Here is a 114,138-nt window from a genome sequence, read left to right as displayed (position 1 = left end):
GGCCGTCCGGGATGTGGCTTTTACGATAAATCCCGAGATTGCTGCCGTCGGCATCGATGATTGCGATGCTGTTGAAACGTGCGCGGCCGGCCAGTTCATAGAAGCTGATCGGCAGAACAACCTGCAGTTCTTTGGCGACTTTCTGGAAATGCTTGATGGCGACGTTGTCTTCGACCGTCGTGGCCAGTTGCAGGTAATCAGGGTTCGGTTTCTGGCAGAAGTACGGCGCCTCGAACAGCTCCTGGATCAAAATGATTTGCGCGCCTTTCGTCGCAGCCTCACGGACCAGCTTCTCAGCGGTCTCGATGTTGGCCTCAAGATCCCAGGAACAGGCCATCTGGGTAGCGGCGACGGTAACGATACGGCTCATGAATCATCTCCTGGGCAAGTGCTTGAGGGTCGAGGGTGGCATCGACCGATGACAGAAAGAGGCAGCACCGGGCGTGGTTCGTCCACACCGTGGGCAATGGCGACTTTATAGCCGATAAAAATCGGCTTTTAAAGTGATAAATATTCTTTCCGTCTAAAAACACTCATTTAAACCCGATAACAATCGATATTTATGTATGTCTTTATGACGCCTTCGCGGGCAAGCCTCGCTCCTATAAGTCCGTGTCGTGCGCATATTCCGCGAACGACATAAACCCGTAGGAGCGAGCGGTGCGGCGATCCGACTTGCCCGCGAAAGCGATATCGAGTCTTACAACCCTTCGTCCAACACCTTCGAGAGCATCTCGACAAAGAAATCCACGCTCTGACGCGACGTAACCATCGGCGGCTTGATCTTGAGAATGTTCAGGTAATCGCCAGTCGGCTGCATGAAGATCCCCAATTCACGAAGACGATCGCACAACGCCGTGGTTTCTTCAGTCGCAGGCTCCAGGGTCTCGCGATTGCGGATCAACTCCACGCCCAGATAAAAGCCAGAACCATGCACTGCGCCCACCAACGGATGCCGGTCGATCAACGCTTCAAGACGCTCCTTGAAATACCCGCCCACGACCTGGGCGTTTTCCCAGAGTTTTTCTTCTTCCATCACATCCAGCACTGCCATGCCGATCTGGCAACTGACCGGGCTGCCACCGGCCGACGAGAAGAAGTAACCCTCGGCCTCCAGCGCTTCGGCGATTTCCCGGCGGGTAATAACTGCGCCCAACGGCTGGCCGTTACCCATGCCTTTGGCCATGGTGATGATGTCTGGCACCACGCCCTGTTCTTCGAAGCCCCAGAAAAATTTGCCCATGCGGCCGTAACCGACCTGCACCTCGTCGGCGATGCACACCCCGCCCTGAGCGCGGACCAGCGCATAAACCTGCTTCAAGTAACCCGGCGGCAGCGAGATACCGCCGGCATTGCCATACACCGGCTCGCAGATGAAACCGGCTAACTGACGTTTCTGCTCGGCAATTTTCGCCAGATTGTGCTCGACGCTGCGCACGTAGTCGGGTGCACTGTCGACGCCACGAAATTCACCGCGATAGGTGTTCGGCGCGGTCACCGGATGCACCCAGTCCGGACGGCTGCTCAAGGCCTTGGGGTTGTCGGCAATCGAAGTCGAAACAGCGTCCGCTGCCACCGACCAGCCGTGATAAGCCTCCAGCACACTGAGGATGTCGCGGCCGCCGCTGTAGGCCCAAGCCAGGCGAATCGCCAGGTCATTGGCCTCGGTACCACTGTTGACCAGAAATACGCGATCCATGTTGTCCGGTGCCAACTTCAGCAAGCGCTCGGAAAACTCGGCAATTGCCGCGTAGTGAAAACGCGAGTTGGTGTTGAGCAACGACCACTGCCGGCTGGCAACAACCGCCATGCGCGGATGGCCATGACCCAGGACCGCGACGTTGTTGAGCATGTCGAGGTAAGAACGGCCCTGCATGTCGATCAGGTGATTGCGCCAGCCACGCTCGATGCGCGGCGGGTCGACGTAATAGTGCTTCTGGGAGCGAGCGAAACTCGCGTCACGGCGGGCCAGCAATGCCTGCGGGTCGAGTTCTTCTTCCGCATCACAGGCAAGACCCAGCAACGCGGCAGGTGACGGACACAGTGCCTGCCAGGCTGCTGCGCGCGAAGGCGTACAAAACAATGGCGCGTCTAGCTGAGCGCTTCGACACAACTGCACGATCAACGACCCGCTGACCGAACCCAGCACTTGGCCTTTGACCAGCGCCGCGCTACTGCATACCGATGGGGTCACACCCCACAACCGGACGCTCAGTTCTGGGCCGTCCAGTTGCAGCAGGTTTTCCCCTTCGATATGGATAACGCCAGCAAACGGCGCTTCGACCGTCGTGCCGTCGGGCACTCGCAATGCAACGTGCAACGGGAAAGTGTCCGGTTCGCTGGCGCTGTCCGGTCGGGTTTGGGACAGACGATACTGGCCATATCGACTGGCTGCCAGACCGTGAGCCGCGGCGGCTTCTGTCAACAAATGCAGATCAATCCCTTGCTGTTCCCAGTTACCCGCCTCGAAATGCGGACTGAGCACGCCCAGATCGATCAACGCAAATTCACGCCCCACCAGACTCGGCAACAATGGCGCGAAACCTTCGCTGTCGATGGCCGGCAGGTTTTGGCCGGCTGCAGTAAGAATCGCCGCCTCCATCAACGCCAACGGCACCGATGTGGCAACACGGAAAATTTCCCACTCGTGGGTCAGATTGTCGCGACTGTACTCATTGCCCGGATCGATGCTGACCTGCTGTTCGCCACTCAGCACCAGCACCGCCGAGCGCGCGACGATCAGCGGCCATAGCGCCAGCAACTCTTCATGCTGCAACGGATTGACCGCGTGATAAGCCCGAACCGCCGGCAAAATGCAGAACGGATCGCCATCAACATGGTGCAGCAGCGCGGCGCAAGTCACCGACAGATCGGTGATCCGCCAGGTTCGGAGCAAATCACCGAAATCGATCACGCCCTGCAACTGCCATTGGCGCCGGGAATCCCGCTGCCAGACCACGTTATCGTCGGTGATGTCCATGTGAATCGCCTGCACCTGCAGCTTATCCACCAATGGTTGCAAATGGCGCTCGGCTTGTTCGGCCGCCTCAGCAATCAATTCTCGTTGCCGCTCATCCTTGATCACCGGCAGCAAATGCGCGATCAACGCGTTGGCGTGGCGGGCATCCCATTGAAGGGTGCGCTCAAGCCCCGGATGATCGAAACCGGCCAGCGCCAGGTCCATTTCGCCGCAGAGCCGACCGAAACCGGCGACCACTGAATGATCTAGATGATCAAGGTGCGTCAGGGACTGGCCTTCGATGTAATCGAGCAGTCGTACATGCACTGCCTGGCCCCCAACCTCAAGGGAGAGCAGATCTGCGCCGTTTTTGGCAGGAATCACTCGGGGCACCGGCACGCCGGAATGTTCACCCAGATGCTTGAGTCCTGCGTGTTGAGCTTGCAGCTCCAGCGCCGAGTAATCGCCACGGCAGATTTTCAGGACAAAACGCCCCTGATCACTGTCGACCCGGAAATTGAGATCCTGTTGGCTCCCAAGCGCCTGCAACCGCCCGCTCAGCCCGTAATGTTCTTCCAGCAGCTCAAGCGCTTGCGCCGCAGACACCTGCGGGCTGGGCAGACTGGCGCGGTGAATCAACGTGGCGAGCGGCATACAACGACTCCTGAAATTTTATTAGGCGCTTATATCGCCACTGCTTGGGGCGATACGCAACCCTCTTATACCGGTCGGGGGGTCGGCATTGGGGATGGTTTTCAGTCAGCGACTACTCAGATGAACTTTCCTACGCAACGCATCGACCGGCAGGAATGTCCGGGAAGCAACCAAGCCCATACGCTGACTCCCTCAATAGGGAAATCCGCCATTCATGCCAGAACGCTCATACCCGCTGACTTACAAGGAGCAGTTGCGTCGCCGTATCTTGCGTCCGCCGCCATCCGTAAACGAATACCAACCCATTGCCGATTTTCCTGAGCCTAGGCCCACGACTCCTGAGCCAGTAATACCTATGGGCTGCGTGTTCGCCAAGTCCTGCAAATTGCCGGACGGAATCATCAACTACGCAAACCCATCGGGCTTCGTTCCGCTGGACGCGTTGCAGGATTATGGAAACTTTGCGCTTCTAGGCGGGCGTCAAGCCGATAGCTCTGGCGCCATTCCTCTGAAGAAAATCAGCGGCAATGCGTTGCCGATCGGACTGGGTGGTCTTGCCTTGGCTGGCCCGGCCATGAGCGGTGCGGCAGTGGCCGGCGGAGCTGTCGCCTCGGGTTTACTGGCCGGGTTAGTCGCGCTGCTCTGGCCTGGTGAGCTGGGGGACAGCGCGCTGTACACCGATGAACAACTGCGCATCCTCAAACAAGCCAACTCACGCGTGCGGCTGAACGTCGAACAGCTGGCCGACGGCTCCCTTAAGGGTTACGCCTTTTACACTGGTAAAAACGCCGATTGGCAGAGGGTTCCGGTCATCCAGTTCCAAGACCGAAATAGCCGACAGGTAGCCGTATTCGGTGAAGGCATGGAGTTGATATGGACCCCGACCGTGGACCCTGGCGAGACTCTCGGTATCCCCGCACTGGAGGCGGCACCTCAAGCACCAACGATCTGGGTCTACCCTCCTACGGAGGCAAGTCGCGATATTCTCGTTAACCCGATTTATCCTCCGGAGTATCAGGATTTCATTCTGGTTTTCCCGGTGGATTCGGGAGTTAGGCAACTTTATGTGGTGGTGAGTGAGAGAAAGCGACTTACAAGTCCTGACCACGATTACCTCTCCGCACCCACTACAGAGCAAATAACAGGTTTCTCCGGTTTAAGGCGTACAAAAAAATGACCCCAAAACAAGGGGGAGCAGGTTTACGCGAGCGCTGGACAGATGCCAAAAACAGAAGGTTTTTCGAATGGGATTCTGCAGAAGAAGAATTGGAAGTCTATAGAACCAGTGATGGCAGTCACCTAGGCGCCTTCGATCATGTGACGGGGGAACAAAGAAAACCGCCGAACAAAAAACGCAACATCAAAAAATTCATGTAAGGAACACAGTATGGCTTTAAGAATAAGACTTGAGTGGTATGACAAAAGCACTGACCTTGGGCTTGGAGAAGAGCTATCGAACATTATCGAAGATGATGATTTCGTATTTACAACACTGGGACTTACAGACGAGTACCAAATATTCGATGGCGGATACAACGTCCTTCCAGAATGGATTTCATTGCTTCAATCCTACTTTACGCATCCTATCGACACTGCCGGGTACGACTATCAGATTGCCTTCCGCCTACCTTGATACACGACGACGATAGAGCGGATACAAAAAATATTCAGGATAAAATCAAACACCATGCGCCGAATTGCATTTTCAAACAAAAAAATACGAAACATCCCACGCCGCCTACGAGCTTTAAAAGCGTGGGCAGCAAGTTATGAAGGTTACTTCCCTAAAGACCTGCCCATTGATCAGGGCTATGTAAACTGCAAAATTCCGGTATTGGAAACGTTGGTAGAAGGCAAACAAGCCACCTTAGCCATTCAAAAGGAATGCGCCCAACAACTGATCAATACCGCCCACCACCTGATTCAGGCCAGACCTGAAAACACCATCAACTGCAGGATAGTAGCCACCATCACCACCCCCGACATGTTCTCGAGTGAAATCTGCATTTACACCGACATGAGTCGCTACCGTGGTCACGTCCTGCCGTTCGACTACAGTTATTTCCGCCAAATCCGAATCACCGACAGAAGCCTCGCCACCGAGTGGGGCCTTGTACTGCCGAAAGGGATGAATGAGGCAGGGTTTCACTTCGTTCATGAGGATGAAGACGGTCAGAAGTTTGAATCCGAACACTGGTACTTCGGAGAAGTGGACAAAACCGACGATGGTTCCGAGGAGGGGCGCTGAAAATACAAAACCTCCAGAATATTCTGCGGCGAGAATCCGCAACTGTTCAGCTAGCCGGTGTCCCCTCGATGAATTTGCCCTTCCAGGTACTCCCCACTCGCACCCGCCGCCACTTTGCGTAAGAATGTCGGCCATCACGCCTATTGCTGGAGAAACACCATGAATGTAGTCACCACCGACCTGCCCGGTGTTCTGATCATCGAACCCAAGGTATTTGGTGACGAGCGCGGTTTCTTCTATGAGAGCTTCAACGCCAAGGCTTTCGAAGAGGCAACCGGCCTGAACACCCAGTTCGTTCAGGACAACCATTCCCGCTCGCAAAAAGGCGTTCTGCGCGGCCTGCATTACCAACTGGAAAACACCCAGGGCAAACTGGTCCGCGTCACCGTCGGTGAAGTGCTGGACGTGGCGGTGGATATTCGCCGCAGCTCGCCACATTTCGGCAAATGGGTGGCGGTGCGCCTGTCCGCCGAAAACCATCGCCAACTCTGGGTACCGGAAGGTTTTGCCCATGGTTTCGTGGTGCTGAGTGATTTCGCCGAGTTCCTCTATAAAACCACCGACTACTACACCCCGTCGGCCGAGCGCAGCATTCGCTGGGACGATCCCGACCTGGGCATTGACTGGCAGCTGGACGAAGCACCGAAACTGTCGGCCAAGGATCAGTCCGCCGCGTTCCTCAAGGACGCCGAAGTCTTTTCCTGAATTGCTGTGTGAATCTTCACCGCCAGCGCGCACTTGATCCCAGGTGCGCAGACTGCGCCCGCAAGCCTAGGCATAATGCGTCTGTACCCACAGGCGCCTGATGCTCATGACACCGACCCTCCCCCGCAGACCCCGCTGGCGCAGCCTGGCGCTGCTCGCGCTGTGCCTGGCGCCCTTGCTGTGGCCGCTGGAGCATTTGGCCGAGCGTTACTACCGCAGCGAACTGGCCGGGCAGAACCGTCAGACCCTCGACCTCTACGTCGCCAACCTCTTGGGCACCCTGCACCGGTATGAAGTATTGCCGCAGATTCTCGGCGAGTTGCCCGCACTGCGTGCGACATTGTCCGCACCCGACGAGGGCGTGGTTCAAGGCAATGCCAATCGCCTGCTGAAAAACATCAGCGCCCAGACCGGCGCCGAAGTCATGTACCTGATGGACACCACCGGCAAGACGCTGGCGGCTTCCAATTGGGACAAACACGACAGCTTCGTCGGCCGTAATTTCGCCTTCCGTCCTTATTTCAGTGAAGCCATGGCCGGGCGTCTGGGGCGCTTCTTCGGCCTGGGCACTACCTCGGCCAAACGCGGTTACTTCTTCGCCGCAGCGATACGTGATCGCGAAAAAATCATCGGCGTGCTGGTAATCAAGGTCGATCTCGACCACACCGAGAGCCTTTGGGGTAAAACCCCGGAACAACTGTTGGTCACCGACCACAATGGCGTGGTTATCCTCACATCGCGGCCCGAGTGGCGTTTCCGTTCAACCCGTCCATTGAGCGACGCAGAACGCGAGGCCATCACCGCGATTCAACCCTACCCGACCCGCGATCCCAAGCCGTTGAACCTCGACCCCAATGCCTGGCTGACCCAAACCCGGCAGATCGAAGAAACCGGCTGGAGCGTCAATATCCTTGCGCCGCGTACCTTGATCGACCGTCCAGTGCGTACGGTCGTGGCGATTGGTGGCGCAACGCTGCTGGTATTGATGCTGCTGCTCGGCCTGATGATGCAACGCCGGCGCCATTACCTGGACCGGATTGCCTTCGAAGGCAAGGCCCGCCAGGAACTGGAAGGCCGGGTTGCCGAACGGACCAGCGACCTCGAAGGCCTCAACCGTCGACTGAAGCAGGAAGTGCTGGAGCGCGAACACGCTCAGCAGGAACTGGTGCGCGCGCAGGATGACCTGGTGCAGGCCGGCAAGCTCTCGGCGTTGGGAACCATGTCGGCAAGCATCAGCCATGAACTCAATCAACCGCTGGCGGCGATCCGCAGCTACGCGGAAAACGCCGAAGTGCTGCTCGATCATCAGCGCACCGAGGATGCTCGCGGCAACCTCAAGCTGATCAGCGAATTGACCGGGCGCATGGCCTCGATCATCGCTCACCTGCGAGCCTTCGCCCGGCGTGATCGCCACGCCCCGGAAAGCGTGGCCCTGCAACCGGCGCTGGACGATGCCCTGGCATTACTGGCCAAGCGTCGGCGCAGCATGGAAGTCGAACTGATCCGTGACCTGCCGGCCGCCACCCTGTGGGTCGAGGCCGGTGAAACCCGTCTGCGCCAGGTACTTGGCAATTTGCTGGCTAATGCCCTCGATGCCCTGACGGAAAAAGGCCCGCCGCGTAAACTCTGGTTGAGTGCCGAGTCCACCGCCGCCGGCGTCAATCTGTACATTCGCGACAACGGCCCCGGGTTCTGCCTGGAAGCGCTGGGTCGTGCCGGCGAGCCCTTTTACACCACCAAGACCCGCACTCAGGGGCTTGGGCTGGGGCTGGCAATCTGCGACAGCCTGATGCGCGCCTTCGGGGGTGAACTGTCGTTCTCCAACCACAAGGAAGGCGGCGCCTTGATTACCCTGAAACTGCGCGCAGGCGCACCGGGCGTGAGCCTGCAACCGTCCGAGGACCGAAGTGCATGACCATCGACAACCGCATCCAGGTCGTGTTGATCGACGACGATCCCCACCTGCGCCAGGCCCTGAGCCAGACCCTGGACCTGGCCGGCCTGAAGATCCTGCCGCTCGCTGAAGCGAAAGGTCTGGCCGGGCAACTGGAGCGCGACTGGCCGGGCGTGGTGGTCAGCGACATCCGCATGCCGGGCATGGACGGTCTCGAACTGCTGACCGAGCTCCACGCCCAGGACCCGGAGTTGCCGGTGCTGCTGATCACCGGCCACGGCGATGTGCCGCTAGCCGTACAAGCCATGCGCGCCGGGGCCTATGACTTTCTGGAAAAACCTTTCGCCAGCGACTCCCTGCTCGACAGCGTACGTCGTGCCCTGGACCTGCGCCGGCTGGTGCTGGACAACCGCAGCCTGCGCCTGGCCCTGAGCGATCGCAACGAACTGAGTGCTCGACTGGTCGGGCAATCAGCGCCGATGCTGCGCCTGCGCGAACAGATCGGTGCCTTGGCGGCGACCAAGGCCGACGTGCTGATCCTCGGCGAAACCGGTGCGGGCAAGGAAGTGGTGGCTCGCGCGCTGCATGACTTGTCGAGCCGGCGTAACGGCCCGTTCGTGGCGATCAACGCCGGGGCCCTGGCTGAGTCGGTGGTGGAAAGCGAGCTGTTCGGTCACGAGCCCGGTGCGTTTACCGGCGCGCAGAAGCGCCGCATCGGCAAGTTCGAATTCGCCAACGGCGGCACGTTGTTCCTTGATGAAATCGAAAGCATGAGCCTGGATGTGCAGGTGAAATTGCTGCGCTTGCTGCAAGAGCGGGTCGTCGAGCGCTTGGGTGGCAACCAGCTGATCCCGCTGGACATCCGCATCATCGCCGCGACCAAGGAAGACCTGCGTCAATCCGCCGACCAGGGCCGCTTCCGTGCCGACTTGTATTACCGCCTGAACGTCGCGCCGCTGCGCATTCCACCGCTGCGCGAGCGGGGCGAAGATGCGCTGATGCTGTTCCAGCATTTCGCCGACGAAGCCAGCGCCCGCCACGGCTTGCCGCCCCACGAATTGCAACCGGGACACCGGGCGCTGCTGTTGCGCCATACTTGGCCAGGCAACGTGCGAGAACTGCAGAACGCCGCCGAACGCTTTGCCCTGGGCCTTGAACTGGCGCTGGACAACAGTGCGCCTGATGGCGGCGTCGGCAGCACGATTGAAGTGGTCAGCGGCGGTTTGAGCGAGCAAGTGGAGAACTTCGAGAAGAGCCTGATTGCCGCCGAACTGGCACGCTCGCACAGCTCCGTACGCAGCCTTGCCGAAGCGCTCGGCATTCCGCGCAAAACCTTGCACGACAAACTGCGCAAGCATGGCCTGAACTTCGCTGACGCCGGCACCAGCAGCCCCACCGACGACCTCGATTGAGCTACCGTAAAATCATCCCCTTCAAACAAAAGGCCCGTGCATGAACCGCGACAGTCGTCACTTGGAATCGATCCTTCATTCCGACATCCCCCTCACACGGGACATGGGCCTCAAAGTGCTCGACTGGCACGATCAGCAACTGCGCCTGCACTTGCCACTGGAGGCCAACGTCAATCACAAGAGCACCATGTTCGGTGGCAGCCTGTATTGCGGCGCGGTGCTGGCCGGCTGGGGCTGGTTGCATTTGCGTTTGCACGAAGAAGGCATTGAAGACGGGCACATCGTGATTCAGGAAGGGCAGATCAGCTATCCGCTACCGGTCACCATGGACGCGACGGCGATTTGCCAGGCACCGAGTGCAGCCGTGTGGAAGAAGTTTCTGGCGATGTATGAGCGGTATGGGCGGGCGCGGTTGACGCTGCATTCGCGGATCGTGAATACCGGGAGTGAAGAGGATGCGGTGAAGTTTACCGGGCAGTACGTTCTTCACCGGTAAGGACACAAAACCTGTGGCGAGGGAGCTTGCTCCCGCTCGGCTGCGCAGCAGTCGCAAATCAGGCAGCCTGGATTAACTGATGCTGCGCGGTGTCTGGGTTTTGGGGCCGCTTTGCAGCCCAGCGGGAGCAAGCTCCCTCGCCACAAGTTTGGGTAAAACTCAGGATCGGGCCAGTACCAGTAACTTCTCGCGCCACACAGCCTTAGCCGGCAACGCCAAAAAGAACTCATTCAACAACGATTCCCGCGCCGGGTAACAGAACGGCTCACCGCTCAAATCCAACACTTCACCACCCGCACCTTCCAACACACCTTGCGCAGCCGCCGTATCCCACTGAGAAGTCGGCGCCAACCGCGGATAACAATCCGCCGCCCCTTCCGCCAGCAGGCAAAACTTCAGCGAGCTGCCGATATTGGCCAGTTGCAACTCACCCAGGCTGGCGCTCAACCCCGCCAGCAAGCGCTCCTGCTCAGGGCTCGAATGCCGACGACTGGCAACCACCGTGAACGCTTCACCCGCCGCCGGAACCTCGCGAACTTGAATCGGCAACGGCTCGGCGCCTTTATCGCCACGCCAGGCACCCAACCCCGCGCCCCCTACATAAAAGCGCCCGTTGGTCGGCATCGACACCACACCGAACACCACACGCCCTTGCTCGATCAACGCAATGTTGACGGTGAACTCTTCGCTGCCGGAAATAAACTCCTTGGTCCCGTCCAATGGATCGACCAACCACCAGCGCTGCCAGCCAGCGCGCACGCTCTGGGGGATATTGGCGTCTTCTTCGGACAGCACCGGAATGCTCGGATCCAGCGCCGTCAGCCCGGCCAGAATCAGATGATGAGCGGCCATGTCGGCGGCGGTGACCGGGGAATCATCGGACTTTGCAGTCACGGCAACGTTGACGCGCCAGAACGGCAGAATCGCCTCGCCAGCCTTCAAAGCCAATTCAACGACTGGCGCCATCAACGGATGGGGGAAATTCAACTTCATGGCAGGAACACCCCACGCTGAGTCAGCACATCACGGGCCAGATACAGCGCCGCCAAGGCACGGCCCTCGGTGAATCGCGGGTTCTGCGCCAAGGCTGACAATTCGCGCAGGTTGATCTTTTCCACCCCCATCGGCTCGGGTTCATCACCTTCCAGGCGTTCTTCGTACAAATCGGTGGCCAGCACCACCTGGATTCTCTGGCTCATGTAGCCGGGTGACAAAGACAACTCGGTCAGATGTTCCAGCTGCCGCGCGCCATACCCGGCCTCTTCCATGAGCTCCCGCTCGGCCGCTGCCAACACATCTTCGCCCGGCTCGATCAAGCCTTTGGGCAGGGACAATTCGTAGGCATCGGTGCCGCCGCAGTATTCCTCCACCAATACGGCGTGATCCGCGTCGAGCATCGCCACGATCATCACCGCACCATGACCGGTGCCTTTGCTGACCAGACGCTCGTAAGTACGCTCCACGCCATTGGAAAAGCGCAACTTCAGCTCTTCGACACAGAACAAACGGCTGGTGGCGACGATCTCGCGGGCGAGTACGGTGGGTTTCTGGCGCATGGGAGGCTCCTTGGCGTGAACGCGTTACTATACAGGCTGTTTGAAAGCTGCTGCGCTCGAGATTGCTGCGTCAAAAACAGGCTCGGACGGGTCATTTACAACTCGTAAAGTCGAACGCGACCCCAGCCCGTCCTCGCCTGTTTTTTCCTTGCACTCCCTTCGTTCGCGACGCTTTCAAACCAGCCTGTACCCGGCCTATCCTGATTGTTTACCTTGGATATCTTTTTTACCGCTGGAGAAGTTTTTTATGTCCCTGCTGCCCTGGCACGACATCGATACCGTTTTGCTGGATATGGACGGCACGTTACTGGACCTGCACTACGACAACCATTTCTGGATGGAGCACCTGCCTCAGCGTTATGCCGAACTGCATGGGGTGAGCCGGGCCATGGCGGAGCTGGAATTACAGCCGCTGTTCGAACGCAATGCCGGTCAGTTGCAATGGTACTGCCTGGACTTCTGGAGCGCCGAGCTGAAGCTGTCGGTGCGCGAACTGAAACTGGAAACCGCGCACCTGATTGCCCTGCGCCCGGATGCGGACACGTTTCTGGCCGCGATCAAACAGGCCGGCAAACGCGTAGTACTAATCACCAACGCCCACCGCGATTCGCTGTCATTGAAACTGGAACGAATTGAACTGGCGCCGTATTTCGAGCGGTTGATCAGCTCTCACGATTACGGTTTCCCCAAGGAAAACCCGCAGTTCTGGGATGCCTTGCAGGCCGACATCGGCTTCGACCCGACACGCAGTCTGTTTATCGATGACACGCTGCCGATTCTGCGCAGTGCGCGTGATTTTGGCGTGGCGCATCTGCTGGCCGTGAGCGAGCCGGACAGCCGCAAAGGGCCGAAGGACACGGCCGAGTTTGCGGCGGTGGGGGATTATCGGGAGCTCATCACAGGGCTTTAGACCGAGTCGCCTGCATCGCGGGCAAGCCTCGCTCCCACAGGTTTTGCGTCGTATGCACACTACGCGAACGACACAAAACCTGTGGGAGCGTGGCTTGCCCGCGATGGCCATCACACGATCTTGAGGGTTACTCAGGAATCCTCAACACCTGCCCCGGATAGATCTTGTCCGGATGCGAAAGCATTGGTTTGTTAGCCTCGAAGATTTTGTTGTACTTGTTCGCGTCGCCGTATTCGGCCTTGGAAATCGCGCTGAGGGTGTCACCCTTTTTAACGGTGACGAAGCGCGCCGCCTGAGCAACCGGACCTGTTACGGTGATCTGGTCATCCACACTGCCGACACCGGCGATATTGCCCACGGCCAGCAGAATCTTTTCCTTCTCCTCCTGGCTCGCCACTTCCCCGGTGACGATGACTTTGTCGCCCTCGATTGTCGCCTGAACATTCGGATTACCCAGGCCGACCTTGCTGATGTGTTCCTTCAGTTGCTCGCTGGCATTCGCATTGCCAGGTGTCAGCAGATCGATAAGTTTTTCGCCTGCTTCTTTCACAAAGCTAAAAATACTCATGGTGCACTCTCCTTGGGGTTTAGGGTCCAGACGCCAAAGACTAGACCAGCCTGGCGCAGCCCGGTCTCCAGCCGACCAATGACCCAACCCCGCGCAGGCGGTAGAATCGCAAACCTTGCCCGCGCCCTGGAGCGAAGATGGACATCAAGCAGCTCAAATTCCTCATCGCTCTCGACGAAACCCGGCACTTCGGCCAGGCCGCCGCGCGTTGTCACATCACTCAGCCGACCCTGTCCATGCGCCTGCGCAGCCTCGAAGAAGAGCTCGACCTGCCATTGGTTAACCGTGGCCAACGTTTCGAAGGTTTTACCGCGCCGGGCGAGCGCGTCCTGGCGTGGGCGCGTACGGTGCTGGCGGCCTACGACGGTTTGCAGGCCGAAGCAGCAGCCTGTCGCGGCAACCTCGTGGGTACGTTGCGTCTGGGCGTGGTGCCGCTGTCGAGTTTCGACCCGGTACCGCTGATGCAACGCCTGCACGCTGAACACCCGAACCTGCGCTTCGAACTCTCGGCGCTGAGTTCCGAACAGATCCTCGAACAACTGGCGAACAATCGCCTCGACCTCGGCGTGTCGTACCTGGAACGCCTGGATGGCGAGCGTTTCGACTCCCTGGCTTTTAGCGAAACTTGCATGGGCTTGCTTTACGATCAGCGTTTCTTCAGTTTCGGCGACGCGCCCTTAAGCTGGAAATCGTTGATTGAACTGCCGCTGGGCATGCTCACCAGCGGCATGCATTTTCGCCAGTCCATTGACCATAACTTCCATAGTCGTGGCTTGGCTCCCCAACCGTTGCTGCAAACCGATTCAGTCCACCAATTGTTACAAGCAGTACACGGCGGTCTGTGTTGCGCCGTGATGCCATTGGAGGGTGGTCTGGAAAACCTCACTGATCACTTGCGCCTCCAACCCATCGAAAGCGCCCAGACCCTCGCCCGGCTGGGGCTGATCATGCGTCGCAGCGCTCCACGTTCGGCACTCGCCGAAGCCTGTTTTGCGATCTATCAGAAATCATCAACAGGCTCTTGATCGACGTCATCTATCGGTAGATCAGTAATAGCGATTAGACGCGACAAGTTGACACGCCTAGTCTTAAAGCTGACCAAACCGTTGGTGAGCCCATGAACGCCAAGCGCCCTGCCCGCGCGGCGCCCGCTGTTGAAACGCCCGCGACCGCCGCAAGCCAGACCTACAGTTACTGCAACCTTGAACACACCGAATCGGCCAGCACCGCGCTGGCCGAGGAAGTCGCGTTGGCGATTGCCTATAACGGCATCAACCAGGCGGTCATGTTGGTGACGCCAACGGATCTTGAAGATTTCATCGTCGGCTTCAGCCTCGGCAGCGGCATCATCGAAGACGCTTCAGACATCTACGACCTGCAACTCAGCGGCACAGGTTCGGCGCAATACGCGCAAGTGACCATCGCCAATCGTGCTTTCTGGAACCTCAAGCAGCAGCGTCGACAACTGGCTGGCACCAGCGGTTGCGGGCTCTGTGGCGTGGAAGCGGTGGAGCAAGCGCTGCCCGACCTCAAAGTATTGCCCGGCGCCCCACTGCCCCCGGCCGAATGGCTGGACGGCCTGCGCCAGCGCATCGGCGAATTTCAGCCGCTGGGCCAGCATTGCGGCGCGGTGCATGCGGCGGTGTTCATGAACGGCAACGGCGACTTGTTGCTGGGCCGTGAAGACATCGGTCGGCACAACGCCCTCGACAAGCTGATCGGCGGGATGATCCGCCAGAAGATCCCGACCACTGGCGGCTTGGCGATTGTCACCAGCCGTTGCAGCCTCGAATTGATCCAGAAAGTTTTACGCGCCGGCATCCAGACTCTGGTCAGCCTGTCGTCGCCCACGAGCCTTGCCGTGCAATGGGCCCGTCGTCACAACCTCAACCTCATCCACCTGCCGCAGAAAAATGCGCCGCGGGTCTACAGCCCTGCTATAGAGAATCAAGCGTGAGTCAACATCGTCAAGCCGACCAGAAACCCGTCCCCCGCTACAAGCCCTACAAAGGCCCAGCCGGTGGCTGGGGCGCGCTGATCAGCGTCGCCCAAGCCTGGTTGACCAGCGATAACGCGCTGAAAAACCTCCGCATAATGCTCAAGACCAACCAGAACGGCGGCTTCGACTGCCCAGGTTGCGCCTGGGGCGATTCTCCGGAAAAGGGCATGGTGATGTTCTGCGAGAACGGCGCCAAAGCGGTGAATTGGGAAGCGACCAAACGGCGTGTCGACGGCGCGTTCTTCGCCAAACACAGCGTCAGCTCGCTGCTGGAGCAGAGCGACTACTGGCTTGAGTATCAAGGCCGATTGACCGAGCCGATGAGCTATGACGCCGAGACCGATCGCTACAAACCCATCAGCTGGGAAGACGCCTTCGCGCTGATCGCCAAGCATCTGCGCGGCCTGTCGAGCCCGGATCAGGCCGAGTTCTACACCTCGGGCCGCGCCAGCAACGAAGCGGCGTACCTCTATCAGCTGTTCGTACGCGCCTACGGCACCAACAATTTCCCCGACTGCTCGAACATGTGCCACGAGGCCAGTGGTGTGGCCATGGCGCAAAGCATCGGCGTTGGCAAAGGCACCGTGACCTTCAATGATTTCGAACACGCCGATGCGATTTTCGTCTGGGGCCAGAACCCCGGCACCAACCACCCGCGGATGCTCGAACCCCTGCGCGAAGCGGTAAAACGTGGTGCTCAGGTGGTATGCGTCAACCCGCTGAAAGAACGCGGTCTGGAACGCTTCCAGCACCCGCAGCATCCGCTGGAAATGCTCACCAACGGCTTCAAGCCGACCAATACCGCGTACTTCCGTCCGGCACTGGGCGGCGACATGGCGGTGCTGCGCGGCATGGCGAAATTCCTGCTGCAATGGGAACGCGATGCGCAGAAGACTGGCGCCCCGGCAGTGTTCGATCACGATTTCCTGAATGAACATGCCGTCAACGTGCTGGAATACATGGGCGTCATCGACGACACCCCGTGGGAGCAGATCGTCGAGCAGTCCGGCCTGACTCTGGTGGAGATCGAGCAAGCGGCGCGCATGTACGTCAAAGGCAAGAACGTGATCATGTGCTGGGCCATGGGCATTACCCAGCATCGTCATTCGGTGCCGACCATCCAGGAAATCGCCAACCTGATGCTGTTGCGCGGCAACATCGGTCGGCCGGGTGCCGGTCTGTGCCCAGTGCGTGGTCACAGTAACGTGCAGGGCGACCGGACGATGGGCATCAACGAACGTCCGCCGGTGGCGTTCCTCGATGCTCTGGAGCGCCGCTTCCAGTTCAAGGTGCCGCGTGAGAACGGTCACAACGTGGTCGAGGCGATTCACGCCATGGCCGACGGCCGCTCAAAAGTCTTCATCGGGCTGGGTGGCAACTTCGCCCAAGCCACCCCGGACAGCCCGCGGACCTTCAAGGCCTTGAGCAACTGCGACCTGACCGTGCAAATCAGCACCAAGCTCAATCGCAGCCATCTGGCGCACGGTAAAGACGCGCTGATCCTGCCGTGCCTCGGCCGTACCGACATCGATATCCAGACCGAAGGCGCTCAAGCGGTGACCGTGGAAGACTCGTTCAGCATGGTCCACGCCTCCAACGGTCAGTTGCAGCCGCTGTCGAACCAGATGCGCTCGGAGCCTGCAATCATCGCCGCAATCGCCGCGGCGACCCTGGGGAACAAACCGGTGGACTGGAACTGGCTGGTGGCCGATTACAGCCGCATCCGCGACCTGATCGCCGAGACCATCCCGGGCTTCCGGGACTTCAACGAGCGAGTCCAGAACCCGGGTGGTTTCCACCTGGGTAACAGCGCCGGCGCACGTCGCTGGAATACCCCATCGGGTCGGGCCAACTTCCGTGCGAACATGCTGCCCAAAGATCTGGTGCACGAACGCACCCGCGCTACCGGCGTGCTGCCGGACCTGATCATGCAGTCAATGCGCTCCCACGATCAGTACAACACCACGATTTATGGTCTTGATGACCGTTATCGCGGGGTGAAAGGTCAGAGGGATGTATTGTTCGTCAATGAGGCCGACATCATTCGCCTGGGGTTCAAACCGGGGCAGAAGGCTGACATCGTTTCGATCTGGGATGATGGCCGTGAGCGCCGGGTGAAGGGCTTCACGCTGCTGGCGTTTGATATTCCTGCCGGGCAAGCGGCCGCTTACTATCCGGAAGTGAACCCGCTGGTGCCGCTGGAAAGCACCGGGGATGGTAGCCATACGCCGACGTCTAAGTTTGTGGCGATCCGGTTGGAAGCGGCGAGTGAGACTGGGTTGATTATGGCCAAGTCGGCTTGACGCGCACATACCACTGTGGCGAGGGAGCTTGCTCCCGTTCGGCTGCGCAGCAGCCGCAAACCTGGCAAACCCAATCTAGCTGAAAGATTGGGTTTGCTTTTTGGGGCCACTGCGCGGCCCAGCGGGAGCAAGCTCCCTCGCCACAGGACGATGTTCACTTCTGATTTCCAGCGGCAATTCACTTTCCAATCGCCCACAAAAAAGGCCGTTTTTGTATAAAAACGGCCTTATCGAAGTAGCTAAAGACCGGTGAAAAACACTTAAGTTCCGCCCAAAAAACAGTAACTTATAGAATTGTGCTCAAGTCGTGTTACTCGTCGGATTTCGGTTGTCACAACCATGACACAGCCTCAGGATCGCGCCGTCATCCCCTTGAGGTTCCTCTATGAAGTTCTCCTCGATTCTCTTGTTGTCCCTTGGCCTGGTCAGTGGCTTCGCTTCTGCAGGCGGCACCACCGAAGCAGGTGTGGGCGGCGCATTGGGCGGGGTTCTGGGCTCGGTCGTCGGTCAATCGTTAGGCGGCAGTACAGGTTCAACCATTGGCGCGGCCCTGGGCGGCGCGGGTGGTAGCGCAGTCGGCGCAGACAAACGCAGCCGTGGCGAAGCCGCCATTGGCGGTGCGCTGGGCGCAGCAGGCGGTAACGTGGTCGGCCGCAGCATGGGCGGCACCACCGGCAGCCTGATCGGCTCCGCAGCAGGCGGCGGCGCCGGTGGCGCGCTGGGTAACTATATGGGCAACAAGAGCGATGACGACGATGATCGTCGCTCCTATCGTGGCCGTGATGATCGTCGCTACTACCGTGACGGCCATCCAGGTCGTGGTCATGCCTATGGCCATCGCAAGCATAAACATCGCTATCGCGACTGAGGCTTGAATCGCCTCGTTTACCGGTAGATCAAAAAATCGCAGCCTTCGGGCTGCGATTTTTTTTGCCCCTCAAACCGCTAGCCGCTCCAACGCCCCGCGCAATCCAGCAGGAATCGTCACCGGTTGATTTGTAATCCGATCCACGAACACATGCACGAAGCGCCCCGCCGCGCAGGCCTCGTCTTCTCCTGACTTGAACACCGCCAGCTCGTATTGCACGGAACTGTTGCCCAACTTGCCGACCCGCAGGCCGATCTCGATCCGGTCCGGGAAAGCGATGGAGGCAAAGTAGTCGCAGGCCGAACTCACCACAAAACCCACCACTTCCCCGTCATGGATATCCAGGCCGCCGACTTCGATTAGGTAGGTGTTCACTGCCGTGTCAAAAAAACTGTAATAGGTGACGTTGTTGACGTGACCATAGGCGTCATTGTCATGCCAGCGGGTGGTGATGGGCTGGAAGTGGCGGTAGTCGGAGCGTTGGGGCATCGAAGCAGGTCCTTTCATGATCATTCCCACGCTCTGCGTGGGAATGCAGCCCGTGACGCTCTGCGTCACATTCAGGAGCGGACGCAGAGCGTCCATGGAGGCGTTCCCACGCAGAGCGTGGGAACGATCAGTATAAAATCACACGTCAGCAAAGCCTCTACCCTCTGCCGCCAGCTCACCAATCAACCGCGCCGGCGCCCAGTGATCGCCCTGCTTGGTCTCAAGCTGCAACAACCGCAGATGAATATCTTCCAATCCTTGCTGATCCGCCCAGGCCATCGGCCCGCCCTTCTCTGCCGGGAAGCCATAACCATTGAGATAGACCAGATCGATGTCATGCGCCGACGTCGCAATACCTTCCTGAAGAATCTTCGCCCCTTCGTTGACCAGGGCCAGCAAACAGCGCTCCAAAACCTCTTCAGGGCCGATCTCGCGACGCTGGAACCCCAACCCTTCGCTGACTTCCAGTACCAGCGCATCGACTTCCAGATCGTGCTCAGCCTGGCGACTGCCCGGTTCGTAGTGGTAATACCCATCACCACTCTTCTGACCGAAACGCCCCAGCTCGCACAAGCGGTTGTCCACTTGAACTTCCGACGCATCCTGACCTTTGCCAGCCAGTTCCCGAGCACGCCATTCCAGATCGATGCCGACCACGTCGTACATGCGGAACGGCCCCATGGCGAAACCAAAACCTTGCAGCGCCGCATCCACCTGATAAGGCAAAGCGCCCTCGAGCAGCATCTTGCGCGCTTCGAGCACGTACGGATGAAGCATGCGATTACCGATGAAACCGTGACAGTTGCCCGACACCACGCTGACCTTGCCCATGCGCTTGCCCAGCGCCAGCGCCGCATCAAGCACCTCCGGCGCCGTCTGAGCTCCGCGCACGATCTCCAGCAATTTCATGATGTGCGCCGGGCTGAAAAAGTGCAGGCCCAGGACCTGCTGCGGGCGGCGAGTGGCAGCAGCAATAGCGTCGATGTCCAGCGCCGAGGTATTGCTGGCCAGAATCGCTTCAGGCTTGAGCAAGCCGTCGAGTTCGCGGAAGATTTTTTGCTTCAGTTCGAGGTTTTCGTAAACCGCTTCGATAACCAGATCGACATCGCGGATCGCTGCGTAATCGGCAGCCGCTGTCACTCGTGCAATACGCGCATCCGCCTCGGCCTGATCAATCCGCCCCTGACGCACGTTGTGAGCGTAAGTCTCAGCCACGCTGGTTAGCGCTTGCTCAAGCATCTGCGGATTATTGTCGACCCATTGCACGGGCACCCCGGCGTTGGCCAGGCACATGACAATGCCACGGCCCATGGTGCCTGCGCCGATCACGGCGGCGCGCTGAATATCGAACGGTGTCTGGCTCATGGTTGTTCTCTTATTGGCGATCCAAAGACAGTCCTCACCATAGTCAGGCGCCGGGCTTTTTTGAAATTTATTCCTGTGATGAGCGACATTCAGGGGATGGATGTACTTTCAAAAACACCGATATCCCTGTGGGAGCGGGCTTGCTCGCGAAAGCGGAGTGTCAGGCAACATCAATGTTGAATCTGATGGCCTCTTCGCGAGCAAGCCCGCACCCACATTAACGGTGTTTCAGCTTGGCAGGTGCGCTTGAGCCCACTCCCGCACGTCGCCATACGGATAATCCTCCAACGCCGCAAATCCCGGAATCGCCCGAGCCTTGAGCTTGGTAAACAGCGGCACACTGATCCCACATAGAAATCTTGTTACGCGCTCGGCCGAAGGGATGTTGCCCGTGTGCTGCTCGTGCCTGTGGATAAAATCACCACACAGCGCCTCGAAATTTTTATCCACAAGCGCTGGTAATTCCGGCGGTGCCGGCAATCGCGCCACCTGACCGTGACACACGGAACAATGCCCGCACTGCTTTGGCGCGTTTTCGTCGCCGAAGTACTCGGCCAGGCGGTAACCCAGGCAGTGGTCGGTGGCGAACAGATCCAGCATGGCGTGTATCCGCGCGATCTCGGTGCGCTCGTGCTGGGTGAAGTAGGCGTGCAATTCAGCGCTCAGGGTTTGGGAGTCAAAGTCCGCTTGCTGCAGGCTGTAGACCTCGGTCATCTGCTTGCTTTCAAGCTCCACCCAGCCTTTCTCCTGGAAGTAATCCAGCGCCTTGACCACCCGACTGCGCTCGGCCTGATGCTGTTCATACAGCGCATCGAAATTCACTGTGGCCCACGTTCGCGCGCGGCTGGAAGTCTGGATGATCGCCGAAACGAAGTCCTTTCGCTCACCTTCAAAACGAGCCAGCAATGCTTCGGGTTCCTGCAAATACTTGAAGCGGTATTCAGCGTAATAGGCATAACGCGGAGCGATTATTCCACGCAGCTCCAGTTGCACCAGCAAGGTCTTGAGCGGCAACTGGCGAATGTTGCTCTGATCGGCCAAAGGCCCCAGCAGAAACTCCCACTGCCCCTCGGGCGCGGCGGCTTGCAACTCCTCAAGCACGCAACGAATGCCGTCCCGTTCCGGCGTGTCGCCGTAGACGAAGTTTTCCAGCACGTTGAGGCTGTCGCGGTTGGCCAGCACCAGGCAATCGGATGGCTGCCCGTCTCGGCCAGCGCGGCCGATTTCCTGACTGTAGTTTTCGATGGATTTAGGCAGGTCGAAATGCACCACGTTGCGGATATCGCTTTTGTCGATGCCCATGCCGAACGCGATGGTGGCGACGATGCAATTGGACTGCCCGCCCATAAATCGTTTCTGTATTCCTTCCCGCTGTTCATGGGGCAAACCGGCGTGATAGGCCTCGGCCTGGATGCCATTGCGCCCCAGATGTTCGGCGATGTGCTCGGCGGTTTTCTGCAAGGTAACGTAGACGATACTCGGCTGGCCGGGACGCCGGCTCATCCACTCGACAAGGCGTCGGCGCTTGTCCTGGCCGCGTACCGGCTCCACCAACAGATTGAGGTTGGGTCGGTAAAAACCGGTGGTCACCACATCCTCGGGAGCGATGGCGAATTTGGCCTCCATGTCGGCAATCACCTTGGGTGTCGCGGTGGCGGTCAGCAGCAAGGCCTGAGGGATGTTGAACTGGCGCTGGTAGTCCGGCAGCTTGAGGTAATCGGGGCGGAAGTTATGACCCCATTCAGAGATGCAGTGGGCCTCGTCCACCACCAGCAGGGAAATCGGCACCTGCTGCAAAAAATGGCGGAAGCGCTCGTTCTTAAGACGCTCCACGGAAATCATCAGAATCTTCAATTCACCGGACTTTGCCCGAGCCATCACATCGCTGGCGTCATCGCGGCTCTGGGCCGAATCGATACTGCCCGCCGCAATGCCGTGGCGTTGCAAGAACGCCAATTGATCCTGCATCAACGCCAACAGGGGCGACACCACCAATGTCAGGTGCGGCAGCAACAAGGCCGGCAATTGATAGCAAAGGGACTTGCCCGAACCGGTCGGGAAAATTGCCGCTGCCGAGCGCCCGGCCAACACAGCACTGACCGCCGCCTCCTGGCCGGGCCGAAACTGTGGATAACCGAAAACCTGTTCCAGGGTGTTGTGCATAAGCTGTCACTCCGTTGACCGCTGCGAAGCCCAAAGCCTAGCCGGCGAACGCAGCGAGTCGAGAAAAGGTCGGGGGTAAAAACGATACTGGATGATACAGCGTCACCCCATCAATTCCTTCGCCACGGATTGAAACAAACGAGGCACTTTGCCCCCTGACATCAGCCCCTGTCAGCCGGTAAGGTTCACCCCGAGAAAAACCATCATCCGCGAAGTTTTCATCAAGGCAGGACGCCTGCACGCGGATTCTTATGAAGGAACAACCATGCCCAACACTCTGTTTTTACCCATTGCCCTTGTCTTTGCATCCCTGCTGCTAAGCGGGTGCATGAAGCTCCCTGACGAACCTCCGCTCCTCGCTACGCCCACAACTCTGGGCGGTGCCTCACATACTTAGTCATCGATTGACTGACGTCGGGTGGCTACGGCACCAACACCGCCACCCGCAACTGTTGATTCAGCGCCTGCTCCTGAAACACCCGGCTCCTGCTCGCCCAAACCGCATAAGCCGGGCTGATTTCACCAGTGAACGCCGCCGCCAACTGACGCAAATCCGACACACTTCGCACACGGGGGCAAAAGAGTTCACCGTCACAGTTCTGGCTGGCGTTGCCGTAGGTAGTCAGCAACCGATCCCACAACCCGTCACGCACTTGCCTGACCGACTTGAGCTTCACAGCCTGCACACCCAGTCGCTGTTTCAGACCCTGTTCATCCAGCGCTTCGCTGGCCAACAACGCCTTGCCCACCATCAACACCTCGGCCCGGGAGGCGGTGTCTACTTCTGCCTGGGTGGTCAGCGCCTGTGGCCAACCGGTGCGGTCCATGTTGGCAAGGATCAGCGAATGATCCCCGTCGGCAGCGACGGTCAAACGGTAAACACCAACCCACAACAACAAAATCGAGACCATACGCAGCCATTGCATCGCTAATTCCCTTTAAGAGTCGACTCAGACGCTTCGAAACGCCCTACAAATTCTGGCGCGCACCCTACAGAGCTTTGATGCGTTAAGCCTGACAGGCCCGTAGGAATATCGACCTCCAAGGGAAAAGCTTAAAAAATAGTTGGCGTGTGCGTAGGTAAAGGCTGATAGCGCCGGTAAATCCCCTACAAAACCTGTCCATTTGCGCCACCTTGCGACGCCTCGCCGCGGCCCTCTATAGTTTTCGTCGCGGCTGAAAACATTGTGTCGGCCTGCCGGCGATGCTGCCCGACTTCCCACAGGACTGACCTCAATGAACACGTTCCATCCGTTAACAGACCGCTATCGCCCGCTCAAAACCAGCTACAGCGATACCCCCGTGTTGGTCATCGACACCGAAGCCAAGCCTCACGAGATTCTTGACGCCGCCCAGCAACGCATCCGCGCCGCCAGTGACCTGCTCGAAACGCTCTATTGCCTGTGCTTCAAACAGGCCGACGTGAAAGACATTCCCAATATCGTCAACGCACTTTACTTGCTAACCCAAGATGGCTGCGAACTTCTTGAAGTCGCCAGACAGCGAATTAAATAAAAACACAAATAACTAGCAAGCCTTACAAAACCAGCAACAACTAATAACTTCACTATTTAAACAACACAAACTAACGTGACAGCTCTTACATCAAACAAGAGCAACACAAATGACTGTACTAACTATTTTCTTCTGTGGCACTGGCTCAACTAAATTCGACGACACCAATGCAAACTACTGGGACGGCGAACTGGTGTCGACACTCGCATCCCATCATCTTGGCCGTGAGTTTGCCGAATGGATCGTGGTCGATGGCCCCGGCAGCGGCAACCTGCAAGCCGACGATCTCTTTACCAAGTCCGAGGAGTACGGCCTCAGCGGCACACTGTTCGGCAAAGGCTGGGAGCAAAACGTCCAGCACGCGATCAACATCATCAAAGGCGAGTGCGACTGGCAGCGCGAGCAACTGACCGAAAAGGAATACAACCGCCTCAAAGCGGCCGGCATCCCCATCGAAGACGTGAAAGTTGAAGGCTCGTGGTTCTGGCGCAAGTACAACTATGGTGATCGCAGTGTGACCCAGCAGGTGTTGCAAGAACAAATCATTAAAACCTTCCGCAAGGACGGTATTATTCCCACCCAAGTTAACCTGGTGGGCTGGAGCCGCGGCGGCATTAGTTGCCATATGCTGGCCAATGCCATGTTCAAGGACAGCAAACTTAAAAACATCCCGGTCAATATCTTTGCGATTGACCCGGTGCCTGGCATTGGCAACTTTCAGGATGACAAAGTCAAACTCGGCGCCAACGTCAAAGAATATGTAGGTTTCTATGCCCGGGACGAACGCTCGAAAGGTTTCAGCTGCGTTATTCCGCAAACCGCCACTGGCACCAAAACCCACATCTACCCCGTACCTGGCCGTCACGCCACCCTGGCTGGCAATGCCTCACCCGACGGTGTCAACGGCCCGAAAACCCTGGCCGAGCCAGGCCGGTTCGCCCGCCACTTTGCCGAAGTCTGCCTCAAGCGTTGGGGCGTGCAACTGGACAAGTCATTGAACCTGACCCTGGCCGATCTGGCGAGCCTCGCCAAAGCCATGGTCGGCGACGAAGCGAAGTATCGGCTGATGCACAAATACTCTTACACCTACTTCAGCGAACTGGATCAAGGCGAACGCTACGTTTCGCTGGGTAGCAAAGGGGTCAACTTCTCGGCGGTGAAAGGCACGATCTATACGCCGGCGACCGGGCTGACGACTAGCGTGCTGGATGTTGCGGCGTATCGGCATATTTGTTGAAAACGAAGGCGAATCGGTAGGAACGGCCTATCAAATCTTCGTCCCGTTCCTACAAGAGACGGCTCCTTGTCGACTATCGCCGCCCTGTAGCTCAAACCTATAGTTGTGACTGTCGCTGCCAAATCAGCGACTCGGGCTTGGTCACCCGATGGAATACGCATCAGCCTCCGTTGTATGCTGCCGGCACCTCAAGTGTCTGCACGCTTTATGGTGGCTGTGTTTGGGACGCCTTCGAGCGTGCCGGGTATGCGTATGAATCCTCACCGGTTGACCAACCCGAACACAGTCCGCCTCCCATCGCTTGGTCACGATGACGGCGGCATCATTTGATGCATTTGAGGGTAAATACAATGAATTCATGGAATCCGTTCACCGATCGCTACCGCCCACTCCAATCCAACCTCACCGACTCCCCGCCCCTGATTATCGACACAGAGGCCAACCCGCAAGACATCCTAGAAGCCGCCCTCCAGCGAATCCGAGCCTCCAGCGATCTCCTCAAAACCCTGCACTGCGTTTGCTTCAAACACGGCGACATCGAAGACATCCCCCACATCACCCACGCGCTCTACCTGCTAACCCAGGACGGCTGCGACCTGCTGAAAGTCGCCCAGCAACGCATGATGGACTGGAAAGCACCTGCCTGACGCCGAGTGAAGATCGTTCCCACGCTCCGCGTGGGAATGCCTCTACGGACGCTCCGCGTTCGGCTCTCGGGACGCAGCCGAAAGCCGTCATCGAACACTGGAGATAATCATGAGCAAGTTTTTTGATGAGCTAATGGCAAGCGTGCAACAGATGAACGAGATCGTACGGGGTGAGCGTGAACCTTCCCGCGAATTCCATGCTGATGCGTTGCGAGTCAAAAAAATTCGTAAGGCTACCGATCTGACTCTGACCAAGTTCACAGTGCCTATTGACGACCCCGACTCGCCGCAAAGTCGGGCTTAATCCTCATCGATATACACCCAACGGAAGATGCACCATGAACCTCGCCCCCAACTTCCCCGATGACCACGCCATGCACCTGCTCATGCAGCTGCTGCACGAAGAGCTCGGCCTGCCCGAACGCAAAATCATCAGCCTCACCACCTCGATCAACTTTGACCTGGGCTGTGATGGCGCTGATGCACGGCATTTGATGGAAGCGCTGGAAGAACAGTTTGGGATCGACTTCGTTGATTACGACGCGTATCGGTACTTTCAGCCGGAAGGGTTTGATGTGTTCCTCAAACGTCGAGCCAAAGGTCGTGGCGACAAAGCCCCACTGACCATCGGTATGCTTTACCAAGCGGTCAAGCTGCAACGGTGGGATACAAAAGCTCTGGAAAAGATCTAGCCGACCGCTTAAGTGGTAATATTATGGCTGTTTTTAACTATTTTAGCTGGAATAATGGCAGTTAACTAATCCGCCTCCCATTGCATACCTAGAGCGGTCGTACTGGCAGAGAGAGTCTTGCTACACGTTGGGGCAATCCAGCAAATCACCACATAAGTGCTATTATTCTGGCAGTTAAAGCCTAAAAACGAAGGAATAATGGCACATGGCAAAAAAAACAGCCCCCCTGCTGCCGGCTGCATCCAGGTTGCTCACCGAGTTTGGCGAACGACTCAAACTCGCTCGGCTACGTCGCAAGCTGACAGCCAAGCAAGTGGCTGAGAGAGCAGGTATGTCGCTGACAACGCTGCGCTCATTGGAGTCCGGCGGCTCGGGCGTGACGATGGGCGCCTATATGTCCGTGATGCAGGTTTTGGGCCTGGAGAAAGATTTGAGCAAGCTCGCAGCAACGGATGAGTTGGGACGCCAACTGCAAGACGCGCAATTAACCCCACGATCGAGCGCCGCAACCAGTAAACGCCAACGAGTGCGCAACGTGGCCCCAACGAAAGGATCGTCACCCATTCAAGACCGGACGACGCAAGCACCGGAAAGCCCCATCTCCGATTCGAATCTTGAGGTTGATTTCCCATTGAACACCCACTCTTTTTCCAACTTGTTTACCAAGAAAAAATCTAAACCTGAGACGGATTAAAAATGACACTGATCGCGGTGTATGCCGATTGGGAAACCCTGCAAAGTCCAAGGCGTCTTGGGTTTCTTCATGCCGGAAAGGCTCGCTCCACTAATGTGTTCGAGTTTGAGTACGACACTGCTGCTTTGGCCGATCCCGAGTTGAATTTCACGACGCTGGATCCCCGCATCAGGCTCTTCGAAGGGCGACAGTTCCCTGGACAGCATCAGACCCGCTTCGGCGTTTTTGCCGACTCAAGCCCGGATCGCTGGGGTCAATTGCTGATGAAACGGCGACTGGAACGGGACATCCGCGACGGCTTGGTCCCGAAGGGTACCAAGCTCTATGAGTCGGATTTCCTGTTAGGCGTTCATGACATCTATCGAGTCGGTGCTATTCGTTACAAGCTCAATGACGAAGGCAATTTTCTGGATGATCGAGATGGATTGGCGGCGCCTCCCTTTGTCGAATTGCGCGCGTTGGAGCAGGCAAGTCGAGCATTGGAAAACGATCCAGACAACACCTCACTCGATGGGCGCGAGTGGCTGAGAATGTTGATCGCACCCGGGGGTTCATTGGGCGGTGCCAGGCCCAAGGCCAGTGTTGCTGACAAGAATGGTCATTTGTGGATCGCCAAGTTTCCGAGCACTCGGGACGACTATGACGTCGGCGGATGGGAATTCGTGGTGAGTGTTCTGGCGAATCAATGCGGTCTGCGGGTGGCGAAGGGTATTGCGCAACGGTATGCGAGCGACCATCACTGCTTCATGGTCAAACGCTTCGACCGTACCGAAACGGGTGGGCGACTACATTTCGCCTCAGCCATGACCATGACTGACCGCGTGGATGGTGACGATGCATCGGTGGGCGCCAGCTATCTAGAGCTGGCAGAAGTACTCATGGAGCATGGCTCAGAACCCGACAAAGATCTGCGCGAGTTGTGGTCGCGTATTGTGTTCAACATCTTGGTTTCCAATACCGACGACCACATGCGCAACCATGGCTTTCTTCTTGATCCCGGTCGTGGGTGGCGCCTCTCTGATGCCTACGATATGAACCCGGTGGCACACGCCGATGGATTGAAGCTCAACATTACAGATGCCGACAATGCTTTGGATCTCGAACTTGTTCGTGAAGTGGCCGGGTACTTTCGGGTTAGCCGTGTTGATGCGGAACAAATAATTGAGAACGTCCAAGAGGTGGTGAGCCAGTGGCCAAGAGTTGCCAGCGCGGCGGGGCTGTCGAAGCGTGAACAAGACAATATGTCTACTGCATTTCGCCTGTCTACCAAGTGATCCCGTATTCTTTCGCCCACAAAAAAGCCGCCCCAAAGGGCGGCTTCTTCATTCGCTAAATCCAAGCCTTACAGCTTAGGACCAGCAGCCTTAATCGCATCGCTCACTTCAAACTTCTTGAAGTTCTCAACAAACAACCCAGCCAATGCCTTAGCAGCTTCATCATAAGCAGCCTTGTCAGCCCAGGTATTACGTGGGTTCAACAGGCCAGTCTCAACGCCCGGTACAGCCAATGGCACGTCCAGGTTGATGGTGTCCAGATGCTCAGTCTCAGCACCGATCAAAGCACCGCTCTGAATCGCTGCAATCACGCCACGAGTGGTCGGGATGTTGAAGCGTTTGCCAACGCCGTAGCCACCGCCGGTCCAGCCGGTGTTGACCAGGTAGACCTTGGAGCCGAAGCCGCGGATGCGTTTGATCAGCAGTTCTGCGTATTCGCCAGCCGGACGCGGGAAGAATGGTGCGCCGAAGCAGGTGGAGAAGGTCGATTTGATGCCGCTGCCGGAACCCATTTCGGTCGAGCCCACCAGAGCGGTGTAGCCGGACAGGAAGTGGTAGGCCGCTTGTTCTTCGCTGAGGATCGAGACTGGCGGCAGGACGCCGGTCAGGTCGCAGGTCAGGAAGATCACAGCGTTTGGCTCGCCACCGAGGTTCTTCTCGGAACGCTTGGCAACGTGCTCCAGCGGGTACGCGGCGCGGCTGTTCTGGGTCAGGCTGACATCGGCGTAGTCGGCGTGCTTGGCGTCATCGATAACGACGTTTTCCAGGACCGCGCCGTGCTTGATGGCTTTCCAGATGACTGGCTCGTTCTTCTCGGACAGGTCGATGCACTTGGCATAGCAACCGCCTTCGATGTTGAACACCACACCCTCGCCCCAGCCGTGCTCGTCGTCACCGATCAGGTAACGGCTTTCATCGGCGGACAGGGTGGTTTTGCCGGTGCCGGACAAACCGAAGAACAGGGTCACGTCGCCTGCTTCACCGATGTTGGCGGCGCAGTGCATTGGCAGCACATCGGCGGCCGGCAGCAGGAAGTTCTGCACCGAGAACATGGCTTTCTTCATCTCACCGGCGTAGCGCATGCCGGCGATCAGCACTTTCTTCTGTGCGAAGTTGAGGATCACGCAGCCATCGGAGTTGGTGCCGTCACGCTCTGGCACGCACTCGAAGTTGGCAACGTTGAGGACTTGCCACTCTTCACGGCCAGCCGGGTTGTACTGGGCCGGGTTGATGAACAGGCAACGACCGAACAGGTTCTGCCAGGCAGTCTGGGTGGTCATCTTCACGGCCAGGTAGTGCTCGGTGGCCGAACCTACGTGCACGTGGGAAACGAAATGCTCTTGCGCGTTGTTGAAGGCCTCGACGCGAGCCCACAGGGCATCGAACTTGTCGGCCGGGAACTTGCGGTTGATCGGGCCCCAGGCGATGGCGTCCTGGGTGGTCGGCTCTTCAACGATGAAACGATCAACTGGCGAACGGCCGGTACGGTGACCGGTGCGAACAACCAGCGCGCCGGTATCGGCAAGCTCGCCTTCACCGCGACTCAGGGCTTCTTTAACCAGATCATCAACACTCAGATCGGTGTACACGGCGTTATTGGCTTGCGTCATGAGGTTCCCCGTCGGCCAGTGGCCGAGTGCTCCAAACGTTTTGTAGTAGAAAGTCGTGCACTACTACCGCGAAAAAAGTGGGCCGGATTATGCCAGAAAAGCCCAAAAAGTGTAGGGCCCTCCCGTCAGAACGGCGTTATTCCGGCGTTGAGCAGTGAATTTACCTGCGCTGAAACGTTTTAGTGACGGGTATCTGACGGCGTATCGACCCCTGCACCAGCGAACAATTGGGTGATATCGGCCGCGTCGAACAGGTAACGTTCGTTGCAAAACTGACAATCGATCTCCACTGCGCCACCGTGTTCGATGACCAGTGCCTGAGCATCATCCAGACCCAAACTGACCAACGCATTGCCCGAGCGTTCCCGAGAGCAGCTGCAATGGAAACGTAAGTTCTGCACGTCAAACAGGCGCACCTGCTCTTCATGATAGAGGCGATGGAGCACGGTTTCGTTGTCCAGGCTCAGCAATTCATCGGCCGTCAGCGTGCTGGCCAGGGCGGTGATGTGCTGCCAGCTGGCGGCGCGTTCTTCTTCGTCTTTCAGACGGTCGGCAGGCAATTGCTGCAGCAACAGGCCTCGGGCGCGACGGCCATCGGCGTAAAGCCAGAAACGCGTGCCGACCTGCTGAGACATGACGAAGTAGTTGGTGAAGCACTCCGAGAGAGTTTCGCCGTCGAGGTCGACGATGCCTTGGTAACGCTGGCCCTGAGTCGGGTCGACGGTCAGCGCCAGCACACCATTGGGCATCAGGTCGGCGAGGGTCGCATCCGGGGCGATCTGGTCGGCTTCGTAACGAGCCAGCCCACGGATTTCGCGCTCGCTGGAGCACTCGATCATGAGCAGCGGCACCGGGCCTTCGGAACGGGCCTGAAGAATCAGCAAGCCATCGAACTTCAAGGTGCCAACCAACAACGCTGCCGCCGCCATCAGCTCGCCCAACAGTTGCGCGACCGGCTCCGGATAGGCGTGTTTGGCGAGAACTTCGGCGTAGCTACGCTCCAACCCAACCAGCTCGCCGCGGGTGTCGCTGTCATCGAAGATGAAGCGTTGGGTGTAGTCGTTATCCGATAGATTGGTCATAGGTCTGGGTATCTGAAAGGGTGACAAAAAAAAATCGCGTCATTTCCGCATTTTTGCGCGGGCAAGGTTCAGCCGTAACGGCATTTTATGAACAATCCGGGGTTGTTCCAAGCAAGGTCAAACCTCGGTATTCGACGAACGGTATTTTCACGTTGCCGCTGTCGAGTACCCCCATATGGCTGCACAGGTGCGCGATTACAAGTCTGTCTCGCCGGCGGTCACTACTCGTCGTTGCTGTTTCCGCGAAACTTGAACAGATCCCGGCGCTGCTTCTTGCTCGGTTTGCCATCGGTGCTCATGCCCAACGCCCCTGCCTTGCGCATGGCCGCAGCCGCTTCACGTTTGGCGATGCTGGCCTCGGTTTCAGCATAGAGCGCCTGAGCCTCCGGCGCGCCACGGCGCACGATAGACAACGCCTGGACCACCACCGTACGCTCCTCGAAGCCGATGCGAATCTGAAACTCGTCGCCAACCCTCGGCTCCTTGCCCGGCTTGCAGCGCTCGCCCCGGCAATGCACCTTGCCACTCTCAATCGCGGCCTTGGCCAAGGCACGTGTTTTATAAAAACGCGCGGCCCACAACCATTTATCGAGACGGACCTTGTCGTCCTCTTCGCTTTTTTGTGCCATCGGATGACCTCATTCTGAAATATCGATGAACTGTACTACCGTTTCTGTCGTGCCATGAATCATCACACTCTGGATTAGAATGCAGGCATTCCCCGCCAGTGAGGGATGGAAATCCAGGCAGTAGATATCTGTCGCCTTTTACCCATTATTCTGCGTGAATACCGCGAATTCAGCCGCACGCGGTCAGAGCGGTTTTTACCGATTGAGCACTTTTGAAGACATTTGATCATTTGACCGTTATCGGTCTGCGCGAGTGGGTGGCGCTCCCGGATTTGGGAGTCGCGGGCCTTCGCGCAAAAATCGACACCGGCGCCAGCACCTCCAGCCTGCACGCCACCGATATCGAGCCGTTCGAGCGCGATGGGGAACAGTGGGTGCGCTTTACCGCGCACCTGGGCACGGTGGTGCAACTGCGTCACCGGCGCTGCGAAGCCCCGCTGGTAACGAGGAAAACCATTAAAAGCTCCAACGGCCACGCGCAGATGCGCTATGTGGTCAGCACCACCCTGGCCCTCGGTGATCGGGTCTGGCGGGTCGAGTTCACCCTCGCCTGCCGCAAATCCATGCGATATCGCCTGCTACTCGGTTCCAAAGCCCTGATCGATGGCCAGTTGGTGGTCAATCCGGGCATTAAATATGTACAAGACAAGCCGGTGTTCCCGGTATCTACCTTCTCCACAGGTGTTGCATGAAGATCGCTGTGCTGTCGCGGAACCCGCGTCTGTATTCCACCCGTCGTCTGGTCGAAGCCGGTATGGAGCGTGGCCATGAAATGGTGGTGATCGACACCTTGCGCGCCTACATGAACATTGCCAGTCACAAGCCGCAAATCCACTACCGCGGCAAACCGCTGGAGGGTTTCGACGCGGTGATCCCGCGGATCGGCGCATCGGTAACGTTTTATGGCTGCGCGGTGCTGCGCCAGTTCGAAATGATGGGGGTGTTTCCGCTCAACGAATCGGTGGCCATCGCCCGTTCGCGAGACAAGCTGCGTTCGCTGCAATTGCTGTCGCGCCGGGGAATCGGCTTGCCGGTCACCGGTTTTGCCCACTCCCCGGATGACATTCCCGACTTGATCGAGATGGTCAACGGCGCGCCGCTGGTGATCAAGGTGCTGGAAGGTACCCAGGGCATCGGCGTGGTGCTGTGTGAAACGGCCACGGCGGCGGAATCGGTGATCGAGGCGTTCATGGGCCTGAAGCAGAACATCATGGTTCAGGAATACATCAAGGAAGCCGGCGGCGCGGACATTCGCTGTTTTGTGGTTGGCGACAAGGTCATCGCGGCGATGAAGCGCCAGGCCAAGCCGGGGGAGTTTCGCTCCAACCTGCATCGCGGTGGCAGTGCCAGCCTGATCAAGATTACGCCGGAAGAACGCATGACTGCGTTGCGTGCGGCGAAGGTCATGGGGTTGGCGGTGGCGGGGGTGGATATCCTGCGCTCCAATCATGGGCCGCTGGTGATGGAAGTGAACTCGTCGCCGGGTCTGGAAGGGATTGAAACCACCACCGGGAAGAATGTGGCAGGGATCATCATTGAGCATCTGGAGAAGAATGGCGGGCCGAATATGACTCGGACCAAAGGCAAAGGTTGAGGCTTACTCGGTCCCTGTGGCGAGGGAGCTTGCTCCCGCTGGAGGCCGAAGGACTCCCGATTCCGGCAACCGTGTTCTTTTATCGAAATACGGTCGCCGGTTTTTGCGGCTGCTGCGCAACCGAGCGGGAGCAAGCTCCCTCGCCACAGAGGTTGTGTACGGCGTTTAAACCGCATCCCGCGGCAACATCAACCCAAGCGGCAACCGCACCCGCGCTTCCAGCCCACCACCGGACCGGTTGCGCAGCTCGACATTCCCGCCATGCATCGAAGCAATCCGCTTCACGATCGCCAAGCCCAACCCGGTTCCCTTCCCGCCCCGGGCACGATCACCCCGGGTAAACGGGTTGAAAATCGCCTCCAGCTCCGACGGATCAATCCCCGCCCCACGGTCCATGACACTCAGCACCACATACGGCGCGCTGGTATCCCCGGACACATAAGCCGCCACCTCAACCCCGCTGCCCGCGTGATGCAAGGCGTTGCCAATCAGGTTGTTCAGCAGCCGCTTCATCGACACCCGACGCAACGGAAACGGCTGAATCGGCTCCAGGCGCAAGCGAACTTTCTCTTCATTCTGGTTGTACGGCGCCGCGACTTCGCGCACCAGATCGCTCAGGTCCACCTCTTCCACCGACTCGTCGCGACCATCGCGAATGAACGCCAGGAACTGGTCGAGAATCGCGTCCATGTCTTCGATATCGCGCACCATGTCGTCCGTCAGGTCGCTGTGGTCTCCCATGAGCTCCAGAGACAACCGCAAACGGGTCAGCGGCGTGCGCAAGTCGTGGGAGACCCCGGCCAGCATCAATTCGCGCTCACGCCCCGCCTGTTCGACGTCTTCCGCCATCTGGTTGAAGGCGCGGTAAACCTCGGTCATTTCACTCGGCGTGTCGCTGATCGGCAGACGCACGCTGCGGCCCTGGCCGAGTTGCCTTGCGGCATAGACCAGACGTTTCAATGGTTGATTGAGTTGGCTGACGAAGATCCACGCCGAGGCGGTGGACAGCAGACCGATAGCGAGGAACCAGCCGAGCACGTTCCAGATTTTCTGGCCGCGCAACGGATGAGGATAAAGCGGCACTTTCAGCCAGCCATCACCCAGGCTTGGCGCCCGGACCCATAGCGCCGGCGGTGAGTGCATGCGCAATCGAACTTCAGTATCGGCACCAAGCTCGGTTTGCATCTGACGCTGGTAGATCTCGCTGTACGGCCAATGCTGCTCACCCTCCGGCACGCCGGCACCTACTACCCGAATCAGGGGAACAGCATCGGCGATTTTCTTGCGGTTTTCTTCATCGGCAGCCCAATAGGCACGCAGCGTCAGGGCGACGCCGTGGCTGTATTGGCGGTCCACCAGCACGTCTTCGTTCATCAACAGATAAACCAGGGTCAGCGCCTTGGAGAACAGGACGACGATCAGCACCAGCCACAGGGTGCGAGAGAAGAAGCTCTGGGGGAACCAAACAGGGGTTTTCATGGGTAACCGCTACATACTTGCAGGAGCGAGCGATGCTCGCATATTGCGGATCGCGAGTCTGCGGGAAAGGTCATCTGACCCAATACCCGCAAGACCCGCTCCTACAAATCACCGATCACTTCGTGGCGGCGCCATCCGGAACGAACACGTAACCCACGCCCCAGACGGTCTGGATGTAGCGTGGTTTGGATGGATCGGGTTCGATCATCCGGCGCAGACGGGAAATCTGCACGTCGATAGAACGCTCCAGGGCATCCCACTCGCGGCCACGGGCCAGGTTCATCAGTTTGTCGCGGGTCAGTGGCTGACGCGCGTTCATGACCAACGCCTTGAGCACCGCAAACTCACCGGTGGTGAGCATGTGCACTTCGTCGCCGCGCTTGAGTTCGCGGGTGGCCAGGGACAGTTCGTAGTCACCGAAGGTCACGCTTTCGTCTTCGCTGCCCGGGGCGCCCGGCACCGGTGCCGCCTGACGACGCAGAACCGCTTTGACCCGAGCCATCAGCTCGTCCGGGTTGAACGGCTTGGCCAGGTAATCGTCGGCGCCCAGTTCCAGGCCCTTGATGCGGCTAAGCTCATCGCCCTTGGCCGTCAGCATGATGATCGGAATCTGATTGTTCGCCGTGCGCAGGCGGCGGCAAGCGGTCAGGCCGTCTTCGCCGGGCAGCATCAGGTCGAGGACGACCAGGTTGAACACCTCACGCGCCAGCAGGCGGTCCATTTGTTCGGTGTTCGGTACGGCGCGGGCACGGTAGCCCTTGCTGACGAAAAAGCGTTCCAGCAGGCTGCTCAGCCCAGGATCGTCGTCAACAATAAGAATTTTTTCGCCTTCAGCAATGTTTGCAGTGCTGCTCATTGGATGCTCCTTTGATCTCGGCGCGCATTATGGCGTAGCTGCCGTTATACGCACCGTGTGCATTGTTAGCAGATTTTTCCTTCACCGCCAGAAAACCGGGCATTGTGCCTACAACCAGCGATGCCCCCGAATGGACAGAACGCTGGTTATAATGCGCGGCCTTTTGTGTCAGGCAACGTCTGATCGTTACTGTAAGCAGCCGCTTTTTTTTCATGGCGCTGGCAGTAATTGTTCGATTTCACGGGTCAACGGGAAGCCTGTTGGCTCAGGTAGCGGCGCACGCCAGGCCGCTCAACCAGACTCGCCGAGCCCTTATCCCTGCGCCTGCGAGCCTGCTTTCACAATTTGTCAGGTGGTTTTATGGACAGCATCAACAGCCGCATCGCCGAGGAACTCGGTGTACGCCCACAACAGGTCGAAGCGGCCGTCGCGCTACTCGATGAAGGCTCTACCGTTCCCTTCATCGCCCGCTACCGGAAAGAAGTGACCGGCAGCCTCGATGACATCCAGTTGCGTCATCTGGAAGAGCGTCTGCGCTACCTGCGAGAACTCGACGAACGGCGGATCAGCATCCTCGCCAGCATTCAAGAGCAGGGCAAACTGACCCCGCAACTCGAACGCGACATCAAACTCGCCGACACCAAGACCCGCCTCGAAGACTTGTACCTGCCGTACAAGCAGAAGCGCCGCACCAAGGGCCAGATCGCCCTGGAAGCCGGCCTCGGCGAGCTGGCCGACGGCCTGTTCAACGACCCGACCCTGGCGCCAGACGCCGAAGCCGCGCGCTTCATCGATGCCAAAAAAGGCGTGGCCGATGTGAAAGCCGCCCTTGAAGGCGCCAAATACATCCTCATGGAGCGTTTCGCCGAAGACGCTGGCCTGCTGGACAAGTTGCGCAACTACCTCAAGCAGGAAGCCACCCTCAGTGCCCGCGTGATCGCCGGCAAGGAAGAGGAAGGCGCCAAGTTCCGCGACTACTTCGAACACGACGAACCGCTGAAAAGCATGCCGTCGCACCGCGCGCTGGCGATTTTCCGTGGCCGCAACGAAGGCATTCTGAGCTCGGCGCTGAAAGTCGGCGACGAACTGCCGGGCGCCATGCACCCGTGCGAAGGCATGATCGGCCAGCAATTCGGCATTCAGAACCAGAACCGCGCCGCCGACAAATGGCTGGGCGAAGTGGTGCGCTGGACCTGGAAGGTCAAGCTCTACACCCACCTGGAAACCGACCTGCTGGGCGAACTGCGCGATGGCGCGGAAACCGAAGCGATCAACGTGTTCGCACACAACCTGCACGACTTGCTGCTGTCAGCTCCGGCCGGCCCGCGTGCCACATTGGGTCTCGACCCGGGCCTGCGCACCGGTTGCAAGGTCGCCGTGGTCGATGCCACCGGCAAGCTGCTGGATCACGCCACGGTTTACCCGCACGTACCACACAACAAGTGGGACCAGACCCTCGCCGTGCTCGCCGCCCTGTGCGCCAAGCATTCGGTGGACCTGATTGCCATCGGCAACGGCACCGCCAGCCGTGAAACCGACAAGCTGGCCGCTGAACTGATCAAAAAATACCCAGCGATGAAGATGACTAAAGTCATGGTCTCCGAGGCCGGTGCATCGGTGTACTCGGCGTCGGAACTGGCCTCCAAGGAATTCCCGGACCTCGACGTGTCGATCCGTGGCGCGGTGTCGATTGCCCGTCGCTTGCAGGATCCGCTGGCTGAGCTGGTGAAGATCGATCCAAAATCCATCGGCGTCGGCCAATACCAGCACGACGTGTCTCAGCTGAAGCTGGCACGCGGCCTGGACGCGGTGGTCGAGGACTGCGTGAACGCCGTGGGCGTCGACGTCAACACCGCTTCCGTGGCGCTGCTGGCCCGTATCTCCGGCCTCAACGCGACCCTGGCGCAGAACATCGTCAGCCACCGCGACGAGCACGGCGCCTTCAAAACCCGTGCGGCGTTGAAGAAAGTCGCGCGTCTGGGCGAAAAAACCTTCGAACAGGCTGCGGGCTTCCTGCGGGTCATGAACGGTGACAACCCATTGGATTCGTCCGCGGTTCACCCGGAAGCCTATCCGCTGGTGCAGCGCATTGCCGCTGAAACCGACCGTGACATTCGCTCGCTGATCGGCGACGCGAGCTTCCTCAAGCGTCTCGATCCGAAGAAGTACACCGACGAAACGTTCGGTCTGCCGACGGTCACCGACATTCTGCAAGAGCTGGAAAAACCCGGTCGCGACCCACGTCCCGAGTTCAAGACCGCCGAGTTCCAGGAAGGCGTCGAAGACCTCAAGGACCTGCAACTGGGGATGATCCTCGAAGGTGTGGTAACGAACGTGACCAACTTCGGCGCCTTCGTCGACATCGGCGTGCATCAGGACGGTTTGGTACACATTTCCGCGCTGTCGGAGAAGTTCATCAAGGATCCGCGCGAAGCGGTGAAGGCCGGTGATGTGGTCAAGGTGAAGGTCATGGAAGTCGACATCCCGCGCAAACGCGTTGGCCTGTCGATGCGCATGAGCGATACTCCGGGCGAGAAAATCGACGGTGCCCGTGGCGCGCGTCCGGGTTCGGCACCACGCCAATCCCAGAACACCGCACCGCGCAAGGAAACCACGGCAGCGGCCCCAGCCAACAACGCCATGGCCTCGCTGTTCGCTAACGCCAAACAGTTGAAAAAACGCTGATGGATATCCCGGCTAGCTTGACCGAAAGCGCGTTTTTCAAGCTGCTGGGATGTCGCTTGCACAGTCTGGAAACCGGGGTGGCGCAAGTCGCCCTGGCGCTTGAGCCAGAACTGCGCAATCGCGGCGGCAAACTGCACGGCGGCGCTTTGTTCAGTCTGGTGGACATCGCCATGGGGCTGGCCTGTTCCAGCACCCACGGCTTTGACCAGCAGAGCGCAACCATCGAGTGCAAGATCAACTACATCCGCGCCGTCGCCGACGGTGAAGTGATGTGCACGGCCCGGGTGATCCATCCGGGCCGCCGCACGCTGGTGGTCGAAGCCGACGTGATGCAAGGCGACAAACTCGTCGCAAAAGCACAAGGCACGTTCGCTGTCCTGTAGCCCCCGATCATCAATTTGAGTTAATTTCAACGCAAAGCAACCTGTGGGAGCGGGCTTGCCCGCGATGGCGGTGTGTCAGACGACATAAACGGTGACTGACACTCCCTCATCGCGGGCAAGTCGAATCGTCGCACCGCCGCTCCCACAGGAATCGTGCAGTTCTTGAATAATCGGCATATGGCCTGTCAGGCCCGAAAACCAGGCGAAAACGCCAGTTTTAACTTCACCCTTGTAGACCGTCTTGCCCACCCCCATATTGGGGCGACTGACGCGTGAAGGAATCCAACTTGAGCGAACTTCTCAACCGCCGCCTGGCTCTGCTCGGCGAGCGCGCTAACCTCTCTCTGCTCGAACAGTGCCTTCACGGCATCGAACGTGAATGCCTGCGCGTGACAGGCGAAGGGCGCCTGGCGCAAACGCCGCACCCCGAAGCATTGGGTTCCGCGCTGACCAACGAACAAATCACCACCGACTACTCCGAGTCGCTGCTGGAGTTCATCACGCCAGCCCTGCCAGACCCGGCGGATACGCTGGCGAGCCTGGACAAAATTCACCGGTTTGCCTACAGCAAGCTCGGCAATGAGTACCTGTGGAGTCCATCGATGCCGTGCCCGTTGCCGGCTGAGGAAGACATCCCGATCGCTTATTACGGCACCTCCAACATCGGTCAGCTCAAGTACGTCTATCGCAAGGGCCTGGCCCTGCGTTACGGCAAGACCATGCAGTGCATCGCCGGGATCCACTACAACTTTTCCCTGCCGGAAAAGCTCTGGCCGCTGCTTAAAGAGGCCGAAGGCTTTGTCGGCACCGATCGCGATTATCAGTCGTCGGCCTACATCGCGCTGATCCGCAACTTCCGCCGCTACAGCTGGCTGCTGATGTACCTGTTTGGTGCTTCGCCTGCGCTGGATGCCGGTTTCCTGCGCGGTCGCTCGCATCAGCTGGAACAGCTGGACCCGGACACCTTGTACCTGCCGTACGCCACCAGCCTGCGCATGAGCGACCTGGGTTACCAGAGCAACGCCCAGGCCGGTCTGACGCCGTGCTACAACGATCTGACCAGCTACACCGACAGCCTGCGCAAAGCGGTGGCCACGCCATATCCGCCGTACGTCGAAGTCGGTACGCACCAGGACGGTGAGTGGGTTCAGCTCAACACCAATATCCTGCAGATCGAAAACGAGTACTACTCCAACATCCGTCCGAAACGCGTGACCTACACCGGCGAACGGCCAATCCAGGCGCTGGTGGCCCGTGGCATTCAGTACGTCGAAGCGCGCTGCCTGGACATCAACCCCTTCCTGCCGATGGGCATCGACCTCACCGAGTCGCGGTTCCTTGATGCGTTCCTGCTGTACTGCGCGCTGAACGACAGCCCGCTGCTGACCAGTACCAGCTGTGGCAATGCGACGTCGAACTTCCTCAGCGTGGTCAAGGAAGGTCGTCGTCCGGGCCTGCAATTGCAACGCGACGGGCAGCCGGTAGACCTGAAGGAATGGGCCGGCGAATTGCTGGAAAAGATTGCGCCATTGGCGGCGTTACTGGATCAAAGCCATGGCGGCGATGCTCACAGCAAGGCACTGGACGCACAACTGGCCAAGGTCCAGGACTCGTCCCTGACGCCATCGGCGCAGGTGTTGGCGGCGATGGCCGAGCACAAGGAAAGCTTTGCCCGGTTCTCCTTGCGTCAGAGTCAGGTGCATGCGGAATTTTTCCGTAGCGAGCCGCTTTCAAGCGAAGAACAGGCTAAATTTGAAGAACTGGCGCGCTCGTCGCTGGCTCAACAAGTGGAGCTGGAACAGAACGAAGTTGGCGATTTCGATGTGTTTGTCGGGTCGTATCAGGCGAGTATTCTGGCGATCAGCAATTAGTCGCAAGCCTCTGTGGCGAGGGAGCTTGCTCCCGCTCGGCTGCGCAGCAGCCGTAAAATCTGCGACTGTGTTCAATCACGCACCTTCGCTGTTTTTGGGAGTCCTTCGGCCTCCTGCGGGAGCAAGCTCCCTCGCCACAAAAGCGATACACAACTATGCTCTCTTAGAATTTTCCGCTCATAAGGTAATTCGAAAAAGTTATTTATTTTCGGATTCTTATATCATTTAGTCTCCTTTTCACGCCGACTCTCGGTCGCCTGACAAGGAGCTTTCCGATGAAACTGACTTCCCCTCTTCGCCTTCTGGCCGCCGCGTTTCTGGCTTCGGCGAGTTTCCTGGCTCAGGCGGCAGATGTGACCGTCGCCTACCAGACCACCGTTGACCCGGCCAAAGTCGCCCAAGCCGACGGCACCTATGAAAAAGCCACCAAAGCCAACATCGACTGGCGCAAATTCGACAACGGCGCCGATATCATTGCTGCCATCGCTTCCGGCGATGTGCAAATCGGCTACCTCGGTTCCAGCCCCCTGACGGCGGCAATCACCCGTAAAGTTCCGGTAGAAACCTTCCTCATCGCCACCCAGATCGGCGCCGCCGAAGCGTTGGTCGCTCGCGATGGTTCCGGGATCAAGACTGCGCAAGACCTGATCGGCAAGAAAATCGCTGTACCGTTCGTTTCCACCGGCCACTACAGCCTGCTGGCTGCGCTGAAACACTGGAACATCGACCCATCGAAAGTCACCGTGCTCAACCTCACACCGCCAGCGATCATTGCTGCGTGGAAACGCGGTGATATCGACGCCACCTACGTGTGGGACCCGGCTCTCGGCGTGGCCAAGGAAAACGGCAAAGTGCTGATCACCTCGGGCGAACTGGCCAAGTTCGGCGCGCCGACTTTCGATGCCTGGATCGTGCGTAAGGATTTCGCCGAGAAGCACCCGGAAATTGTCACCGCGTTCGCCAAAGTGACCCTCGATGCCTACGCCGACTACCGCAAAGACCCGATAGCCTGGCTCGCCAACCAAAGCAATGTCGACAAACTGGTGAAGCTCTCCGGTGCCAAGGCCAGCGACATTCCGTTGCTGCTGCAAGGCAACGTCTTCCCGCTCGCGGCTGATCAGGTGATCACCCTCGGCGCGCCGACCACCAAAGCCATCACCGACACTGCGGTGTTCCTCAAGGAACAGGGCAAAGTCGAGGCCGTGCTGCCGGACTACGCGCCGTACGTCAGCGCCAAATACATCACCAATTGATCGGGAGTTAACCGCGATGGCTTTGCTACAGCTGGAGCGCATCAGCGCACAGTATCCAGGCAGCACGGAACCTGTGCTGACGGATATTTCCTTGAGCCTGGGGCCCCGGCAGTTACTGGTCGCCCTCGGCCCGTCCGGCAGTGGCAAGACCTCGCTGTTGAACCTGATTGCCGGTTTCGTCGAGCCCAGTGCCGGGCGCATCACCCTTGACGGCGTGCCGGTCAAAGGCCCGAGCGCCGAGCGCGGCGTGGTGTTCCAGGACGATGCCCTGCTGCCTTGGCAAGACGTGCTGGCCAACGTCGGCTTCGGTCTGGAACTGGCCGGCGTTCCCCGGGAAAAACGTGAACTGCGCGCCCGGGAAATGCTCGCGCTGGTGGACCTTTGCGGTTTCGAAAACCGCCGAATCTGGCAGCTCTCAGGCGGGCAGAAACAACGTGTCGGCCTCGCCCGCGCCCTCGCAGCAGACCCTCGGGTTTTGTTGATGGATGAACCCTTCGGTGCCCTCGATGCCTTCACCCGCGAACAGATGCAGGAGCTGTTGCTGCAGGTCTGGCAGCGCACCGCCAAACCGGTGTTCCTGATTACCCACGACATTGAAGAAGCGGTGTTCCTCGCCACGGATCTGATTCTGCTGGCGCCCAACCCCGGGCAAATCGTCGAGCGTCTGAGCCTGGACTTCGGCCAGCGCTACGCCGCTGGCGAATCGGCGCGGGCAATCAAATCCGATCCGCGCTTTATCGAAACCCGCGAACACGTGCTCGCCAAAGTGTTCTCCCAACGCAGTGCCGTCCAGCGGCAGGAGCGCGCATGAGCACCTACGAAATTCCCGCCGCGACAGTGAAATCGAGCTCGACGGTCATTCCGCTGCGTCGCAGTTTGAACACGCGCTGGATCAGCGTGCTGACCCTGATCGCATTGTTGGCAATCTGGTGGGCCGTCACGGCCACCGGTTTGATCGAACCGCTGTTCCTGCCGCCACCCTCCGCCGTGCTGCAAAAAGGTTGGCTGCTGGTGACCACCGGCTACATGGATTCGACCTTGTGGCAGCACTTGGGCGCGAGCCTCAGCCGTATTGGCCTGGGCCTGGGCTTCGCGGTGCTGACCGCCGTGCCGGTCGGCATCGCCATCGGCCACAACCGCATCGCTCGCGGCATTCTCGATCCGCTGATCGAGTTCTATCGCCCGATTCCGCCGCTGGCATATCTGCCGCTGATCGTGATCTGGTGCGGCATCGGTGAGTTGTCGAAAGTCTTGTTGATCTACCTGGCGATCTTCGCGCCGATCGCGATTGCCACCGCCACTGGCGTGCGCACGGTCGACCCGGCGAAATTACGCGCCGCGCAGTCGTTGGGCGCGACTCGGGCGCAGTTGATTCGCCATGTGATTCTGCCCAGTGCCTTGCCGGACATTTTGACCGGCGTGCGGATTGGTTTGGGTGTGGGTTGGTCGACGTTGGTGGCCGCCGAGTTGATCGCCGCCACCAGCGGTTTGGGCTTCATGGTGCAGTCGGCCGCACAATTTCTGGTCACCGATGTGGTGGTGCTGGGGATTCTGGTGATCGCATTGATCGCCTTCGCCATGGAAATGGGCCTGCGTGCGCTGCAACGCAAACTGGTGCCATGGCACGGCCAGGCTCACTGAATATTCATTGTGGGAGCGGGCTTGCTCGCGAAAGCGGTCCAGCATTCAACATCTAAGTTGACTGACACGGCCTCTTCGCGAGCAAGCCCGCTCCCACAACAGCTCGACGCCCCGGATTGAAGAGAACCACCATGAGCCACCTGACCATCGTCCCTTTAAGCTCCGCCCTCGGCGCGCAAATCAGCGGCATCGATATCAGCCAGCCGCTGAACCTGGAACAACGCGACGCCATCGAGCAGGCGCTGCTCAAGCATCAAGTGCTGTTCTTCCGCGACCAGCCGATCGAGCCGCAGCAGCAAGCGCGATTCGCCGCCTACTTCGGCGACCTGCACATCCACCCGATCTACCCGAACGTGCCGGAACAGCCGGAAGTGCTGATCCTCGATACCGCCGTCACCGACGTGCGGGACAACGCGATCTGGCACACCGACGTGACCTTCCTGCCGACCCCGGCCATGGGCGCGGTGCTCAGCGCCAAACTGCTGCCGGAATTTGGCGGCGACACGCTATGGGCCAGTGGTATTGCGGCGTATGAAGCGCTGTCCGCGCCGATGAAAACCTTGCTAGAAGGGCTGACCGCTACTCACGATTTCACCCGCTCGTTCCCACTGGAACGCTATGGCAATACACCGCAAGCTTTGGCCCAGTGGGAAGAAGCCCGGCGCAAGAACCCGCCGCTATCTCACCCGGTGATTCGCACGCACCCGGTAAGCGGGCGCCGGTCGTTGTTCGTCAATGAAGGGTTCACGTCGAAGATCAATGAACTGTCGGAAACGGAAAGCGAGGTGATTCTGAAATTCTTGTTCGCCCACACCACACGGCCGGAGTTCACCATCCGCTGGCGCTGGCAGAAAAACGACATTGCGTTCTGGGACAATCGCGTGACCCAGCATCACGCGGTGGATGATTACCGCCCGGCGCGGCGGGTAATGCAGCGGGCGACGGTGTTGGGGGATGTGCCGTTTTTTCGATAATCAGCCAGTTTTTGTACTGACATTGATGGCCCCATCGCGGGCAAGCCCGCTCCCACAAAGATTTGTATTGACCAATATTTTGCGGTCAACCCATAACCTTGTGGGAGCGGGCTTGCCCGCGATGGGGCCAGAACGAACACCAGAGAATACGGCGCCGAACACTTATTCAGCCGCCGAAGGTTTCTCCCAAAGATTGACCCCACCCTCCTGGGCAAACCGGTCAATCTCCGCCAACTCTTCCACGCTAAAGCTCAGGTTCTTCAACGCCCCGACGTTCTCGATAATCTGCTCCGGCCGGCTCGCGCCGATCAGGGCCGAGGTCACCCGTGAATCGCGCAGGGTCCAGGCCAGCGCCAACTGCGCCAGGCTCTGACCGCGACGTTTGGCGATTTCATTGAGCGCCCGCACATGGGCGATGTTGGCTTCGGACAGGTGAGAGGCCTGCAACGAACCACCGCCCGGACGATTGACCCGCGCATCCGCTGGCACGCCATTGAGGTACTTGTCGGTCAACAGCCCCTGAGCCAATGGCGTGAAGGCAATCACGCCAGTGCCGAGTTCATCGGTGGTGTCCAGCAGGTCCTTTTCCACCCAGCGATTCAGCAGGTTGTAAGCCGGTTGATGAATCAGCAACGGCACTTTCCACTCTTTCAGCAACCCGGCGATTTCACGGGTTTTCACCCCGGAATAGGACGAGATGCCGATGTACAACGCCTTGCCCTGCTGCACTGCGGTAGCCAGTGCGCTGGCGGTTTCTTCAAGCGGCGTGTCCGGATCAAAGCGATGGGAATAGAAGATGTCCACGTAGTCCAAGCCCAGGCGTTGCAGGCTCTGGTCGAGGCTGGCCAGCACGTATTTGCGCGAACCACCGCCCTGACCGTAAGGGCCGGCCCACATATCCCAGCCGGCCTTGCTGGAGATGATCAACTCGTCGCGGTACTGCTTGAAGTCTTCACGCAGCAAACGACCGAAGTTGATCTCGGCGCTGCCATACGGCGGGCCGTAGTTGTTGGCCAAGTCGAAGTGGTTGATGCCCAAGTCAAACGCCGTGCGCAGCAACGAGCGCTGGGTGTCGATTGGCGTGCAGTCGCCGAAGTTGTGCCACCAGCCCAGGGACAGCGCCGGCAGCACCAGCCCGCTGCGGCCTACACGGCGGTAAGGGATGGAATCGTAGCGGTTTTCGGCAGCGGTGTAGGTCATCGAATCCTCTCTTGTCTGTCTTGAATGTGGTATCGACTGCTTTGCAAGTTGCCCAGCATACGCCCGGACAAACGCCGATAAACCTCGGACTCGACTAATTGCTGAAACGTTTCACAGTTTTCATCTTCAGTGCCAGACCCATCGCCAAGATCGCAGCCTTCGACAGCTCCTACGCTCGGCCGCATATCACTGTAGGAGCTGCCGTATTGTGGCTCACTGTTTTTGGACCATGATGTAGGAGTCTCGACCTAAGGAAGCATCATGGGATATCGGGTTGTTAAGGCCGAGGAAAAAGCGGAAGCCATTCGCTTGGTTGTGGAAATGAATTACTCCATCCCTAAAGCCTGTGAGCTAACCAAGGTTGGACCCACAGCCCTACGTCGTTGGGTTCTGAGTTGGCGCCGGGAGCAGGCGGGAATGTTGCAGCCAACTCGGCCACAAGATCAGGAAATGATCGAGTCGTTGCAGGCGAAACTGGCGTTGCTCGAGGCCGAGAACCAAGTGCTAAAAAAGCAATTGCCCTCTCATCTAAAGGTTCTGTTCGGTCGAACCAAGTGATTGATGGCGCTAGAGGGGGAATGTCGGTTCGACGCATTTGCTCGGTGCTCGGTTTTGCCCGCAGTAGCTATTACGTTAAGCGCAAACCTGAGCAGCGCCGCCTAGCCCAGCGCCCCTTGGAGCTTCAAATTCGTGCGCTACATAAAGAGCATCGTGAGGCGCTCGGCGCTCGTGGGCTATCCAAAGAGTTAAGAAAGTCGGGCATTTTCATCGGGCGCTATCGAATGGGCACTTTGATCAAGACCCTCGGTCTGCCAAGGCGCCGGCCACGTTATGCCCACTATCGCCGTGCTACCAAGCCTGCGGTGACTGCGCCGAACATACTTGATCGTCGCTTTAATCCAATCCAGCCAAATACGCTCTGGGCAGGCGATATCACCTACATCAAAGTGAAAGACAGTTGGTTGTATCTGGCGGTGGTGATGGATCTGTTTTCACGCAGGATCGTCGGGTGGGCGTGCTCAAGGACCGCAGACACCGAGCTGTCTATCAAGGCGCTAAGGCTGGCGGTAGCGCTGCGTCGACCGATGCCTGAGCTGCTATTTCACTCAGACCAGGGCTGTCAGTACACCGCTGACCGTTTTGTTGCATGCTTGGCAGAAAGCAGGATCGTCCAGAGCATGAGCCGCCGTGGCAACTGCTGGGACAATGCGGTGGTAGAGCGTTATTTCAGAACGCTGAAACACGATTGGATGCCGCAGGGCGGCTACCAGAATCATTTCGAGGCGGAGAAGGATGTGATGGATTTTATCTCGCACTACAACCATCGCCGTTGCCACACTGCCTCGAACGACCTGCCGCCAGCGCTCTTTGAGCAGCTGGCGGCCTAATACTTCTACAGATTGGTCTAAAAAAACTGGACCGCTACACCGCAGGCTGCGATCTTTTGATCTTCGCGTACCGTCAAACGGCCCCTCCACTGGAGCATTTGGGTCACCCGGAGGATATTGCTCGCGTTGTGTCGTTTCTGGCGGGACCGGATTCGGCTTGGGTCAAGTGGGTTGGTTTAAGCGCAGAGGTGCCTATGCTCAATAAGTAGCAAGGACACCGAGGTGACCCCATCGCGAGCAGGCTCGCTCCCACAGCTAACCGAGCTCTCATCCAGCAATGCGGTTGAATGTGGGAGCGAGCCTGCTCGCGATGACTGCCTCAAAAGCAATGCATACCTGAAGGGCGGAACTCCACCATGCACACAGCAATCATCATCTTCTTCGGGCTGATCCTGCTGGCGCTGATGCTGTTCATCGGCGAGAAGATCGGTTTCCCCCGCCAAATCCTGGCCTACAGCTTTGTCGTGCTGTGGCTGGCGTTGACCTTGATCAACGGCGCGGTCGGCATGGTCAACGCCGGCCAGCCGTTGAGCACGGAACTGGTGGTCGGTAGCGCGGTATTCGGCGTACCGGTGGCGGCGCTGGTGTTGTTCATGGCGATGAGCACTGACGCCTGACAAGACGTCAGCGCCACCCGCGTAGATCAACGCACCAGGTGCAAGAACTGCATGTGCCGTTCGTACTGGTCGAGGATGTCGTTGATGACCTGTTCCTTGGTGTAACCCACCAGATCGTAATCCTGACTGCCCTCTCTCAAATGCACTTCGGCCCGGTGGTAACGGCGGTTGTTGAGTTGCTTGGAACCCATGCCGCCACGGGCGAACGACGGCGTGAAGTAACCGCGCATCTGTACCTGATAGATGAATGGATGCAGTTCGCCGTGACCGATCTCCAGGCTGACGTTGTCATTGGCCGGATCAGGCTGAGCGACCACGTGCAGACCCTTCTCGACGAACACGGCGGTCACGTCCTCAATCGCCGGGCGCACCGTGGTATCGAGGAAGCGATAGACCTCATCCCGAGACGGGAAATGCACCGCCTGACTCAAGCGCTGACGCCATCCACCGCGCCGCGAGCCGGACACCGGCGCAAGGGAATGCAGTTGCGCGATCTGCTTCTGCGATTCCAGGTAAAACGCCTTGTGCAGCCCCCACATCATCAGCAGCAAAATCATCGAGAACGGCAACGAGGTCAGCACCACCGCTGACTTCAATGCATCGATGCTGCCGGAGAACAGCAGCGCGCTGGTCACCAACGCGGTCATCGCGCCCCAGAACACTCGCAGCCATTTCGGCCCGTCTTCATCCGGGTTACCACCCTTGGCGGACAACGTCGACAACACCACAGTGCCGGAGTCGGCGGAGGTCACGAAGAACACGAAGCTGATGAACACCGTGACCGCAATCACGGTTTTGCTCCACGGATAGGTTTCCAGCAACAGGTACAGGGTCATCGACGGGTTGTCGATGGCCGACATGCCGAGCGCGCTCATGCCGTGGTTGAGGACCTGGTCGATGGCGCTGTTGCCGAAGATCGACATCCACGCCAGGGTGAAACCGAGCGGGATCAGCAGCACGCCGAAGACGAATTCACGGATGGTCCGGCCACGGGAAATCCGTGCGATGAACAGGCCCACGAACGGCGACCAAGCGATCCACCAGGCCCAGTAGAACACCGTCCAGCCGCCCAGCCAGTCGCTCGGTTTGTCGTAGGCGTACAGGTCGAAACTCTTCATCGGCAAGGCGCCGAGGTAGTCGCCGATGTTCTGGATCAGAGTGTTGAGCAGGTGCTGGGTGGGGCCGGCGAACAACACAAACAGCAGCAGCGCACAGGCCAGCAGCATGTTGATGTCGGACATCACCCGCACGCCTTTATCGACGCCGGACACCGCAACGATGATCGCCGCGCCCATCATCAACGTGATCAGGCCGACCTGAATCCACTGGGTGTGGGCGATGCCGAACAGGTAGTCCAGGCCCGAGTTGAGGTGCAATACGCCAAAGCCCATATCCGCGCCGAGGCCGAACACCGTGGCGATGATGCCGAAGCCGTCCACCGCGTAGCCGATCGGGCCATTGATGCGCTTGCCGATCAGCGGGTACAGCGCCGAACGCAGGGCCAGCGGCAGGTTATGTCGATAGGCGAAATAGGCCAGCGCCATGCCGACGAAGGCGAATACGCCCCAACCATGCAGGCCCCAGTGCAGAAACAGAATCTGCATCGCCTGACGCGCCGCATCCGCCGTGCCAGCCTCGCCTTGCGGCGGTTGCGCCAGGTGAGTCAGCGGTTCGGACACGCAAAAGAAAAACAGCGTGATGCTGATCCCGGCGGCGAACAGCATGCCGGCCCAGGACAGGTAGCTGAATTCGGGCTCGTCGTGGTCGGCACCGAGCTTGATCTTGCCGTAGCCAGACAAGGCGGTGACCACCACGAAGACCAGATACAGCGTCATCGCGAGCATGTAGTACCAGCCGACCGTATTGGCCGCCCAGTTTTGCGCTTGCAACAGCCAGGCACCGGCCTGTTCAGGTATTGCCATGACAACAACGGCGAACAACAGAATGAAGGTCGCCGCGAAATAAAAAACCGGCGGATTCATGCGGACCTGGCCGCTTGCGGGGGTGGACGATGCACTCATGAAAGGTGCACCTCAAGGGGGTGAAACAGGGCAATCAATAACGGACTCGGCAAAGGCAAGCCTCCTGTTGTGAGCGGGCAGCAAACCGGCGGTTTAACTTGAATGAGCGTTCAAGTTAAACATAGGTAGGGGGCTAAGGACTAATCGCAGGGCTCGGCGGTCGCTTTCCTGTGCTAGCTCAAGGAAGGGGATGACGCGGGGTTGGCGGGATTCGTTCAGCGGGAAATTAGCTAAATGCCATTATTTCGGCCTGACCTGAAATCATCGCGGGCAAGCCCGCTCCCACAGGCTTCGTGTCGTTCACGGAATTACCGTTCGACACAAAACCTGTGGGAGCGTGGCTTGCCCGCGATGGCGTCAGAAAGACCACTAGAGATTCTGGAGCTTACTTCTGCGTCCCATCATCATGCTGCAGATTCGCCTGGGTCAGGTTGCACCCTGCTGGCACGCTGCGAGTCAGCCAGACGTTACCGCCGATGGTCGAGCCCTTGCCGATGGTGATCCGCCCCAGAATCGTTGCGCCGGCATAAATCACTACATCATCTTCGACGATCGGATGCCGCGGATGGCCCTTCTGCAACTGGCCGTCTTCGTCCGCCGGGAAGCGCTTGGCACCCAGGGTCACCGCCTGATATATCCGCACGCGCTCGCCAATGATCGCGGTCTCGCCGATCACCACACCGGTCCCGTGATCGATGAAGAAACTGCGACCGATCTGCGCCCCCGGATGGATGTCGATGCCGGTGGCCGAGTGGGCGATTTCCGCGCTGATCCTCGCCAGTAGCGGCAAGCCGGCGCGATACAAATGATGGGCCAGGCGATGGTGAATCACCGCCAGAATCCCGGGATAGCAGAGCAACACTTCATCGACACTGCGAGCCGCCGGGTCGCCGTGATAGGCCGCCAGTACGTCGGTGTCCAGCAGAGTGCGCAGCCCCGGCAAAGCGAGGGCGAAATCCTGAATGATCTGGATGGTTTTGGCCTCGACTTCAGTGTCGGCCTGGGCACTGTGGCGCGCGGCGTAACGCAGTTCGAGCCGCGCTTGAGCCAGCAACGCGTTCAGTGCCACGTCGAGTGTGTGGCCGACGTAGAAATCTTCACTTTCCTCGCGCAAATCCACCGGGCCTAGACGCATCGGGAACAGCGCACCGCACAAGGCTTCGAGAATGTCTGCCATGGCCGCTCGGGACGGCAACTCTCGACCGCCCTGCTCGCCGCTGGCACGGCCGTTTTGTGCGCGCCACTGGTCGCGCGCGGTACGCAGTTGGCCGACGATGGTCTGCAATTGCCAATGACTGGAACGCTCGCTCACGGTAAAAACTCCTCACGGGCGGCCGGACTGTCTGGCCGCGTTAACCGCGATTACTTTACGGCAACGGCTTGCAGCCGAATTAAGAACCAATAGTGCTGTGTTCAATACTTTTGGTTATAAGCGATTGGCAGTTGCCCCACTAAATACCCGTGCCTATAGTCCTGACATCTTCCCCCGCCAGTACGGACCCATGATCAAACAACAGCTTGCCCGCTTTAACCGCCTCGATCTGCTCGGTCATCCTACTCCCCTGGAAAAACTCGAACGCCTGTCGACCTGGCTGGGCCGCGATGTGTACGTCAAACGCGATGACCTGACGCCATTGGCACTGGGCGGCAACAAGCTGCGCAAACTCGAATACCTGGCCGCCGATGCGCAGGCAAAGGGCGCTGATACGTTGATCACTGCAGGCGCGATCCAGTCCAACCACGTGCGTCAGACCGCCGCCATTGCGGCCAAGCTTGGCCTGGGCTGCGTAGCCCTGCTGGAAAATCCGCTCGGCACCGACGACAGCAACTATGTCGGCAATGGCAATCGGCTGTTGCTGGACCTGTTCGATGCCAAGGTCGAGCTGGTGGAAAACCTCGACAACGCCGACGAGCAATTGGAAGCGTTGGCCGGGCGTCTGCGCAGCAACGGTAAAAAGCCGTATCTGGTGCCGATTGGTGGCTCGAATGCACTGGGCGCGTTGGGTTATGTCCGTGCGGGCCTGGAACTGGCTGAACAGATCAAGGACACCGGGCTGCAATTCGCCGCCGTGGTGCTGGCGTCCGGCAGTGCCGGCACCCATAGCGGTCTGGCGCTGGCATTGAGCGAAGCACTGCCGGATTTGCCAGTGATTGGCGTGACTGTTTCCCGTAGCGATGAAGCTCAACGCCCGAAAGTTGAGGGCCTCGCAGAGCGCACGGCCGAACTGCTGGGCGTGAGCCTGCCGGCGAATTTCAAAATCGAACTGTGGGACGAATATTTCGGCCCGCGTTATGGCGAGCCGAATGCCGGGACATTGTCGGCGCTGAAGCTGCTGGCGAGTCAGGAAGGGTTGTTGCTGGATCCGGTGTACACAGGCAAAGCCATGGCCGGTTTACTCGACGGCATCGGGCGCCAGCGCTTCAATGACGGCCCAATCATCTTCCTGCACACCGGTGGGGCGCCGGCATTGTTTGCCTACAGAGACTTTCTGACTGGATAAAGCATTTCTGTGGCGAGGGAGCTTGCTCCCGCTGGGGTGCGAAGCGCCCCCAAAACCGCCACCGCGGTGTTTCAGTTGAATCGCGGTGAATGGGTTTACGACTGCTGCGCAGCCGAGCGGGAGCAAGCTCCCTCGCCACGAGGACCGCATCCATCGAATATTCAATAAAAGAATAACAAGATCAATATTTAGTATTTTCCTATCTAAAGACAACATCATATAGTCGCGCCGCAGGCGAATTTGCAGCAAGACGCATAAGCTGCTTTAGGGCAGGATATCGCAGTCGTTCAAATCCCGAATTTGCCAACTTTCCTTAAGCGTCTTCCATAAGAAAACAGGGGCTTGTCATGAATTTTTCCGCATTACGTCGAAATCTGCTGGTGGGTTCGCTGGGCCTGGCGCTGAGCGCCGGCCTGCTCGGGCAGGCAGTGGCCGGTGAGCAGCTGCAAAAAATCAAGGACGCAGGCGTGATCAACGTCGGCCTGGAAGGCACTTATCCACCGTTCAGCTTCGTCGACGAGGCCGGCAAACTGAGCGGCTTCGAAGTCGAGTTCTCCGAAGCCTTGGCCAAAGAGCTGGGCGTGAAGGTCAAACTGCAGCCGACCAAATGGGAAGGCATCCTCGCAGCCCTGGAATCCAAGCGTCTGGACGCGGTGATCAACCAGGTGACCATCACCGAAGAGCGCAAGAAGAAGTATGACTTCTCCACGCCTTACACCGTTTCCGGGATTCAGGCGCTGACCCTGACCAAAAACAAAGACACCATCAAGACCGCCGCCGATCTGGCTGGCAAGAAAGTCGGCGTAGGTCTGGGCACCAACTACGAGCAGTGGGTGAAAGAGAATGTGCCTAAGGCTGACATCCGCACCTACGAAGATGATCCGACCAAGTTCCAGGATCTGCGCGTCGGCCGCATCGACGCCATTCTGATCGACCGCCTGGCTGCGCTGGAATATGCCAGGAAGGCCAAGGACACTGCCGCCGCCGGCGAAGCGTTCTCCCGCCAGGAAGCCGGTATTACCCTGCGCAAAGGCGAGCCTGAGCTGCTGGCCGCGGTGAACAAAGCCATCGACAAGCTGCGTGCCGACGGTACGCTGAAAAAGCTTTCGGAAAAATACTTCAGCGCTGACGTCACTCAATAATGGGAGAAGCTTTCCAACTTGCGCTGGACTCCGCGCCCTTTCTGCTCAAGGGCGCGTACTACACAGTCATCCTGAGCCTGGGCGGAATGTTCTTCGGCCTGCTGATGGGCTTCGGCCTGGCATTGATGCGCCTGTCGCGCTTCAAACTGGTGAGCTGGATCGCCCGCGTCTACGTGTCGTTCTTTCGCGGCACGCCGTTGCTGGTGCAATTGTTCGTGATCTATTACGGCTTGCCGCAATTGGGTATCGAACTTGATCCGCTGCCGGCTGCCCTGATCGGCTTCTCGCTGAACATGGCCGCCTACGCCTGCGAAATCCTGCGTGCCGCGATCAGCTCCATCGAGCGCGGCCAGTGGGAAGCCGCCGCCAGTATCGGCATGACCCGCGCGCAAACCCTGCGCCGGGCCATCCTGCCGCAAGCGGCGCGCACAGCTCTGCCACCGTTGGGCAACAGCTTTATTTCGCTGGTCAAGGATACCGCGCTGGCAGCCACCATTCAGGTGCCGGAGCTGTTCCGTCAGGCACAGCTGATTACCGCCCGTACCTTCGAAATTTTCACCATGTATCTTGCCGCTGCGCTGATCTACTGGGTTCTGGCGACTGTACTGTCGCACCTGCAGAACCAGTTGGAAGCGCGGGTCAATCGGCACGACCAGGAGTCCTGACCCAATGATTGTCGTGGAAAAACTGACAAAGCAGTTCAAGGGCCAGGTGGTGCTCAACGGCATCGATCTGCAGGTGAAGGAAGGCGAGGTGGTGGCGATCATCGGCCCCAGCGGCTCGGGCAAGACCACCTTCCTGCGTTGCCTGAATTTTCTCGAGGAGCCCAGCAGCGGCCGGATCAAGGTCGGCGACATCGAGATCGATGGCAGCCGCCCCCTGAACCAGCAGCAGAGCCTGGTACGGCGCTTGCGTCAGCATGTGGGTTTCGTGTTCCAGAACTTCAACCTGTTCCCCCATCGCACCGCCCTGGAAAACGTCATCGAAGGCCCGTTGGTGGTGAAAAAGATCCCGCGTGCCGAAGCCGTTGCCCTGGGTAAAAAGCTGTTGGCCAAGGTCGGCCTGGCGGGCAAGGAAGACGCTTACCCGCGACGCCTCTCCGGCGGTCAGCAACAGCGTGTGGCGATTGCCCGAGCGTTGGCGATGGAACCGGAAGTGATCCTGTTCGATGAACCCACCTCGGCGCTGGACCCGGAGCTGGTGGGCGAAGTGTTGGCGACCATCCGCGGCCTGGCCGAGGAGAAACGCACCATGGTGATCGTTACCCACGAAATGGGCTTCGCCCGGGACGTGGCCAACCGCGTGGTGTTTTTCGACAAGGGTGTGATCGTCGAACAAGGCGAAGCCAAGGCACTGTTTGCCAATCCTAAAGAGGAACGGACCCAGCAGTTTCTCAGCAAGTTTCTTAATAACGCTTAGTGCTGCCCCACTCGAAAAGCTGTCAACTTCCATGGATGGAAGTGGCATAAACTCCGCTTTATAAAAACGTATAGCAGCCTTCAACAAATTGCATGATTCGCCCCCATCATAAATAACTTCCCGCCGTCCTATGCGGTACATATATATGTCCTGCAACAGATTCATATCGCCTAAATTTTATAAAACACCTTGCTGTCCACGCTCAAAGGGTTGCTGCCTCGGAGGCATAAAACCCACCAAATACCGAACTATATTCGACAGAGCGATGCGGTTTGTTAACCATACTGCGTAGGAGCTTTCTGAATCACGCAAGAACTAACCTTTAACCAACCAACGCTATTGACACCTATTCAACCGCACTCTTATCTAGTCCCCAACAGGCAACAGCCACCCCACTCAATTATTGTTTAAGCGCGCAAGTAGTGAATCGTTTTGTTGCTTGGTAATTCACGCCTTTCGATCTTTCAGAAATGGACTTCGCGGCAAGGCTTCTAGGAGAGAAACCCCATGACAAGCACTTCGAACAAACCCGAACTTGCAGCCCCGACCCTGGCGCAAAGCCACAAGGCCGGTATCAACATCACCTCGGCCGCTCACCTTATGATCGACGTGCCGCCCTACCCCGGCATGGACGAAGGCGATCTGATCGAGCTGTTCTGGGACAACTGCTATGTCGCCTCCAGCGTGTTGGGGGCCGACCACGACAGCAAAGCCGTGAGCCTGCGGGTGCCGGAAAGCTTCATTGCCAATGGTTCTGCACGCGTCCATTACAAGGTCATGCAGGTCGGGCAAGGGCCCGCGGTATCACCGGCGGCGCGGGTCCAGATCAAACTTGATTGCCCGGGTGGCCTGCTTCTTTGCGATGAGGAAAACCAGAGCCTGGCGCCCGTATTCATCCCAGAGACCATTCGCCGTCAGGGGGTCAATTCGAACCAGGTCAAACGCGGTGTGCCACTGACCATCGAGCCCTACCTGAACATGGCTGTCGACGACGAAATCACCCTGCGCTGGGGCGATGTGCGCATGGACCTGCCCAAGCTCAAGGCTTGCGATGTGGGTCAGCCAATTCAGGTCTGGGTCCCACCGGCGATCATTCTCGAAGCCGGCGAAGACCTTCGACTGGAAGTGACCTACTGCATCCTCGACCGCGTGGGTAACAACTCCCGCTGGGCACCGGCACGCACACTGAAAATCGGCTGTGCCAATCCCTATCTGAAAGTGCCGGCGAAAGAAACGCTCATGGCCGCTGAATCCCGAAAGAAGTGAAGACTCTGTAGCAACACTCCTGTTGTGTCATGAGGACTTTTTGTGGCGAGGGAGCTTGCTCCCGCTGGCGTGCGAAAGCGCCCCCAAAACCGACAAACGCGTTCTTTCAAATTGAACCCGGTTAAAGGTTTTTGCGACTGCTGCGCAGCCGAGCGGGAGCAAGCTCCCTCGCCACAGGGGCTCCGACCAACCGGGCGATATCACCCTTCTATACATATTCCTAAAAGTTAGTTCATAAATTATTTATACACGTTTAGGGTATATGCACCGGACCACCGGACATTCGTGTTTTTCGTTCGCCGCCACTTGCGGCGCTTTCATGAGATGTGAGGTAGGTATGGTCCGGAACACAATCACCCCAGTGCAAATCGCCAGGGCATTGCGTGCAGCCAAGGAGCGGCACTGATGTCCAGTCTGGCAGATGCAATCGTCCAGAGTGATCTGGACATCGCCCCATTGTTGTTGCCCGTGCAGGTCTTGCGCAACGACGCACAAGCCATCAAGGCTGCCCATGAGCTGGCGCAAGTCGCCCGCCTGCAAGCCGCCAAACGTGACCAGCAGCGCAAGCTGCCGTGGTCAGAAATCGAACAGTTCACCCGCAGCGGCCTGGGCAGCATTGCCATCGCGCGTGAGTACGGTGGCCCGCAGGTTTCATTCGTCACCTTAGCCTCGGTGTTCGCGATCATTTCCGCGGCCGACCCGGCCTTGGGGCAGATCCCGCAGAACCAGTTCGGGATTCTCAACCTGATACTCGGCAGCGCCACCGAGTCGCAGAAAAAACAGCTGTTCAAAAGCGTGCTCGAAGGCTGGCGAATCGGCAACGCGGGGCCGGAGCGCGGGACTAAAAATACCCTGGAGCTCAAGGCTCGGATCACTGCCGACGGCGATGGCTTCGTCATCAACGGGCAGAAGTTCTATTCCACCGGCGCCCTGTTCGCCCACTGGGTGGCCGTCAAGGCGCTGAACGACGATGGCAAGCAAGTGCTGGCCTTCGTCCGTCGTGGCACACCGGGCCTGCGCATCGTTGATGACTGGTCGGGTTTCGGCCAGCGCACCACCGCCAGCGGCACCATTTTGCTCAACAATGTGCGGGTCGACGCCGAGCTAGTGGTGGATAACTGGAAGATCAATGACAGCCCGAATACCCAGGGCGCCGTGTCGCAATTGATTCAAGCAGCCATCGACGCCGGCATTGCTCGAGGCGCCATCGATGACGCCATCGAGTTCGTGCAAAAACGCGCACGACCGTGGATCGACGCCAAGGTCGACCGGGCCAGCGACGACCTCTACGTGATCGCCGACATCGGCAAGCTGAAAATCGAACTGCACGCCGCCGAAGCACTGCTGCGCAAGGCAGGCCAAGTACTCGATCAGGTCAACGCCGCGCCGCTCACCGCCGAGTCCGCTGCGCGCGCTTCGATTGCCGTGGCTGAAGCCAAAGTACTGACCACCGAGATCTCGCTGCTGGCCAGCGAAAAACTCTTCGAACTGGCCGGCAGCCGCGCCACCCTCGCCGAATTCAACCTCGACCGCCACTGGCGCAATGCCCGGGTGCACACGCTGCATGACCCGGTGCGCTGGAAGTATCACGCCGTCGGCGACTATCACCTCAACGGCACTCTGCCGGCTCGCCATTCCTGGATCTGACGACCAGAACCTTTTTGACCAGATCTCTGGAGAAACACATGACTCTTTCTCACCACGTCGCGGTCATCACCAGCGATGAGCAAGCCCTGATCGTCGCCAGTGACCTGGCCGACGATTTCAAACGCGACAGCGCACTGCGCGACCGCGAACGTCGTTTGCCATACCCGGAACTGGAAGTGTTTTCCCGTTCGGGTCTTTGGGGCATCAGCGTGCCAAAAGAATACGGCGGCGCCGGGGTTTCCAACGTCACCCTGGCCAAGGTCATCGCACTGATCGCCCAGGCCGACGGCTCTCTCGGACAAATTCCCCAGAACCATTTCTATGCTCTTGAAGTGCTGCGCGTAAACGGCACCGATGAGCAGAAAAAACGCCTGTACGCAGAAGTATTGGCCGGCCAGCGCTTCGGCAATGCACTCGCGGAACTGGGCACCAAAACCGCCCATGACCGCGTCACCAGCCTGACTCGCGATGGCAACGGCTACCGCATCAACGGTCGCAAGTTCTACGCCACCGGCGCCATTTACGCCCAGCGCATCCCGACGTCAGTGGTGGACGAAAACGGTGTGCAGCAACTGGCCTTCGTCCCGCGCAACAGCAAAGGCCTGACAGTGATCGACGACTGGAGCGGCTTCGGCCAGCGCACCACCGGCAGCGGTTCGGTGGTGTTCGAGGACGTCTACGTCGCCGCCGAGGACGTGATCCCGTTTCAAAGCGCTTTCGAACGCCCGACCACTGTCGGCCCGTTGGCGCAGATTCTCCACGCCGCGATCGACACCGGCATTGCCCGCGCCGCGTATGAAGATGCCCTGCATTTTGTGCGCACCAAGACCCGGCCGTGGATCGACGCCACTCATGAAAAAGCCACTGAAGACCCGCTGACGATCAAGAGTTTCGGTCACCTGGCTATTCGCCTGCACGCCACCGAAGCTCTGCTGGAACGCTCCGGCGAATTCCTCGACCAGGCTCAGGCCGACACCAATGCCGAGACTGTCGCCGCCGCATCCATTGCCGTCGCCGAAGCCCGGGCCATCAGCACTGAAATCTCCCTCGCCGCCGGCAGCACGTTGTTCGAACTGGCCGGCAGCCAGGCGACCCTGGTCGAACACGGTCTGGATCGTCACTGGCGCAACGCACGGGTACATACCCTGCACGACCCGGTGCGCTGGAAGTATCACGCTGTCGGCAACTACTACCTCAACGATGAAAACCCTCCATTGCGAGGGACCATCTGATGGCCGATGCCAAAAAGAAAATCCTGCTCAACGCGTTCAACATGAATTGCATCGGGCACATCAACCATGGCCTGTGGACGCATCCACGGGACAATTCCACCCAATACAAAATCATCGAATACTGGACTGAACTGGCTCAGTTGCTGGAACGCGGACTGTTCGACGGTCTGTTCATCGCCGACATCGTCGGCGTGTACGACGTCTATCAAAACTCGGTGAACGTGCCGCTCAAAGAGTCGATCCAGTTGCCGGTCAACGACCCGTTGCTGCTGGTGTCGGCCATGGCTGCGGTCACCAAAAACCTCGGCTTCGGCCTGACCGCCAACCTGACCTACGAACCGCCATATCTGTTCGCCCGGCGCCTGTCGACGCTTGATCATTTGAGCCGTGGGCGGGTCGGCTGGAACATCGTCACCGGCTATCTCGACAGCGCCGCCAAGGCCATGGGCCTGAGCGAACAGGTAGAACACGACCGCCGTTACGACCAGGCCGACGAGTACCTGCAAGTGCTCTACAAACTCTGGGAAGGCAGCTGGGAAAACGACGCGGTGCTCAACGACCGCGAACAGCGGATCTACGCCCAGCCAGACAAAGTGCACAAGGTCGAGCACAAGGGCGAGTTCTATCAGGTCGAGGGTTATCACCTCTGCGAACCGTCGCCGCAACGCACGCCGGTGCTGTTCCAGGCCGGCAGTTCCGATCGCGGTTTGCTATTCGCAGGTCGGCATGCCGAGTGCGTGTTCATCAGCGGTCAGAACAAACCGGCGACCCGGGTTCAGGTGGACAAGGTTCGCGCCAGCGCCGTCGAAGCCGGGCGCAACCCTTGGGACATCAAGGTGTTCATGGGCTTGAACGTGATCGTCGGTGCGACAGAAGAACTGGCCTGGGCCAAACACGCCGAGTACCTGAGCTACGCCAGTGCCGAGGCTGGCGTGGCGCATTTTTCGGCGTCCACCGGGATCGATTTTTCCGAGTACGAACTCGACGAACCTATCCAGTACGTGAAGAGCAACGCCATTCAGTCCGCCACCAAGAACCTGCAAAACAACGACTGGACCCGCCGCAAACTGCTGGAACAACACGCCCTCGGTGGTCGCTACATCACCGTGGTCGGCTCGCCGCAGCAGGTGGCTGACGAACTGGAATCGTGGATCGCCGAAACCGGCTTGGATGGCTTCAATCTGACGCGAATTGTCACGCCGGAGAGCTATGTGGATTTCATTGAGCTGGTGATTCCGGAGTTGCAGCGCAGAGGGTCGTACAAGACCGCTTACGACAACGGCAGCCTGCGGGAAAAACTGTTTCACGAAGAGGCGTATTTACCCAAACAACACACCGGGTCGGCTTTTCGCCGCTAAAAGCATCGCGGGCAAGCCTGCTCCCACAGGGATTGTGTGAACACCCGAGAACACTGTGGGAGCGGGCTTGCCCGCGATGAGGCCCGAACAGACACCAAAAATTCAATGCACTGACTGGAAAACTCATCATGACCAAAAAACTGTTCAACCACCCAGTCAAAGCACTGGCCCTGGCCCTCGGCCTCTTTAGCTCCATCACCTTCGCCGCCGACGCACCACTGAAAGTCGGCACCACCGCCGCCTTCGCCATTCCCCTGGAAGCCGCAGTAGAAGAAGCTAACAAACAAGGCCTGAAAGTCGAACTGGTGGAGTTCAGCGACTGGATCGCCCCCAACGTCAGCCTCGCTTCGGGTGACATCGACGCGAACTATTTCCAGCACATTCCGTTCCTGGAAAACGCCAAGGCCGCCGCTGGTTTTGACCTGGTGCCGTTCGCCCCGGGCATCATCAACAACGTCGGCCTCTACTCGAAGAAATACAAAAGCTTCGACGCGTTGCCCATCGGTGCCAGCGTGGCCATCGCCAACGACCCGATCAACAGCGGTCGCGGCCTGCAACTGCTGGCCAAGGCCGGGCTGATCTCCCTCAAACCGGGCGTCGGCTACAAGGCGACCGAAGAAGACATCATCGCCAACCCGAAGAAAATCAAAATCCTTCAGGTCGAAGCCGTGCAACTGGTACGCGCCTACGACGATGCTGATCTGGTCCAGGGTTACCCGGCCTATATCCGTCTGTCGAAGACCTTCGATGCCAGTTCCGCCCTGCTGTTCGACGGCCTCGATCACAAGGAATACGTGATCCAGTTCGTGATCCAGCCGAAAAGCAAAACCGACCCGCGACTGATCAAATTCGTCGACATCTACCAGCATTCACCAGCCGTTCGCGCGGCGCTGGATAAAGCCCACGGCAAGCTCTATCAAGCCGGCTGGGAAAGCTGAGCATGACGGCCGCGATCCAACGGCGACTGGAACTTCCGGAGCCACATAACGCCACACAAACCGAACTGCACCCAGACTTCAATCGTGCCCACGTGCGCTTCATCGGCCTGGGCAAAACCTACAACGGCCAGCAAGGTCCGGTGGCGGCCCTGCACGGTATCGACCTGGCGATCCAGCGCGGCGAAGTGTTCGGCATCATCGGTCGCAGCGGCGCCGGCAAGTCGTCGCTGATCCGCACCATCAACCGCCTCGAACAACCGAGCAGCGGGCGGGTGCTGATCGATCAGATCGACATCGGCGAGTTCGATGAAGACCGTTTGGTGGCGCTGCGGCGGCGGATTGGCATGATCTTCCAGCACTTCAATTTGATGTCGGCCAAGACGGTTTGGCAGAACGTCGAATTGCCGCTGAAAGTCGCCGGCGTGCCCAAGGAGCAGCGCGAGCGCAAAGTCCGCGAACTGCTGGAACTGGTCGGCCTGCAAGAGAAACACAAAGCCTACCCGGCGCAACTTTCCGGCGGGCAGAAACAGCGCATCGGCATCGCCCGGGCGCTGGTGCATGACCCGCAGATTCTGCTGTGTGACGAGGCGACGTCGGCGCTGGACCCGGAGACCACGCAATCGATCCTCGGCCTGCTGCGCGAGATCAATCAGCGCCTGGGCCTGACCATCGTGCTGATCACCCATGAGATGGCGGTGATCCGCGATATCTGTGATCGGGTCGTGGTGCTGGAACACGGGCGAATCGTCGAGCAAGGGCCGGTCTGGGAAGTCTTTGGCAACCCGCAACATGACGTCAGCAAGACCTTGCTCGCGCCACTGCAACACGGTCTGCCGCAAGAGCTGCAAAGCCGCTTGCGGGAGCAGCCGCAGTCTTCTGACGCCGCCGTGGTGTTGCGTTTGCAATTCACCGGCAGCGCGAGCGACGAGCCAGACCTGGCGGCGCTGTTCAGCGCCCTCGGTGGTCGCGTGCGCTTGCTGCAAGGGGGCGTGGAACGGATTCAGGGGCATGCACTCGGGCAATTGCTGCTGGCGGTGACCGGCTCGTCCCTCGGCGCCGAGGAACTGCGTCAGCGCGCCGGCAACTGGGCGCAACAGGTGGAGGTGCTGGGTTATGTGGTTTGATCGGTTGCTGCAAGGCTTTATCGATACGTTTTTGATGGTGGGTGTGTCGTCGTTGATTGCACTATTGGCGGGCATTCCGCTGGCGGTGATTTTGGTCACCAGTTCCAAGGGTGGTATCTACGAAGCACCGGCACTGAACCGCGCGTTGGGCGCGTTCGTGAACCTGTTCCGCTCGATTCCGTTTTTGATTTTGATGGTGGCGTTGATTCCGTTTACCCGGCTGATCGTCGGCACCACGTATGGCGTGTGGGCTGCCGTGGTACCGCTGACCATTGCGGCCACGCCGTTCTTTGCACGCATTGCCGAGGTCAGTTTGCGCGAGGTCGACCATGGGTTGATTGAAGCCGCGCAGGCGATGGGCTGCCGACGCGGGCATATCGTCTGGCATGTGCTGCTGCCCGAAGCGCTGCCGGGGATTGTCGGTGGTTTCACGATTACGTTGGTGACGATGATCAACTCGTCGGCCATGGCCGGAGCGATTGGTGCCGGTGGGTTGGGGGACATTGCTTATCGGTATGGGTATCAGCGGTTTGACAGCCAGATCATGTTGACGGTGATTGTGTTGCTGGTGGTGTTGGTGGCGGTGATTCAGTTGGGTGGCGATCGCTTGGCGCGGGGCCTCAACAAGCGCTGAGCTTGATCCTTGCCCCATAGTGCGAACAAAGGTTTTTGTGGCGAGGGAGCTTGCTCCCGCTCGATTGCGCAGCAATCGCAAACCATTCAATGAGGTTTATCTGACACACCTCATTGAATGGTTTTGGGTCTGCTGCGCAGCCCAGCGGGAGCAAGCTCCCTCGCCACAGAAAAGCTCTCTCACCAGAAGTATTGTCTCTAGCTCCTGGGGAACATTTCGCACAAGAAAATCAGAGTGCCAGCAGGCCCGATCCCTTTCTTTTGCAGGACGTTTCCTAGATCATTCCGCTCGCTTGCGCCTGCCAAATTCCGTGGCTAGTCTCGGTCCGTCACTGCTCATCAGTGATTGGGTTTAGTAGCCCGGAACAATAGGCGCATAGCGATTCCATGCTCATGTCCGGCATTTTTTTGCCGCATGCAGAATATGGTGGCTGTGCGTGGGGCACCTTCGGGTGCACCGGTTTTCCTATTGACCGGCCTACTAACCTGCGTACAGCCGCCACCCAATCGTTTAGTAGGCGATAAGTGATGGCTCCCATGTAGCAATAGGAGCAACACATGAAAAAATCCGTTCCCGATCCACCTCCCGAAAACCCCACCAACGAAACCGCCACTGAAGACCCGCTCAGGGATCGATCGGCGCTCTACCGTGCGATTGATTTCTACCTCACCGGCGATCAGCCCTCCCCGCCCGACGAATTTCGCTTCTACAACGTCAGTAAAGACGTGAGCTTCGAGGATACCCAGCTCTACGTCGCCGATCTGCTGCGCTGCGCCTCGGTCACGGCGTATCAGTGTGGCGATCAGCTCACGGGGGCCGATCGGGCATTGGTGTTTTCCGTTTGGCATTTGCTGGAGATTGCCAAGGCGATGGTTGATCGGTCCATTGAATGTCTGGGGATGAAACAGAGCTGAGTCAGGCTTTAGTCATTGGTTGTCAGTGATACCGCTTTCGCGAGCAAGCCCGCTCACACATTTGATCTTCGGTGAACATGGAATTTGTGTTCGACGCGATCCAGTGTGGGAGCGGGCTTGCTCGCGAATGGCTGCGAAGCAGCCCTAGGCTTGATGGCGTATATTCGGCGAATCCCAATTGCCTGCGCAGCCGACCATGAAACAGACTCCCGACGACCTGGAGCAGATCACCTCCACTACCCTGGGCCATTACAACGCAGTGGCCGAAGACTTCCGTGAAGGCACTCGCGATCACGATGTCAGCCAGAACATCGATGCCCTGTTGCGGCATATTCAGGGTGAGGCGCCGTTCACCCTTCTCGACTTCGGCTGCGGGCCTGGTCGTGACCTGAAAACCTTCACTCACCTGGGCCACACCGCTATCGGCCTCGACGGCTCGGAAAAGCTTGCGCAGATGGCGCGGGAGGACAGTGGTTGCGAAGTCTGGCAACAGGACTTTCTGAAACTCGATCTGCCGACCGAGCGGTTTGACGGGATTTTTGCCAATGCGGTGCTGTTCCACATCCCTAGTCAGGAATTGCCTCGGGTGTTGAAGCAGCTGCGCGAGGCGTTGAAGCCGGGTGGGGTGTTGTTCAGCTCCAATCCGCGTGGTGAGAACCAAGAGGGCTGGAACGGGCCGCGGTATGGGGCGTATTACGATCTTCAGGCGTGGCAGGAACTGCTGACTGAGGCGGGGTTTGTGGAGCTTGAGCACTACTACCGGCCGGCGGGGCTGCCGCGGGAGCAACAGCCTTGGTTGGCGAGTGTTTGGCGCAAGCCTGCGTAGTCTGTGAGGACGCCATCGCGGGCAAGCCCGCTCCCACAGTGATCGAGTTGTCCAGGCGGACGCGATCCAATGTGGGAGCGAGCCTGCTCGCGATGATGCAAAGCGCTCGTCCTTACTCTCCCACAGGGAACCGAGTTTGCCTGAACGACTCGATCACTGTGGGAGCGGGCTTGCCCGCGATGAGCGCGAAGCGCTCGCCTTACTGCTCCTCTTTCTTCGGCTCGCGAACCTTGTACCAGGCCACGTACAGCGCCGGCAAAAACAGCAGCGTCAGCAAAGTCGCGATGATGATCCCGCCAATCATCGCGTAGGCCATCGGCCCCCAGAACACTTCCCGGGCAATCGGGATCATCCCCAGGCTCGCTGCAGCCGCCGTCAACAAAATCGGTCGGCGCCGATGTTCCGTGGCCTGCACCACCGCATCCCATGGCGTGTAACCGCTCTTCTCGAAAGAGTCGATCTGGGTCACCAGAATCACCGAGTTGCGGATGATGATGCCGATCAACGCCAGAATCCCGAGGATCGCCACGAAGCCCATCGGCGTACCCGTCGGGATCAGCGCCAGCACCACGCCGATCAACCCGAGCGGCGCGACGCTGGCCACCAGGAATAGTTTCTGCACGCTGTGCAATTGGATCATCAGGAAGGTCGCCATCAAAAACAGCATCAACGGCACGACCTTGGCAATCGGCCCCTGGGCCTTGCCGCTTTCCTCCACCGTACCACCGGTGGCGATTTTGTAGCCCACCGGCAAACTGGCGGCGAATTTATCGATGTCCGGTTGCAGCTGTTTCACCAGGTCGGTCGGCTGAATCTCGTCGCGCACCGCGGCCTTGATGGTGATGGTCGGTTTGCGATCACGACGCCAGACCAACGGCTGTTCGAGTTCATACCGCACCGTGGCAAATGCCAGCAGTGGAATTGACGTGCCGCCCGGCGTGACGATCTGCAAATTCTGCAGCGTTTCCGGACTTCCGCGTTCGGCATCTTCAGCGCGGCCGACCACGTCGATCAGGTAAATATCGTCATCGACCTGCGTCACTGGCGAACCGACGACGATGCTGTTCATCAAGCTCGCCACGTCTTCCGACGACAACCCCAATTGCCGCGCCTTGTCCTGGGCGATGTCGATGCGCAGCACTTTGCCCGGCTCGTTCCAGTCGTAAATGATTTCGCCGATGTGCGAGTTTTTATCCAGTTCGGTGGCCAGGGCGATGGCGTGTTTACGCACCTGATCGATGTCTTTGCCGCTGACCCGATACTGAATCGGCCGTCCCACCGGCGGACCCATTTCCAGGGCCTGGACGTAACTGCCGACACCGACAAACTCTTCACGCAGGCGCTTTTGCAGGCGAGCAGTCAAGGCCGTGCGTGACTTGCCTTTGCTGACGATCACCAGTTGCGCGTAGTACGGGTTCTGCAATTGCTGGTCGAGGGGCAGGTAGAAACGGATCGCACCCTCGCCGATGTAGGTGCTCCAGCGCTCGATGTCCGGGTCGCCCTTGAGCGTCGCTTCGAACTTATCCACGATCATGCGGGTTTCGGCGATCGAGGCGTTTTGCGGCAGGTTCAGGTCGACAAGGATTTCCGGGCGGTCCGAGGACGGGAAGAACTGGTTCTGCACGAACTGCATGGAAAACACCGAGAGCACAAACAACGCCACGGTGATGCCGATGGCCCACCAGCGATTGCGCATGGCCCAGAGCAGGCCGCCATTGAACGCCCGACCGATGCGCCCCGGCTCTGCGTCGTGAGGCTTCACCTTGGCGCTCAGAATGTGCACACCGAGCACCGGGGCGAACAGCACGGCGACGATCCACGACACCAGCATGGCCACCGCGATCACCGCGAACAGCGTGAAGGTGTACTCACCGGCGGAGCTGGCGTTCAAGCCGATCGGCACGAAACCGGCCACGGTGACCAGCGTGCCGGTGAGCATCGGGAACGCCGTCGAGGTGTAGGCGAAGGTCGCCGCTTGCTCTTTGGTTTCACCCATTTCCAGGCGCGTGACCATCATCTCCACCGTGATCATCGCGTCGTCCACCAACAGACCGAGGGCGATGATCAGCGCACCGAGGGAAATCCGCTGCATGGTGATGCCGCTGTATTCCATGAAGAGAAAGACCATCGCCAGCACCAACGGAATCGAACACGCCACCACCAGCCCGGCACGTACACCGAGACTGATGAAGCTGACGATCAGCACGATCACCACCGCTTCGAACAACGCACTGGTAAAGCCGCCGACGGCTTCTTCCACCACTACAGCCTGGTCGGAAACGGTGTGTACACCGACGCCCACCGGCAGATCCGCCGTCAGCTCATCCATGCGCAGGTGCAGCGCCTTGCCGAAGTCCTGAATGTTGCCGCCCTTTTTCATGGCGATCGCCAGGCCGATGGCTGGCTGGCCGTTGAAACGAAACTCCGGGGTCGACGGATCGACGTAGCCACGGCTGATGTCGGCGATGTCGGCCAGTCGGTAGAAGCGGTCGTTGAGCTTCAGGTTGACGTTGGCCAGATCTTTTTCAGAGGCAAACTGCCCCGAGGTCCGCACCGAAATTCGCTCCGGACCGGCCTCGATCACCCCGGCCGGGGTCACGGCATTCTGCGATTGCAGGGTCTGCACCACCTCGCGCCGATCAATGCCGAGGGCAGCCAGTTTGCGGGGGGAGAAGTTCAGGTAAAGGACTTCATCCTGCTCGCCGACCATCTCGACCTTGCCCAACCCCGGGACTTCGCGGATTTCGGCACGCACCTGTTCCACGTAATCGCGCAACTGGCGCATCGACAGGCCGTCGGAGGTAAAGGCATACACCGAACCGAACACGTCGCCGAACTCATCGTTGAAGCCCGGCCCTTGCAGGCCCTGCGGGAAGTCACCGCGAATGTCGTTGATCTTCTTGCGCACCTGGTACCAGATTTGTGGGATGTCCTTGGCGCTGGTGGTGTCGAGCAGGTTAACGAAGACCGTTGATTCTCCGGGGCGGGTGTAGCTTTTCACGTAGTCGAGCGAGTCGAGTTCTTCGAGTTTTTTCTCGATCCGGTCAGTGACCTGCTTGAGGGTTTCTTCCTGGGTCGCGCCGGGCCAGCGGGTCTGGATTACCATGGTTTTGATGGTGAACGACGGGTCTTCTTCGCGGCCCAGGTTCAGGTACGAGAACACGCCCATCAGCAGCGCGACGAACATCAAATACCAGACAAACGACTGATGTTTGAGGGCCCATTCGGATAAGTTGAAACTCCCTTTCATTGCGGGCTGTCCTCGTCAATTTTCACTTTCTGCCCCGGCTTGAGGCTGTTCACACCGGCACTGACCACCCGCTCGCCGGACTTCACGCCGTTGGCCAGGACCACCGTGGCATCGGTTCGACTGATCAGGCTAACGTCCCGTGGGGAAACAGTTTGTGTCTGCGGATCGACGACCCAGATCCGCAGTTTGCCGTCGACCTCCTGCAGCGCGCTCACCGGCAGTTCGAGGCGTGGCTTGATCGCAGAGCTGAGGGTCACGCTGATCGCCGTGCCGAGGCGAAAGCCCGGCGGCGTATCGGCCAGGCTCAGACGAGCGCGACGGGTACGGGTTGCGCTTTGGGCCTGAGGTTCGATTTCGCGCACGATGGCCGTGCTGGTGATACTCGGGTCCAGTTGTGAGGCGACCTGGAACACCACGTCGGCGGGCAATCGATCGACCAGGGTGTCGGGCAAATCGATCACCGCTTCCTTGATGTCCGGCTGCGCCAGGGTCACCACTTGCTGGCCAGCCGTCACCACTTGCCCGGCTTCGGCGTTCCACGCGGTGACAATGGCTTTGTGATCGGTGCGCAGCTCGACGTAGTTGAGTTGGTCCTTCGCCTGATCGACTGCGGCCCTGGCTTGATCGAGAGAGGCCTGGGTGGTTTTCAGGTCGGTCTGGGCGATGTCCAGTTGAGCCTGGGCGCCGACCCCGCGATTGAACAGTTCCTGCTGACGCCGGGCGTTGGCCTGAGCATTGATGAGCTGCGCCTGAACACGCGCCAGATCCCCCTGAGCCGAGCGCAACTGGTTCTGCTGATCGGTGGGGTCGAGAGTGGCGAGTAACGCGCCCTTCTGGACTTCGGCGCCGACATCGACGTTACGGCTGGCGATACGCCCCGGCACCCGGAAACCGATGTTGCTTTCGTAACGGGCCTGAATGCTGCCGGCAAACCGGCCGAGGTCTTCTTGATTGAGCGCCTTCACCTCCACGGACAATACCGGCCGAACCGGTTCTGGCGGCGCTTCCTCTTTGGAGCAGGCGACCAGCAGTGCAGCGGCGGACAACAGCAACAGGCGTTTCATGGCTGAGCTCCTGTCATTGGTGTCTTGTAGGTGTTTTCGACAATCTCCACCCGCACGCCCGGATGCAGTAATTGGCCACCTGCGGTGACAACTTTTTCGCCACCGTTGAGGCCGGCGCTGACAATGACTTTGCCGGTCAGGTAACGGCCGACGGTGACCGTGTGCAACTGCGCCTTGCCCTCGGCATCCACCAGCCACACGGCCGGGTCACTGAGGTTCTTGGTCAGGGCCGACCAGGGCAGCTCCACTGCGGTTTTGCCGACTGGCTTGGCAGTGGCGCTCACCACCGACCCGAGTTGCATGCCCTCGGGAAGACTGGCCAGGGTGACTTTGACTTGTACCGTGCCGGTCTGCGCGGACACCGCCGGCGTGACTTCCCGAACGGTGCCCGTGGTTTTGATCTTCGGGTTGTCGAGCAGGCTGACCACGATCGATCTGTCCGACGGCGGCTCGGCCAGCAGCGATTCATACACGTTGAACACTGCGTCACGCTCGCCGTCCCGGGCCAGGCTGAAAATCGGCACCGTGGCTTGCACCACCTGGCCAACTTCGGCCTGGCGCGCGGTAATCACCCCCGGAGCATCGGCAATCAATGCGGTGTAGCTCAGTTGATCACGGGCGTTGGCCAACTGCGCCTGAGCAGCGGTCAATGCGCTCTGACTGCTGCGCAAGGCGGCTTGGGCGGAATCGTATTCGCTCTGGCTGGTGTAGCCTTTGGGCAGGAGTTTTTGCTGGCGAACGAAGGCGGCGGCGGTTTGTTTGACCCGGGCCTGTTCGGCCACGACCTGAGCCTGGGCCGAGTCGACATTGGTTTGCAGGTCTTTCGGGTCGAGTTTGGCCAGCACTTGTTTGGCCGAAACCCGGTCACCGACATCGACCATACGCTGAATTATCTTGCCGCCCACGCGGAACGACAATTCGGTTTGTACCCGCGCCTGGACGTCACCAGTGAGTGTCACCGCGGCGGCGTAATCCGATGGTTTGACCTCTTGCACGAAGACTCGCGGGCGATCCTTCTCGACGGGCTTTTTATCGCCACAGGCGGTCAGCAAGGCGATGAGGCTCAGGCCAACCATTAATTTCAATCCGGAACCCGCCATGCAAACTCCTTTGCGCTGTACGAACGTGCCAGTGACGATACGACTGTGAGCTTAGAACAGGGTTCAACGAGTGCACGGGTTTGCTGCATTCCCCGTGGTGGAGGGGTTTGTTGTGGCGAGGGAGCTTGCTCCCGCTCGGCTGCGCAGCAGACGCAAAACCTGCTATCTCGTTTTACCTGACACACCTCATTGAATGACTTTGGGGGCCGCTTCGCAGCCCAGCGCGAGCAAGCTCGCTCGCCACAAAAGCCCCCTCGCCACAGGGATCACCGTGTTGCTGACAATAAGGCAGAATGACGGACCCTGCAGCAGGAAGCTACCCATGCTCAAAACCCTCGCGGTGGCCAATTACCGCTCGATCAATAAATTGGTGATTCCGCTTGGCCGGTTGAACTTGATCACCGGCCCCAACGGCAGCGGCAAATCCAACCTCTATCGCGCCTTGCGCCTGCTGGCGGAAACCGCTCAGGGCGGGGTGGTCAATGCGTTGGCCCGTGAGGGTGGGCTGGATTCGACCTTCTGGGCCGGGCCTGAAAGTATCAGCCGACGGATGCGCAATGGTGACGTCCCGGTCGAGGCTACGGTGAGACACGGCGCCAAACGCCTGCGCCTGGGGTTTGCCGGTGAAGATTTCAGCTACTCGATCAGCCTCGGGCTCCCCGATTCCAACGGCCACTTCATGCTGCCCGGACACAGTTTACCTATTCCGTCACGCTTCAACCTCGACCCGCAAATCAAGCGTGAATGCGTCTGGGCCGGGCCGACTTATCGGCCGGCCAGCCTGCTGGTGGATCGCGACGGCCCGATGATCCGTGCCCGAGCCAATCGCAGCTGGGACGTACTGGCCCAGCACACGCCGAATTTCGACAGCCTGTTCGATCAGGTCGGCAGTTTGCGTTCTTCACCGGAGGTTCTGGAATTACGTGAGTTCATCCGTCGCTGGCGCTTCTACGATCACTTTCGCAGTGACGCCGACGCACCGGTTCGCCAACCGCAACTGGGCACCCGCACGCCGGTGTTGCACCACGACGGTCGCGACCTGGCGGCAGCCTTGCAGACCATCATCGAAATCGGTGATCCCGAAGCCTTGCAGGCGGCTATCAGCGATGCCTTTCCCGGCGCGCGACTGAACATCGCGCCATTGCAGGGCGGACGGTTTGCCATCGAGTTTTATCAGGAAGGGTTGTTGCGACCGTTGTCCGCCGCCGAGTTATCGGACGGGACGTTGCGCTATCTGCTGCTGGTGGCGGCACTGCTGACCCCTCGCCCGCCGACGCTGATGGTGTTGAACGAGCCGGAAACCAGTCTGCACCCAGACCTGCTGCCGGCGTTGGCGCGGTTGATCATTCGAGCGTCCGAGCAGTGTCAGGTGTGGGTGGTGTCCCATGCGCGGCGCTTGATCTCGGCGTTGCAGCAAGACCCGGAATGCAATTGCATTGTGCTGGAGAAGAATTTCGGCCAGACCGGGATGGTCGGGCAGCGGATGCTGGACGAGCCGGCGTGGTATTGGCCGGATTAGGTGGTGTCTGATAAACCGCCATCGCGGGCAAGCCCGCTCCCACAATGATCTTCAGTGAACACAAAATCTGCGTCCAAACCAAACCCTGTGGGAGCGGGCTTGCCCGCGATGACGGCCGAGAGATCGCCGCAAAGGTCAGAGAATCACCCCTGCCACTTCCCTCCCACCCACAATGGTCTTCAATGGACACAAAATCTGCGTCCAAACCAAACCCTGTGGGAGCGGGCTTGCCCGCGATGACGGCCGAGAGATCGCCGCAAAGGTCAGAGAATCACCCCTGCCACTTCCCTCCACCCACAATGGTCTTCAATGGACACAAAATCTGTGTCCACACCAAACCCTGTGGGAGCGGGCTTGCCCGCGATGACGGCCGAGAGATCGCCGCAAAGGTCAGACTCACCCCTGCCACTTCCCTCCCTCGACAATCACGCTCTCAGGCTTGGTGTCATCGCTCAATTCTTTACGCACATACTGGTCGTACAGCTTGAGCAAAAACTTCTCCTCGCCCAACTTCGCCAACTCCACATTCACCCAATCACGCAGTTCGATATTGCCCTTCTTCACCGCCGGCGCGATCGGTGCTTCGGCCCCCAGTTTTTCCTCCAGCACGCGGTAGCCCGGATTCTGCTTGGCCCAGCTGAACAGCACCAGATTGTCCTGGGCATAAGCATCGCCGCGACCATTGGCCAGGGCTTGCAGGGACTCGGAGTTTTTCTCGAACTTCAGCAGTTTCCAGTCCGGATGATTCTTGGTCAGCCAGATATCCGCCGTGGTGCCCGTGGTCACGATAGTGGTGCGGGTCGCCAGGTCATCGAGGCTCTTCACCGAACTCGCCTGCGGCACCAACGCCTGCACCGCAACCTTGAGGTTCGGGTTGGTGAAGTCCACCGCGTCCTTACGCTCCGGGGTGACGGTCATGTTGGCCAGAATCAGGTCGACCTTGTCGCTTTGCAGAAACGGAATCCGGCTCGCCGGCTCCACTGCAACGAACTCGACCTTGTTCTCATCGCCCAGCAGATCCTTGGCGAATTGGCGACCGATGTCGGTATCAAACCCCACGTAGCGTCCGGCTTCATCGACAAAACCGAACGGCGGTTTATCCGTGAAGACGCCGACGATCAGCTTGTCCCGGGCTTTGATTTTTTCCAGGTAACCGGCCGGTGCGGTGCTGACGCTTGCGACTTTCGGCTTCGTCGGTTCTTCGGTTTTGTTGCAGCCTGCGAGCAGCGCCAGGCCGAACAGCGGGAGCAGCAGCAGAGAAGACTTGGCAGTTTTCATGACAGTTCCAATTCCTTTGTTTGAGTCGTTTTGGGTAGTGCGGCGACGTAGGAGAACTTCTCCAGGAACTGCTGCGCTCGTGCGGTTTGCGGGTTCGTAAAGAAAATCTCGGGTGGGTTTTGCTCAAGAATGCGCCCGGCATCCATGAACACGATGCGGTCGGCCACGGCGCGGGCGAAGGCCATTTCATGGGTGACAATCAGCAGCGTCATGCCTTCGCGGGCCAGGCCCTGAATCACCTCGAGCACTTCCTTGACCATCTCCGGATCGAGGGCGGCAGTGACTTCGTCGAAGAGCATGACCTTGGGGTTCATGCACAGCGAACGAACGATAGCGATGCGTTGCTGCTGGCCGCCGGAAAGCTGGCGCGGGAAGGCATCGCGCTTGTCCAGCAGACCGACACGCTCGAGCAGCGCTTCAGCCTGAGCACGGGCTTCACGGCGTTCGCGCTTCTGCACCTTGAGTGGGCCGAGCAATATATTGTCGAGCACGCTCATGTGCGGGAACAGGTGATAGCTCTGGAATACCATGCCGATCTGCTGACGCACTTCGCGCCAATCGGTGCCCTTGTCCAGCAACTCACGCCCGGCAAAATTCAAGCTGCCGCTGTGAGCCACTTCCAGGCCGTTGAGGCAACGCAGCAAAGTGCTTTTGCCGCAGCCGCTGGGGCCGAGGATGACGATCACTTCACCTGACTTCACCTTCAGATCAATGCCGTCGAGCACCTGCTGCTCGCCGAAAAACTTGTTGAAACCCTTGAACTCGATCAATGCACTCATGCTTGCGTCCAGCGCCGCTCCAGCACGCGCGAGGCGGCCGACAGCGGGTAGCAGATGAAAAAGAAAAACAGGAACAGCGCGCCGTAGATCAGCACTGATTCGTAGGTGCGTTCGATGATCTGCTGGCCGACCTTGATCACGTCCACCACGCCGATCAGGACCGCCAGGGAGCTGGTCTTGATGATCCGCGTGTAAACGTTGATGGTCGGCGGCGTCATGCGCTTCAAGGCTTGAGGCAGCAGCACGTAGCCGTAGAGTTGCGGGCCATCCAGCCCAATCGACAACCCGGCCTCACGCTGGCCACGCGGCAATGAATGCAAGGCGCCGCGCACCACTTCACCGACTTCGCTGGCGCCCCACAGCGACAACACCAGCACCGCGCACCAGAAGCTTGGAATGCTCAGCCCGAAAAAAATCGGCAGACCGAAGAACAGCAAGTACAGCCAGACCAGCACCGGGATCGCCCGAAACAGTTCCAGATAGACCCGCAGAATCGCGTTCAGCCATTTCGAATTCAGCGTGCGCAACACGCCGTAGAGCACGCCGCCCACCGTGCTGATGGCGATGCTCAGGAAAGAGATCGACAGGGTTTGCGCAGCGCCCTTGCCCAGTTGCGGCAACGACACCCAGAGCAGCTCAAGACCCGAACTGGCCATGCTGGAGCCTCCTTTCCAGACGGCTGAGCAGCAGCGACAACGGCAAAAACAGCAGCACGCAGATCAGCGTCAGCACGGCGAGCATTTCGTAGGTTTTGTAATAGAGCGCGATATAGCTCTTGGTGGTGTAGAGAATCTCCGGCACCGCCACCGCCGAGACCACGGTGGTTTCCTTGAGCAGGAAAATGAAATTGGCGAACAACGACGGCAGGCTGAGGATGCCGGCTTGCGGCAGGATCACGTAGCGCAGCAATTGCCCGTGAGACAGGCCGATGGAGCGACCTGACTCAAGTTGCGCCTGGGGCACCGCCTCCACGCCGGCGCGCAGGACTTCGGTGAGGTAGGCGCCGCCGAGAAACGTCATGGTGATGATCGCCGCCGCGAAGCCCGAGACTTTGATGCCCAAGGCCGGCAAGGCGAAGTAGACGAAGAACAACTGAACCAGCAGTGGCGTGTTGCGCGCCAACTCCACGTACAACCCGACCAGGCGTTGCAGGTAGGGGGTGCGAAACACCAGAATCGTCGCGTTGATCAGCGCCACCAGCAACGAAGTGCCGATGGCGATAAAGCCGACCTGCAGCGTCACGCCCACGGCTTTGAGAAACGCCGGCAGGGTGCTGAGGATAAAAGCGTAATCGAAAGTCATTGAACATCCTGTACGCCGCTCAGTAAGCGACGATGGCGCAGTCCGTGGGCAGTGGATAACCACCCGGCAGGCACCGACTTTAAAGGTATAAAAAGAAGAATTTAAATACCGTTAAAGCATATTGATATCACGCAAAAAACTATCCTGCGGATTTGCGGCGGCAGTGGAGGACGACTATTTTTCTTTGTGCTGTAGGAAGGATCTTTTTTTCAAAATACCCTCCACGCACGTGCAGCTTTTGGCCAGACTCCCCCGGCCGAACCTTCACAAGGAAGAGAAAATGGCTGACGTAAACGTGCCACAGCGGCTGGATCCGCAGGACATCATGAAATTGCTGGTGGCGTTGCGCAAAGCGCTGAAGGCCAGAGTGGCCTAAGCCTCGAAGGCTGCGATCTTTTGATCTTGTGGCGAGGGAGCTTGCTCCCGCTCGGCTGCGTAGCAGTCGCAAATCAGCCAACGCGGTTTGTCTGACACAACGTGTGCGCAGGTTTTGGGGTCGCTTCGCAACCCAGCGGGAGCAAGCTCCCTCGCCACAAGTGAAACACACCCCCAATAAAAACGCCGACGCTGTATTAGCCGTCGGCGTTGAAACCTTGAAGGGGTTCGAGACTGCGGTAAATCAGAACGCCGGCAGTACCGCGCCGCTGTACTTCTTGGCGATGAATGCTTTCACTTCAGGACTGGTCAAAGCCTTGGCCAGTTTCTGGATGGCAACGCTGTCCTTGTTGTCTGGACGAGCCACCAGGAAGTTCACGTAAGGCGAATCGGCGCCTTCGATCACCAGCGCGTCTTTCGCCGGGTTCAGGCCCGCATCCAGCGCGTAGTTGGTGTTGATCATGTCCAGATCGACCTGGTCCAGAACACGCGGCAGCATGGCCGATTCCAGTTCCCTGAACTTGAAATTGTGCGGGTTCTTGGCGATGTCTTTCGGGGTAGCCACAGCGTTTTTCGGGTCTTTTAACTCGATCAGGCCAGCCTTCTGCAGCAGGATCAGGGCTCGGCCGCTGTTGCTGCCTTCGTTCGGGATGGCGATGGTTGCGCCGTCTTTCAGCTCAGCCAGGCTTTTGACTTTCTTCGAATAGCCGCCAAATGGTTCGACGTGTACGCCGATCACGGTCACCAGGTGCGTGCCTTTACCTTCATTGAAGTTTTTCAGGTACGGCAGAGTCTGGAAGTAGTTGGCGTCCAGATGTTTCTGGTCGACCTGCACGTTAGGCTGAACGTAGTCGGTGAAGACTTTGATCTCCAGGTCCACGCCTTCTTTGGCAAGGGTCGGTTTGATCAGTTCAAGAATCTCGGCATGTGGAACCGGCGTCGCCGCGACCACCAGTTTTTCGCCAGCCTGGGCCAGGCCCGTGGTCAGGGCAGCCGCCAATGCGGTGAACAACAGAACCTTTTTCATGCAGTGTCCTTATCGAAAAATCGCGGTCGTGATCGACGACGGCTTGTTTATTACGAGTGGTTTTTGTAAGTGCTATTGAAGTGCTATCGCTGGCGTGACGCGGACAATACCGGGATTTTTTATTCCCGAACAATATCTTTTATTCACTTTCATATTCCATTTTGTTCATGCAAATCTAACTCGCGCAAAACCCTGTAGGAGCGAGGCTTGCCCGCGAAGTGGGAGTCTCAATCGACATTAATGTTGCCTGGCACACCGCTTTCGCGAGCAAGCTTCGCTCCTACAAAAGCCCGGTGGCTTTGAGCAGTTTTTTCAAGGCGTCTTTCTCGGCGGCGGAACCGTTGCCGAGAATTTGTTTGAGTTGCTGCTCGATCGTCACCAGCGACACACTCGCCTCGGGCAGATTCAAATGCTCCGGCAAAATCTCGTCGCCGGTACTCACCAGCAGCGCAAAGTGAATGACGTTCTCCAGTTCCCGGGTGTTGCCCGGCCAACTGTGCTGCTCCAGCAGATGCTGCGCGGCGTCGCTGATCAATGGCACCGGAAGGTCGAGGCGTTGGCTGTAGATGCCGAGGAAGTATTCGGCCAGCGACAAGATATCGCCCACCCGTTCGCGCAAGGCCGGCAGTTCGAGTTGGCCTTCGCTGAGGTAGTGATAAAGCCGCTCATGGAATTTCCCGGCAGCCACCGCCTGGGCCAGATCAATGCTGGTGGCGGCCACCAGACGCACGTCCACCGGGCTTGGCTGCTGAGCGCCGACGCGGGTGACTTCGTGGTTTTCCAGGGCGGCGAGCAACTTGATCTGGATCGGCAGCGGCAGGTCGCCAATCTCGTCCAGATAGAGCGTGCCGCCATTGGCCGAACCAAACCAGCCAGCGCGACTGCTGGCCGAGCCGCTGTAACTGCCGGCGGCATAGCCGAAAAGTTCAGCATCGGCGTAGGTCGGGCTGATCGCCCCGCAATTGACTGACACGAACAATCCACCACGGTCACTGGCACGATGGATGTGTCGCGCCAGCAGCTCTTTACCGCTGCCGGTTTCACCGCGGATCAATACCGAAATCGAACGTGGCGCCAGTTGCTCCAGCTCCTGGCGCAACTGTCGGGAACGCGGATCGACGAACACCAACGCCTTGGCGCGAATGCTCAGCGGGCTTTTTTCCGCATCGGGAAAGGTCAGCAGCGGCTGACCGAATGTTTCATGCAAGCTCATGGCAGACTCCCGCCCAAAACCGCCGGGGAGACGGGGGGCGTTCAATAAAATAATGGTTCAAGCACGGCGCAGGGCGTGCTGTTCCATGCGGTTTTGCAGACGATAGAGGTACGCAAAGCCCTGCTCCCAGCGCTGGTGACCGGACTTCACGTTGATGTGCCCGGCACCCGATAAAATCCCCGCCTCGGCGCCCCACTGACGCGCCAGTTCAAGCGCTCGTGGCGCGCTCACGGCGCTGTCGTTGTCGGAGCTGACGACCTGGCTCGGGAATGGCAGCAAATAGGTCGGGATCGGTGCGAAGTTGCGCAGGGCCGGCGCGCAAGCCGGGCGCTCGACGTCCGCTGGCGCGACCAGTAACGCGCCGCGTACCTGACGCAAAAATGGCAATGGTGCCGTGGCCGCCCAATGGGCGACGGTGATGCAGCCCAGGCTGTGGGCGATCAGAATCACTGGCGTACTGTCGGCGGCAATCGCTTCGGCCAGTGCCGCGACCCAGTCCTCACGACGAGGCGTCAGCCAGTCGGCCTGCTCCACCCGCGCACTGTTTGGCAGGCTGTTCTGCCAATGGGTTTGCCAATGATCTTCTGGCGATCCTTGCCAGCCCGGCACAATCAGGTAGCGAATTGATTCGTTGCGCATGGGGGAGCTCTCCTGCTGCGTGTCTGTTCGTGACCGAGTATAGGGAGGAGAGTTATATTCGTTAAGGAATAAGAAGCTATTTATTAAGACCTATATCGAATATAAAACCGATTCCTGTGGGGGCGAGCCTGCTCGCGATAGCGGTAGATCAGTCACCATCCATGTTGGATGTGACGACGCCATCGCGAGCAGGCTCGCTCCCACAGGGTTTGGTGTTTGCCAGGAATAAAAAAGGGGCCGCACCCTGCCAAGGAGACGGCCCCGGAAACTCAAAATCTGTTAGCGCGAACCACATCGCGGGGATGTGAATGATTGGCTGAAACGGTTATCTAATAAAGGAATATTTAATTACTTTATTAGGTCAAAAACGCATATACCAATCATTGCGATGCACTCAAGCCACCGCTGCTTGCGACACAACGTAACGTTCCTTTGGGTCAAATTTATGACCAGCGTCCTCTGAGTTTCCGGGCACTTCTCTCAAACCCGAGCGGCACGCACCTCCTGCGCCCCTACGGATTCCTTGCGCACAAACCGGTTCGCCCGTCCGAACGTCCCGAAATCATTGAACCGCACCCCCATCTCGCGCATTACCTTATGCGCCACCGGGACGGTCATCTGACGGATGTAAAACGGCTCCTTCACCACAAAGTGATGGACCCCGTGGCTGCTGCCAAAGTTGAAGCAGAATGCTTGCAACGGCCACATCCACCAAGGGTTCAACACCTGCGTTTGCTGGATCACATTGCCCGGCTCCACGTCACCGTAGTAGTGCATGTTCGAGCTGACAAAGTGCAGACAGAACGTGCGCAACACGTTAGGGCCGATGATCACCACGGCAGCGATGTCGATCACTTGCATCACCGCCAATGTAGTCGCCGTCCATTCGATAGGCGCACCCAACAGATGCGCAATGCCATTGGCGGCGTGAAAACCGAGAAACACGTACCACGCCCCCCAATGCACCAGTGCCAGTGGCGCATAGACTTTCAGAGAACGCTTGATGATGCTGAACTTGTGCGCCCGGGTATTGACCCGCAGCATGCGGATAAACGCCGACATCACGTTGTCGCCGACCATCAACAGCCGCGCGATGCCCCAGGGCTCACCGTTGGTGATCGCCCGCTCTTCCATGTCGGCTTCGGTGCCGGACACCTTGTGATGGTTGAGGTGCAAATGGCGGCGGACCCATGGATTAATGGTGCTCGGCCGCGCCAGCCACACCAGGCCCATCATCAGGTTGTGCGGCACCCGCTGTTTGCGGAAATACATGCTATGGATCAGGTCATGCTCCAGTTCATGGGTCAGCGAGGCGAAAAACGCGTTGAGCAACAGGCATACCCACCAGGTCATGTACCCGGTGATGTACAGCGCTGCCGAACCGATCATCCCGACCAACGCGAAGGCCAGAATGCCCGCGCCCAAGGCGTCCTGATGGTTGAGAATCGGGTAGCGCTGACGCAGTTCGACGCCCTTGGCCAATACCACCTCGCGAATATGCGCTGATCGCTGTGCTGCATTCAGTCGCTGGGGACTTGCAGAAGTACCGTCCATGCTTCCATCCTCTGGTTATTGATGTTCGCATCCTGCCTTGCCATGCTTTACAGAGCGGTAGCCGTGAACGCCAACCTGTTGACCGGACGCGCCAACATGACTGAACCGACCTCACTCGCCAGCTGGACCCGCGCCCTGCGCAAGCAGCTCGATGCGCTGGGGCTCGACAGCACCGCCCTGTGCCAACAGGCGGGGCTCGACCCGCAGTTGATGGACGACCCGAACGCCCGTTACCCGTTATCCGCTACCACCCGCCTGTGGCAAATCGCGGTTCAGGTCAGCGGCGATCCGGCGATTGGCTTGCGGGTGTCGCGTTTCGTCAGCCCCACCACGTTTCATGCGCTGGGTTATGCGTTGGTGGCCAGCGGCAGCCTGCGGGAGGTGTTCGAGCGCATCGTGCGTTATCACCAAGTGGTCAGCAACGCACTGGATCTGGAGTTGATCCGCACCGAGGATCGCTACCGCTTCCGCCTGAAAATCCCCCAAGGCAACCCCGCGCCAGCCTTCGAGGCCATCGATGCCTTCGCGGCGATTTACGTGCGCACTTGCCGCAATCGCCTGGGCCGTGACTACGCCCCGCTGGCGGTTTATCTGCGCCGTCCGGAACCTGCCGACCCGCATCAATGGCACAAAGTGTTCCGCTCACCGGTGTATTTCAACGCCGATGAAGACCGACTGGAGTTCGCCCTGCTGGACTTCGAGAGTCACCTGGACGACGCCAACCCGGAACTCGCCGAGCACAACGAAACCGTGCTCAAACGCACCCTGGCGCAACTCAAACCCCTGACCTGGGAGCGCAAGGTTCGCGACGCCATTGAAGAGCAATTACCCGAAGGCGAGCCGTCGGCCGAATGCATCGCCCATGCGCTGCACTTGAGTCTGCGCAGCCTGCAACGGCACTTGGCGGACGAGGGTTGTCGATTCGATACGCTGCTCAACGAAAGCCGGGAAAACCTGGCGCTGCTGCACCTGCGCGATCCGCTGTGCTCGTTGGGTGAGATCAGTTATCTGCTGGGATTCGCCGACACCAGCAGCTTCAGTCGTGCGTTCAAACGCTGGACCGGGATGACGCCGGGGCAATTTCGGGATGGGTTGGGGTGACAGATCCGAGAGGTATTTTGTATGTTCCGGCCTCTTCGCGGGCAAGCCTCGCTCCCACAGGGGTTTCGGTTGCTCACAACACTGTGATTCACCCAGAACCACTGTGGGAGCGGGCTTGCCCGCGATAGCAATTTCTCAAACACCACTGAAACCGCTATCGACCGCGATCCCGCCGCAACAGCTTGCGCACCCGCTTCACCAGTTCACTGACGGCAAACGGCTTGAGCAGGTAATCATCCTCATGCAATTCCAGCCCGCGCAGGCGATCTTCGATGCCGTCCTTGGTGGTGAGGAGCAGCACGGGCGTGTCGCCGAGCTTGCGGATCTGCTGCAGCAACTGCCAGCCGTTGAGCCCCGGCAGCATCACGTCGAGGATGATCAGTTCGTATTCGCCGGATTCGATAAAGCGCCGGCCGTCCATGCCATTGAGCGCCACATCCACCGCGTAACTCGCCTCGCTCAGGCCTTTGGCCAGGAGGCTGGCGGTCTCGGATTCGTCTTCCACTAGCAATACACGCATGGCACACCTCGATTATCGTCGTCACAGGCTAGGCGCGTTGGCGGATAAAGCCCACCAATACCGTGGCGGTTTGAAAGATCGCAGCCTTCGGCAGCGCCTACAGAGGGCTGTGATGTTTTTTCAAATCCCCGCCAACGCCCGCAACCGCTCCGCATCCAGAATCTCGATCTCGCCATACCTGAGATTCAGAATCCCCTGCCCCTGCAAATCCTTGAGAATCTGATTAGTGGTCTGGCGCGACAGCGACAACATCGACGCCAATTGCTCCTGAGGCAGTTGCAGAACACGGCGCGGAGGATCGATTTCGCCGTAACCCTCGGCGATCATCAGCAAGCGATGGGCCAGGCGCGCCGGGGCTGGCATCAGGCTTAGCTGTTCGAGGTTGATGAAGGTCAGGCGCAGTTTGTGACTCATCAGCAACGCCAGTTGCCGCCAGTATTCCGGTTGTTGGTCGAGCAACTTCAGTAGCGTCGCCTGCGGGATGTGCAACAGGGTGCACTGGCCAACGGCGTAGGCATCGTGGGTTCTCGGCTGGCCATCGAACAGGCAGATTTCGCCGAACCAGTGCGGCGCTTCCACCAGGCTCAGCAGCGCCTCCTTGCCCTGCTCGCTCACCGCGCCGATGCGCACCGAACCTTCGAGCACTGCATACAGCCCGCACGGCGGATCACCGCGTTTGAACAGCAGTTGCCCCGACGGCAGGCGCCGAATTCGGGCCGCAGCCAGCAGACTATCCTGTAAGGGAACAGGTAAATGACTGAACCACTGCCCCGTATCCAGGCGCGAACGCCAAACCTGCATGTCCATGAAAACTCCTGGAGATTGTCGCCTGGCTGACAGAGCGAGAGATGAAACCCGGCGCATCATCCATCACCCTACAGGAGGAATAACAATGAAAAGCCTCGTTGACCATCTCAGTCAATACGCCGCCTACCACCGTGACCCGCGCAATATCGCCAGCCACTTTATCGGTATCCCGCTGATTGTAGTGGCGGTCGCGGTATTGCTGTCGCGGCCGCAATGGGGCGCAGGCTGGGTTTCGCCGGCGGTGCTGGTCGCGATGGCATCGGCGTGGTTTTACCTGCGCCTGGAGGTGCGTCTTGGGGTGTTGATGACCGTGTTGCTCGGTCTGTGCATTTGGGCGGGTCAGGTTCTCGCACAGCAAAGTACGCTGGTTTGGCTGGCCAGCGGCATCGGGATGTTTGTGCTGGGATGGGCGATTCAGTTTGTCGGTCATCATTACGAGGGACGCAAACCGGCGTTTGTCGATGACGTGACGGGGTTGATTGTCGGGCCGTTGTTTGTCGTGGTTGAGTTGGCGTTTTTGCTCGGGTTGCGGCATGAGCTGAAAGAGCAGATCGAGGCGCGGGTGGGGGGTGTGCGTTTGCGTCAGAAAAACGCAGCGGTGTAGGACGCCATCGCGGGCAAGCCCGCTCCCACAGTGATCTGTGTCGTTCACAAATCCCCTGTGGGAGCGGCGGTGCGGCGATCCGACTTGCCCGCGATGCTTTTGCTTTAGATGTTGGCGACTTTCTGCCAAACCTTGGGCTTGAAGAACAACGTCTCACCCTTCGCCAATCCAACCAGGCTGTCGTGATCCTTCACCACTTCCGCTTCGATCAACTCGCTCTGGCCTTCAACCTTCAACGTCACCCGCGTGGTAGCGCCCAGCGGACGAATATCGCGCACTTCAGCCGCGTGGTGGTCTTCCAGTTCATGGCGCGACAACGACACTTCGTGTGGACGGAACAGCACGTGCCGGTCTTCGCCCAAATGCAGACGGTTCGAATCGCCGAGGAAGTGATAGACGAAATCGCTGGCCGGGTTTTCGTAGACGTCACCCGGTGAGCCGATCTGTTCGATCACACCCTTGTTCATCACCACGATCCGGTCGGCGACTTCCATTGCTTCTTCCTGGTCGTGGGTCACGAACACCGAGGTCAGGTTGATGTCTTCGTGCAGCCGTGCGAGCCAGCGACGCAGTTCTTTACGGACCTTGGCGTCGAGGGCACCGAAGGGTTCGTCGAGCAGCAACACTTTCGGCTCCACCGCCAAGGCACGGGCCAACGCGATGCGCTGACGCTGGCCGCCGGAGAGTTGTTCCGGGTAGCGATCGGCCAACCAATCCAGCTGCACCATGTTCAGCAGTTCGTGGACTTTCACCGCGATCTGGCTTTCATTCGGACGCTGGTTTTTTGGCTTCATGCGCAGGCCGAATGCGACGTTGTCGAACACTGTCATGTGGCGGAACAGGGCGTAGTGCTGGAACACGAAACCGACATTGCGATCACGCACGTCGTGGCCGGAAACGTCTTCACCATGAAACACGATGTTGCCCTGATCCGGGGTTTCCAGGCCGGCGATGATTCGCAGCAACGTGGTTTTGCCGCAGCCGGACGGCCCCAGCAGCGCCACCAGCTCGCCGCTTTGAATGTCCAGGCTGATGTTGTCCAGCGCCTTGAACGCGTGGAAGTTCTTGCTGACGTTACGCACTTCGATCGACATGACTTATTCCTCCGCGGCGCTGGCGCGCAGGCGGTTAATACGGTTTTCGCTCCACTGCTTGAGCAGCAGGATGAAGAGCGCCAGGATCAGCAACAGGCTCGCCACGGCGAACGCGGCCACGTGGTTGTATTCGTTGTAGAGGATCTCGACGTGCAGCGGCAGAGTGTTGGTCACCCCGCGAATGTGCCCGGAAACCACCGACACCGCACCGAACTCACCCATCGCTCGCGCAGTGCAGAGCACCACGCCATAGATCAGGCCCCATTTGATATTGGGAACGGTGACGTGCCAGAACATCTGCCAGCCATTGGCGCCGAGCAGGCGTGCGGCCTCTTCTTCCTGAGTGCCTTGTTCCTGCATCAGCGGGATCAACTCACGGGCCACGAATGGCACGGTGACGAAAATCGTCGCCAGCACAATGCCTGGCAAGGCGAAGACGATCTGGATGTCGTGATCCTGCAACCACGGGCCGAAAAGGCCCTGGGCGCCGAACATCAATACGTAGACCAGACCTGCGATCACCGGCGACACCGAGAACGGCAGGTCGATCAGGGTCACCAGCATGCTCTTGCCGCGGAACGAGTATTTGCTCACGCACCACGCCGCGCTGACACCGAACACCAGGTTCAGCGGCACCGAAATCAGCACCGCAATCACGGTGAGTTTCAACGCCGACAAGGCGTCCGGCTCGAAGATCGCGGTGAAGAACGCCCCCAGGCCCAGCTTCAGGCCTTGGGACACCACGATGAACAACGGCAATAACAAAAACAGTGCGAAGACCAGCCAGCCAAGACCGATGAGGATTCGCCGCGACGTGGCACTACCACGGCGGGAGGCGTTCGAGGAGGCAGCTGCAATAGACGATTGGGACATGATTCGCGCCTCCTTATGGGGTTTCGATGCGCCGCTGCAGCAAGTTGATCAGCAGCAACAGAACAAAGGAAACCACCAGCATCAGTACACCAATGGAGGTGGCGCCGGTGTAATCGTACTGGTCGAGCTTGACCATGATCAGCAGCGGCAGAATTTCGGTTTTCATCGGCATGTTGCCGGCGATAAAAATCACCGAACCATACTCGCCGACCCCGCGGGCAAAGGCCAAAGCGAAACCGGTCAGCCAGGCTGGCAACAACGCGGGCACCAGAATATGGCGGAAAACCTGTAACGGTCTGGCGCCGAGGCATGCCGCTGCTTCCTCCACTTCACGGGGAATATCGGCCAGTACAGGCTGTACGGTACGTACCACGAAAGGAAGCGTCACGAAAGTCAGCGCCAGCGTGATGCCAAGGGGGGTATAGGCGATCTTGAACCCCAGGTCCGCCGCGAACTGACCCACCAGACCGGTGGGGGTGTACAGCGCGGTCAGCGCGATACCGGCCACCGCAGTGGGCAAAGCAAAGGGCAGGTCGATCATCGCGTCGATGACTTTGCGGCCGGGGAACGTGTAGCGCACCAGCACCCAGGCCAGCAGCGTGCCAATGATGCCGTTGATGATCGCGGCATAGAGCGCGGTGCCGAAGCTCAGCTTCAGCGCCGCCAGCACCCGTGGCGCCGAGATGATGGCCCAGAACTGATCCCAGGTAAGTTGAGCGGCATGCACGAACATCGCCGCCAGTGGAATGAGCACAATCAGGCTGAGGTACACCAAGGTGTAGCCCAGCGTCAGCCCGAAGCCGGGTATGACGGGGGAGATACGACGCGACATAAAAGTCCTTGGTTGAAAACGCGCTAAGCCCCGACGGTGAAATCGGGGCCTGTTGGCTAATGCCCGTCAGTTAAGATGCGAAACCTGTGGGAGCGGGCTTGCCCGCGATAGCGGCGTGTCAGGCGACATCGATATTGACTGTGCCGCCGTCTTCGCGAGCAAGCCCGCTCCCACATGGATTGCGCTTAACTGACCGTTAGCTGATCTATTTCAGGTTACTGCGCCTGATAAATCTGGTCGAACACGCCACCGTCATTGAAGAATTTCGGTTGCGCGGTTTTCCAGCCACCGAAGTCCTTGTCGATGGTCACCAGCTCCAGTGTCGGGAACTGCTTGGCGTATTTGGCGGCCACCTCTTTGTCACGTGGACGATAGAAGTTTTTCGCTGCGATTTCCTGGCCGGCCGGGCTGTACAGGTGCTTGAGGTACGCCTCGGCGATGTCGGTGTTGCCCTTTTTCTCGGCATTTTTGTCGACCACGGCCACCGGTGGTTCAGCAAGGATCGACAGCGAAGGCACGACGATGTCGAATTTGTCGGCGCCGCCGTCTTCTTTCAACGCCAGGAAGGCTTCGTTTTCCCAGGCCAGCAACACGTCGCCCTGACCGTTGTTGACGAAGGTGATGGTCGAGCCGCGAGCACCGGTGTCCAGCACAGGCACATGTTTGAACAGCGTCTGCACGTACTCTTTGGCTTTGGCTTCGTTACCGCCGTTGGCTTTCAGGCCATAGGCCCAGGCCGCGAGGAAGTTCCAGCGTGCGCCGCCCGAGGTTTTCGGGTTCGGGGTGATGACTTCCACGCCGTTTTTGGTCAGGTCGCCCCAGTCCTTGATGCCTTTCGGGTTGCCCTTGCGCACCAGGAACACAATGGTAGAGGTGTAAGGCGTGCTCGCTTCCGGAAGACGCTTCTGCCAGTCGACCGGCAGACTCTTGCCGAGCTTGGCGACTTCATCGATGTCACCGGCCAGGGCCAGGGTCACCACGTCGGCCCGCAGACCGTCGATCACTGCGCGAGCCTGTTTGCCCGAACCACCGTGAGACTGCTGGATCTTCACGCTGTCGCCAGCGTGGTCCTTTTGCCAGGACTTGATGAATTCAGCGTTGTAGTCCTGGTACAGCTCACGGGTCGGGTCATACGACACGTTGAGCAGCTCGTAATCCTTGGCAACCGCGGAACCAGCAAAAAGGGCACTGGCCAGGGCGGCCAAAGCAAAATGACGAATCGACGACATGGTGAAAGCTCCTGGAATTCTTGGTGTGGTGGCTTTTTCTTATGGTCTGGAACGGGTTGCCTGTTCAAAGATCGCAGCCTTCGAAAGCCCTCTGTGTGCCGTAGGAGCTGCCGAAGGCTGCGATCTTTTGATCTTTGGCTTCAGCTCGGTTTGTTGCCCGGGCTCTGCAACCGGAATTTCTCTTTGCGTTCGATCTGAACCACCTGGGCGTTGTGCACGGTAATTTCCACCGCACCAAAGCGCAGATCGCGCAAGGCACTCTGGATCTCACGCAAAATAGTGGCTTCGTCCTGCCCGTCAACACTACGTAGGGATGCGCTCATGGTGCTGCTCCTTTAATGAGATATGCCTGGCAGTGGCGGGCACTGCTTACGGCGTGAGAGCAATAGTAGATAGGCGCGGATATTCTTAAAAAGACTATTTAAGAATGTTTATATAACCAGAAGGTATTATTTGATGGCGCAAGGGATTGCGGGACGTTATAAGTTTGAAGATCAAAAGATCGCAGTACCCCTGCCCCCAAATCGCAGTCGGGTTCGAGCAGGAATGCCGCCTGCTCGACCTGTTCGACCCCCTTGGCATGCACTTGCATCCCCATGCTCTGCGCTAGCGCAATGATTACCCGCCCCACCCGGGCAAAACCGTTGATCAGTTACCAAGGCCGCAGGTCGATGGAGCTATCGAAGAATCTGTTCAATAAATAACCACTAAACTGGAGCCAGGCGACGGAAAGCACCAGATAGAGCAGCGCCGCACGCAAGGCATTGCGATATATGGCCGGCATTCGACTGTCTATATCCCTACAAAAAGGCTGGAGTTATAAATTAAAGAAACATCCAGCCACTCTTATCTGAAAGGGCGACTGGTTTTATCTGTGGGCTAAGTGATAATGCAACGGCTGTTTTTTTATTTATCGAGGGTCCTATAGGCTATGTGGTACGAAGGTTTTCTTGGCTTATCGCCCTGGTCACTGGTGGCAGTCACCTTACTGATGACCCACGTGACGATCGTCGGCGTCACGGTTTATCTACATCGTTATTCAGCCCATCGATCGCTTGAGCTCAATGCCGGCCTGAAACATTTCTTCCGCTTCTGGCTGTGGTTGACCACGGCGCAGAACACACGCGAGTGGACGGCTATCCACCGCAAGCATCACGCCAAATGCGAAACCGTCGATGACCCGCACAGCCCGGTCATCAAGGGCTTATCCACGGTTCTGCGCAAAGGCGCCGAGCTGTACCGCGCCGAAGCGGAAAACCCTGAGACCCTGCGCATCTACGGCAAAAACTGCCCCGAAGACTGGATCGAACGCAACCTCTACAGCCGCTTCCCGCTGCTGGGCGTCGCGATCATGGGCGTCATCGACCTGCTGCTGTTCGGCACCATCGGCATCACCATCTGGGCCATCCAGATGATGTGGATCCCGGTGTGGGCCGCCGGCGTGGTCAATGGGCTGGGCCATGCCATCGGCTACCGCAATTTCGAATGCCGCGATGCGGCGACCAATCTGGTGCCCTGGGGCATCCTGATCGGCGGCGAAGAACTGCATAACAACCATCACACCTACCCCAACTCCGCCAAACTGTCGGTAAAGAAATGGGAGTTCGACCTCGGCTGGGCCTGGATCCAGGTCTTCAGCTTCCTGCGTCTGGCCAAGGTCCAGCGGGTCGCACCCATCGCTCACCGTGTTGAAGGCAAAGGCAGCCTGGACATGGACACTGCCATGGCGATCCTCAACAACCGCTTCCAGATCATGGCCCAGTACCGCAAGTTGGTGATTGCGCCGCTGGTCAAGCAAGAGCTGGAAAAGGTCGATCACTCGGTCCGCCACCAGTTCCACCGGGCCAAGCGGTTGCTGTCGCGGGAAACCAGCCTGCTGGACGACAAGCACCATATGCGCATCCAGACCATGCTCGAGCACAGCCAGGCGCTGAAGGTAATTTATGAAAAACGCCTGGCCTTGCAACAGATCTGGGTCAAGACCAGCTCAAACGGTCACGACATGCTGGCTGCTATCAAGGATTGGGTACACGAGGCCGAGGCCAGCGGGATTCAATCCCTGCGTGAATTCGCCGACCAGTTGAAAACCTATTCCCTGCGCCCTGCCAACGCCTGATCCTCTGGTGACAGCAAGCCCCTGAAGAGGGGCTTGCTGTGGTAAGGGCTTGTCTATGGCGAGGGAAGCTTGCTCCCGCTTGGCTGCGCAGCAGACGCAAACTCTGACGACGCGTTTTACCCGTAAAAACGCGTCGCCAATTCAAGCAGCCATACCGCCCAGCGGGACCCTGCCCCCAAGGCGGGAACTTCGCTCCAAATCCCCTATCTCAAAGACACTTCGCCATCCAGGCGGGCTTTGTTCTCGGCCGCTGTCGACTTAGCGGCACGCCCTTTGAGATTTGTGCCGATGGTTAATAAGAGCCTACAAGACACATCCCTTCCGCAGTGGCCCGAGGCCGCGCAAACGCTGATGGCGCTGATGCATGCCCAAGGTGAAGTGGCACGCCTGAGCGAACGCGAACAGCTGTTCAGCTCGCTGCTGGTCAGCGTCAACGCCGTGCTTTGGGCCTTCAACTGGGAAACCCGTCAGGTGCTCTACGTCAGCCCGGCCTATGACCGAATTTTCGGCCGCCCCGCCGGCTTGTTGCTCTCCGACTTCAACCACTGGCGCGACAGCGTCTATCCCGACGATCTGGACTACGCCGAGCGCAGCCTCGCGCAAGTGCTGGTCAAAGGCGCCGTCGAAGATCGCGAGTACCGCATCATCGCTGCCGACGGGCAGGTGCGCTGGCTCAGCGACAAGTGCTTCATCAACCGTCAGGCCGAGCCGGGCCAACCGGTGATCATCGTCGGCATTGCCGAAGACATCACCGAAAAAAAGCAGCTGGAAGCCGAGCTGCAACGCCTGGCCAGCACCGATGTGTTGACCCAAAGCAGCAATCGCCGACACTTCTTCGAATGCGCCCATCACGAATTCGAGCAGGCGCGGCTGAACGGTGCGCCAATGGCGTTCCTGCTGCTGGACATCGATGACTTTAAAGTGGTCAACGACACCTACGGTCATCAGGAAGGCGATAAGGTGCTGCAACGCATCGCCGAGAGCGGTCGCGCGGCCCTGCGGCGTGGTGATCTGTTCGGACGGATCGGCGGTGAGGAATTCGCAGCGGTGTTTCCCGGTTGTGCACCGGACATGGCCATGCAAGTGGCCGAGCGCCTGCAACGGGAAATTCAGCGGTTGAGCTTCAGCTGTAACGACCAGACCTTCGGCATCACCGTCAGCCAGGGCCTGACCAGCCTTACTCCCGAGGACGAAAGTGTCGACAGCCTGTTCGCCCGCGCCGATGCGGCGATGTACCAGGCCAAGCGGCAGGGCAAGAACCGCATCATTTCTGGCTGAACTCGAATCGAAACTCAACGCAAAACTTGTGGGAGCGGGCTTGCCCGCGATAGCGGACTATCAGCCTACATCAATGCTGAATGTCAGACCCTCATCGCGGGCAAGCCCGCTCCCACAGGTATTGTATAAAGCTTATTTTTTGCGCAAACGCATCAATTCCGGCAATCCGATCTTGAGCAACCGCGCTGTGCGGCTCTTGGACAACGCCTCGATCCCTTCATGCTCGGTCAGGCGCGCCAGTTGCGCGGCCATGTTCATCACTAGCGCCTCGCGGGAGTAAACCCCGCCACCGAGCTGATACACCGCCGCAATCAGCTCTCGCAGCTCCAGAGGCAGGCGCCAGCGGGTCCGTAGCGCCGAACCGTAGGCCGCGCCGAATTCGGCCAGGGCATCACCGACTTCCTCCCACTCATCCAACTCTCCACCGGCTTGCTTCCACTCCTGCAAACAGCGCAGCAAGGCCAGGTCTCCGAGACGATGCAGCATGCCCGCGCAATAACAGCGCGCCTGATCCAAATCCAGCAAACGCGCCAGCGTCCGCGCGTATTCGGCGGTGTGCAGCGACAATTCCCAATAACGCTCGGCATAGTCCGCCAGCTGCGGATCGCTGAGCCGGGCACTGCGCTTGAGGGCGAGGCCCAGAATCAGGTTCATGCTTTGCCCGGCACCCAAGCGATGCAGCGCCTGGGCCAGGGTTTGCACAGCGACGCCATGATGCTGCGCTGCGCTGTTCGCAGCGGCGATCAGGACAGCGGTAATGTGTGGGTCGGTGCGGATTTCGTCTTCCAGCACTGTCAGATCGAGACCATCGGGATTGAGGCTGCGCTTGATCGCCACCTGCACGTCGGTCATCAGCGGCGCACCGTCCGCCAGTTCGCGACGCCGCTCCAGATACACCGACAAGGTCATGCCTGGCGCCAATGACGGCACCTCGCACGACACCTCTTCACCAGGGCTCAGCAACACATCCTGCAGACGCTGAGTCAGGCTTTCGATGTTCAACGGTTTGCTCAGGTACGCCGTGGGCGCCAGAGGCAAGGCTTCGCGCACGCTGGCGCTATCGTTGCGGCTGCTCATCAGAATGAAGGGCAGCGGCGGGTTACGTTTGCGCTGACGGACACTGCGCAAGACGTTCAGGCCATCGATGCCGGGCAACTCCCAGTCGACGATCACCAGGTCGTAAGGATTTTCCGCCAACAGGTGCAGTGCCTCCTGGCCATCGGCACACAGATCCAACCGTGCGTCGCAGCGCACATTCAACAACACTTGCTTGAGCAGGTCGCGGGACCAAGGGTCAGCCTCGGCAATCAGCACACGCGGTACAGCGGGTAACACTACAGCAGTCATCGCACACTCCAACGGCAATGCTTGCACCTTAGCCAATGATGGCCATTCGATACAGTGATGCGATTCAAGCGCTATAAAAAAACCCGCCGAAGCGGGTTTTTTGTCGATCAGGTCACAAATCAATCAGAGCTCGGCGAAGCACTCTTCGATGATCGCCAGGCCTTTGTCCAACTGCTCGTCCGGCGAGGTCAACGGTACCAGCACGCGCAGAACGTTGCCGTAGGTGCCACACGACAACAGGATCAGGCCCTTGTCCCGCGCCTTGGCCACCACCGATGCCACAGCAGCAGCGTTCGGCTTGTGGCTGTCGCCGTCGACGAACAGCTCGACCGCGATCATCGCGCCCAAGGCACGCACTTCGCCAATGACCGGGTACTTGGCCTGGATGGCTTTCAGGCCAGTCACCAGACGCTCGCCGACCGCTTTGCAGCGATCCAGCAGGTGCTCTTCTTCGAACACTTCCATCACGGCCAGGGCCGCGGCGCAAGCGATCGGGCTACCGGCGTAAGTACCGCCCAGGCCGCCCGGAGCGATAGCGTCCATGTATTCAGCCTTGCCGCACACACCGGCCAGCGGGAAGCCGCCAGCGATGGATTTGGCGAAGGTGGTGAGGTCGGCAGCAACGCCCATCTGTTCCATGGCGAAGAAAGTGCCGGTACGGCCAGCGCCCGTCTGAACTTCGTCCGCGATCAACAGAATGCCGTGCTGATCGCACAGGGCGCGCAGACGCTTCATGAACTCTTTAGGCGCGACGTAGAAACCACCTTCGCCCTGAACCGGCTCGATGATGATGGCAGCGATGTCACGCGGCTCGGCGTCGTTCTTGAAGATGCGTTCGATGCTGGCGATCGAATCGTCGATGCTCACACCGTGCAGTTCGTTCGGGTACAGCGCGCGGAAGATGCCGCCTGGCATCAGGCCCATACCGGCCGAGTAAGGCACGACTTTACCGGTCAGGCCCAGGGTCATCATGGTGCGACCGTGGTAAGCGCCGGTGAACGCGATCACGCCGGCACGGCCAGTAGCAGCACGTGCGATCTTGATGGAGTTTTCCACAGCTTCGGAGCCGGTGGTCACCAGCAGGGTTTTCTTGGCGAAATCACCTGGCACCTTGGCGTTGATTTTTTCGCACACTTCCACGTACGGCTCGTAAGCCAGGACCTGGAAGCAGGTGTGGGTCAGCTTGTTCAGCTGCTCGGTAACGGCGGCGATGATTTTCGGGTGCACGTGACCGGTGTTCAGCACAGCGATACCGCCGGCGAAGTCGATGAACTCGCGACCTTCAACGTCGGTCACGGTGGCGTTCTTCGCAGACTCGGCGAAAATCGGGTGAATCTGGCCAACACCGCGCGGTACAGCGGCTTCGCGGCGTTTCATCAGGGATGCGTTAGTCTTGCTCATAGTGTCCTCATTCACCGCTCATCGGGCGGCGTGGTTCAAGGAAAATGCGGCGGGGAGGCAACTACGGCAGCATGCGATGATCGACTGCCACAGCTTTCCCGGCCACAGAGAAAATTCCGTTTGAAGCGTCGCAAAGGGACAGCGCTCTCGTGCCCTTTGCGCTTGAAGCAATGCCTTGCCGGGCCGAGCTTAGATGCCCAGGCAGAGGTATTTGATTTCCAGGTAATCTTCGATGCCGTACTTGGAGCCTTCACGCCCCAGGCCCGACGCCTTGATGCCGCCGAACGGCGCGACTTCGTTGGAGATCAACCCGGTGTTGACGCCGACCATGCCGTACTCCAGGGCTTCAGCCACACGGAACACACGGCCCAGGTCGCGAGCATAGAAGTACGAAGCCAGACCGAACTCGGTGTCGTTGGACATCGCGATCACATCGGCTTCATCTTTGAAGCGGAACAGTGGCGCCAATGGACCGAAGGTTTCTTCCTTGGCCACGGCAGCGTTGTTCGGCACGTTGGTCAGGATGGTCGGCTCGAAGAAGTTGCCTTCCATCACCTTGCCACCGGACAGCACGGTTGCGCCTTTGCCAACAGCGTCAGCAATGTGCTCTTGAACCTTGGCCACGGCTTTTTCGTCGATCAGCGGGCCCGTGGTGGTGCCGTCTTCCAGACCGTTACCGATCTTGAGTTTGGCCACGGCCACTTTCAGCTTTTCGGCGAACGCGTCGTAGACCGAATCCTGAATGTACAGACGGTTGGCGCAGACGCAGGTCTGGCCGTTGTTGCGGTACTTGGAAATGATCGCGCCTTCGACGGCCTTATCCAGGTCCGCGTCGTCGAACACGATGAACGGCGCGTTACCGCCCAGTTCCAGGGAGATTTTCTTGATGTCCTTGGCGCATTCAGCCATCAGCTGACGACCGATTTCAGTCGAACCGGTGAAGGACAATTTGCGCACGATCGGGTTGCTGGTCAGCTCGCTGCCGATGTCGCCGGCGCTGCCGGAAACAACACTGAACACACCGTTCGGAATACCGGCACGCTGGGCCAGTTCAGCCAGGGCGAAAGCCGAGAACGGAGTTTGCGAAGCAGGCTTGAGCACCATGGTGCAACCGGCGGCCAGGGCCGGGCCGGCTTTACGGGTGATCATCGCGGCCGGGAAGTTCCACGGGGTAATCGCGGCGGTCACGCCGATCGGCTGCTTGATCACAATCAGGCGCTTGTCTGGCTGATGGCCCGGAATCACGTCACCGTAAACGCGCTTGGCTTCTTCAGCGAACCACTCGATAAAGGAAGCGGCGTAAACGATCTCGCCCTTGGCTTCAGCCAATGGCTTGCCCTGCTCGAGGGTCATCAGGCGAGCCAGGTCGTCCTGGTTCTCGATGATCAGCTCGAACCAGCGACGCAGCTTGTTCGCACGATCCTTGGCGGTCAGTGCACGCCAGGCCGGCAGCGCTTTGTCAGCGGCTTCAATGGCACGGCGGGTTTCGGCAGCGCCCATTTTCGGCACAGTGCCCAGAATTTCGCCCGTTGCCGGGTTGTTGACCTTGATCGTCTGACCGTTGTCCGCATCGACCCAAGCGCCATCGATAAAGGCTTGCTGGCGGAACAACTGGGTGTCTTTAAGCTGCATGTCGGCTTTCCTTAACAGCACCGCGGCACGCGCGGAGCGAATTATGATTGTAGAAAGGCGCCTTATAGGCTGCCGTCAGGGAAATCATTCACCGGGCTGAAGCACATAAATAGCGCACAAATCGAACTCGTGCGGTTCAGCACCCAGACAAGAGCGTTTGAAATCTCAAACGAATCCTAGGATCAAAGGGGGTAAAGGACAATAGGCTGTTCGAAAAAAAGAACGAAAACGGCGCATTTGCCTATTTTTTCAGATCAGCGTAGCAAACGCAGGTTACGCTTTGGAAAAGCACAGACGATTCAGCAGCATGGACGCCCGCAGCGCATATGAGTATCATGGCGCCCGCATTGCACCAGTAGCTCAGCTGGATAGAGTACTGCCCTCCGAAGGCAGTGGTCGTGGGTTCGAATCCCGCCTGGTGCACCATACGTAGAGATGAAAAAGCCTCAGATCTTAGGGTCTGGGGCTTTTTTGTGTCTCCAATTTGCGGGTGAGCGTTCTTTATGGGCGGCTTTGCTCTGCTTCGATCTCATGGATGAGCGCATCTAGCTCGGCAAACATTGTCTCGGAATCAATAGCCGGACGTGGATCATTGCGGCTGGCAGCAACAGACTCACGTATTACTGCGCTACGCAAACGATCAAGTTGGTCGAGAACTTCAACAGGCTGCCTACGCGGTTTTTTCATTCTGTCGTCCAGTCAAACTCGTCGTAGTCATCATCGTCTTCTTCGTCCTCGATCAACTCATCATCAAGAACGTCTTCCTCAAGTGTTTCTTCTGCCTGCTTTGCCAGAAGAAACTCCTTACGACTCTCAGTCACTGCTCGCCGTAATTCCTCACCCTTGACCGGGCAGTTGAGCATTTGGGCGATGCGGTCGATTTTTTGTGCCACGGCATCCTCCAACGCATCGGCTATGGGCTGATAGTGCGCGCTTTCGGGTGTCGATGCCAAATTTGCCGACCGCTGTTCACTTCATTTCTTCTGCAAATCCTTGAGTCGGGCTGTGAGGTTTTCTTTCGGAAAGCGCTTGTGCAATGTCGTCATCAGCGCCTCTGCAGCTTGGGTTTGACCGGTGTCTTGCAGACGTATCACCTCACGTAATTGATCATCCAGTGACTTGGCCGGTGCGGCTAAGCGTTTGCTGATTTTTGCTTCATCCGCCATTTCGCTGTTGATCGACTCGCGCTGCAACGGTGCAGAAAACTCCGCCATAGGCGCAGCAGGTGCCGGCGCGGATATAGCGCCGGTCGGTGCAGTCTGGGAGCGAGCAGCGGCTTCCGGTTTCGCGGCCGGCGCGGACGCTTTGGGCGCTGGCGCGAAGTCATAGCTCGGCAGTTGTTCCGGCGTGCGTTGCACCAACGCCAGCATCAGGGCCACACCGACGAGGCTGGCGAATGCCACTTGCCAGCGGGGTTGTTGGCAGGCGCGGAGCCAGCGTTGCCACAGGTTCGGCTTCGGTGCGGGGGCTTCGCGATGCGCAGTGGCCAGGATGAAGGCGTCCAGATGCGCCGGTGGTTCGCCGGTTGCGTGGTCGCGAAAATGCTTGAGCACTTCATCGTCGGGCGATGGCGGTGTCTGTTTGGCGTCAGTCATGTCAGTACCTCCTCGGCCAGCAGCCGACGCAGTTTTTGCTGGGCGTAGCGCAAGCGACTTTTAACGGTTTCCAGCGGTGTTTCGGTGAGGGTGGCGATTTGTGGCAGGTCGAGGTCGCCGTGGGCGCGCAGCAGGAACACTTCGCGTTGATCGGCGGGCAGGGTTTGCAGGGCGGCTTCGAGGCGTTGACCGTCGCGGCTCAGGCTCAGCAGTTGTTCGGGATCGGCCGCGTCATCGATCAGGGCATGGGTTTGTTCGTCATAGCTGTCGTGCAAGGGGTTGTGGATTCCATGTTTGCGCCAGTGATCGATCAGTCGGTTGCGAGCAATCTGGTAAAGCCAGGTACGAAAGTTCGCCCGGCCTTGTGGCTGACTGGTGCTGCGGATCAGGCTCAGCCAGGTTTCCTGATACACCTCTTCGGCCAGTTCGGGCTTGCCGCTGAGACCGAGGAGGAATCGATAAAGGCCCTGACGGTGGCGGGCGTACAAAACTTCAAACGCCGGCCCGTGTCCAGAGCGGTAGCGCGCCAGCAGCGATTCGTCGCTGCTGGCGGCTGAGCTGATTGCAGAATCGGACATGTCAGTGCTGGCCTCTTTCACTCTATCCGGTTGTCATTGGGCTGTTGATTCGAAGCGGTCGGGGTTCGCAGGCTCTGCGCCAACTCCACCAATTGCACGAATTCACTGCGCAGGCCGAATTGATCATCACCCCGGGCGCCACGGGCCAGAGCTGCGGTGTCCTTGAGGCTGAACTCACCGGTATAACGCCCGTCCTTGAGTTGCTGGGAAAAGGCAGCGACGGCCGCGGCAAAGCGCAGGTCATTGCTGGCTGCCGAGAGTTTGCCGGCCTCCCCCCTCAGCTCTCCACTCAAGATGGGCCGCTCGATCAAGCGACTATTCCCACCTTCCGGCGACTGATAACGCACTCGCAGCATCGCCAATTCTCCGGTTTTTGCGGAAACATCAGCCTCAGGATTGCCATAGCGCAGCGGTTCCAGCCAGCCCTTCTCACCCTTGGGCACAATTTCATACAACGCTGTCACCGTATGTCCAGCACCGATTTCTCCGGCGTCGACTTTGTCGTTGCTGAAATCCTCACGTTTCAAGGCGCGATTCTCATAACCCAGCAGCCGATATTCGCTGACCTGCGCCGGGTTGAACTCCACCTGCAGCTTCACGTTTTTCGCCACTACCGCCAGGGTCGAGCCGAGCTGATCCACCAGTACCTTGCGCGCCTCGCGCAGGTTGTCGATGTAGGCGTAGTTGCCATCGCCAGCATCGGCCAGTTGCTCCATCAGGTGTTCATTGTAGTTATCCACACCAAAACCCAAGGTGGTCAGAGAGACACCGGTTTTGCGTTTATCCACAGCCATCTGCTTGAGGCTGTCGAAGTCGCTGATGCCGACGTTGAAGTCACCGTCGGTGGCCAGCAGGATGCGGTTGATGCCTTTGGGGATAAACGCCTGTTGGGCCATTTGATAGGCCAGTTCGATACCCGACGCGCCGGCGGTCGAGCCGCCCGCAGTCAATTGATCGATGGCGGTACGAATTTTCGCTTTTTCTCGTCCGGAAGTCGGCTCCAGGACGACGCGAGATTCTCCGGCATACACCACCAGCGAAACCCGGTCCTGCTCGCGCAATTGATCGACCAGCAATTTCAGCGTGCTTTTAACCATGGGCAAACCTTCGCGGCGGTCCATGGAGCCGGACACGTCCACCAGAAACACCAGGTTCGCCGGGGCCAACTCCGCCACTGCGCGATCAGATGCCTTGATGCCGATGCGCAGCAAGCGGGTATGCGGGTTCCAGGGCGACGGCGCCAGCTCGGTAGTCACACCGAACGGCGAGCCATCGCTGGGCAAGGCGTAATCGTAGGGGAAGTAATTGACCATTTCCTCCAGCCGCACCGCCCCTTCGGGAGGCAAGCGCCCCTGATTGAGCAAGCGCCGGACGTTGGCATAAGCGCCGGTATCGACATCGGCACTGAAGGTCGAAACCGGCGCCTCAGTCACGCTGTGAATCGGGTTATCGGCCAGCGCCTGATATTGCTCTCGCTGCTCGTCCCGATAGCCCTGTGGATAAGTTTCACCGGCCGGCGTGGGCGCGAAAGCGACCGATGGTGCTGGTCGCGCGTTGCGCTTGGCCTGCGCGGTGTCCTTCATGATCTCGCTACGCACCAACGCTTCAGTTTTCAGCGCACCTTGAACCGGAGGCGCAACCGCTGCCGGGCTATCTGTCTCAGAGGCGTCCGTCGCAGAATCTGGCGTGGATGAAGCGCCGCAACCGGCGATGGCCAGCAACAACCCGGCGGCGAAACCCTGGGCGGCCGGGCGGAGGTAGTGCAGAGGGAGGGACATGGGGGCTGACCTCAGAAGGAAATTGACTCATTCATCCTCTGAGACGGACAGCCCGACAGGTTCGGGTTAACTCACCGAAAAAAATCTTCAGCGGTGATAACGCCGCACCACGCTGCTGTTTTTCAGCACATGGCCTTTGATCTGTTCCATCAGTTGCGCGCGGGTCAGGCCGGCAGGCAAGGCGTCTGGCGCCAGGTCCAGGGCGTAAAGCTGGATGATGTAGTGATGGGAGCTGTCGCCGATGGGCGGGCAAGGGCCGATGTAACCGGCGGTGCCTTTGATGTTGGTGCCGCCCACGCCTTCGAGGGCGGATTTGACGCCAACACCGGCCGGGATCTGACGGGTCGCGGCCTTGATCCCGTAATGAATCCAGTGATCGACGCCCAGGCCTTTCTGGCCGTCCGGGTCGTGCATGACGATGGCGTAGCTGAGGGTGCCGGGAGGGCCGGCGTTCCAGCTCAGGGCCGGGGACTGGTTCTTGCCGCCGCAACCGGCGGCATCGCTGGCCGCCACCGACGTGAACAGACGATTGTCCGAAACACCGGGAATGCTGAGGGTGAAACGCTCCTGGGCCTGCGCCGGAAACTGCACGCAAAGGGCGACTGCAACGGCCGCCAGCCAAGGGTTCAAAGAGGTCAATCGGGTCATACCGGAGCACCTTGTGCGGGTGGGGCCGTGGTCGGCTGGCAAACTATAGCCGGACCGTTGATACGTTGGCAGCGGGAATTGGCTGAACCTCGCAATAGGCACCAAACTCCTAAGTGAAACACTGTCGGGAGATTGATCATGGCACTGCATCGCGTCGCCCGTTTCGCCGATGTGCCCCACGACCGTGGCCTTGAAGTCCGGATCGATAAGACGAAAATCGTCTTGCTGCGGGTCGGCGATCAATTGCGCGCCTATCAGGGCAAATGTCCTCACGCCGGGGCCCCCTTGGCCAAAGGTGCGCTGTGTGAAGGACGGTTGATCTGTCCGTGGCACAAAGCGGCTTACCGGCTCGAGGACGGCGCGCTGTGTGAGCCACCGTCTCTGGACAGTTTGCGACGCTATCCGCTTGAGATCCGCGACGACGAGGTCTGGGTCGACGACCAGCCGATGCCCACCCCCAGTACACCGCCGGCGGACGATAAGCGGACCTTTGTGATCATCGGTGCCGGTGCCGCCGGTACGGCTTGTGCGGCGGCGTTGCGGGAGAAAGGTTTCGGTGGCCGGGTATTGCTGATCGACCGTGAGCCTGAGGCCGGTTACGACCGGACGGTGTTGAGCAAATTCGTGATTGCCGGGGAAATGCCGCCCGACGAAGTCCCGCCACTGCGGGATGAAGGTTTTTACAGCGAACAGCGCATTGAACGGATAAACAGCGATGTAATGGGCCTGGATGCACCGAACCGGACTCTGCGCCTGTCTGATGGTCAATCGCTGAACTATGACGCCGCAGTGATCGCCACCGGCGGCATACCCAAGTCTCTGCTGCTGCCCGGCGCCGATCTGCCGCAGGTATTCGTGCTGCGCTCGAAGGTGCAAGCGCAGCAGATTCTTTCAGCCGCCAAACCCGGTCAACGGGCAGTGATTGTCGGTGACAGTTTCATTGCTCTGGAGTCCGCTTCATCCCTACGTCAGTACGGCCTGGAGGTCACTGTCCTGGCCCGCCATGCCATCCCGTTCGAGGCGCAATTCGGCGATGCCGTCGGCAAAGCGATTCGTGCCCTGCACGAGGCCAACGGCGTGGTGTTTCATACCGATGGCGAGGCCGCGCAGATCGAAGGCACAGGCAAGGTCGAAGCGGTGCGGCTGGACAATGGTCAGCGCTTTGCGGCGGATCTGGTGTTGGTCGGCATTGGCGTCACCCCTGCAACCGGTCCGTTTACCGATCTGCCAAAAGAAAAAGACCAGTCATTGAAGGTCGACGGTGGAATGCGCGTGACCGACGGGCTCTGGGCCGTCGGCGACATTGCGACCTTCCCGCTCAATGGCCAGCCCCGACGGATTGAGCATTGGCGCCTGGCCCAACAACAGGCACGGATTGCGGCGGCGAATATGCTCGGCGGCGATGAGCGCTACCTCGACGTGCCGTATTTCTGGACCTGGCACTTCGGCAAAAACTACGACTACCTCGGACACGCCGAAGCCTGGGACGAGGTCGAGTTCAAGGGCGACCCTGACCATCCACCGTTTATCGGCCTGTTCGGCAAAAACGGCGTGGTGGCGGCGGTCGTTGCCTGCGATCAGGAGCGGGCGATGGCGATGCTCGCCGAACGCATGAAACAACCGCTGTCGGTGGATGAGGCGTGGCGCCTGATTCGGGACCTGAACTGACGGCGACTTAGTGGCGAGGGAGCTTGCTTCCGTTCGCCTGCGAAGCAGACGCAAAATCGGTGGCCGCGCTTTATCAGATACAGCGCGGTTAATGGCATCGGGAGTCCTTCGGCCTGGAGCGCCAGCCCGGTCCAGCGGGAGCAAGCTCCCTCGCCACAGATGAACATATGCCTAGAGATGGCTCACCGGCTCTCGATTGTCGTCATCTTCGGCCGGTAAGCGAATCACGAACGGATGCTCAAGCGGCGCCAAAGGCGATGGCAGTTGGGCCGGGTCGACCGGGAAGAAGTGCGTAACGACATGACTGACATCGCCATCCTGATCGTTATGAATGGTCATCGAGCCCGGCGTGCGCAATTTCGCCAGCCGGTCACCAGTCAGCTTGAAGCTTTTGCTGAGCCCCTGATCATCCACCACCGGCGCCGGCAAACGGCGCTGGGCGAAGCTCTTGCTTTTGCGCTGTTGATAACGCGCCCACGTGATCAGGATCACCGCATTCAACAACGCCACCCACAGGTAAATCTGCAACGTGCCGAGGGCGTCGAAAAATGACGCATCAATGCGCGGGCCGTCATGGGTATCGATCAACGGCCACAAACCCCGCGCCAGCAAATACAGCAGACCGACCCAAGCGAGCACGGTGAGCAAAATATCGATCACGACCAGAAAGGGCCGCTGCCGGGTTCTGATGATTCTCATTTGATGACCTCCTCCTCTTCATCGTCATTCAGCGGCTTGATGCCCCGGTCCGGGCTGACCCAGCGCGCGCGCTTCTGATGTTGGCCGAACAGCACTTTGGGGAAACTGACCAGAGTGGTGAACAGGCTGATAAGCCAGAACACCAGCGGATACCAGATCACCCAGAACATGGTCTTGCCGAGGCCCTTTTCATAACGGCGGTCGATCAGGATGCTGACCGCGAATTGCACCAGGCAGACCACTGCCAACAGCAGCCCGGTAAACGCCGGCGGCATCAGGTGATCAACGGCAATGGCTGGCGGCATTTCGACGAACTTGCCAACGCCCCAGAAAATCACTGACAGCAGAAAGGTGAACGCCCAACCGGTGGACAGGCAGTATTCGAACAATAGCGGCCAGAGGTAACGATGGCGGTATTGCCAGATGCCACGGATGTTCTTGAACAGCACCTCGGCACCGCCCTGAGCCCAGCGCAGACGCTGCTTCCACAAGCCGCCGAGGGTTTCCGGCATGAGGATCCAGCACAACGCGCGGGGCTCGTAGAAAATGCTCCAGTGATCCAGTTGCAGCTTCCAACTGATGTCGATGTCTTCGGTGATCATGTCCGGGCTCCAGTAGCCGACCCGGTTCAGCGCCGTACGGCGGAAGGCGACAATCACCCCGGAGACGGTAAAGATCCGCCCGAACACCCGTTGGGTGCGCTTGATCAGGCCGATGATCGACGAGAACTCGCCGACCTGCACGCGGCCGATCAGGGTCGAACGGGTGCGGATTCGCGGGTTGCCGGTCACGGCGCCCAGTCGCGCATTGTCGAGCATCGGCGCCACCAGATACGCCGCGGTGTTCGGCGCCAGCAATGCGTCACCGTCGATGCACACCAGATACTCGCTGCGCGCCGCAATGGCGCCCATGCGCAGGGCCACGGCCTTGCCCTGGTTCTCCGCCAGGTGCAGCACCCGCAGACGCGGATCCTGCGCCGCCAGTGCATCGAGCACCGCGGCGGTGTTGTCCTTGGAGCCGTCGTTGATCGCGATCACTTCGATGTTCGGGTAATGCTGGGCCAGCGCCGCGTGGATGGTATCGGCCGCGTTGTCGCCTTCGTTGTAGCAAGGGATCAGGATCGAGATCAGCGGCTCGCCGGCCAGCGGTGGCGGCAAAGTGTCGTCCTGCCACGGCCAGTGCCGCTCCCAATGCAGCCAGAAATACAGGCCGCCGGCGATCCACAGCCCCGACATGAACAGTGGATAAAAGAACACGAAGTCCATCAGGAATTGCCCGGTGAGCAGAAAGATCAGCCCGAGGGGAACCCCAAGGACGATCGCCAGAACCAGCAGGGCTAAAAGTCTGTCCAGCATGTTATGGATTCCACTTGTTGGAGAGCGCGGGCCGCACGGTTTTCAGATCCGGCTGGTTCTCGAGGAAGTTGTCCGGGTAGTAGCCGAAACTGGTGGCGCCCTGACGCTTGAGACGGCCCATCCAGTCAGCCAACTGTTCGCCGCCGATGTCGGCGTCGGCTTTTTTCGTCCAGTCACGGGCCTGCAATTCGAACACCGTGCGGTCGAGTGCGCCGGGGCGCGATTTCACCGTCGCCACCAGCGTTTCGAGCCAAGGGCCGGATTTCTGGCGGCTCTGTTTTTCCATGAGTGGCATGGCCATTGGCGCGGTCCAGTCGTAGGCACCCAGGAAATCGTCGAGGTTCTGCGCGAACCAGGCTTCGCTCTCGGGGTTGAGCATTGGTTCGGCGAAAATATTGCGCGCCGTTTTCACTTGCGGGCCACGAATGGCGCGAACCTTGGCGGTCAGTTCGTGAGTGAAATCGATCAGGTAGCGGCTCTTGAATCGCGTCCAGCGTTGCAGCATGGCTGGATCGTCGCGCAGGGTGGCAACCGAACCGGGCAGACCGTTGGCGGCATAGACTTTCAGGGCTTCGGGCCCGGCGTCTTCGAAGTCCGACAATATCGCGTCATCGTGATAGAGGATGCCGTCGACCGAGGTCAGGCGTGCCATGTCTTCGTAGATTTCACCGATGATGCGCCGCACGTTCGGATCGAATGGCGACAAGCGCTTGTACTGGTCCGGATCGATCGAGGTGGTAGCGGTTTTCGGGTCCCAGCGAGTGACTCGTGGCAGCTTCGAATCGAGGGCAAAACTCAGCACCGGCATCCAGGCATAGACTTTGACCTGAGCCCGGGTGCGCAACTGCCAGGCTACGCGGTCGAAGATATCGGCGCGCATCGGCAGGTGCCGGTTAGGGAAGTACAGCGAGCGCACCAGGCCATCACCCGCTGGGTCGGCGAAAGCTTGCAGGAACACCGTGTTGGCGCCCATGTCGGCCATGCGCTGGATCAGTTTGCCGAGGTTGATTTCCTGTTGGGCCGGATCCTTGTCGTAGACGTTGTCCAGGTCCACATGCACCACACGCATCGGTGATTCGGTCTGCACCGAGACGATGCTGTTGGCAAAGCGTTCACCATTCGGATCCGAAGCCACCAAAAAGCGCGGGCTGCTCATCAAATTGTCGAGGGCATCGAGGCCATCTTCCAGGGTCAGGGCCATCTGATAACCCTGTTCGTTGACCACTTGCAGTGAGGTGCCGTCCGCCGCGCCGTATGGCCAGACCCAGACACGCGGTTTGTAACCGGTGACCTTGCGGATTTTCTCCGAGATGGCCGCCACATCGGCGCGCATCCGGGCCTGGAATTGGGCTTCGGTTTCATAGCGTCCGTTAACAGCGTCATAGCGCCGGGTCGCGGCCGCCGGCTGCAGGTTGCCTTGCGGGTTGGCCAATACGCCTTTGTGGCTGGCGTCGGTGTGGGCGGCGATTTCCACCAGGCCGGATCGGGAAATCTCGCGAATCTGTTCCCAGGTCAGGAAGTCCGAACGCTTGCGCGGTGTACCGGCGAAATCCACTGGCTGGTTCAGCGGCGTATCGATCCACGTCCCCACCGGCGCCAGCAAGGCATGCCAGTTATAGGCGCGCAGCACTGGCAACACGCGGGTGTAGAAGCTCGAATAACCGTCATCGAAACTCAGCATGATCGCCCGGGGCGGTAGTTCAGGGCCGCCGTTGCGAGCCGCCAGGACTTGGTCGACGGTAACCGGCTTGTAGTTGTTCTCCCGCAGCCACGCCAGTTGCTCGATCATGCGCTCGGTGCGCACGGCCACTACCGCCTGATCGGGGTCGCGGTCTTCGACATCGTGGTAAGCGATCCCGAGTACGTGGTTTTTCGGCCACGGCTTTTCATTGGCCGACACCGGGCGTTCGGACGGCGGTGCGAAGGCCGGGGCTTGCTGGGCGCAGGCGCTGATCAACAGCGCTCCCAGCAGAAGGATGAAACGCGAAATAAAAGGCATCTTCAAACTCTTCTAGAAGCGGTAAGTGAGGTCGACGAGCAGGCGCAGATCGGTTTCGCGGTCGCCGTCATAAGGCCGGTTGATCACGCTCAGCAGGCCGCCCACCTCCAATACATCGTTCCAGCTGTAGCGCTGGCCGTAACCCAGCAGGCCGACGCCGCCGGTCCCGTGATCACGCTGGCTGTAGGTGCCCGCACCCGCCTGGAACTGCTGACTCCAGGAGGTTTCGTAGCGGTGATAGAGCACGTGGTTGACGTTCACCGTCGGCAGCACGCTGAAGTCGGATTTGGGGTTGAAGTACGGCACGTCGCTGGAGCTGGAGTTATGGCTGGTGCCGACCTCCAGGCCGAGGTCGACCTGCAGTCCAGGCGCGCGATAAACACCCTCGCGACCGGTGAGCAAGGCTTCGACACGATTGTTGCCATCGCTGAAGTGCGAGGGGCTGACCGCCAGTCTCCACTCTCGGCTCTCATTGGCGCGCCAACGGATGAAGCCGCTGCCGCCATTGGCGGTAATGTCGCTGTTCAAGGCCCGCAGCGGCGTCTGCGCCGACAGGTATTCGAGGCTGCCGCCGTACTGCCAGTGATCGTCGATGTCTCGGGCAATCGCCAGGCGAGCGCCCTGTTTGTCACCGAAACCGTAGGAATGGTTGGAGACTTCCGCTTCCAGGGTCATGTCGCGGGTTCGACGCTCAAGCCCGACGCGCTGAAAACGATGGTGGCCGGTGCCTTCCTGGAAGTCGCCGGTGGCGTAACCGGCACCGGCGAACACGCGCCAGTCTTCATCGATGGGTGGACTGTACAGCGTGGTTTCGATGCCGAAATCGCGACTGCCGTTGACCGCCCCGGCGTCGCCGTTGCCCCCGCCATAACTCTTGCCGCCATAGGCCTCCACCCGCAGCTCGGCCATGTCATGGACTGCACGCTGACGCTGCAAACGCTGGACCTGACGGTTGTTCGGATAGCGCGCGACCACATCGTCGGTCAGCGCATCCATCTGCCGCCATTCCTGCAGATCCATGGCGGTGTGGCCTTGCGCAATTTCCAGGCCGATGTCCCGCGGCGCCATGCTCTCGGCTTCCTTGAGCTGATTCTCGGCGCGTCGTGGCCAGTCCCGGGCCAGGTACAAATCGGCCTGGGCCAGACGCAGGCCGAGGTTGCCGGGCGCCTGCTCCACCAGCGTCTGCAAACGCTGCTCGCCCGACGGCAGGTCAGCGCCGTAGGTGCCGGCCTGGGCAGCGAGTTGCTGCGCGTCCATCCATTCATCGTTGGGATTGCCCACCGGCAAACCCTTGAGCTCGACGCGCGGTTTCTGAGTCTTGGCCAGGTCTTCGGCGATCTGACGCGCTTCATCGGCCTTATCGCTTTCGAGCAAGGCGTAATAGAGCGCGGTGCTGTCTTCCAGGCGGTCGCCGACATCGGCATCCGGCGCCACCAGCACCTGACGATACACATCGGTGGCGATTTCTGGCTGACGCTGGTCCAGATAGGACGACGCCACCCAACGCAGGGCGTAGGTCGGAATCTTCACGCCTTCGGCGAGCAACTTCTGGTATTCGACGATCACATCGGCGGTGCGCGCACGGGCCTTGAGGGCGCCCATGCGGTCGATTCGCCAGCGGATGACGTCATCGTGGGCCTGAGGATCCGGCGTCCAGGTCGCCAGCAACTGGTCGTAATCGGCCAACGCCCGATCAGCGATCACATAACGTTCTTTTTCGCTACGAGTGGCCAGCTCGGCCAACCGCACGCGCTCTGCGGCCAGATCACCTTCAAGACGTCGCAGCGTGACCGGATCCAGCAACCCCGGTCGCTGACGCGCCAGGCGCAAGGCCGGTTCCGGCAAACGGGCGCGTTGCAAGGCAATCACGTATTCCCGAGCGACGTCGGGCTTGCTGCCGGCGCGGATGAAGGCCTGGTCGTATTCAAACAATGCGTCGTAGGTGGCACCGGCGCGGGTCAAGGCGTAGGCCAAGGCCAGGCGGCGGGAAGGATCATCCGGTTTCGCCGCCACCAGCGCCCTGGCGCGGGCAACCGCCTCGTCAGGTTTACCGGCGTCGGCCTGGGTCATCGCCAACCCCAGTTGTAGATCGGCATTTTGCGGTTCAAGGGCCAGGGCCTTGTTGTACACCTGGGTCGCCGAGTCCCAGCGCTTGAGGTTGCGATAGGCGCGCGCGGTGGCGGTCAGGGCCTGAACCGGCAACGCCCGATTGTGCCCCTGGGTTTCATAGACCTGGACCACTTCGGCATCCAGCCCAGCCCAGCTGGCGATCTGCAGGTGATCGCTGATCTGGCCGGTGGTGGCCTGGCTTACCGGCACCTGACGCAACGCGGTCAGCGCAGGCGTGTAATTGCCGGCCCGGGCATCGCGAACCATTTGGTCGTAGGGGGTGTCGGCGAGCGCCGGCATCGGCCACAGCAACTGACCGCAGAGCGCAACGCGAAACAAGGGGCGCAACCCACGATGAATAAAGGGACCAGCAAAACACGGCATTCGTCAGCATCCTTACATGGCTAGCCGGGTCGCAATGTCCCTTGCCCATTCGTAACGAGAAAAGCCAGGTCGAAAGACCCAGCCAAGCTTTATCGACATAGTCTTGCATGCAAGCGTAGTCGACTATTCAGAACACAATAATTATTCAGATTCCTGACGTTGGGGCCCTTCTTCAATGCCAGTCAGCCAAACGCAGACACCTGTGGGAGCGGGCTTGCCCGCGATAGCGATCTATCAGCTCACATCTCTATCGACTGACACGACCTCATCGCGGGCAAGCCCGCTCCCACAGGTTCCGTGCCTTGATTGACTGGCATTGGAACCTCCTCCCCCTCTCCTCGTTTCAAAACCCCAGACAGCAAAACGCCCGACGTCTGCGTGTTGCAGAGGCCGGGCGTTGCGCGCAAGCCTGCGGTTTTACTGGATGGTGACGTCGCCAGTGCCGCCGAGTTTGCTCATTACGAAGCCGACAAACTCCTCCAGGGTCATTTTCTGGCCGTTGAAGTCCACCTGATTATTGGCGTAGTGCAGTTTGGTGACGACGTTGTTACCGTCCAGTTTCGCCAGTTGCGTGCCGACCGCCATGCTGCCGAACATGTCGGCGGTTGCACTCGCCTGATCGGCAATGAGCTTGGCGTCGGTCTGGCCGTCGATTTGCGACTGCACGGTGAGCACATCAACCAGCATTGGCTTGGACACCAGTACGTTGAAGTCCAGCAGCGCGATCAATTGCTTGACCAACTGGTCTGGCGGCAGGTCCATGGACTGCGGTTTGGTCAGGTCCAGCACCAGGTTGGCGCGGCTTTCGCCGTTGCTGGTGTTGAACGACAGGTTTTCCAGGGCCACCTGCGGGCCGGCGGCCAGCAGTTTCTCCAGGCCGATTTTGACTTGCGCCTCTTCGGCCGGCGTCAGGTTCAGCTCCGGCGCCGGTAGACCAGCGGCAGCAGCTTCAGTGGCGGCCTTTTCGTACGGTTGCAGTTTGGTCTGGTAGATCTGCATCAGCGACATCGTTGACGGGATGTCGAGGTTTTTCAGGCTCATGGCCATCTGCGCGGAACCGATAACCTTGCCGTTCAAGGACACTTCACCGACCTTGTAATCGGCACGCCCCGAAGCATTAGTGCCCGACTCCTCGGTCTTGTTCTTCATTTCAAAATTCTTGAAACCGAGTACCGATTGCTTGGGACCAAAGGTGGTTTTGCTGTTGGTCAGCTCGAGGGTGTTGTCGCCGACGTAATAGCCGTAGGTGCTTTTGTTCAGGTTACTGGCCAGGGTCAAGCCGTTGAGTTCGACCTGCACCGGGGTCTGATCTTCGGCCACGGTGGTCAGCTTCAGGCTGTCCATGTAACCGTCAGCCTTGACCTTTTGCGCCTGGGCGCTGGCAGCCACGTCGAGTTTCAATCCGGAGAACGTCAGATTGGACTTGTCATCCAATGCTGCTTCCAGCGGCAGAAATTCGAGGGTGCCCTTGGTGGAGTTGTCGTAGCCGATGTTGACCACGCCTTTGACCGGGGAATGGTCCTTGGCGGCCGCGAACCACTTCTCGGTCAGTGGGGTCTTTTCCAACTCGTAGTGACTGGTGGCCAGGACCGGCAACCATTTCAGCGATACCAGACGCGAGAACGGCAGCGGACCGTGTTCGATACGGTCGACGAACAGCAACTCGACCGGCGCTTCACCAAACATCTCGCCTTCGCCCTTGAGGCGGTAGTGCGCGGTGCTGCTGAACACATGGCGGTCCAGCGACACCAGCTCCAGCGACGCCGTACCGTTGGAACCAGCCAGCGCGGCTTGCAGCTCTTTGTTGGCGTCGGCGATCGAGGTGTTCAGCACCCCATCGAGTTTGCTGCCGGTGTACCACGCACCGCCGGCACTGATTGCACCGATGGCCACGACAATTCCTAGAAGCACGCCTGCTGATTTATTCATGAAGTACCCGTCAATGTCCGTTGTTGAAAGTGTGGTCGTCTTCCCTGAACCCATGACGGGTTGCGGTCACGACTGCGCTAAAAGTGGGATGGAGATTAGCATTTGCGCCGCAAAGCGGCCCAATGATTAAAGGTGAAAGAGTGTCCATGGACCGCGTAGAAGGGGCGAGAGTTTCGGCGGCTGTAAGATTGCCATCGCGGGCAAGCCCGCTCCCACAAGGATTGCGCTGAACCTGTGGGAGCGGGCTTGCCCGCGATGGCGTCAGTCCAGCCAACCTCAATTCACGAATACTGCACTTCAATTTCATCAAGCTGATGATCAAAACTCTTCAGCCGCGCTGTCCACGTATACACCAGCACTTCAAAATCCCGATTGATCACCGCCCCGCCGGTCACTTCCGCGCGCGGGTCGCAGAAATCCAGCTGATAGCGTTCACGGGCCATGGCGTTGGCGACATCGGACAGCTCTCGCGCATTGTTGAGCCAGTGCCACCCCTCGTCGGCCACTTGCTTATCCAGCGCCAGGCATTGTTTTTTCAAGGTTTCGAGGCTTTTTTCCAGCGGCGTACCGGTGAGTTCGCCCATGACTTCCTGGAACGTGCGCCCCGGTTGCCAGTAACTGCCCCAGAAATACCGGTCGAACACCGTTTCGACGCGACGCAAAGCCACTTTGGTGTCCCAGATCTGCACCAGAATCTTGCCTTGTTCGAGTTGTCGTTTCTTGATGCGCTGGCCCTGTAATGAAGCCCAGGCGACCACCACGATAGCCATCGCGGCGATCAACGCCGCCGCGCTGTCGAGGAATATCAGCGCCGTGTCGAGCTGGTGGGCGAGCATGACGCCGTAGAAATAGGTGGCCGACAGCAAAACCAATGCCGCAATGGCGCACCAGAAGCCGGGAGCATAAGGGTTTTTCATTATTAGATCCCCATGACCAACGCAAGCCTTGATCGATGGGTTCGCCGCGCGCCCCCATCAACTCAAAGCATAGCAACGGCCTCAGGGTTTGCCGGGTTGTGAGCCTTGCGTTCGTCCGCTTTCCCAGCCGCCGCCCAAAGCCAGGAACAAATCGATCTGGCTCATCGCGACTTGAGTGTTGGCCGAAGCCAGTTGCGCCCGTACGTCGGTGTAGGTGCGGGTGGCTTGCAGGTCCGCCAAAAACGACGCGCGGCCAGCCTGAAAGAAGCGGTGGGTCTGGTCTGCCGCCAGTTGCGCCGATTGCTCGGCATCTGCCAACGCATCGCGGCGCTGAAGTTGCGCAGAATATTGCGCCAGGCCGGTCTGAGTCTCGCGGATGGCGTTGAGTACCACGCCATCGAAATGCGCCAGCGCGCCTTGGGTCGCTGCCTCGGCCTCACGGATTCGTGCGCGGGAGCCGTTGGACGGCACGGTCCAGCTCAGCAACGGGCCGAACCCCCAGCGATTGGTCGCCGGTTTACCGAGGTTTTCCAGAATCCCGACCGAGCCAACGGTCGCGCCGATGCTGATGTCCGGGTACAACTCGCCGGTTGCGATGCCGATACCGGCCGTCGCGGCCGCCAATCTGCGCTCGGCCTGCCGCACGTCGGGTCGACGCTTGAGCAACGTGGCGCCGTCACCCACCGGCAACAATTGCGCAATTTTTGGCAGCTCGGCGCAGTCGCTGGTGCCCGCCGGCAATTGCTCGACCGGTTTGGCCAGCAGCATCGATAAGCGGAACAATCCGGCCTGACGTGCCGCTTCATAACGCGGCAATTCGGCGCGCAAGGATTTGAATTGGGTTTGTGAACGGGTGACCTGGGTTTCATCACCGCGCCCGGCATCGCGCAAGCGCTGGGTCAGCGTGGTGCTCTGGGCTTGCAGATCGAGGGAATGCTGAGCGATCTCCCGCTCTTCGTTGGCTGCACAGACTTGGGTATAAGCCCGCACCACATCGGCCACCAGCGTGATACGCGCGGTGTCCGCTGCCGCCTGGGTCGCATCGGCATTGGCTTTGGCCGCTTCGATGCCGCGCTGCAACGTGCCGAACAGGTCGAACTGATAGGACGTAGTGATACCGATGTCACCGACGTTGGCCACCGGCACTTTATCCGCCAGCAAGAATGCCTCGCCAGACTCCTGCAAACGCTGGGCACCGACTTTCACGCCGCCGCTCCAACCGCCCGCCGCCTGCGCTTCGTCGACCTGAGCGCGAGCCCGCGAAAGATTCGCCGCCGCCACCCGCAAATTGGTGTTGGAGGCCATGGCCTGCTGCACCAATTGGTCCAGTCGCGGATCCTGATACAACCGCCACCAATCGCTGGGCACCGGTTCCGAGACGACATTCTTGCCGTTCACCGCCAGATCACCCTGAAAGTCTTCACGGTGCACGGCGGCCTCGTCCGGCAAGTGATAATCCGGCCCGACCACCTGACAGGCCGACAGCAACAGCCCTAACCCGGCCATCGCCAAACCCGACGTCCTGCTCATTGCGCCGGCTCCCGGGCTTGATCGTCGATGATCGACACCGTGGCCGTGCGGCCGGCAATCATGCGGAAGTCCGCTGGCACCTCGTCGAAGGCGATACGCACCGGAATCCGCTGCGCCAGCCGCACCCAGCTGAACGCCGGATTGACGTTGGGCAACAGATTGCTGCCACTGCTGCGGTCGCGGTCTTCGATACCGGCGACGATGCTCTCAACGTGCCCACGCAGACGGGCGCGGTCGCCGACCACGCGAATATCGACGCTCTGGCCGACATGAATGCCGTCCAGTTTGGTTTCTTCGAAATAACCATCGATGTGGAAGGAATTGCTGTCCACCACCGACAACACCGGCCGCCCGGCGGTGACGAACTCCTGGGAACGCGGCGCACGGTCGTTGACGTAGCCATCCACCGGGCTGCGAATCAGCGAGCGGTCGAGGTTGAGCTGGGCGCTGTCCACCGCCACCTGCGCCTCCATTAACGCCACTTCGGCGCGCGCGACACGGGACTGACTTTCTTCCAGTTGCTCGGCGGGCACCAGATTGCCGAGGCCACGGTTACGCTTAGCCTCGCGCTGAGCCTGGGCCAGGGTTTCCTGACGGTCGGCGACGGCCGCTTTTGCCTGGCGTAGCGCCAGTTTGAAACGGTCCTGATCGATGCTGAACAGCACTTGGCCGCGTTTCACCCATTGGTTGTCGCGCACCTCCACTTGCTGGATCAGCCCCGACACGTCCGGGGCGATCTGCACGATGTCGGCGCGGATGTGCCCGTCCCGGGTCCAGGGCGCGAACATGTAATACATGACCATGCGCCAGACCACGACAACGGCGAAGGTCACGATCAACAGCGTCAGGACCACGCGGCCGAGGGTCAAAAAAGGTTTTTTCATGTCATCAGGTATCGACTGAGTGAGTCCACGGCGCCGAGGAGCAAGGCGTAGAGACCCACGTTGAACAATGCCCGGTGCCAGACCAGACGGTAAAAGTGCAGGCGCGTCAGCAACCCGTGCACCAACAGGTACAACACGTAGGTAATGCCCATCAGCACCAGCAGCGTGGGCAGGAACACCCCGCTGATATCCAGATCACCGATCATAAAGGCGCTCCATCGATGCCATGGGGAAGCGGTTCTTCAAGCTCGCCCGCGCCGACGAACTCCACACCCGGCAGCAAGGCCAGGCGCAAGCCGCTCAGGGCGTGCAGCAAATGCAGACGGGCGCCGTCATCGCACTTGGTGTCGAGGGCGCGACGGGTGCGGTCGAGGGTCATCAGCAACGGGCTCGGCGCTGGCAAGCGTTCGTCTGCCTTGAGGCACGCTTTGAAGTACTCGCCGACTTCGCCCACCACTTGTTGCAGCAGCACCTGCGGCACGCCCACCACACGCGGCGTATAGGCCAGCAGGTCGAGCAGGTTCAGGGCCACGCGAACTTCCCGCAGTGCAATCCCGGTGTCCTGGCCGGTCATGGCCAGCCGCGGCAAGTGCTGCATCAGGCGATCGAGGACCTGCACGCCCAATTGTCGGTGTTCGGCCAGCGTGGCTGGCTCGGTCAGGCTGACGATGTCATGCCAACTGAAGCGGGTCAGGCGCTTGGCCGCCAGTTCCGCACCGAATGGCCGGGCGATCAGGGTCCAGATGAACGCGAACAGCAAGCCCATGGGCCCGGCCAGGTTGGAGTTGGCGAAGCTGAGGAAATCCGCGTCGTAGGCACCCTGAATGCTGATGAAGGACGACGTGTTGACGATGGTCAGCAACATGCCCAGATAGAAGCGCGGCTGCACCGTCAGAGTGCCGACGCAAATGAACGGGATGGCAAACGCCAGCACCAGCATCGGGAAGTCATGCAGGTTCGGCAGGATCAGAAACAGATAGAGGCTGGCGAACAGCACCGACATCGCGGTCCAGAAAAAGAACCGGTAGATCTGCGGCGCCGGGTCGTCCATCGAAGCGAAAAAACTGCACGCCACCGCCGCCAGGATCACTGCGCTGCCACCGTCGGTCCAGCCGAGCAGAATCCACAGCACCGAGGCGACGATGATGGCAGTGACCGTGGACGCGGCCGAATAGAGCATCAAGCCACGGTCGAGAAAC

The 114,138-nt window shown here is 59.3% G+C and carries 102 protein-coding genes, 1 tRNA gene and 2 pseudogenes (2 of these 105 running past the window's edge); 51 read left to right on the top strand and 54 right to left on the bottom strand.

Going from position 1 to position 114,138, the window contains the following annotated elements; genetic code table 11:
* Together aguB and AB3226_RS16120 are read right to left on the bottom strand one after the other, a co-directional pair.
* Window positions 1-370, bottom strand: the 5' end (the start) of a protein-coding gene (gene aguB / locus AB3226_RS16125) for an N-carbamoylputrescine amidase (RefSeq protein WP_367373772.1). Its footprint begins 509 nt before the window's first position; the window shows 370 of its 879 coding nt (coding positions 1-370); it begins with the start codon at window positions 368-370; its stop codon lies off the left edge, out of view.
* Window positions 371-700: 330 nt separating this feature from the next.
* Window positions 701-3,613 carry an aminotransferase gene (locus tag AB3226_RS16120; RefSeq protein WP_367373771.1) on the bottom strand — a complete coding sequence of 971 codons (2,913 nt, stop codon included), beginning with the start codon at window positions 3,611-3,613 and terminating at the stop codon, window positions 701-703.
* A 214-nt stretch (window positions 3,614-3,827) separates the two neighbouring features.
* Here AB3226_RS16120 and AB3226_RS16115 point away from each other — a divergent pair.
* The 7 genes and pseudogenes from AB3226_RS16115 (at window position 3,828) to AB3226_RS16085 (ending at window position 10,368) form a co-directional block, all read left to right on the top strand.
* Window positions 3,828-4,990: pseudogene (locus AB3226_RS16115) on the top strand (S-type pyocin domain-containing protein).
* Window positions 4,991-5,000: 10 nt separating this feature from the next.
* Window positions 5,001-5,246 (top strand): colicin E3-like toxin immunity protein, encoded by a 246-nt coding sequence (locus AB3226_RS16110; protein WP_367373770.1) that lies wholly within the window; start codon window positions 5,001-5,003, stop codon window positions 5,244-5,246.
* 54 nt (window positions 5,247-5,300) lie between these two features.
* Window positions 5,301-5,861, top strand: a complete 561-nt coding sequence (locus AB3226_RS16105; RefSeq protein ID WP_367373769.1) for a DUF3916 domain-containing protein — start codon at window positions 5,301-5,303, stop codon at window positions 5,859-5,861.
* A gap of 159 nt (window positions 5,862-6,020) precedes the next feature.
* Window positions 6,021-6,566 carry a dTDP-4-dehydrorhamnose 3,5-epimerase gene (gene rfbC / locus AB3226_RS16100; protein ID WP_367373768.1) on the top strand — a complete coding sequence of 182 codons (546 nt, stop codon included), beginning with the start codon at window positions 6,021-6,023 and terminating at the stop codon, window positions 6,564-6,566.
* 106 nt (window positions 6,567-6,672) lie between these two features.
* Window positions 6,673-8,481, top strand: coding sequence for an ATP-binding protein (locus AB3226_RS16095; protein WP_367373767.1), 1,809 nt, complete (start codon window positions 6,673-6,675; stop codon window positions 8,479-8,481).
* The gene (locus AB3226_RS16090) at window positions 8,478-9,872 is read left to right on the top strand and encodes a sigma-54-dependent transcriptional regulator (RefSeq protein ID WP_367373766.1); all 1,395 of its coding nucleotides are present in this window, start codon (window positions 8,478-8,480) and stop codon (window positions 9,870-9,872) included. Before AB3226_RS16095 ends, AB3226_RS16090 begins: the two co-directional genes overlap by 4 nt.
* Before the next feature lie 40 nt (window positions 9,873-9,912).
* A complete protein-coding gene (locus AB3226_RS16085; protein WP_367373765.1) occupies window positions 9,913-10,368 on the top strand; it encodes a thioesterase domain-containing protein in 456 nt (151 codons plus the stop codon).
* Between the two features lie 159 nt (window positions 10,369-10,527).
* On the opposite strand, the gene cysQ is transcribed toward AB3226_RS16085, so the two are convergent.
* Window positions 10,528-11,361 (bottom strand): 3'(2'),5'-bisphosphate nucleotidase CysQ, encoded by an 834-nt coding sequence (cysQ, locus tag AB3226_RS16080; protein WP_367373764.1) that lies wholly within the window; start codon window positions 11,359-11,361, stop codon window positions 10,528-10,530.
* A complete protein-coding gene (gene nudE, locus AB3226_RS16075) occupies window positions 11,358-11,924 on the bottom strand; it encodes an ADP compounds hydrolase NudE (protein ID WP_367373763.1) in 567 nt (188 codons plus the stop codon). The genes cysQ and nudE overlap by 4 nt, the downstream gene beginning before the upstream one ends.
* A gap of 247 nt (window positions 11,925-12,171) precedes the next feature.
* On the opposite strand from nudE, the gene yrfG reads away from it, so the two are divergent.
* A complete protein-coding gene (gene yrfG, locus AB3226_RS16070) occupies window positions 12,172-12,834 on the top strand; it encodes a GMP/IMP nucleotidase (protein WP_367373762.1) in 663 nt (220 codons plus the stop codon).
* 127 nt (window positions 12,835-12,961) lie between these two features.
* Here yrfG and lysM read toward each other — a convergent pair whose 3' ends face one another.
* Window positions 12,962-13,402 (bottom strand): peptidoglycan-binding protein LysM, encoded by a 441-nt coding sequence (gene lysM, locus AB3226_RS16065; RefSeq protein WP_038978513.1) that lies wholly within the window; start codon window positions 13,400-13,402, stop codon window positions 12,962-12,964.
* Window positions 13,403-13,539: 137 nt separating this feature from the next.
* On the opposite strand from lysM, the gene AB3226_RS16060 reads away from it, so the two are divergent.
* The 4 genes from AB3226_RS16060 to AB3226_RS16045 all read left to right on the top strand — a co-directional run bounded on the left by AB3226_RS16060 (window position 13,540) and on the right by AB3226_RS16045 (window position 18,572).
* Entirely contained in the window at window positions 13,540-14,427 is an 888-nt protein-coding gene (locus tag AB3226_RS16060) for a LysR family transcriptional regulator (protein WP_367373761.1), read from the top strand.
* A 92-nt stretch (window positions 14,428-14,519) separates the two neighbouring features.
* A complete protein-coding gene (gene fdhD / locus AB3226_RS16055; RefSeq protein WP_367373760.1) occupies window positions 14,520-15,359 on the top strand; it encodes a formate dehydrogenase accessory sulfurtransferase FdhD in 840 nt (279 codons plus the stop codon).
* Window positions 15,356-17,704 (top strand): FdhF/YdeP family oxidoreductase, encoded by a 2,349-nt coding sequence (locus AB3226_RS16050; RefSeq protein ID WP_367373759.1) that lies wholly within the window; start codon window positions 15,356-15,358, stop codon window positions 17,702-17,704. Before fdhD ends, AB3226_RS16050 begins: the two co-directional genes overlap by 4 nt.
* A 385-nt stretch (window positions 17,705-18,089) precedes the next feature.
* Window positions 18,090-18,572: a glycine zipper domain-containing protein gene (locus tag AB3226_RS16045; protein ID WP_038978509.1), complete on the top strand. Its 483-nt coding sequence runs from the start codon at window positions 18,090-18,092 to the stop codon at window positions 18,570-18,572.
* Between the two features lie 69 nt (window positions 18,573-18,641).
* Here the strand turns inward: AB3226_RS16045 and AB3226_RS16040 are convergent, their stop codons facing one another.
* The 4 genes from AB3226_RS16040 to AB3226_RS16025 form a co-directional block, all read right to left on the bottom strand.
* Window positions 18,642-19,061: an acyl-CoA thioesterase gene (locus AB3226_RS16040; RefSeq protein ID WP_367375807.1), complete on the bottom strand. Its 420-nt coding sequence runs from the start codon at window positions 19,059-19,061 to the stop codon at window positions 18,642-18,644.
* 138 nt (window positions 19,062-19,199) lie between these two features.
* Window positions 19,200-20,426, bottom strand: a complete 1,227-nt coding sequence (locus tag AB3226_RS16035; protein ID WP_367373758.1) for a 3-hydroxyacyl-CoA dehydrogenase NAD-binding domain-containing protein — start codon at window positions 20,424-20,426, stop codon at window positions 19,200-19,202.
* A gap of 228 nt (window positions 20,427-20,654) precedes the next feature.
* Window positions 20,655-22,589, bottom strand: coding sequence for an ATP-dependent DNA helicase RecQ (locus tag AB3226_RS16030; protein ID WP_367373757.1), 1,935 nt, complete (start codon window positions 22,587-22,589; stop codon window positions 20,655-20,657).
* A 422-nt stretch (window positions 22,590-23,011) separates the two neighbouring features.
* Window positions 23,012-23,515 carry a polysaccharide deacetylase gene (locus AB3226_RS16025; RefSeq protein ID WP_367373756.1) on the bottom strand — a complete coding sequence of 168 codons (504 nt, stop codon included), beginning with the start codon at window positions 23,513-23,515 and terminating at the stop codon, window positions 23,012-23,014.
* Between the two features lie 310 nt (window positions 23,516-23,825).
* Here AB3226_RS16025 and AB3226_RS16020 point away from each other — a divergent pair, with 310 nt between their 5' ends.
* From AB3226_RS16020 to AB3226_RS15990, 7 genes and pseudogenes are all read left to right on the top strand, one after another.
* Window positions 23,826-24,104, top strand: coding sequence for a hypothetical protein (locus tag AB3226_RS16020; RefSeq protein ID WP_367373755.1), 279 nt, complete (start codon window positions 23,826-23,828; stop codon window positions 24,102-24,104).
* 109 nt (window positions 24,105-24,213) lie between these two features.
* Entirely contained in the window at window positions 24,214-25,341 is a 1,128-nt protein-coding gene (locus AB3226_RS16015; protein WP_367373754.1) for a hypothetical protein, read from the top strand.
* Window positions 25,342-25,691: 350 nt separating this feature from the next.
* Window positions 25,692-25,988, top strand: coding sequence for a hypothetical protein (locus tag AB3226_RS16010; RefSeq protein WP_367373753.1), 297 nt, complete (start codon window positions 25,692-25,694; stop codon window positions 25,986-25,988).
* Window positions 25,989-26,097: 109 nt separating this feature from the next.
* Window positions 26,098-26,247, top strand: a pseudogene (locus tag AB3226_RS16005) (transcriptional regulator); the annotation flags it as partial.
* A gap of 79 nt (window positions 26,248-26,326) precedes the next feature.
* Window positions 26,327-26,680 carry a DUF1493 family protein gene (locus AB3226_RS16000; RefSeq protein ID WP_367373752.1) on the top strand — a complete coding sequence of 118 codons (354 nt, stop codon included), beginning with the start codon at window positions 26,327-26,329 and terminating at the stop codon, window positions 26,678-26,680.
* A gap of 205 nt (window positions 26,681-26,885) precedes the next feature.
* Entirely contained in the window at window positions 26,886-27,374 is a 489-nt protein-coding gene (locus AB3226_RS15995; protein WP_367373751.1) for a helix-turn-helix domain-containing protein, read from the top strand.
* Window positions 27,375-27,376: 2 nt separating this feature from the next.
* Window positions 27,377-28,648 (top strand): type II toxin-antitoxin system HipA family toxin, encoded by a 1,272-nt coding sequence (locus AB3226_RS15990; RefSeq protein ID WP_367373750.1) that lies wholly within the window; start codon window positions 27,377-27,379, stop codon window positions 28,646-28,648.
* 68 nt (window positions 28,649-28,716) lie between these two features.
* Here the strand turns inward: AB3226_RS15990 and AB3226_RS15985 are convergent, their stop codons facing one another.
* The 3 genes from AB3226_RS15985 to AB3226_RS15975 all read right to left on the bottom strand — a co-directional run bounded on the left by AB3226_RS15985 (window position 28,717) and on the right by AB3226_RS15975 (window position 31,969).
* Window positions 28,717-30,258 carry a phosphoenolpyruvate carboxykinase gene (locus AB3226_RS15985; protein ID WP_367373749.1) on the bottom strand — a complete coding sequence of 514 codons (1,542 nt, stop codon included), beginning with the start codon at window positions 30,256-30,258 and terminating at the stop codon, window positions 28,717-28,719.
* A 179-nt stretch (window positions 30,259-30,437) separates the two neighbouring features.
* Window positions 30,438-31,340, bottom strand: coding sequence for an Hsp33 family molecular chaperone HslO (hslO, locus tag AB3226_RS15980; protein ID WP_038978495.1), 903 nt, complete (start codon window positions 31,338-31,340; stop codon window positions 30,438-30,440).
* Window positions 31,341-31,561: 221 nt separating this feature from the next.
* On the bottom strand, window positions 31,562-31,969 hold the full coding sequence (locus AB3226_RS15975; RefSeq protein ID WP_367373748.1) for an RNA-binding S4 domain-containing protein: 408 nt from the start codon (window positions 31,967-31,969) through the stop codon (window positions 31,562-31,564).
* 272 nt (window positions 31,970-32,241) lie between these two features.
* On the opposite strand from AB3226_RS15975, the gene AB3226_RS15970 reads away from it, so the two are divergent.
* Window positions 32,242-32,661, top strand: coding sequence for an ATP-dependent zinc protease (locus AB3226_RS15970; protein WP_229768700.1), 420 nt, complete (start codon window positions 32,242-32,244; stop codon window positions 32,659-32,661).
* The gene (rimK, locus tag AB3226_RS15965) at window positions 32,658-33,563 is read left to right on the top strand and encodes a 30S ribosomal protein S6--L-glutamate ligase (RefSeq protein WP_008005189.1); all 906 of its coding nucleotides are present in this window, start codon (window positions 32,658-32,660) and stop codon (window positions 33,561-33,563) included. The genes AB3226_RS15970 and rimK overlap by 4 nt, the downstream gene beginning before the upstream one ends.
* A 165-nt stretch (window positions 33,564-33,728) precedes the next feature.
* On the opposite strand, the gene AB3226_RS15960 is transcribed toward rimK, so the two are convergent.
* On the bottom strand, window positions 33,729-35,042 hold the full coding sequence (locus AB3226_RS15960) for an ATP-binding protein (RefSeq protein WP_367373747.1): 1,314 nt from the start codon (window positions 35,040-35,042) through the stop codon (window positions 33,729-33,731).
* Between the two features lie 115 nt (window positions 35,043-35,157).
* Entirely contained in the window at window positions 35,158-35,898 is a 741-nt protein-coding gene (gene ompR, locus AB3226_RS15955) for a two-component system response regulator OmpR (RefSeq protein WP_007903084.1), read from the bottom strand.
* 360 nt (window positions 35,899-36,258) lie between these two features.
* Between ompR and AB3226_RS15950 the strand changes: the two genes are divergently transcribed.
* The 7 genes from AB3226_RS15950 to tauD all read left to right on the top strand — a co-directional run bounded on the left by AB3226_RS15950 (window position 36,259) and on the right by tauD (window position 44,705).
* On the top strand, window positions 36,259-38,583 hold the full coding sequence (locus tag AB3226_RS15950) for a Tex family protein (protein ID WP_367373746.1): 2,325 nt from the start codon (window positions 36,259-36,261) through the stop codon (window positions 38,581-38,583).
* On the top strand, window positions 38,583-38,966 hold the full coding sequence (locus AB3226_RS15945; RefSeq protein WP_367373745.1) for a PaaI family thioesterase: 384 nt from the start codon (window positions 38,583-38,585) through the stop codon (window positions 38,964-38,966). Before AB3226_RS15950 ends, AB3226_RS15945 begins: the two co-directional genes overlap by 1 nt.
* A gap of 287 nt (window positions 38,967-39,253) precedes the next feature.
* Entirely contained in the window at window positions 39,254-40,837 is a 1,584-nt protein-coding gene (gshA, locus tag AB3226_RS15940) for a glutamate--cysteine ligase (RefSeq protein WP_367373744.1), read from the top strand.
* A 275-nt stretch (window positions 40,838-41,112) separates the two neighbouring features.
* Window positions 41,113-42,090 carry a taurine ABC transporter substrate-binding protein gene (gene tauA / locus AB3226_RS15935; RefSeq protein WP_367373743.1) on the top strand — a complete coding sequence of 326 codons (978 nt, stop codon included), beginning with the start codon at window positions 41,113-41,115 and terminating at the stop codon, window positions 42,088-42,090.
* A gap of 16 nt (window positions 42,091-42,106) precedes the next feature.
* Complete coding sequence (tauB, locus tag AB3226_RS15930) at window positions 42,107-42,901, top strand: taurine ABC transporter ATP-binding subunit (protein ID WP_367373742.1); 795 nt, start codon at window positions 42,107-42,109, stop codon at window positions 42,899-42,901.
* Window positions 42,898-43,731: a taurine ABC transporter permease TauC gene (gene tauC, locus AB3226_RS15925; protein ID WP_367373741.1), complete on the top strand. Its 834-nt coding sequence runs from the start codon at window positions 42,898-42,900 to the stop codon at window positions 43,729-43,731. The genes tauB and tauC overlap by 4 nt, the downstream gene beginning before the upstream one ends.
* 131 nt (window positions 43,732-43,862) lie before the next feature.
* Window positions 43,863-44,705 (top strand): taurine dioxygenase, encoded by an 843-nt coding sequence (tauD, locus tag AB3226_RS15920; RefSeq protein WP_367373740.1) that lies wholly within the window; start codon window positions 43,863-43,865, stop codon window positions 44,703-44,705.
* 162 nt (window positions 44,706-44,867) lie between these two features.
* On the opposite strand, the gene mgrA is transcribed toward tauD, so the two are convergent.
* A complete protein-coding gene (gene mgrA / locus AB3226_RS15915) occupies window positions 44,868-45,905 on the bottom strand; it encodes an L-glyceraldehyde 3-phosphate reductase (protein WP_367373739.1) in 1,038 nt (345 codons plus the stop codon).
* 261 nt (window positions 45,906-46,166) lie between these two features.
* On the opposite strand from mgrA, the gene AB3226_RS15910 reads away from it, so the two are divergent.
* The 3 genes from AB3226_RS15910 to AB3226_RS15900 all read left to right on the top strand — a co-directional run bounded on the left by AB3226_RS15910 (window position 46,167) and on the right by AB3226_RS15900 (window position 47,910).
* Window positions 46,167-46,463: a transposase gene (locus AB3226_RS15910; RefSeq protein ID WP_367372298.1), complete on the top strand. Its 297-nt coding sequence runs from the start codon at window positions 46,167-46,169 to the stop codon at window positions 46,461-46,463.
* Window positions 46,464-46,483: 20 nt separating this feature from the next.
* Window positions 46,484-47,293 (top strand): IS3 family transposase, encoded by an 810-nt coding sequence (locus AB3226_RS15905; protein ID WP_367372716.1) that lies wholly within the window; start codon window positions 46,484-46,486, stop codon window positions 47,291-47,293.
* A gap of 356 nt (window positions 47,294-47,649) precedes the next feature.
* A complete protein-coding gene (locus tag AB3226_RS15900; protein WP_367373738.1) occupies window positions 47,650-47,910 on the top strand; it encodes a hypothetical protein in 261 nt (86 codons plus the stop codon).
* Window positions 47,911-47,936: 26 nt separating this feature from the next.
* On the opposite strand, the gene betT is transcribed toward AB3226_RS15900, so the two are convergent.
* The gene (gene betT, locus AB3226_RS15895; RefSeq protein WP_185047081.1) at window positions 47,937-49,892 is read right to left on the bottom strand and encodes a choline transporter BetT; all 1,956 of its coding nucleotides are present in this window, start codon (window positions 49,890-49,892) and stop codon (window positions 47,937-47,939) included.
* 424 nt (window positions 49,893-50,316) lie between these two features.
* Window positions 50,317-51,243, bottom strand: coding sequence for a serine O-acetyltransferase EpsC (gene epsC, locus AB3226_RS15890; protein WP_367373737.1), 927 nt, complete (start codon window positions 51,241-51,243; stop codon window positions 50,317-50,319).
* 190 nt (window positions 51,244-51,433) lie between these two features.
* On the opposite strand from epsC, the gene AB3226_RS15885 reads away from it, so the two are divergent.
* The 13 genes from AB3226_RS15885 (at window position 51,434) to AB3226_RS15825 (ending at window position 64,932) form a co-directional block, all read left to right on the top strand.
* Complete coding sequence (locus tag AB3226_RS15885) at window positions 51,434-52,432, top strand: D-cysteine desulfhydrase (RefSeq protein ID WP_367373736.1); 999 nt, start codon at window positions 51,434-51,436, stop codon at window positions 52,430-52,432.
* A gap of 347 nt (window positions 52,433-52,779) precedes the next feature.
* The gene (tcyJ, locus tag AB3226_RS15880) at window positions 52,780-53,574 is read left to right on the top strand and encodes a cystine ABC transporter substrate-binding protein (RefSeq protein WP_367373735.1); all 795 of its coding nucleotides are present in this window, start codon (window positions 52,780-52,782) and stop codon (window positions 53,572-53,574) included.
* Window positions 53,574-54,239 carry a cystine ABC transporter permease gene (tcyL, locus tag AB3226_RS15875; protein ID WP_052962896.1) on the top strand — a complete coding sequence of 222 codons (666 nt, stop codon included), beginning with the start codon at window positions 53,574-53,576 and terminating at the stop codon, window positions 54,237-54,239. Before tcyJ ends, tcyL begins: the two co-directional genes overlap by 1 nt.
* 4 nt (window positions 54,240-54,243) lie before the next feature.
* Window positions 54,244-54,993: an L-cystine ABC transporter ATP-binding protein TcyN gene (gene tcyN, locus AB3226_RS15870; protein WP_052962897.1), complete on the top strand. Its 750-nt coding sequence runs from the start codon at window positions 54,244-54,246 to the stop codon at window positions 54,991-54,993.
* A gap of 507 nt (window positions 54,994-55,500) precedes the next feature.
* On the top strand, window positions 55,501-56,259 hold the full coding sequence (locus tag AB3226_RS15865; RefSeq protein WP_367373734.1) for a hypothetical protein: 759 nt from the start codon (window positions 55,501-55,503) through the stop codon (window positions 56,257-56,259).
* A gap of 405 nt (window positions 56,260-56,664) precedes the next feature.
* A complete protein-coding gene (locus AB3226_RS15860) occupies window positions 56,665-57,906 on the top strand; it encodes an SfnB family sulfur acquisition oxidoreductase (RefSeq protein ID WP_367373733.1) in 1,242 nt (413 codons plus the stop codon).
* A 38-nt stretch (window positions 57,907-57,944) separates the two neighbouring features.
* Entirely contained in the window at window positions 57,945-59,138 is a 1,194-nt protein-coding gene (locus tag AB3226_RS15855; RefSeq protein WP_367373732.1) for an SfnB family sulfur acquisition oxidoreductase, read from the top strand.
* On the top strand, window positions 59,138-60,496 hold the full coding sequence (locus tag AB3226_RS15850; RefSeq protein ID WP_367373731.1) for an LLM class flavin-dependent oxidoreductase: 1,359 nt from the start codon (window positions 59,138-59,140) through the stop codon (window positions 60,494-60,496). The genes AB3226_RS15855 and AB3226_RS15850 overlap by 1 nt, the downstream gene beginning before the upstream one ends.
* Before the next feature lie 128 nt (window positions 60,497-60,624).
* Window positions 60,625-61,434, top strand: a complete 810-nt coding sequence (locus AB3226_RS15845) for a MetQ/NlpA family ABC transporter substrate-binding protein (protein WP_367373730.1) — start codon at window positions 60,625-60,627, stop codon at window positions 61,432-61,434.
* Between the two features lie 2 nt (window positions 61,435-61,436).
* Window positions 61,437-62,558 carry a methionine ABC transporter ATP-binding protein gene (locus tag AB3226_RS15840; protein WP_367373729.1) on the top strand — a complete coding sequence of 374 codons (1,122 nt, stop codon included), beginning with the start codon at window positions 61,437-61,439 and terminating at the stop codon, window positions 62,556-62,558.
* Window positions 62,548-63,192: a methionine ABC transporter permease gene (locus AB3226_RS15835; RefSeq protein ID WP_095054448.1), complete on the top strand. Its 645-nt coding sequence runs from the start codon at window positions 62,548-62,550 to the stop codon at window positions 63,190-63,192. The genes AB3226_RS15840 and AB3226_RS15835 overlap by 11 nt, the downstream gene beginning before the upstream one ends.
* A 557-nt stretch (window positions 63,193-63,749) precedes the next feature.
* On the top strand, window positions 63,750-64,106 hold the full coding sequence (locus AB3226_RS15830) for a DUF6124 family protein (RefSeq protein WP_367373728.1): 357 nt from the start codon (window positions 63,750-63,752) through the stop codon (window positions 64,104-64,106).
* Between the two features lie 196 nt (window positions 64,107-64,302).
* Window positions 64,303-64,932, top strand: coding sequence for a class I SAM-dependent methyltransferase (locus AB3226_RS15825; RefSeq protein ID WP_367373727.1), 630 nt, complete (start codon window positions 64,303-64,305; stop codon window positions 64,930-64,932).
* Window positions 64,933-65,131: 199 nt separating this feature from the next.
* Here AB3226_RS15825 and AB3226_RS15820 read toward each other — a convergent pair whose 3' ends face one another.
* Genes AB3226_RS15820 through AB3226_RS15810 form a run of 3 tightly spaced genes read right to left on the bottom strand, consistent with a single transcriptional unit; the run spans window position 65,132 to window position 70,346 of the window.
* The gene (locus AB3226_RS15820) at window positions 65,132-68,182 is read right to left on the bottom strand and encodes an efflux RND transporter permease subunit (protein ID WP_367373726.1); all 3,051 of its coding nucleotides are present in this window, start codon (window positions 68,180-68,182) and stop codon (window positions 65,132-65,134) included.
* Window positions 68,179-69,246, bottom strand: a complete 1,068-nt coding sequence (locus AB3226_RS15815) for an efflux RND transporter periplasmic adaptor subunit (protein WP_367373725.1) — start codon at window positions 69,244-69,246, stop codon at window positions 68,179-68,181. The genes AB3226_RS15820 and AB3226_RS15815 overlap by 4 nt, the downstream gene beginning before the upstream one ends.
* Window positions 69,243-70,346: an efflux RND transporter periplasmic adaptor subunit gene (locus AB3226_RS15810; RefSeq protein WP_367373724.1), complete on the bottom strand. Its 1,104-nt coding sequence runs from the start codon at window positions 70,344-70,346 to the stop codon at window positions 69,243-69,245. Before AB3226_RS15810 ends, AB3226_RS15815 begins: the two co-directional genes overlap by 4 nt.
* 322 nt (window positions 70,347-70,668) lie before the next feature.
* Between AB3226_RS15810 and AB3226_RS15805 the strand changes: the two genes are divergently transcribed.
* Window positions 70,669-71,865, top strand: coding sequence for an AAA family ATPase (locus AB3226_RS15805; protein ID WP_367373723.1), 1,197 nt, complete (start codon window positions 70,669-70,671; stop codon window positions 71,863-71,865).
* 396 nt (window positions 71,866-72,261) lie between these two features.
* Here AB3226_RS15805 and AB3226_RS15800 read toward each other — a convergent pair whose 3' ends face one another.
* From AB3226_RS15800 to AB3226_RS15765, 8 genes are all read right to left on the bottom strand, one after another.
* Window positions 72,262-73,143, bottom strand: coding sequence for a transporter substrate-binding domain-containing protein (locus AB3226_RS15800; protein ID WP_367373722.1), 882 nt, complete (start codon window positions 73,141-73,143; stop codon window positions 72,262-72,264).
* Window positions 73,140-73,922: an amino acid ABC transporter ATP-binding protein gene (locus tag AB3226_RS15795; RefSeq protein WP_367373721.1), complete on the bottom strand. Its 783-nt coding sequence runs from the start codon at window positions 73,920-73,922 to the stop codon at window positions 73,140-73,142. The genes AB3226_RS15800 and AB3226_RS15795 overlap by 4 nt, the downstream gene beginning before the upstream one ends.
* On the bottom strand, window positions 73,919-74,578 hold the full coding sequence (locus AB3226_RS15790; protein ID WP_046047295.1) for an amino acid ABC transporter permease: 660 nt from the start codon (window positions 74,576-74,578) through the stop codon (window positions 73,919-73,921). The genes AB3226_RS15795 and AB3226_RS15790 overlap by 4 nt, the downstream gene beginning before the upstream one ends.
* Complete coding sequence (locus AB3226_RS15785) at window positions 74,559-75,224, bottom strand: amino acid ABC transporter permease (RefSeq protein ID WP_367373720.1); 666 nt, start codon at window positions 75,222-75,224, stop codon at window positions 74,559-74,561. Before AB3226_RS15785 ends, AB3226_RS15790 begins: the two co-directional genes overlap by 20 nt.
* 619 nt (window positions 75,225-75,843) lie before the next feature.
* Entirely contained in the window at window positions 75,844-76,626 is a 783-nt protein-coding gene (locus tag AB3226_RS15780) for a MetQ/NlpA family ABC transporter substrate-binding protein (RefSeq protein WP_367373719.1), read from the bottom strand.
* Between the two features lie 280 nt (window positions 76,627-76,906).
* On the bottom strand, window positions 76,907-77,839 hold the full coding sequence (locus tag AB3226_RS15775; RefSeq protein WP_367373718.1) for a sigma 54-interacting transcriptional regulator: 933 nt from the start codon (window positions 77,837-77,839) through the stop codon (window positions 76,907-76,909).
* Window positions 77,840-77,896: 57 nt separating this feature from the next.
* The gene (locus AB3226_RS15770) at window positions 77,897-78,478 is read right to left on the bottom strand and encodes an alpha/beta hydrolase (protein WP_367373717.1); all 582 of its coding nucleotides are present in this window, start codon (window positions 78,476-78,478) and stop codon (window positions 77,897-77,899) included.
* A gap of 480 nt (window positions 78,479-78,958) precedes the next feature.
* Window positions 78,959-80,032 (bottom strand): fatty acid desaturase, encoded by a 1,074-nt coding sequence (locus AB3226_RS15765; RefSeq protein WP_367373716.1) that lies wholly within the window; start codon window positions 80,030-80,032, stop codon window positions 78,959-78,961.
* Window positions 80,033-80,128: 96 nt separating this feature from the next.
* Between AB3226_RS15765 and AB3226_RS15760 the strand changes: the two genes are divergently transcribed.
* Entirely contained in the window at window positions 80,129-81,133 is a 1,005-nt protein-coding gene (locus tag AB3226_RS15760) for an AraC family transcriptional regulator (RefSeq protein ID WP_367375806.1), read from the top strand.
* A gap of 154 nt (window positions 81,134-81,287) precedes the next feature.
* On the opposite strand, the gene AB3226_RS15755 is transcribed toward AB3226_RS15760, so the two are convergent.
* Window positions 81,288-81,653, bottom strand: coding sequence for a response regulator (locus AB3226_RS15755; RefSeq protein ID WP_367373715.1), 366 nt, complete (start codon window positions 81,651-81,653; stop codon window positions 81,288-81,290).
* Window positions 81,654-81,773: 120 nt separating this feature from the next.
* On the bottom strand, window positions 81,774-82,460 hold the full coding sequence (locus tag AB3226_RS15750) for a Crp/Fnr family transcriptional regulator (protein WP_367373714.1): 687 nt from the start codon (window positions 82,458-82,460) through the stop codon (window positions 81,774-81,776).
* An 85-nt stretch (window positions 82,461-82,545) separates the two neighbouring features.
* Here AB3226_RS15750 and AB3226_RS15745 point away from each other — a divergent pair, with 85 nt between their 5' ends.
* Window positions 82,546-83,064, top strand: coding sequence for a DUF962 domain-containing protein (locus tag AB3226_RS15745; protein ID WP_367373713.1), 519 nt, complete (start codon window positions 82,546-82,548; stop codon window positions 83,062-83,064).
* Window positions 83,065-83,168: 104 nt separating this feature from the next.
* On the opposite strand, the gene AB3226_RS15740 is transcribed toward AB3226_RS15745, so the two are convergent.
* From AB3226_RS15740 to oscA, 5 genes are all read right to left on the bottom strand, one after another.
* Window positions 83,169-84,158 (bottom strand): sulfate/molybdate ABC transporter ATP-binding protein, encoded by a 990-nt coding sequence (locus AB3226_RS15740; RefSeq protein WP_007899637.1) that lies wholly within the window; start codon window positions 84,156-84,158, stop codon window positions 83,169-83,171.
* A 3-nt stretch (window positions 84,159-84,161) separates the two neighbouring features.
* Window positions 84,162-85,031, bottom strand: a complete 870-nt coding sequence (gene cysW, locus AB3226_RS15735; protein ID WP_367373712.1) for a sulfate ABC transporter permease subunit CysW — start codon at window positions 85,029-85,031, stop codon at window positions 84,162-84,164.
* A gap of 13 nt (window positions 85,032-85,044) precedes the next feature.
* Window positions 85,045-85,863, bottom strand: a complete 819-nt coding sequence (cysT, locus tag AB3226_RS15730; RefSeq protein ID WP_367373711.1) for a sulfate ABC transporter permease subunit CysT — start codon at window positions 85,861-85,863, stop codon at window positions 85,045-85,047.
* Window positions 85,864-86,078: 215 nt separating this feature from the next.
* The gene (locus AB3226_RS15725; RefSeq protein ID WP_367373710.1) at window positions 86,079-87,092 is read right to left on the bottom strand and encodes a sulfate ABC transporter substrate-binding protein; all 1,014 of its coding nucleotides are present in this window, start codon (window positions 87,090-87,092) and stop codon (window positions 86,079-86,081) included.
* Between the two features lie 140 nt (window positions 87,093-87,232).
* Window positions 87,233-87,415 (bottom strand): sulfur starvation response protein OscA, encoded by a 183-nt coding sequence (gene oscA, locus AB3226_RS15720; RefSeq protein ID WP_007899630.1) that lies wholly within the window; start codon window positions 87,413-87,415, stop codon window positions 87,233-87,235.
* Window positions 87,416-88,023: 608 nt separating this feature from the next.
* Here oscA and desA point away from each other — a divergent pair.
* Both desA and AB3226_RS15710 read left to right on the top strand, forming a co-directional pair.
* Window positions 88,024-89,208, top strand: a complete 1,185-nt coding sequence (desA, locus tag AB3226_RS15715) for a delta-9 fatty acid desaturase DesA (protein WP_123719065.1) — start codon at window positions 88,024-88,026, stop codon at window positions 89,206-89,208.
* A 288-nt stretch (window positions 89,209-89,496) separates the two neighbouring features.
* Window positions 89,497-90,486, top strand: a complete 990-nt coding sequence (locus tag AB3226_RS15710) for a GGDEF domain-containing protein (protein WP_367373709.1) — start codon at window positions 89,497-89,499, stop codon at window positions 90,484-90,486.
* Between the two features lie 132 nt (window positions 90,487-90,618).
* On the opposite strand, the gene AB3226_RS15705 is transcribed toward AB3226_RS15710, so the two are convergent.
* The 3 genes from AB3226_RS15705 to gabD form a co-directional block, all read right to left on the bottom strand.
* Window positions 90,619-91,833, bottom strand: coding sequence for an HDOD domain-containing protein (locus AB3226_RS15705; protein ID WP_367373708.1), 1,215 nt, complete (start codon window positions 91,831-91,833; stop codon window positions 90,619-90,621).
* Between the two features lie 123 nt (window positions 91,834-91,956).
* Entirely contained in the window at window positions 91,957-93,234 is a 1,278-nt protein-coding gene (gabT, locus tag AB3226_RS15700; RefSeq protein ID WP_008068635.1) for a 4-aminobutyrate--2-oxoglutarate transaminase, read from the bottom strand.
* 189 nt (window positions 93,235-93,423) lie between these two features.
* On the bottom strand, window positions 93,424-94,866 hold the full coding sequence (gabD, locus tag AB3226_RS15695) for an NADP-dependent succinate-semialdehyde dehydrogenase (RefSeq protein WP_052962928.1): 1,443 nt from the start codon (window positions 94,864-94,866) through the stop codon (window positions 93,424-93,426).
* A 349-nt stretch (window positions 94,867-95,215) separates the two neighbouring features.
* Here gabD and AB3226_RS15690 point away from each other — a divergent pair.
* Window positions 95,216-95,292: transfer RNA gene (locus tag AB3226_RS15690), tRNA-Arg, on the top strand.
* A gap of 75 nt (window positions 95,293-95,367) precedes the next feature.
* Here AB3226_RS15690 and AB3226_RS15685 read toward each other — a convergent pair.
* The 6 genes from AB3226_RS15685 to AB3226_RS15660 form a co-directional block, all read right to left on the bottom strand.
* The gene (locus tag AB3226_RS15685) at window positions 95,368-95,553 is read right to left on the bottom strand and encodes a hypothetical protein (protein WP_367373707.1); all 186 of its coding nucleotides are present in this window, start codon (window positions 95,551-95,553) and stop codon (window positions 95,368-95,370) included.
* Window positions 95,550-95,819, bottom strand: coding sequence for a hypothetical protein (locus AB3226_RS15680; protein ID WP_367373706.1), 270 nt, complete (start codon window positions 95,817-95,819; stop codon window positions 95,550-95,552). The genes AB3226_RS15685 and AB3226_RS15680 overlap by 4 nt, the downstream gene beginning before the upstream one ends.
* Before the next feature lie 21 nt (window positions 95,820-95,840).
* Complete coding sequence (locus AB3226_RS15675) at window positions 95,841-96,461, bottom strand: hypothetical protein (protein WP_367373705.1); 621 nt, start codon at window positions 96,459-96,461, stop codon at window positions 95,841-95,843.
* On the bottom strand, window positions 96,458-97,039 hold the full coding sequence (locus AB3226_RS15670) for an RNA polymerase sigma factor (RefSeq protein ID WP_367373704.1): 582 nt from the start codon (window positions 97,037-97,039) through the stop codon (window positions 96,458-96,460). Before AB3226_RS15670 ends, AB3226_RS15675 begins: the two co-directional genes overlap by 4 nt.
* 17 nt (window positions 97,040-97,056) lie before the next feature.
* Window positions 97,057-98,817 (bottom strand): von Willebrand factor type A domain-containing protein, encoded by a 1,761-nt coding sequence (locus AB3226_RS15665; protein ID WP_367373703.1) that lies wholly within the window; start codon window positions 98,815-98,817, stop codon window positions 97,057-97,059.
* Between the two features lie 87 nt (window positions 98,818-98,904).
* Window positions 98,905-99,465: a YbhB/YbcL family Raf kinase inhibitor-like protein gene (locus tag AB3226_RS15660; RefSeq protein WP_367373702.1), complete on the bottom strand. Its 561-nt coding sequence runs from the start codon at window positions 99,463-99,465 to the stop codon at window positions 98,905-98,907.
* 138 nt (window positions 99,466-99,603) lie between these two features.
* On the opposite strand from AB3226_RS15660, the gene AB3226_RS15655 reads away from it, so the two are divergent.
* Entirely contained in the window at window positions 99,604-101,133 is a 1,530-nt protein-coding gene (locus AB3226_RS15655) for an FAD-dependent oxidoreductase (protein WP_367373701.1), read from the top strand.
* A 171-nt stretch (window positions 101,134-101,304) separates the two neighbouring features.
* Here the strand turns inward: AB3226_RS15655 and pgaD are convergent, their stop codons facing one another.
* The 10 genes from pgaD to AB3226_RS15605 form a co-directional block, all read right to left on the bottom strand.
* Window positions 101,305-101,832: a poly-beta-1,6-N-acetyl-D-glucosamine biosynthesis protein PgaD gene (gene pgaD, locus AB3226_RS15650; RefSeq protein WP_367373700.1), complete on the bottom strand. Its 528-nt coding sequence runs from the start codon at window positions 101,830-101,832 to the stop codon at window positions 101,305-101,307.
* Entirely contained in the window at window positions 101,829-103,187 is a 1,359-nt protein-coding gene (gene pgaC / locus AB3226_RS15645; protein ID WP_367373699.1) for a poly-beta-1,6-N-acetyl-D-glucosamine synthase, read from the bottom strand. The genes pgaD and pgaC overlap by 4 nt, the downstream gene beginning before the upstream one ends.
* A 1-nt stretch (window position 103,188) precedes the next feature.
* On the bottom strand, window positions 103,189-105,186 hold the full coding sequence (pgaB, locus tag AB3226_RS15640) for a poly-beta-1,6-N-acetyl-D-glucosamine N-deacetylase PgaB (protein ID WP_367373698.1): 1,998 nt from the start codon (window positions 105,184-105,186) through the stop codon (window positions 103,189-103,191).
* A gap of 12 nt (window positions 105,187-105,198) precedes the next feature.
* Window positions 105,199-107,679 (bottom strand): poly-beta-1,6 N-acetyl-D-glucosamine export porin PgaA, encoded by a 2,481-nt coding sequence (pgaA, locus tag AB3226_RS15635; RefSeq protein WP_367373697.1) that lies wholly within the window; start codon window positions 107,677-107,679, stop codon window positions 105,199-105,201.
* A gap of 417 nt (window positions 107,680-108,096) precedes the next feature.
* On the bottom strand, window positions 108,097-109,608 hold the full coding sequence (locus AB3226_RS15630; RefSeq protein WP_367373696.1) for a YdgA family protein: 1,512 nt from the start codon (window positions 109,606-109,608) through the stop codon (window positions 108,097-108,099).
* 281 nt (window positions 109,609-109,889) lie between these two features.
* Entirely contained in the window at window positions 109,890-110,525 is a 636-nt protein-coding gene (locus tag AB3226_RS15625) for an NADH:ubiquinone oxidoreductase subunit N (protein ID WP_367373695.1), read from the bottom strand.
* Window positions 110,526-110,606: 81 nt separating this feature from the next.
* A complete protein-coding gene (locus AB3226_RS15620) occupies window positions 110,607-112,055 on the bottom strand; it encodes an efflux transporter outer membrane subunit (RefSeq protein ID WP_367373694.1) in 1,449 nt (482 codons plus the stop codon).
* A complete protein-coding gene (locus AB3226_RS15615) occupies window positions 112,052-112,939 on the bottom strand; it encodes an efflux RND transporter periplasmic adaptor subunit (protein WP_367373693.1) in 888 nt (295 codons plus the stop codon). Before AB3226_RS15615 ends, AB3226_RS15620 begins: the two co-directional genes overlap by 4 nt.
* Entirely contained in the window at window positions 112,936-113,145 is a 210-nt protein-coding gene (locus AB3226_RS15610; RefSeq protein WP_030128598.1) for a DUF1656 domain-containing protein, read from the bottom strand. Before AB3226_RS15610 ends, AB3226_RS15615 begins: the two co-directional genes overlap by 4 nt.
* Window positions 113,142-114,138 carry the 3' end of an FUSC family protein gene (locus AB3226_RS15605; protein ID WP_367373692.1) on the bottom strand. Its footprint extends 1,076 nt past the window's final position, so only the last 997 of its 2,073 coding nucleotides appear in the window; the start codon falls outside the window, past its right edge; its stop codon occupies window positions 113,142-113,144. Before AB3226_RS15605 ends, AB3226_RS15610 begins: the two co-directional genes overlap by 4 nt.

Source organism: Pseudomonas lini, assembly GCF_964063345.1.
Classification (GTDB): domain Bacteria; phylum Pseudomonadota; class Gammaproteobacteria; order Pseudomonadales; family Pseudomonadaceae; genus Aquipseudomonas; species Aquipseudomonas lini_B.
The sequence above is the reverse complement of the archived record's forward strand: the minus strand, read 5'-3'. Positions and strand labels throughout refer to the sequence as shown.

What these genes read in the sequence shown, in the direction of transcription:
- fdhD (WP_367373760.1), top strand. Translation starts at nt 14,520, where the DNA reads ATGAACGCCAAGCGCCCTGCCCGCGCGGCGCCCGCTGTTGAAACGCCC.
- AB3226_RS15855 (WP_367373732.1), top strand. Translation starts at nt 57,945, where the DNA reads ATGACTCTTTCTCACCACGTCGCGGTCATCACCAGCGATGAGCAAGCC.
- AB3226_RS16030 (WP_367373757.1), bottom strand. Translation starts at nt 22,589, where the DNA reads ATGCACAACACCCTGGAACAGGTTTTCGGTTATCCACAGTTTCGGCCC.
- gabT (WP_008068635.1), bottom strand. Translation starts at nt 93,234, where the DNA reads ATGAGCAAGACTAACGCATCCCTGATGAAACGCCGCGAAGCCGCTGTA.
- AB3226_RS15755 (WP_367373715.1), bottom strand. Translation starts at nt 81,653, where the DNA reads ATGCGTGTATTGCTAGTGGAAGACGAATCCGAGACCGCCAGCCTCCTG.
- AB3226_RS15900 (WP_367373738.1), top strand. Translation starts at nt 47,650, where the DNA reads ATGCACACAGCAATCATCATCTTCTTCGGGCTGATCCTGCTGGCGCTG.
- cysQ (WP_367373764.1), bottom strand. Translation starts at nt 11,361, where the DNA reads ATGAAGTTGAATTTCCCCCATCCGTTGATGGCGCCAGTCGTTGAATTG.
- AB3226_RS16090 (WP_367373766.1), top strand. Translation starts at nt 8,478, where the DNA reads ATGACCATCGACAACCGCATCCAGGTCGTGTTGATCGACGACGATCCC.
- yrfG (WP_367373762.1), top strand. Translation starts at nt 12,172, where the DNA reads ATGTCCCTGCTGCCCTGGCACGACATCGATACCGTTTTGCTGGATATG.
- AB3226_RS15845 (WP_367373730.1), top strand. Translation starts at nt 60,625, where the DNA reads ATGACCAAAAAACTGTTCAACCACCCAGTCAAAGCACTGGCCCTGGCC.
- AB3226_RS15685 (WP_367373707.1), bottom strand. Translation starts at nt 95,553, where the DNA reads ATGAAAAAACCGCGTAGGCAGCCTGTTGAAGTTCTCGACCAACTTGAT.
- AB3226_RS15725 (WP_367373710.1), bottom strand. Translation starts at nt 87,092, where the DNA reads ATGTCGTCGATTCGTCATTTTGCTTTGGCCGCCCTGGCCAGTGCCCTT.
- AB3226_RS15790 (WP_046047295.1), bottom strand. Translation starts at nt 74,578, where the DNA reads ATGGCCAGTTCGGGTCTTGAGCTGCTCTGGGTGTCGTTGCCGCAACTG.
- AB3226_RS15995 (WP_367373751.1), top strand. Translation starts at nt 26,886, where the DNA reads ATGGCAAAAAAAACAGCCCCCCTGCTGCCGGCTGCATCCAGGTTGCTC.
- AB3226_RS16110 (WP_367373770.1), top strand. Translation starts at nt 5,001, where the DNA reads ATGGCTTTAAGAATAAGACTTGAGTGGTATGACAAAAGCACTGACCTT.
- AB3226_RS15775 (WP_367373718.1), bottom strand. Translation starts at nt 77,839, where the DNA reads ATGAGCTTGCATGAAACATTCGGTCAGCCGCTGCTGACCTTTCCCGAT.
- tauD (WP_367373740.1), top strand. Translation starts at nt 43,863, where the DNA reads ATGAGCCACCTGACCATCGTCCCTTTAAGCTCCGCCCTCGGCGCGCAA.
- AB3226_RS16000 (WP_367373752.1), top strand. Translation starts at nt 26,327, where the DNA reads ATGAACCTCGCCCCCAACTTCCCCGATGACCACGCCATGCACCTGCTC.
- AB3226_RS15760 (WP_367375806.1), top strand. Translation starts at nt 80,129, where the DNA reads ATGACTGAACCGACCTCACTCGCCAGCTGGACCCGCGCCCTGCGCAAG.
- oscA (WP_007899630.1), bottom strand. Translation starts at nt 87,415, where the DNA reads ATGAGCGCATCCCTACGTAGTGTTGACGGGCAGGACGAAGCCACTATT.
- AB3226_RS15610 (WP_030128598.1), bottom strand. Translation starts at nt 113,145, where the DNA reads ATGATCGGTGATCTGGATATCAGCGGGGTGTTCCTGCCCACGCTGCTG.
- tcyL (WP_052962896.1), top strand. Translation starts at nt 53,574, where the DNA reads ATGGGAGAAGCTTTCCAACTTGCGCTGGACTCCGCGCCCTTTCTGCTC.
- AB3226_RS15840 (WP_367373729.1), top strand. Translation starts at nt 61,437, where the DNA reads ATGACGGCCGCGATCCAACGGCGACTGGAACTTCCGGAGCCACATAAC.
- AB3226_RS16045 (WP_038978509.1), top strand. Translation starts at nt 18,090, where the DNA reads ATGAAGTTCTCCTCGATTCTCTTGTTGTCCCTTGGCCTGGTCAGTGGC.
- AB3226_RS15990 (WP_367373750.1), top strand. Translation starts at nt 27,377, where the DNA reads ATGACACTGATCGCGGTGTATGCCGATTGGGAAACCCTGCAAAGTCCA.
- AB3226_RS15810 (WP_367373724.1), bottom strand. Translation starts at nt 70,346, where the DNA reads ATGGCGGGTTCCGGATTGAAATTAATGGTTGGCCTGAGCCTCATCGCC.
- AB3226_RS15835 (WP_095054448.1), top strand. Translation starts at nt 62,548, where the DNA reads ATGTGGTTTGATCGGTTGCTGCAAGGCTTTATCGATACGTTTTTGATG.
- AB3226_RS16040 (WP_367375807.1), bottom strand. Translation starts at nt 19,061, where the DNA reads ATGCCCCAACGCTCCGACTACCGCCACTTCCAGCCCATCACCACCCGC.
- betT (WP_185047081.1), bottom strand. Translation starts at nt 49,892, where the DNA reads ATGAATCCGCCGGTTTTTTATTTCGCGGCGACCTTCATTCTGTTGTTC.
- AB3226_RS15830 (WP_367373728.1), top strand. Translation starts at nt 63,750, where the DNA reads ATGAAAAAATCCGTTCCCGATCCACCTCCCGAAAACCCCACCAACGAA.
- AB3226_RS15620 (WP_367373694.1), bottom strand. Translation starts at nt 112,055, where the DNA reads ATGAGCAGGACGTCGGGTTTGGCGATGGCCGGGTTAGGGCTGTTGCTG.
- AB3226_RS15750 (WP_367373714.1), bottom strand. Translation starts at nt 82,460, where the DNA reads ATGGACATGCAGGTTTGGCGTTCGCGCCTGGATACGGGGCAGTGGTTC.
- AB3226_RS15675 (WP_367373705.1), bottom strand. Translation starts at nt 96,461, where the DNA reads ATGACTGACGCCAAACAGACACCGCCATCGCCCGACGATGAAGTGCTC.
- AB3226_RS15785 (WP_367373720.1), bottom strand. Translation starts at nt 75,224, where the DNA reads ATGACTTTCGATTACGCTTTTATCCTCAGCACCCTGCCGGCGTTTCTC.
- mgrA (WP_367373739.1), bottom strand. Translation starts at nt 45,905, where the DNA reads ATGACCTACACCGCTGCCGAAAACCGCTACGATTCCATCCCTTACCGC.
- AB3226_RS15815 (WP_367373725.1), bottom strand. Translation starts at nt 69,246, where the DNA reads ATGAAACGCCTGTTGCTGTTGTCCGCCGCTGCACTGCTGGTCGCCTGC.
- AB3226_RS15850 (WP_367373731.1), top strand. Translation starts at nt 59,138, where the DNA reads ATGGCCGATGCCAAAAAGAAAATCCTGCTCAACGCGTTCAACATGAAT.
- AB3226_RS15740 (WP_007899637.1), bottom strand. Translation starts at nt 84,158, where the DNA reads ATGTCGATCGAAGTGCGTAACGTCAGCAAGAACTTCCACGCGTTCAAG.
- desA (WP_123719065.1), top strand. Translation starts at nt 88,024, where the DNA reads ATGTGGTACGAAGGTTTTCTTGGCTTATCGCCCTGGTCACTGGTGGCA.
- AB3226_RS15660 (WP_367373702.1), bottom strand. Translation starts at nt 99,465, where the DNA reads ATGACCCGATTGACCTCTTTGAACCCTTGGCTGGCGGCCGTTGCAGTC.
- AB3226_RS15950 (WP_367373746.1), top strand. Translation starts at nt 36,259, where the DNA reads ATGGACAGCATCAACAGCCGCATCGCCGAGGAACTCGGTGTACGCCCA.
- tauA (WP_367373743.1), top strand. Translation starts at nt 41,113, where the DNA reads ATGAAACTGACTTCCCCTCTTCGCCTTCTGGCCGCCGCGTTTCTGGCT.
- ompR (WP_007903084.1), bottom strand. Translation starts at nt 35,898, where the DNA reads ATGAGCAGCACTGCAAACATTGCTGAAGGCGAAAAAATTCTTATTGTT.
- AB3226_RS15960 (WP_367373747.1), bottom strand. Translation starts at nt 35,042, where the DNA reads ATGAAAACCCCTGTTTGGTTCCCCCAGAGCTTCTTCTCTCGCACCCTG.
- lysM (WP_038978513.1), bottom strand. Translation starts at nt 13,402, where the DNA reads ATGAGTATTTTTAGCTTTGTGAAAGAAGCAGGCGAAAAACTTATCGAT.
- cysT (WP_367373711.1), bottom strand. Translation starts at nt 85,863, where the DNA reads ATGTCGCGTCGTATCTCCCCCGTCATACCCGGCTTCGGGCTGACGCTG.
- AB3226_RS15800 (WP_367373722.1), bottom strand. Translation starts at nt 73,143, where the DNA reads ATGAAAACTGCCAAGTCTTCTCTGCTGCTGCTCCCGCTGTTCGGCCTG.
- AB3226_RS15825 (WP_367373727.1), top strand. Translation starts at nt 64,303, where the DNA reads ATGAAACAGACTCCCGACGACCTGGAGCAGATCACCTCCACTACCCTG.
- cysW (WP_367373712.1), bottom strand. Translation starts at nt 85,031, where the DNA reads ATGTCCCAATCGTCTATTGCAGCTGCCTCCTCGAACGCCTCCCGCCGT.
- AB3226_RS15805 (WP_367373723.1), top strand. Translation starts at nt 70,669, where the DNA reads ATGCTCAAAACCCTCGCGGTGGCCAATTACCGCTCGATCAATAAATTG.
- hslO (WP_038978495.1), bottom strand. Translation starts at nt 31,340, where the DNA reads ATGACCAATCTATCGGATAACGACTACACCCAACGCTTCATCTTCGAT.
- AB3226_RS15905 (WP_367372716.1), top strand. Translation starts at nt 46,484, where the DNA reads ATGTCGGTTCGACGCATTTGCTCGGTGCTCGGTTTTGCCCGCAGTAGC.
- AB3226_RS16025 (WP_367373756.1), bottom strand. Translation starts at nt 23,515, where the DNA reads ATGCAATGGCTGCGTATGGTCTCGATTTTGTTGTTGTGGGTTGGTGTT.
- AB3226_RS16060 (WP_367373761.1), top strand. Translation starts at nt 13,540, where the DNA reads ATGGACATCAAGCAGCTCAAATTCCTCATCGCTCTCGACGAAACCCGG.
- tauC (WP_367373741.1), top strand. Translation starts at nt 42,898, where the DNA reads ATGAGCACCTACGAAATTCCCGCCGCGACAGTGAAATCGAGCTCGACG.
- AB3226_RS15630 (WP_367373696.1), bottom strand. Translation starts at nt 109,608, where the DNA reads ATGAATAAATCAGCAGGCGTGCTTCTAGGAATTGTCGTGGCCATCGGT.
- pgaB (WP_367373698.1), bottom strand. Translation starts at nt 105,186, where the DNA reads ATGCCTTTTATTTCGCGTTTCATCCTTCTGCTGGGAGCGCTGTTGATC.
- AB3226_RS15655 (WP_367373701.1), top strand. Translation starts at nt 99,604, where the DNA reads ATGGCACTGCATCGCGTCGCCCGTTTCGCCGATGTGCCCCACGACCGT.
- AB3226_RS15945 (WP_367373745.1), top strand. Translation starts at nt 38,583, where the DNA reads ATGGATATCCCGGCTAGCTTGACCGAAAGCGCGTTTTTCAAGCTGCTG.
- AB3226_RS15665 (WP_367373703.1), bottom strand. Translation starts at nt 98,817, where the DNA reads ATGTCCCTCCCTCTGCACTACCTCCGCCCGGCCGCCCAGGGTTTCGCC.
- AB3226_RS15770 (WP_367373717.1), bottom strand. Translation starts at nt 78,478, where the DNA reads ATGCGCAACGAATCAATTCGCTACCTGATTGTGCCGGGCTGGCAAGGA.
- gabD (WP_052962928.1), bottom strand. Translation starts at nt 94,866, where the DNA reads ATGCAGCTTAAAGACACCCAGTTGTTCCGCCAGCAAGCCTTTATCGAT.
- AB3226_RS15860 (WP_367373733.1), top strand. Translation starts at nt 56,665, where the DNA reads ATGTCCAGTCTGGCAGATGCAATCGTCCAGAGTGATCTGGACATCGCC.
- tcyN (WP_052962897.1), top strand. Translation starts at nt 54,244, where the DNA reads ATGATTGTCGTGGAAAAACTGACAAAGCAGTTCAAGGGCCAGGTGGTG.
- AB3226_RS16085 (WP_367373765.1), top strand. Translation starts at nt 9,913, where the DNA reads ATGAACCGCGACAGTCGTCACTTGGAATCGATCCTTCATTCCGACATC.
- rimK (WP_008005189.1), top strand. Translation starts at nt 32,658, where the DNA reads ATGAAGATCGCTGTGCTGTCGCGGAACCCGCGTCTGTATTCCACCCGT.
- tauB (WP_367373742.1), top strand. Translation starts at nt 42,107, where the DNA reads ATGGCTTTGCTACAGCTGGAGCGCATCAGCGCACAGTATCCAGGCAGC.
- rfbC (WP_367373768.1), top strand. Translation starts at nt 6,021, where the DNA reads ATGAATGTAGTCACCACCGACCTGCCCGGTGTTCTGATCATCGAACCC.
- AB3226_RS16020 (WP_367373755.1), top strand. Translation starts at nt 23,826, where the DNA reads ATGAACACGTTCCATCCGTTAACAGACCGCTATCGCCCGCTCAAAACC.
- AB3226_RS15625 (WP_367373695.1), bottom strand. Translation starts at nt 110,525, where the DNA reads ATGAAAAACCCTTATGCTCCCGGCTTCTGGTGCGCCATTGCGGCATTG.
- AB3226_RS16095 (WP_367373767.1), top strand. Translation starts at nt 6,673, where the DNA reads ATGACACCGACCCTCCCCCGCAGACCCCGCTGGCGCAGCCTGGCGCTG.
- AB3226_RS16120 (WP_367373771.1), bottom strand. Translation starts at nt 3,613, where the DNA reads ATGCCGCTCGCCACGTTGATTCACCGCGCCAGTCTGCCCAGCCCGCAG.
- AB3226_RS16035 (WP_367373758.1), bottom strand. Translation starts at nt 20,426, where the DNA reads ATGAGCCAGACACCGTTCGATATTCAGCGCGCCGCCGTGATCGGCGCA.
- AB3226_RS15745 (WP_367373713.1), top strand. Translation starts at nt 82,546, where the DNA reads ATGAAAAGCCTCGTTGACCATCTCAGTCAATACGCCGCCTACCACCGT.
- AB3226_RS15820 (WP_367373726.1), bottom strand. Translation starts at nt 68,182, where the DNA reads ATGAAAGGGAGTTTCAACTTATCCGAATGGGCCCTCAAACATCAGTCG.
- AB3226_RS15865 (WP_367373734.1), top strand. Translation starts at nt 55,501, where the DNA reads ATGACAAGCACTTCGAACAAACCCGAACTTGCAGCCCCGACCCTGGCG.
- AB3226_RS15910 (WP_367372298.1), top strand. Translation starts at nt 46,167, where the DNA reads ATGGGATATCGGGTTGTTAAGGCCGAGGAAAAAGCGGAAGCCATTCGC.
- AB3226_RS15780 (WP_367373719.1), bottom strand. Translation starts at nt 76,626, where the DNA reads ATGAAAAAGGTTCTGTTGTTCACCGCATTGGCGGCTGCCCTGACCACG.
- AB3226_RS15710 (WP_367373709.1), top strand. Translation starts at nt 89,497, where the DNA reads ATGGTTAATAAGAGCCTACAAGACACATCCCTTCCGCAGTGGCCCGAG.
- AB3226_RS16010 (WP_367373753.1), top strand. Translation starts at nt 25,692, where the DNA reads ATGAATTCATGGAATCCGTTCACCGATCGCTACCGCCCACTCCAATCC.
- pgaC (WP_367373699.1), bottom strand. Translation starts at nt 103,187, where the DNA reads ATGCTGGACAGACTTTTAGCCCTGCTGGTTCTGGCGATCGTCCTTGGG.
- pgaA (WP_367373697.1), bottom strand. Translation starts at nt 107,679, where the DNA reads ATGCCGTGTTTTGCTGGTCCCTTTATTCATCGTGGGTTGCGCCCCTTG.
- AB3226_RS15765 (WP_367373716.1), bottom strand. Translation starts at nt 80,032, where the DNA reads ATGGACGGTACTTCTGCAAGTCCCCAGCGACTGAATGCAGCACAGCGA.
- nudE (WP_367373763.1), bottom strand. Translation starts at nt 11,924, where the DNA reads ATGCGCCAGAAACCCACCGTACTCGCCCGCGAGATCGTCGCCACCAGC.
- AB3226_RS16015 (WP_367373754.1), top strand. Translation starts at nt 24,214, where the DNA reads ATGACTGTACTAACTATTTTCTTCTGTGGCACTGGCTCAACTAAATTC.
- AB3226_RS15885 (WP_367373736.1), top strand. Translation starts at nt 51,434, where the DNA reads ATGATCAAACAACAGCTTGCCCGCTTTAACCGCCTCGATCTGCTCGGT.
- AB3226_RS15985 (WP_367373749.1), bottom strand. Translation starts at nt 30,258, where the DNA reads ATGACGCAAGCCAATAACGCCGTGTACACCGATCTGAGTGTTGATGAT.
- AB3226_RS16105 (WP_367373769.1), top strand. Translation starts at nt 5,301, where the DNA reads ATGCGCCGAATTGCATTTTCAAACAAAAAAATACGAAACATCCCACGC.
- AB3226_RS15705 (WP_367373708.1), bottom strand. Translation starts at nt 91,833, where the DNA reads ATGACTGCTGTAGTGTTACCCGCTGTACCGCGTGTGCTGATTGCCGAG.
- AB3226_RS15975 (WP_367373748.1), bottom strand. Translation starts at nt 31,969, where the DNA reads ATGGCACAAAAAAGCGAAGAGGACGACAAGGTCCGTCTCGATAAATGG.
- AB3226_RS15670 (WP_367373704.1), bottom strand. Translation starts at nt 97,039, where the DNA reads ATGTCCGATTCTGCAATCAGCTCAGCCGCCAGCAGCGACGAATCGCTG.
- pgaD (WP_367373700.1), bottom strand. Translation starts at nt 101,832, where the DNA reads ATGAGAATCATCAGAACCCGGCAGCGGCCCTTTCTGGTCGTGATCGAT.
- tcyJ (WP_367373735.1), top strand. Translation starts at nt 52,780, where the DNA reads ATGAATTTTTCCGCATTACGTCGAAATCTGCTGGTGGGTTCGCTGGGC.
- AB3226_RS15795 (WP_367373721.1), bottom strand. Translation starts at nt 73,922, where the DNA reads ATGAGTGCATTGATCGAGTTCAAGGGTTTCAACAAGTTTTTCGGCGAG.
- AB3226_RS15615 (WP_367373693.1), bottom strand. Translation starts at nt 112,939, where the DNA reads ATGAAAAAACCTTTTTTGACCCTCGGCCGCGTGGTCCTGACGCTGTTG.